Raw genomic sequence first — 111,955 nt, forward strand, 5'->3', positions numbered from 1 at the left:
GACGATGCGCTCGAAGGCGAGGTCGTCGGCCGGCGAGTTCACGCAGCGCAGGTAGGCCAGCGCATCGCGGATTTCCGCCCGCTCGTAGAAGCGCGGGCCGCCGATGACGCGGTAGGGCATGCCCAGGGTGACGAAGCGGTCCTCGAACTCGCGCATCTGGAAGGAGGCGCGCACCAGGATGGCGATTTCCGAAAGCTTGTGCCCGGCCCGCTGGAGCTGCTCGATCTCCTCGCCGACGGCGCGCGCCTCCTCCCCCGAATCCCAGGCGCCGGTGACGCTCACCTGCTCGCCGTCCTCGCCTTCCGAGAACAGCGTCTTGCCGAGGCGCCCCTCGTTATGGGCGATGAGGTGGGAGGCGGAGGAGAGGATATGGCCGGTGGAGCGGTAGTTGCGCTCCAGCCGGATCACCTTCGCGCCGGGAAAATCGCTCTCGAAGCGCAGGATGTTGTCCACCTCGGCGCCGCGCCAGCCATAGATGGACTGGTCGTCGTCGCCCACGCAGCAGACGTTCTTCGAGCCCTGGGCGAGCAGGCGCAGCCAGAGGTATTGCGCGACGTTGGTGTCCTGATACTCGTCCACCAGCAGGTATTTGAAGCGCTTGTGGTATTCCGCCAGCACGTCGGGATTTTCGCGGAACAGGCGGATGCCCTCCAGCAGCAAATCGCCGAAATCCACCGCGTTCAGCGCCTTCAGCCGGGCCTGGTAGGCGGCATAGAGCATGCCGCCCTTGCCATTGGCGAAGACGGCGCCTTCGCCCGCCGGCACGTCCTTGGGGGAGAGGCCGCGGTTCTTCCAGCCGTCGATGGTGGAGGCCAGAAGCCGGGCCGGCCAGCGCTTCTCGTCGATGTTCTCGGCGGCGAGGAGCTGCTTCAGCAGGCGGATCTGGTCGTCCGTGTCGAGGATGGTGAAGCCGCTCTTCAGCCCCACCAGCTCATGGTGGCGCCTCAGGATGCGCACGCCGATGGAATGGAAGGTGCCGAGCCAGGGCATGCCCTCGATCTGGTCGCCGACCATGGCGTGGATGCGCTCCTTCATCTCCCGCGCGGCCTTGTTGGTGAAGGTCACCACCAGGATCTGGGAGGGGAAGGCGCGCCCGGAGGCGAGGATGTGGGCGACGCGGGCGGTGAGCACCCGCGTCTTGCCGGTGCCGGCGCCGGCGAGCACGAGGAGCGGGCCTTCCAGCGTCTCCACCGCCTCGCGCTGCTCGGGATTGAGGCCGGCGAGGTAGGAGGCCTCGGGCGCGCCGGATGCGAGCGCGGCGCTCGCCCGCGCGGCGATGCCGCCGGGGCGCGGCGCCGGGCTATCGGGCGCCGGCCCGGCGGGGTGCCGGCGCGATTGGGGCAACTGGGTCAAGGGCGCTCTCTCGCAACCTGATTCTCTCTCGAGAACAAAATGGCACTCAATAGCGGCGATTGCGAGGGGCGCCCAGCCGCCGGCCGCGCCGGCCCAAGTGGAGGCCCAAGTGGCGGCCGATGTGGTTTCCGGCCCGTGTCATTTCAGGAAATCGAGCGGGCCCTCCTGTTTCCATGTGCGCGCCCGCAGGCGTGGCGCGAGCCACCACGAGAGCAGCGCCGACACGATGGCCGTGCCGCCGATCACCCATGGCAGCAGGCGCATGGCCTCGGGCGAAAGGGGGGAGAGAAGCAGGGCTATGGTCCCTGCGAAGAACGCCATGGCCTGAATCATCAGGAACAGCATGGCTGCGATCTGGAGCCGGATGGACATGCCGCGCCTCCTTTGGCGTGACGCTGTCCCAAGACAACACGGCTGCGTGCCCATGGTTCCCGACAGGTGGCGGGCCGCCGGCCTCGATCAGCCGGCGCACACCTTGGGCAGGTGCACCACGTAGAACTTGCGCACGGGCGTGACGCTCTTCCACGTTCCGGTGAAGCCGGAGGGGATGAGGAAGGACTGGCCCGCCTCGTAGGTCTCCACGTGCCCGGAGGCATCGGTGAGCTCCACGATGCCGGCGATGAGCACGCAGAATTCGTCCTCGTCGTACTTCACCTCGATCTCGGAGGGCTCGGAGGCCCAGAAGCCGGCCGAGAAGGCACCGGTGCGGTCCTGGTACCACTCGTGGACGGTGGTTGCCGCCTTCTCCAGGGCGGGGGCGGGATCGAAGCGGATGGAGCGGATGGTCATGGCGGCCTCCTCTGGGGGCGAGCATCCTTCGCCGGCACGGCGGCGGCAAGGGGGATGGCGTGGGCTGTCAGGTCCTGTCGTCCCGCACGCCGGCCACCAGCACGGCGCCCAGGGCGAAGAAGGCGACGAGCACCGCCACCCCCGCCTTCTGGCTGTCGGTGGCCGCGGTCATGATGGCGACCGAGGTGGGGGCGGCAAAGGAGGTGATCTTGCCGCAGAGGGCGAACAGGCCGAAGCATTCGGCCATGTTCTCCGCCGGCGCGAGGCGCACCAGCAGCGTGCGCGAGGCGGCCTGGAGCGGCCCCGCCACGAGGCCGATGAGCAGGCCCAGCCCCACATAGGCCTTTTCCGGCACAGTGCCGTAGAGCCCCGTGCCCGGCGCCGTGGGCACGAGACCGAACAGGACGGCGTCCCGCTCCAGCGACAGCAGGCCGACGCAGGCGAACAGCAGCACCAGGAGCGCGCCGAGGATGACCCGGCGCGCGCCCATCCAGTCGTCCAGCCAGCCGCCGGCCAGCGCCCCCAGCGTGCCGGTGATGGTGAGCAGGATGCCGAAGATGCCGATCTCGACGGAGCCCCAGCCGAAGGTGCCCGCCGCGTAGATGCCGCCGAAGGCGAACAGCGCCACCAGCCCGTCCGCATAGATCATGTTGGCGAGGAGGAATCGCGCCAGAACCGGCCGCGCCCTCAGCCGGGGCAGCAGGGCGCGGATGCCGTCGAGCCCGGCCCTGAAGGCGGCTTTCAGGGGCAGGCCGGCGGGCGGATCGGGCACGAAAAGGAACATGGGCAGCACCAGCACCGCGAACCAGACCGCGGTGAAGGGGCCGCTGAAGCGGTCGCCCTCCCGCGCGGCGGCGTCGAGGCCGAAGGCGGGCGGGCGGCCGAGCAGCGTCAGGCCGGTGTCCGGCGAGGTGGCGAAGAAGGCGAGCATCAGCGCCAGGGAGACGAGCCCGCCGAAATAGCCGGCCGCCCATCCCGCGCCGGAAAGCCGCCCCAGCCGTTCCGGCGGCGCGAGCTGGGGCATGATGGCATTGTTGAACACGGTGGCGAACTCGACGCCGATGGTGCCCACGGCGAAGGCGGTGAGGACGAGGGGGATGCGCGCCGGATCCCCCGGCGCGGCGAGCCATAGCAGCGCTGCCCCCGCCATCATCATCAGGCCGAAGGCGAGGATGAAGGGCTTGCGCCGCCCCGCCGCATCCGCCACCGCGCCCAGCACCGGCGAGCACAGGGCGATGACCAGCCCCGCCGCGCCCGTGGCGAAGCCCCACAGGGCCTGCCCCTCCGCCGGAGTCGGCGCCACGGTCGAGGCGAAATAGGGGGCGAAGATGAAGGTGGTGATGAGGGTGAAATAGGGCTGGCAGGCCGGATCGAACAGGATCCAGCCAAGGACGGCGCGGCGCGGGACCGGGGAGGCAGGCAAGGGCATGTCCGGGAATCGAGGAGGCGGCGGCACGAGCCCCACGGGCGCACAGGATCGCAGGTCGCGCAAGGGCGGCATGCCGTCCGCCCACGCCGCGAGGCGGGACTCGCAGGACGGGGAGGCGTAGCGCCTTCGGTCCTCGGCGGGGGATTGCTCCAGCACCGTCGCCCTTCCGGTCGGGAACTGCCGCAAGGGTGGGGCGGTTGCCGGCCCTGCGCCGGATCACCGGGAGGATGCTCATGTGGCGCGCGCCGCAAGGTCGAGCCCCCGAAGTGAGCGGGCACGTCTTCATCGCCACGAGCATCGACGGCTACATGGCCCGGCCCGATGGCGCCATCGACTGGCCCGCCCGGTATGCGGCCGAGGGGGATACCGGCTCCGAGGCCTTCATGGCCTCGGTCGACGGCATCGTGATGGGGCGTGGCAGGTTCGAGAAGGTGCTCACCTCCGGCGCATGGCCGTTCCGCAAGCCGGTCGTCGTCCTGAGCCGGACGCGGTCTCCGGAGGACCTCGGCGCCGACCTGCTCGGCCAGGCGGCGGCTCCGCTAAAGGTGCCGGCTGCCGCCCGTGCCCAGGGCGCCGCGCAGGAACTGGGAGAGGGAGCCTTCCATGAGGAGGGCGATGCCGATGCGTGCGCCCATGGCCATGCCCGCCACGGCGAGCGGCCACGACAGGGCCAGCAGCGAGCCGGCGGTGAGCCCCTGGCCGATGGTGCAGCCGCCGCACAGGATGCCGCCGGCGCCCATCAGCACGGCGCCCAGCAGGTGGCGCTTCATCTCGCGCGGGTCGTCGAAGGCTTCCCAGCGGAATTCGTCGGCGAGGCGGGCCGCTGCGAACGCCCCCAGCGCTACGCCGAGCACGCTGCCGGCGCCGAACTCGGCAAGGCTCGACTGGTCGAACAGGATGCCGAACAGGGTGCGCGCCACCGGCGAGACGAAGGTGAGGCTCTGCGGCGCCGTGGGGTGGGCGAATTCGTCCACCAGCAGCGTGGTGGCGAGCCAGCCGGCCACCACGCCGAGGCCCAGCAGGATGCCCGCCGTCATCAGCCGTGGCGCCCGGCGCAGCCGCCGGTCGGCGAAGGCGAGGGCGATGAGGCCCACGCCGGCCGCGGCCCCCAGCGGGGCGCGCAGGTCATGCCCCGCAAGGCGCCCGAGGAGGGACGGCAGGTCCGCCTGCGTGCCCGCGGGCAGGGGCACGGCGATGCGCTCCAGCCCGTCCACCCGCATTCCGGCGAAGATGCCGCGCAGGGTGGCATAGGCCACAGCGCCGAACACGATGAGCACCACGAGGGAGCGCAGGTCCCCGGAGCCGAGCCGCACCAGCGAGCCGAAGGCGCAGGTGCCCACCAGCGCCATGCCGAGCCCGAACAATAGCCCGCCCACGAGGATGCCGAGCCACGGCAGCGCCACCGGCACGTAATTGGTGCGATCGGGGGAGAGGATGCCGGTGAGCGTCAGCGCCTGGGTGCCGGCGACCGCGATGCCGAGGGCGAGGCCGAACACCTTCATCCGCCGCCAGTCCTGGCCCACCATGGCGTCCTCGAGGGCGCCGAAGGTGCACAGGCGGGCGCGGAACACCGCGAAGCCGGCAATGCCTCCCACCAGGAGGCCCGCGAGCGCGGTCCACCACGGGCTGGAAATGTCCATGCGCCTCCTCCCTGAGACGGCCGGAGCGGGACTTATGTGGTGTCCCGTCGCCGGCCCGGCGCCTGTGAAACTCTGCCTCGCTTGCGTCGCCGACCTTAAGCCAGCCTTAAGGGCCAGCCCGGAGATGCCGCCGGTGGACGCAGCGTGAGCTTATTTTTCTTGCCCGCGCTCGGTTCCGCAATAGATGTCGTAGATCACCGAGATGACGCGGCGCACATGATCGTCGGCGAGGCTGTAGTAGATGGTCTTGCCGTCGCGCCGCGTGGTGACGAGATCGTCCAGGCGCAGGCGCGCCAACTGCTGGGAAACGGTGGGCTGGCGCAGGGAGAGGATGTTCTCCAGCTCCGTCACCGAGCGCTCGCGCTCGGCCAGCAGGCACAGGAGCAGCAGGCGGTTCTCGTGGGAGAGCGCCTTCAGGAAGTCGCTCGCCTTGCGCGCGTTGCGCATGAGCTGGTCGAGCTCCGGCGAAATCTCCGGGCCGTCGCGCAGTTCGTTCTCGATCCGCGTGGAGACGATGGGCGGCATGGTCTTCGGTACCTTTTCAATCACGCATCGCGCTGGCAGACGGACCCGTCCCCCGATGGCAGACTCCGGCCTCACGGCCGGTCGGGCGCGAGCTTGTCCGTCAACGCGCCGAGCAGACCCCAGAAGGCTTCATCGGAAGCATAACCCGTAATGCGCCCGATTTCGCGCCCGTGATCCACGAGCACGAAGGTGGGCGAGAAGCGCACCGGCGCCGCGAGCGCGATGTCGCCCGGCATGCCGTCGGAGACATCCACCCGGCGCAGCGGGGCACGGCGGCCCTCGTCCGTCCGGCCGTAGATGGGCGCCACCGTCTCCTCGAACCGCTGGCAATAGACGCAGCCCTTGCGCTCGAACATCACCAGCTCGCTCGCCGCGGCAGGGCGAGGCGTGCACACGCCCGCCACGGCAGGAAAACCCGCGAGCAAGAGGGAAAGGACGAAACGGCGCATCAAATCACGGCCCGGACATGCATTTTTCAGTTCATATTATCGCATTCGTATATATCTTCAGCAAGAGCTTAGATCTGCGCCGGCCAACGGCGCGGCCGGGGCGTGCGGGGTGGCTTTGCGGGCCTCGCGGTGAAGGGGCCGGGAGCGGCCCGCGCCTCAAGGATTGGGTGGACCCGAGGACGCAACATGTCACTGGATGTCAGCCTGCCCGGCGCGTTCGTCGCCGGCCTTCTGTCGTTCGCCTCGCCCTGCGTGCTGCCGCTGGTGCCGGCCTATCTCGGCTTTCTCGCCGGGGCGGCGGGCACACCGGACGCGGCGGGGGAGGGGAGGCGCCGGCGCGTGGTGGGCGCGGCCGCCCTGTTCGTGCTGGGGTTCGCCTCCGTCTTCATCCTCCTGGGCGCCACCGCCTCCACCCTCGGGCAGGCGCTGACGCGCCATGTGGAGACGCTGACCCTGGTCTCCGGCGCGCTGCTCATCGTCTTCGGCCTGCACATGACCGGCCTCGTGCGCATTCCGCTGCTCTACCGGCAGGCGAAGATCGACCCCGGTGCGCGCCCGGCCGGTCTTCTCGGGCCCTATGTCGTCGGGCTCGCCTTCGGCTTCGGCTGGTCGCCCTGCGTGGGGCCGGTGCTGGCGGCCATCCTCATGGTGGCGGGGGCCGAGGCCTCGGTGGGCAAGGGCATGCTGCTGCTCGGCGTCTATGCCGCCGGCATCGGCATTCCCTTCCTCGTCGCGGCGGCCTTCACCGGCCCCTTCCTCGCCTGGGCGGCGGGGGCGCGGCGGCGGCTCGGCCTGGTGGAGAAGGTGGCGGGCGGGCTGCTCATCCTCACCGGCCTCGCCTTCGTCACCGGCTTCATGCCGCAGCTCGCCCAATGGCTGCTGGAGGCGGTGCCCATGCTGGGCGCCATCGGCTGATCGACATTCAGGGAGGACGACCATGACCGAGACTTCATCCGTGAGCCGCCGGCGGCTCTTCTCCGGCGCGGCCGGGCTCGCCGCGGCGGCGCTCGCGCCCGCCACGGCCACCGCGGCTGTGCGCCTCGGCGACGACGGGCTCTATACCGAGGACTGGTATGTGGAGAGCTTCCTCGATCTGTCCGAGGACCTTTCCAACGCCACCGCGAAGGGGCGCCACTTCGCCCTGCAGTGGAGCCAGCGGGGCTGCGTCTATTGCAAGACGCTGCACACGGTCTATTTCGCCGATCCCGCCATAGAGGGGCCCGTCAAGGCGGCCTTCGACATCGTCCATCTCGACCTGTTCGGCGCGCGGGAGGTGACCGCCTTCGATGGCGCAAGGCTCACCGAGAAGGCGCTGGGCAGCCGCGAGCGCATCCGCGCGACGCCCACCTTCCAGTTCTTCGCGCTGGACGGCGGCAGGGCGAGGGAGGTGGCGCGCATGCCGGGCCTGCTGCCGCCACCGGACTTCTCAGCCATGTTCCGCTATGTGGCCGCCGGCGCCTATGCCCGCGAGAGCTTCGAGGCGTGGCTCGCCCGCGAGGGGAAGAAGAGCTGAGGCCTTCGGAAAAAAGAGGCCCCGGCGAGCCGGGGCCGAGAGGGATCGGCAAGCGGCGCGCCCGGAGGCGCCGCCCTTCATTTCACCGGCTTGTTCACCGGTGATTCGGGATCGAACAGATAGGCCACCACGTCCTTGATCTGCTGCGCGTTCAGCACGCCGTTGTGCCCGAACCGCGGCATGGACGAGCAGGCGAAGACGGCCTGCGGGTTGTACACCTTGGCGTAGGCGGCCCGGGCGTCCTCGGCCGCGAACTTGCGGTCCGCGCCGTAGTTGGCGAGGCTCGGGCCCAGGGTGCCGTAGCTCACCTCCCGCGGGTCCATCTGGTGGCAGGCGTAGCAATTGCCGCCGGAGACCGTGCCGGGCGGATCGGAGAACTGGCCGCCGCGCCCGTTCTGGGCGACCTTCTCGCCCTCCTTCCAATTGCCGATGACGCTGCCCTCCGGCAGCCTTACCGTCTTCGCCTCGCGGGCCATGATGGCCTCCGCCTCCCTGGCTGACGGCTGGTTCCGCGTGACCGAGCAGATCTGCATGGTCTCGTCCGGCACCAGCCGGGCGGCCCAGCCTTCCGGGAGCGTGGTGAAGCTTTCCTTCACCACCCTGTCCACCACGGCCGGCGGCGCCGCCGGGATCTGCTGGGCGAGGGCGGGCGAAAGCGCCGCGGCGCAGGCGAGAAGGGCTGCGGCGAAAGAAATCCTCTGCATGTGTCTTCTCCCCGTCAGCGCTTGATGGAGGGCACGTTGAGCTCGCCGCCCGCCGCCTGCGCGTTCAGGAAGACGGTGAGGGCGGTGACAGCCTCGGAGGCATAGTTCGGCGCCGGCATGCGCATCTGCCGGTAGCAGTCCCACAGGCGGTGCTGCATGGTGCGAAGCGCGCTCTGGGAGACGCGGTAGGTGGGCCAGGACGCCATGGTCAGCTGCGCATCCTTGCCGGGCTTGTCGAGCTGCGGCAGGCCCTGCAGGCGAATGCGCTTGCCGGGATCGCCGTGGCAGGTGGAGCAGGAGAAGTCGTTGATGGCCGAGCGCCGGTAGAACAGCGCCTCGCCAATGGCATAGGCCTCCTTCTCCTTCGCATGGGCGACCGGCGTCGCGATCTTCATGCCGTTGGACTTGTTGGCGATGAAGGCGACGAGGTCCTCCATGTCGGAGCCGCGGCCGGGGCCGGAGAAGGGCTTGGCCATGATGGGCTTCACGTCGAGGCCCTGGATCTTGTCCATGCACCACAAGAGGCGCTGCTCCAGGTCCATCACCTTGTCGGCATCGGCGAAATAGCGCGGCAGCTGGGCATAGGCGCCCTCCAGCTTGCCGGGTCCCTGGCCGAGGTCGCAGGTCTCCAGCGAGACGTTCTTCGTGCCCCGCGGCTCGGCCCACAGCGCCTCACCCCGATCCACCGCGAGGTAGCCGGGATTGGCCATGGGGTCGTTGATCATGGCGCGGTAGCGCTCGATCTCCTTCTCGCTCGCGTCCTCCTGCGCGGTGGCCCGGACGACGGGCGCGAGGATGAGCGCGAGGGCGCACAGGCATGTGAGAATTGGGACGTTGGGTCGCATGGTTCCTCCCGTCGGTGGCGGCCGCTGCCCCGGGCTTTCTGGCGAAGCCCTTCAAAAGGCACGGCGTCCGATCCCCGCTTCCCGATCCGATAGGCAGAAGCGATCATCAGATAGAGCTACTTTACATTCAAAAAAATCGATATCACAATATGTGAAATTGATCGGCGATGACGTTGCGCACACCGTTCAGTTCATCAAGCAAAAATAACGGCTTATGGCCCGGCGCCGAAGCGCGGGGGCCGCTGAGGAGGAAACGGATGACGCTCCAGTTCGACGCCACACTCGTCCCCAACCGGCGCCGCGCGCTCCAGATGGCAGGTCTCGCGACCCTCGCCGCGGTGCTCGCCCCGCGCATGGCGCTGGCGACCGAGGCACAGGTGGCGGAGGAGATGAAGAAGCTCTTCGGCGGCAAGTCGATGGGCGAGGGCAAGATCAAGCTCGACTTGCCCGAGATCGCCGAGAACGGCCTTGTGGTGCCCATCAACATCGACGTGGACAGCCCCATGACCGATGCGGACTTCGTGAAGTCCGTCCACGTCTTCGCCGATGGCAATCCGCTGCCGCAGGTGGTCACCTATACCTTCGCGCCGGAGAGCGGCAGGGCCTCCGCCTCCACCCGCATGCGCCTCGCCCAGACGCAGAACGTGATCGCGGTGGCCGAGATGTCCAACGGGGCGCTCTACTCCGCGAAGGCGCAGGTCAAGGTCACCATCGGTGGCTGCGGCGGCTGACGCGTTCAAGTATACTGCCGAAGGGCAAGAATAATCGGGCGCGGATACTGCGCCGCAACAAGAACCGGAGGAAGTCCCATGGCCATCAAGTCCACGCCCCGCGTGCGCGTGCCCGCCCAGGCGAAGGTCGGCGAGCTCATCGAGATCAAGACCCTGATTTCCCACGAGATGGAAAGCGGCCAGCGCAAGGATGCGGCGGGCAAGACCGTGCCGCGCGACATCATCAACACCTTCGAGGCGTCGTTCAACGGCAAGCCGTTCTTCACCGCCGAATGGTTCCCCTCCATCTCCGCCAATCCGTTCCAGTCCTTCTTCTTCAAGGCGAAGGAAAGCGGCGAGTTCACCTTCCGCTGGAAGGACGACCAGGGCGCGGAGCAGAAGACGACGGCCAAGCTCACCGTCGCCTGATCCGCGGCCCGCGCCCGGCGTGGGCGCACCGCTTCACCACAAGTCCATCGTCACTGGGGAGCTTCCACCCGGCGGATTCCAAACGGATCCGCTGGGAGCGCCCCGCTTCGCCCCAAAGGACGCGTGACGCACATGATCTCAAGGCGCGATTTTCTTTCCGCGGGCACGGCGCTGGCCGGCCTTCTCGCCGCTTCCGGAACGGGGCTGGCGCAGGCGGTGGCCGGGCAGAAGCTGACCACGGCCGATCTCCTGACGTTCGACAAGGCCGGCACCTTCACCATCCTGCATCTCACCGACATCCACGCCCAGCTCGTGCCGATCTACTTCCGCGAGCCTTCGATCAACCTCGGCGTGGGCGAGGCGCGGGGCGTGCCGCCCCACCTCACCGACATGGCCTTCCTCGATTACTTCCGCATCAAGCCCGGCACGCGCGACGCCTATGCGCTGACCAGCGAGGACTTCACCGCGCTCGCCCGCACCTATGGGCGGATGGGCGGGGTCGATCGCATCGCCACGCTGGTCAAGGCCATCCGCGCCGAGCGCGGGGACGACAAGGTGCTGCTGCTCGACGGCGGCGATGGCCTGCAGGGCTCCTGGTCGTCGCTGAAGACCAACGCCGAGGACATGGTGAAGGTGTTCTCCGCTTTGAAGCTGGACGCCATGGTGGGCCATTGGGAATTCACCTACGGCGCCGACCGGGTGACCGAGATCAAGGACAAGGCGCCCTTTTCCTTCCTCGCCCAGAACGTGCGCTCGCGGGAATGGGGCGAGCCCGTCTTCGATGCGGTGAAGACCTATGAGAAGGGCGGGGCGAAGGTGGCCGTGATCGGCCAGGCCTTCCCGCGCACGCCCATCTCCAACCCGCGCTGGATGATCCCGGACTGGGAGTTCGGCATCCGCGAGGAGGAGATGCAGAAGCAGGTGGACGCCGCCCGCTCCGATGGCGCCGATGCGGTGGTGGTGCTCTCCCACAATGGCTTCGACGTGGACCGCAAGATGGCCTCCCGCGTGAAGGGCATCGACGTGATCCTCACCGCCCACACCCATGACGCCATGCCGGCGGTGACGCAGGTGGGCGGCACGGTGCTGGTGGCCACCGGCTCCCACGGCAAGTTCGTCTCCCGGCTCGATCTCGACGTGAAGGACAGGAAGGTCGCGGGCTACAGGTTCCAGCTCATCCCCGTCTTCTCGGACGTGATCGCGCCCGATCCGGAGATGGCGAAGCTGGTGGCCGACATCCGCGCCCCGTTCGAGAAGGGCCTCGCCCGCGAGATCGGCCGGGCGGAGAGCCTTCTCTACCGCCGGGGCAATTTCAACGGCACCTTCGACGACATGATCTGCGACGCGCTGCTGAAGGAGCGCGACGCCGAGATCGCCCTCTCCCCGGGCTTCCGGTGGGGCGGCACGCTGCTGCCGGGCGATCCCATCACCTTCGAGGCCATCGCCAACGCCACCGCCATCACCTATCCCGCCTGCTACCGCAACACCATGACCGGCCAGCAGCTGAAGGACATACTGGAGGACGTGGCCGACAACATCTTCCACCCGGACCCCTACTTCCAGGGCGGCGGCGACATGGTGCGCGTCGGCGGGGTGGGCTACGCCATCGACGTGGCGAAGGGCGCGGGCCAGCGCATCTCCGATCTCACCTTCCTGAAGACCGGCAAGCCGCTGGAGGCGGACAAGAGCTACACGGTCGCCGGCTGGGCCTCCATCGCGCAGAATGTGGAAGGCCCGCCCGTGTGGGAGGTGGTGGAGCGCTACGTCGCCAATGCGAAGACGGTGAAGATCGCCCCCAACAGCTCGGTGAAGGTGACCGGGGCGTGAGCCGGCCGGGGCCAACGGCGCCCCGTTCCGCGCCTTCATCCGCCTTAAATATTCAAATTTACGAATAAGAGAATATCAGGGAGGACGCCATGTCCGACAACACGCTGCCCGACAACAAGCAGCCCCCGGCGGACCGCGCCCGAAGCGCGGAGCCGTCCCTCTCCCGGCGGCGCTTCCTCGCGGCGGCCGGGCTGGGCGCGGGCGCCGCGGTGGTGGGGGCGGGCCCCGCGCGCGCCGGCTCCGTCCCCGGCGCGCCGGATCCCAATATCGTTCCGGTTCCCGGATGGACCAAGACCCTGGGCGCGCCGGTCAACGCCAACCCCTACGGCAAGCCTTCCAAGTTCGAGAAGGACGTGGTGCGCCGGGAGGTGACGTGGCTCACGGCCAGCTCCGAGAGCTCGGTGAGCTTCACCCCGCTCTATGCCCTCGACGGCACCATCACGCCCAGCGGCCTGTGCTTCGTGCGCCACCACGGCGGCGAGGCGGAGATCGATCCGGACAAGTACCGGCTGATGATCCACGGCATGGTGGACAAGCCCCTCGTCTTCACGCTGGAGGACATCAGGCGCATGCCGGGGCGGGTGAACCGCGCCTACTTCCTCGAATGCGCGGCCAATTCCGGCATGGAGTGGCGGGGCGCGCAGCTCAACGGCTGCCAGTTCACCCACGGCATGATCCACAATGTGCAATACACCGGCGTGCCGCTGCGCACTCTCCTGGACATGGCGGGGGTGAAGCCCAAGGGCAAATGGGTGCTGGCGGAAGGCGCCGATGCGGCGGTGATGACCCGCTCCATCCCCATCGAGAAGGCGCTGGACGACTGCCTCGTCGCCTTCGGCATGAACGGGGAGGCGCTGCGGCCCGAGCAGGGCTATCCGGTGCGCCTCGTGGTGCCGGGCTGGGAAGGCAACATGTGGGTCAAGTGGCTGCGCCGCCTCAAGGTGGGCGATCAGCCCTGGCAGCAGCGGGAGGAGACCTCTAAATACACGGATCTGCTCGCCGACGGCCGCTCCCGCCGCTTCACCTTCATCATGGATGCAAAGTCGGTGGTGACCAATCCGAGCCCGCAGGCACCCCTGAAGCAGAAGGGCGCCAACGTGCTCACCGGCGTCGCCTGGTCGGGGCGTGGCGCCATCAAAAGAGTGGATGTCACCCTCGACGGCGGCCGCAACTGGACCACGGCGCGCATCGAGGGCCCCAACACGTCCCGCGCCATGACGCGCTTCTACCTCGACTTCGACTGGGCCGGGCAGGAGCTGATGGTGCAGTCCCGCGCCATGGACGACACCGGCTATGTGCAGCCCACCAAGCAGGAGCTCAGGGCCATCCGCGGCACCAACTCCATCTATCACAACAACGGCATCCAGACCTGGCTGGTCCGCGGCAACGGGGAGACGGAAAATGTGGAAGTCGGCTGAGGCGCTCATCGTCGCCGTCGCCCTCGCCGGCACGCTCGCCGTCGCCGCGCTGCCCGCCGTCGCCGATCCCGCGCCGGTGAAGGGCGAGGCGACGAAGAAGGGGGCGCAGGCACAGGCAGACAAGGCCGGCGACAAGATCGGCGATAAGGGCAAGGCCCGGCAGGCGGTCAACGTTCCGGCCGGAGCCGCTCCGTCGGCGGAAGCGGCGCCGGCGAAGACCATCGCCCTCGGCCGGCCGGCCCTGCCGGAGGAGATCGCCGCCTGGAACATCGACGTGCGCGCGGACGGCGAGGGCCTGCCGGACGGCAAGGGATCGGTGAAGGAGGGCGAGGAGCTGTTCCTGCAGAGCTGCGCCATGTGCCACGGCGAGTTCGGCGAGGGTGCGGGCCGCTGGCCGGTGCTGGCAGGGGGGCGGGGCACGTTGAAGTCGGACCGGCCGGAGAAGACCATCGGCTCCTTCTGGCCCTACGCGTCCACGGTGTTCGATTATGTGCACCGCGCCATGCCGTTCGGCAACAACCAGTCGCTGACGGCGGACCAGACCTATGCCATCGTGGCGTATCTGCTGAACCTCAACGACCTCGTGCCGGAGGACTACGTGCTCTCGAAGCAGAACTTCCCGAAGGTGGAGCTGCCCAACGAGGCGAACTTCTTCGACGACGACCGGGAGACCTCGGAAAAGGCGTTCTGGAAGAAGGACCCGTGCATGACGAACTGCTCCGGGGAGGTGCATGTGACCGCCCGTGCCCAGATCCTCAACGTGACGCCGGACGGCGACGCGCCCAAGGGCAATCTGGAGTGAGGCACCGGCCCGCCCAAGGCGCACCCGCCGCGCCGGGGGAGGCTCCCGGCAAGACAGGCCGTGGGTGGGCATGAGGCGCCGCGCGTCGGGCCTCGCCGCCCTCGTCCTCGGCGTCGGGGCATGCCTGCCGGGCGGGGTCTCGGCGGCGCCGGACAGGGAGTACGGCGCGTTCCTCGCGGGGCCTTGCGTCACCTGCCACCAGGTTTCGGGCACGGCGGCGCAGGGGGTGCCCGCCATCATCGGATGGCCGGCGGAGGCGTTCATCGCCGCCATGGAGGCCTTCCGCAGCGGGGTGCGTCCGAGCGCCGTCATGCGCCTTCAGGCGGATGGGCTCTCGGACGAGGAGATCGCGGCGCTCGCGGCCTATTTCGGGGAATTGAAGCCCGCGCGCTGACGGTTCGAGGCATAAGGACGGGGCTTCGCGCCGTCCGGCGAAACTGGAACGAGGCGCCGGCAAAGGCGTCCGCTGCTGGGAGGACAACATGCCGAATTTCGATCGCCGGGCGTTCCTCGGCACCATGGCGCTCGCGGGGGCTGTGCCCGTCGCCGCGCCGCTGGCCGCCCATGCGGCCGCGCAGAGCCTTCAGCTGAAGGACATCAGCAAGGAGGCCGACAACGCCTGCCTCTACCATGTGGACTATGGCGACCACGCGCGTTTCGCCCAGACCCTGAACAACATCTCCAACCACTATGCCGCTTACGGCGCGGACCCCTTCGCCCTCCAGCTGGCGCTGGTGGCCCATGCGGGGGGCATCAAGTTCTTCCTCGACACTCTCGCCGGCACCATGTGGGAGAAGGAGACGCTGGATCCCACCTTCAACGAGAAGGTGGACGCCCTCGCCAAGAACGGGCTCAAGATCTATCTGTGCGCCTTCACCTTCGAGCGGAACAAGGTGCCCAAGGAGAAGGCCCGGGCGGAGCCCTACATCGCCTTCGTGCCCTCCGGCGTGGCGACGGTGGGAGCGTTGCAGAACAAGGGTTTCGCTTATCTGAAGGTGGGCTGACGGTGGCCGCGCGCAACCCCCTCTCCCGCCGGCGCTTCCTCGCGGGGGCGGCGGGCCTTTCGGCCGCCGCGCTCGCAGCCCCACCCGTCGTCGGGCAGGCGCGGCCGCGGCTCGTCGTGGTGGGTGGCGGGCCCGGCGGGGCCACCGCTGCGCGCTATGCGGCGAAGGACGGCGCCATCGACGTCACCCTCGTGGAGCCGAGCCGCCACTATGTCACCTGCTTCCACTCCAACCTGTTCCTCGGCGGCTTCCGCAGCTTCGACAGCCTGGTGCACGGCTATGGCGGGCTGGAGAAAGCGGGCGTGCGCCTCGTCCACGAGGCGGCCGCGGCCATCGACCGGGACCGGCGCGAGGTGGTGCTGGCAGGTGGGGCGCGCCTGCCGTTCGATCGCCTCATCCTCTCCCCGGGCATTGACCTGAAATACGATTCCGTGCCCGGCTGGGGCCGGGAGTGGGAGGAGGCGATGCCCCACGCCTGGAAGGCGGGGCGGCAGACGCAGATCCTCAAGGCGAAGCTGGACCAGGTGCCGGACGGCGGCCTCATCGTGATGATCGCCCCGCCGAACCCCTACCGCTGCCCGCCCGGCCCCTACGAGCGCGTCTCCATGATGGCCCATGTGCTGAAGGCGACGGGACGCGGCCGGGCCAAGATCATCATCGTCGATCCCAAGGAGAAGTTCTCCAAGCAGGGCCTGTTCCAGGAGGGGTGGGAGAGCCATTACCCCGGGATGATCGAATGGATCGCCCCCGACATCTCCGAGGGGCTGAAGTCCGTCGATCCGAAGACCGGCACGGTGGTGACGGGCTTCGAGACCTACGCCAACGCCGCCCTCGTCAATGTCATTCCCGCCCAGATGGCCGGCGCCATCGCGCGGGACGCAGGTCTTGCCGACGCGAGCGGCTATTGCCCCATCGATCCCGCCAGCATGGCGTCCCGCGCCGATGCGGGCATCTTCGTGGTGGGGGATGCCGCCATTCCCGGCGACATGCCGAAATCCGCCTTCGCCGCCAACAGCCAGGCCAAGGTGGCCGCCATGACGGTGCGCGCGGAGCTGATCGGCGCGCGCGCCTTTCCCGCCCGCTACGCCAACACTTGCTGGAGCCTCATCGACATCGACGATGCGGTGAAGGTGGGCGGCCGCTACGCCCCGGCGGACGGGCGGATCAAGGAGGTGGAGGGCTTCATCTCCCAGACCGGCGAGCCGCCGGAGCTGCGCCGCGGCACCCAGGCGGAGAACATCGGCTGGTACGACGGCATCACCGCCGACATCTTCGGGTAAAGGGGACCGCACGTGTCCCGGACAAGCGACGGCGCGGCCGGAGCGCCGATCCGGGGCCCAGGGGAAAGTGCAGCGCAGCGGACGATATCCGTCGCGCTCTCCGATCAAGCCGCCCTCGGCGCCGCCTTTCGGCGGCCGTCTCACCCGCCGCGGGCCGCGGCGAGCCTCTCCGCCATGAAGCGCTCGAAGCGCGGGTCGTCCACATAGGCGACATTGATGCGCATGGCCGGGGTGTGCGGCTCCGCGCCGGGGCTGAACACAGCGCCTGGCGCGATGAGGATGCCGCGTTCCGCCGCCTGCCGCGACAGGGCGCTGTCGTCCATGCCTTCCGGCAGGGCGCACCACAGGTAGAAGCCGCCGCCGGGCGGCCCGAAGATGGGCAGCCGAAGCCGCCCCAGCGTCGCCTGGGCGGAGGCGGTGGCGGCGTCCACGCGCCCGCGCAGGCGCTTCAGGTGGCGCCGATACTGGCCCGAGGTGATGAGGTCGTGGACGATGCGCTCCACGTATCCGGACGAGTTCACGCTCGTCACCATCTTCAGCGCGCCGAGCCGCTCGACGAGGGCGGGGGAGGCCACCACATAGCCGCAGCGCAGGCTGGCGGAGAGCGTCTTCGCCAGCGTGCCCACGTAGATGACGCGCTCCAGCTGGTCGAGGGCGGCGAGGCGCGGCCGGGCAGGGGGCAGGATGTCGGCGAAGGGATCGCTCTCCACGATGGTGAGGTCGTGCCGCTCCGCCACCTGCAGCACCCGGTAGGCCACGGCGGGGGTGAGGGAGCAGCCGGTGGGGTTGTGCGCCAGCGACTGGGTGAAGAACAGCTTCGCCCCCGTCGCCGCGGCCTTCTCCGCGAGGTCCGCCGCGTCCGGCCCCTCGGCGGTGCGGCGCACGCCGAAGGTGCGCGCCTTGGCGAGGCGGAGCTTGCCGAACAGCGGATAATAGCCCGGCGAATCCACCAGCACCGCATCCCCCGGCTCCACCAGCGTGCGCACGATGAGGTCGAGGGCGTGGTTGGCGCCCTGGGTCATCAGCACCCGCGCCGGATCGGCGGCGATGGCGCGCTCGGAAACGAGGGTGGCGATGGCCTCGCGCAGCAAGGGGAAGCCGAAGGGGCTGCCGTAGCTCGCCGGGAAGGGGCGGGTGCCGGGCCGGTTGATGGGCTTCAGATAGCGCCCCACCTCCGAGCCTTCCATCCACGACGGCGGCGGACGCCCGTCGCCCACGCGCACGTCGTAATGCTGCTCCAGCTGCTCCCGCAGCAGCCACACGCTGTCCACGGCCTCCACCACCGTGGGCGCCGGCGGCGCGGCGGCGGGGACGCGGGTGGCGCGCACGTAGAAGCCGGAGCCGGGTCGCGCCTCGATGCGGCCGGTGGCGGCGAGGCGCTCGTAGGCCTCCACCAGCGTGTTGCGCGACACGCCGAAAGCCGCGAAGGCGGAGCGGATGGAGGGCAGCTTTTCCCCCGGCCGCACCAGCCCGCGGTCGATGCGCTCCGTGAGCGCGCGCACGATGGCCGCGACCCGCGAGGGGGCCTCATCGCCTGGCGTTTCATCCTGAATTGTACCCATAAAGTTGAGGGTACGGTGCCTCTCTTGAAGACGCAAAGTGTTCCTTGCCGTACCCCTTCCGCCAGCGGAAAGTCGCGTCGAACGGGCCGCATCGAGATGGCCTGACGATGAAGGGATGAAACGCCGACGCGCGCCGGCACACCGGCGCGCAGCACCCGTGCGTGCGCATTCTCCTTCCCGTCTGCCCGGCCCAGCCGGCCCGCGCGCAACTGGACAGGAAGGCCCAAACGATGACGTCCGCCGTCGGCTCGAACCGCTCCTCCCGCATCGCCGGCTTCCACAAGAAGAGCCCGCGCGAGCGGCTCGATCTCGTGGCCGCCTTCGCCGGCCTCGATGCGGGGCAGGTGGCCCATCTCGCGAACATGGGCAATCTCGATCCGGTGCTCGCCGACAAGCTGATCGAAAACGTGATCGGCACCATGAACATCCCGGTGGGCATCGCCACCAACATGAAGATCGACGGGGAGGACGTGCTCATCCCCATGGCGACGGAGGAATCCTCCGTGGTGGCGGCCGTCTGCAACGCGGCGAAGCAGAATTACGACGCCGGCTTCTCCACCTCCGTCTCCGGCAATCTGATGATCGCCCAGGTGCAGGCGGTGGACGTGCGCGACCCTTCCGCCGCCCGCCTGCGCATCCTGGAGCGGCGCGAGGAGATCAAGGCCGCGTGCGATGCCTGCGATCCGGTGCTCCTGTCCCTCGGCGGCGGCTTCCGCGACCTTGAGGTGCGCCTCCTCGACACGCCCACGGGCACCATGGTCGTCACCCACCTCATCGTCGACACCCGCGACGCCATGGGCGCCAACGCCGTGAACACCATGGCGGAGAAGCTCGCCCCGTCCATCGCCGCCTGGTCCGGCGGGCGCGTGTACCTGCGCATCCTCTCGAACCTCGCCGACCGGCGCCTCGCCCGTGCCCATGCGGTGTGGAAGACGGCCGACATCGGCGGTCCCGAGGTGCGCGACGGCATCGTCAGCGCCTACCAGTTCGCGGCTGCCGACCCCTATCGCGCCGCGACCCATAACAAGGGCATCATGAACGGCATCTCCGCCGTGGTGCTCGCCACCGGCAACGACACCCGTGCGGTGGAGGCCGGCGCCCATGCCTATGCCGCCCGCTCCGGCCGCTACACCTCGCTCACCACCTATGAGGTGAACAAGGACGGCGACCTGTCCGCCGCCATCGAGCTGCCGCTGGCGGTGGGGCTCATCGGCGGGGCGACGAAGGTGCACCCCACCGCGCGGGCGTGCCTTGCCATCCTCGGCGTCACCACGGCCGAGCGGCTTGCGCGCATCATCGCGGCGGTGGGGCTCGCCCAGAACTTTTCGGCGCTGAAGGCGCTCGCCACCACCGGCATCCAGAAGGGCCACATGGCGCTCCACGCCCAGAACATCGCCATGATGGCGGGCGCGGTGGGCGAGGAGATCGACCGCGTGGCCCGCATTCTCGTGGAGCGCGCCAGCGTGCGCATGGACGTCGCCTCCAGGGTGCTCGAAGAGGTGCGCGGCAGCTGACGCCGCGCCAGTCAGGCAACACAAAGCAAGAAACACATAGGGAGAAGATCATGCTCAGGACCACCACGCGCGCGCTTGCCGCGGGCGTCGCCCTTCTCGCCCTGGCGCTGGCGCCGGCGCGCGCGGAGATCCCCGGCAACAAGATCCGCCTCGGCGTGCTCACCGACCTTTCCGGCTTCGCCTCCGATTCCACCGGCATCGGCTCGGTGACGGCGGCGAAGCTCGCGGCGGAGGACTTCAAGAAGGAGAAGCCCGGCATCGAGGTGGAGGTGATCTCGCTCGATCACCAGAACAAGCCGGACATCGGCTCCGCCACCGCGCGCAAGTGGATCGCCGACGGCACGGTGGACGCCATCCTCGACGTGCCCTTCTCCTCCGTGGCGCTGGCGGTGCAGGAGGCGGTGCGCGGCTCCAAGGTGGCCTTCATCGCCTCCGGTCCCGGCACGGCGCTGCTTACCGGCGAGAAGTGCTCGCCCAACACGGTGCACTGGACCTACGACACCTGGGCGCTCGCCCACGGCACGGCGCTCGCCTTGCTGAAGGCCAACAAGAAGAGCTGGTTCTTCATCACCGCCGACTATGCCTTCGGCCATGCTCTGGAGGCCGACGCCATGGCGGTGGTGAAGACGCAGGGCGGCCAGGTGGTGGGCGAGGTGCGCCACCCCACCAATGCCTCGGACTTCTCCTCCTTCATCCTTCAGGCGCAGGCGAGCGGCGCCCAGGTGGTGGCCCTCGCCAATGCGGTGGGCGACACCATCAATTCCGTGAAGGCGGCCTCCGAGTTCGGCCTCACCCAGAAGCAGAGCCTCGCCGCGCTGCTGATGCAGCTCACGGACGTGCACTCCCTCGGCCTGCCGGTGGCGAAGGGCCTGTTCCTCACCGAAGGCTTCTACTGGAACATGAATGACGGCACCCGCGCCTTCGCCGACCGCTTCGCGGCGCAGACCAGCGGGCGCCGCCCCACCGCCAACCAGGCGGGCGTCTATGCCGGCACGCTGCACTATCTGCGTGCCGCCGCCGCCGTCAACAGCACGGACGGCGTCAAGGTGGTGGAGAAGATGAAGGAGATGCCCTCGAACGATCCCCTGTTCGGCAAGGGCGAGGTGCGCGCGGACGGGCGGCACATCCACAACATGTACCTGTTCCAGGTGAAGACGCCGGAGCAGTCCAAGGGCCCGTGGGACTATTACAACGTGATCGAGACGATCCCCGCCGCGGAGGCGTTCCGGCCCATGGCCGAGGGCCGCTGCCCCATGGTGACGAAGAACTGAGAACGACGGGCGATGCGCATGACGCATCGCCCGATGGTTCAAGTCCGGGTGTCGTCGGGAGGACATCCTCTCGGCAACAGTCGTCCCCGGTTGAGAAAAGCGACGTCATCCCCGGTTCATCCGGGGGATCCATTCTACGACCGGGCCGGTGCCTGATCGTCGGGTGTGGAGCCGGCGAGGGGTCATGCCCCAGATGAACCGTGGCATGACGAGGCGTTCGGGGCGACGCCTGATGACGTTTCCCGAAGGGCTCCGGACCCCTCCAATGCTCTGTCAGCGCCCCGCCTTCGCGCCCCCGGACAACAGGCGCAGGGCATTGGCGGTGACGAGCACCGTCGCGCCCGTGTCGGCGAGGATGGCGGGCCACAGGCCCGTGATCCCCGCCACCGTGGTGACGAGGAACACCGCCTTCAGCCCCAGGGCGATGGTGATGTTCTGGCGGATGTTGCCCATGGTGCGCCGGGAGAGGGCGATCATGCCGGCGATGTCCTTCACCCGCCCGTGCAGCACCGCGGCATCCGCCGTCTCCAGCGCCACGTCGGTGCCGCCGCCCATGGCGATGCCGATGTCCGCGGCGGCCAGCGCCGGGGCGTCGTTGATGCCGTCGCCCACCTTCGCCACCACCGCGCCCTCGCGCTGGAGCTCGCCGACGATGCGCTGCTTGTCCTCCGGCAGCAGGCCGGCGCGCACCTCGATGCCGAGGGCCTGGCCGATGGCCTCGGCCGTGCGCGGATTGTCGCCGGTGAGCATCAAGGTGCAGATCTTCTCCCGCCCCAGGTCCGCAAGGCCCTCGGCCGCATCCTGGCGCGGCTCGTCGCGCATGGCGATGGCCCCGGCGACGGCGCCGTCCGCCACCAGCAGCGAGACGGTCTTGCCCTCTCCGTTGAGGGCATCGACACGAGCCGCCGCCTCCGCCCCCAGCTGGGCCAAGGCCGCTGCCGCCTGCGGCGCGCCGAGGAACACCTCGCGTCCCGCAACCCGGGCCGAGACGCCCTTGCCGCCGATGGCCTTGGCCGCTTCCGCCGGTGGAATGGCGATGCCTTCTTCCGCCGCCTTGTCGAGGATGGCGCGGGCCAGCGGATGGCTCGATCCCGCCTCCAGCGCGGCGGCGAGGGCGAGCACCTCGGTCGCGGGCAGGGCGAGGCCGATCACGTCCGTCACCTTCGGCTTGCCCGCGGTGAGGGTGCCGGTCTTGTCGAAGCAGACGATGGTGATCTTGCCCGCCGTTTCCAGAACGGCGCCACCCTTCATCAGCAGCCCGCGCCGCGCGCCCACCGAGAGGCCGGCGGCGATGGCAGCCGGGGTGGAGATGACGAGGGCGCAGGGGCAGCCGATGAGCAGGATGGCGAGGCCCTTGTAGATCCATGCATCCCATGCCCCGCCGAGGAACAGCGGCGGCACCACGGCGACCAGCGCCGCCACCGCCACCACGCCCGGCGTGTAGATGCGGGCGAAGCGGTCGATGAGCCGCTCGGTGGGGGCGCGCGCCTCCTGCGCCTCCTCCACGAGGCGCACCACGCGGGCGATGGTGTTGTCCTCCGCTGCCGCGGTGACGGTGACGCGCAATACCCCTTCGCCATTCACCGTGCCGGCGAAGACGACGGCGTCGACGCCCTTGGTGACGGGCACGCTCTCGCCCGTCACCGGGCTCTCGTCGATCTGGCTCTCGCCGGCGAGGATGACACCGTCCGCCGGGATGCGGTCGCCGGGGCGCACGAGGATGGTCTCGCCCACCTTCAGCTCCTCCGCCGGCACCTCCAGCGTCCGGCCGTCGCGCTCCACCCGCGCCGTCTTGGGCACGAGGGTGGTGAGGGCGCGGATGGAGGCCCGGGCGCGCCCGGCAGCGACCCCTTCCAGCAGCTCTCCCACCAGGAACAGGAAGACCACCGCCGCCGCCTCTTCCGTCGCGCCGATGATCACGGCGCCGAGCGCCGCCACCGTCATCAGCATCTCGATGGTGAAGGGCACGCCGTTCGCCGCCGCCGCGATGGCGCGGCGGGCGATGGGCACGAGGCCCACCAGCATGGCGGCGAGGAACAGCGCCGTCTGCGCGCCGGGCACCAGCAGCCCCGCGCCGAAGGCCGCGGCGAGGGCGATGCCGCTGGCGAGGGTCAGCCGTGCCTTGGGCGCCATCCACCAGCGCGCCGGGGCGGCGTCGACGAGCGATGCGTGGCCGGCGGGACCGTCGCCGCCGTGCTCATGCCCGGCCTCGGGGTGTGCCTCGGGCTCGCGATGTTCATGGGCGTCGGGGCCATGCGCATGGTCATGGCCGCAGCAGGCGTGGTCGTGCCCCGCATGATCATGATCCGCATGGTCGTGCAGGGCGGCATCCTGCTGCTTCGGCCCGTGTCTGCGCTGCTCTCCGCCCGCGGGCGGGACAGGGGCGAGGGTGTAGCCCATGGGCGAGAGGCGGCCGGCCAGCGGTGCGAGGTCCGTATCCGCCGTGTGGCGGATCAGCAGCGTGCCGGCGGCGACGGAAACGCTCACCTCCTCCACCCCCGCGAGGCGGCGCGTCGCCCCCTCGATCTTGGTGGCACAGGCGGCGCAATCCATCCCCGACACGCGGAAGCGGGTTTGCACCAGGGGAGCGGTCATGATGTGGCCTTTCTTTGGGTCAGGCTCACACTCTAAATGCTCTAGTGACTAGAGGAGCAAGTCCCATGAGCCGCCCGACGGCCCCCAGCCCGCACGATCTTCCGGCCACCTCCGGATCCGCCGTGCCCGAGCTTCTTTCCATCGGCGCGGCGGCCCGGGCCAGCGGTGTGAAGGTGCCCACCATCCGCTTCTATGAGGGGATCGGCCTGATGCCGCCCTCGCCGCGCACGGACGGCAACCGGCGGCTCTACGGCGGGGCGGAGCTGAAGCGCCTCATCTTCATCCGTCACGCGCGTGAGCTCGGCTTCGAGATCGACGAGATTCGCACCCTGCTGGCGCTTCAGGACCGGCCGGACCAATCCTGCGCGGCGGCGGACGCCATCGCTTCCGCCCGCCTCGGCGAGGTGCGCCAGCGCATTGCCGCGCTGAAGGCGCTGGAGGTGGAGCTGGAGCGCATGGTGGAGGCCTGCGCCCATGGCAAGGTGGCCGAGTGCCGGGTGATCGAGACCCTCGCCGACCATGCCCATTGCCGCTTCCATGCGGGCAAGGCCGAGGAGGGAGCGTTCCGCTGATCCCCGCTCACGCCGAGCGGGAGCGGGGGGCGGCGCCCCGGGGGGTGCCGTCGCGCACGGTGGTGAAGAACTCGGCGGGGCCCATCTGGCCGCCCTTCAGCACCACTTCGAGGCCGTCATAGATGGCGTCGTCTGAATGGGCCCGGCACAGGGGCGCGCCGGGGGCGAGGCCGGCGGCGATATCCAGAGCGAAGACGTTCAGCGCTTCCATCACCTCGCCGGAGCTGTCGCCGCCCGCCACCGTGACCCGGCGCACGGCGCGGCTCTCCACCATGCGGCGCATGATCTCCGCCAGCACACTGCCGACCCGCCGCGCGGCATCGGCGCGGGAGAGGCCCAGCGCTGCCGCGGTGGCGTCGAAGCCGGTGACGGCCGGGTCGTCCGGCCCCTCGGCGCTGAAGATGACCGGGCTTTTCCCGCGCTTCAGCGCGTTCAGCGCCACGTCCACCGCGCGCGCGGTCTCCGCCTCCCGGCTCGCGTCGGCGAGGGCGCGGGGAAGATCGAGCCGCTCCGTATGGAAGCCGTTGGCGCGGGCGTGGGCGATCTGCGCCGCCGTCACGGGCGAGCAGCTGCCGGAGACCACGGCGATGGTCTCCACGCCCTCTGCCTGCGGCAGGCCGGGCGTCGCCGGCAGCAGGCCGAGGCTGCGCCAGTGGGCGGCCAGCGCATATTGCAGGCCCGAGGAGGAGGCGGAGAAGATCCCGCCGCCGCGGTTCTCCCAGATGAGCCGGCCGGCTTCGGCTAGCGTCGCCTCGTCCATCACGTCGATGAGCACCACCGGCGTGTCGGCGCCCGCCAGCGCCTCTTGGCGCGCCTGCGCCTTGCCGGCGCGGATCTCCGCCATGTCGATGAGGGCGATGCGCCGCTCCGTCTGGCGGGCGAGGTGGCGTGACAGGTCCGCCTCGTCCATGGGCGTCACCGGGTGGCGCGACATGGTGGGGTGGCGGTCGAGCCGGTAGGTGGTGCCGTTCCAGGTGACGAACAGGTTGCCGAACATCTGGTAGCGGCCGAGGCGCGGCACCCCCACCACCATGGGCGACCATCTGCCGCCCATCTGCCGAACGCCGATGTCGATAGCGCGGCCGATGGAGCCCACATGCGGGGCGGAATCGAAGGTGGAGCAGATCTTGTAATGCAGCACCGGGGCGCCGAGCGCCGCGAGGCGGGCGAAGACGGCGGGCAGCTCGGCGTCCATCCACTCCGGCGTGCGCCCGCGGGAGGAGCCGGCGAGGCCGATGCAGCGCACGGCGGGAAAGCGCGCGCGCATCTCCTCCGTGGGCGGGCGCAGGAACAGCACCGTGGGCACACCCGCGGCCGTGATGGCCTCCAGCGCGTCGGTTGAGCCGGTGAAGTCGTCGCCGTAATAGGCCAGCAGCAGGCCCTCGGGGAAGGCCGCGGCACTCATCGCCAGAAGCCCAGCGCGGTCTTCAGCGCGGTGTTACGGGTGGCCTCCTCCTCAAGGCTCGCGCCCGCCATGGCGGCGCGCCAGGCGGCGCGCAGGGCCTCGACACCCGCCGGCACCCCCGCCGGATGGCCGAAGATGCCGCCGCCCGCCGTGTGGATCAGGTCGGCGCAGCCGATGGCGGCGTAGGTCTCCGCCGCCTGCCTGCCGGTCTGGCCGGAGGAGAAGACGGGCATGGCCTCCATGGGCGCCTCGGCGTTGAGAGGCGAGAGCACGGCGCGCGCGGCGGCGATGACGCTCTCGTTGCTCTCCGAGAACTTGTTGTAGAGCCCGTTCACATGCAGGTGGTCCACGCCCGCGAGCCTCCAGAGCTGCTGCCAGGGCGCATAATCCCACCCCAGGGCCGGGGCGCGATAGAGATAACCCCAGCCGGCGCGGTGGCCGTGGAGGGGGAGCTGCGCGTGGCGGGCGATCTCCCGCACCCCCACGAGGCCGATGGAGTTGAGGCAGACCATGACGCAGGTGCCGCCCAGTTCCAGCACGAGGTCGTGCCGGCGGCGCATCTCGTCGAGGTCGCCGGTGATGTTGAAGGCCACCATCACCTTGCGCCCGCGCCGGTCGGCAGCGTCGTTGACGACGCGCATCACCGCCCGTGCGCGCGCCTCGAACGGGCAACGCGCGCCGTCCGCCTGCAGCTCGTCGTCCTTGATGAAGTCGATGTCGCCGGCGATCAGCTCGCGCACCTGCTGCGCCGTCTCCTCCGCCGAGAGGCCGATGGAGGGCTTGATGATGGTGCCGATGATCGGCCCCTCGCTCACCCCTGCCAGCTTGCGCGTGCCGGCGATGCCGAAGGCCGGCCCGGCGAAGGCGGAGGTGAAGGAGCGCGGCAGCCTCAGGCCCGTGAGGCGCAGGCCGGAGACCTGGTGCAGCTCATAGAGGTTGCCGGCGATGGTGGACATGAGGTTCGGCAGGGACGGGCCGAAATTCTCCACCGGCCAGGACAATTCGAGGATGGAGCGGGTGTAGCGGTCGGAGGCCATGGCGCCGGGCAGGCTCGGCCGGTCCACTACCTCGAGCGTCTCCAGCCGTTCCACCTTCGCGCCGGAGCGCGCCTTCAGCTCCGCCGTCTCGGTGGCGAGAGCAACGAAGGTGCCGCTCGACTGCTCGCCTGCGATGACCTCCGCCGTCCGGGCCGGGTCGCCCCCGGTTTCCATCCAGTAGGTGGCGTAGACACGTTCGCTCATCGCGGGGTTCCTGTTGATGCGGTAGGGCGCTTGCGGCGCGGAGCGGGGCGGGCGTCCCGCCCCGCCATCCCGCTCAGGTGATGCGGCGGATGCTCTCGGCGATCTCGTCGTTGTCGAGGCACTTCAGCCAGTCGTCGCGCATGAGGCGCGGCTTGCCGAACTGGATCGCCTTGTTGCAGGCGTCCGAGAACATGCCGGGGATCTCCTTGAAGGTGACCGCGGCGAGGATGTTCATGTGGCCGAGCAGGAAGTCGCGGGCGCATTCGGCGGGCACGCCGCGGCGCACGGTCTCGTCCATGGCCTCGCGCATCACGTCGAGGAGCGTGGCGCAGATGGTCTCGGAGAGGCCCGGCTCCAGGATCGCCATCTGCTCCACGGTCAGGCGGTAGGAGCGCAGGATGGGGGCGTAGATGGCCTTCGCCACTGCCTCGCCGAGCGCGAAGGATTCATCCGGCCCCTGCATGAGCGCGGAGGTGATGGACTGCTTCGCCGCCACACCGCCGAAATAGTCGCGCCGCGCCTCGTCCGTCGTTTCGTCGTTGAAGATGAGCGGATGGCAGGGGTGGGAGACGAAATAGATGAGGTCCGGCCGCTCGGGCAGGTGGCCGGCGAAGGGCGCGGCCGCGTCCAGCAGCATCACCATGGTGCCGGCCTTCAGCTTCGGTGCGATGGCGTGGGACACCTTGCCGATGAGCGTGTCGGGCACGGCGAGGATGACCACGTCGGCGCCATCGAGCGCGGCGTCGACCTCGATGCAGTCGACGCCGACCTCGTCCTTCAGCCGCTTGCGGCCGATATCGCTGACCTCCACGTGGGCCACCCGGAAGTCGGACTTGGCGAGGTTCTTGGACAGGCGCACGCCCATCTTCCCGCCGGCGCCGAACAGGGCGATCTTCGCGTTCATCTTGGTTCTCCGGTCCTTTGTCCTGGGGCCGGCAGCGCCGGCCCCCGCTTTTTCTTGAAAGTCGGATGCCGTCAGGCCGAGCGCGCCGGGGCCGTCGAAGCCTCGGGCACGTTCTCCCCGCGCCGCGCCACCACCAGGGTGAGCACCGAGGAGAGCAGCATGAAGGCGCCCACCAGCAGCATGGCCGTCTGGAAGGAGCCGGTGGCGTCCTTCACCCATCCGGTGATGAAGGGGGCCGCGAAGCCCGCCACGTTGCCCACCGTGTTGATGAGGGCGATGCCCGCGGCGGCGCCGGCGCCCGAGAGGAAGCGGGCGGGGATGGCCCAGAAGTTCGGCAGGGCCGAGAAGATGGCGCAGGCGGTGATGGTGATGACCGCTACCGTGGCCGCCGGCGAGCTCATGTAGAGCGCCACCGGGATGGACACCGCGCCGACGAGGGCGGGCAGGCCCACGTGCCAGGGCCTGACGCCGGTCTTCGCCGCCTGCCGGCTCCACAGCACCAGCGCCACCGCCGCCGGCAGGTACGGAATGGCGGTGATGTAGCCCTTCTGCATCACGCTGAACTTGGCGCCGAACTGGGCCTCGAAGCCGGAGATGATGGTGGGCAGGAAGAAGGCCAGCGCATAGAGCCCGTAGATGAGGCCGAAGTAGATGAAGGACAAAAGCCACACCCGCCCGTTCATGAGCGCGCCGGAGGCGAGGATGTTGTGCGAGCCGGCCTTGGCCTTCTCTTCCTTGGCGAGCTCGGCGGTGAGCCAGGTGCGCTCGGCGGGCGTGAGCCATTTGGCGTCGGCCGGCCTGTCCACCAGGTAGAACCACGCGATCACGCCCACCACGATGGCCGGCACCGCCACGCCGAAGAACATGACGCGCCAGCCGGCGAGACCCATCAGTCCGTCCGCCCCGATCAGCGCCGAGGCGAAGGGCGCTCCAATGACGATGGTGAGCGGCTGCGCCACGTAGAACAGCGCCAGCACCTTGTTGCGGTGCCGCGCCGGCACCCACATGCTGAGGTAGAGGATGGCCCCCGGGAAGAAGCCGGCTTCGGCGACGCCCAGCAGGAAGCGCAGGAAATAGAGGCCCTCCACGCTGCTCACCCAGGTGAACAGCATCGCCACGATGCCCCAGGTGACCATGATGCGCGCCAGCCAGCGCCGCGCGCCGAACTTGTGGAGCGCGAGGTTGCTCGGCACTTCCAGGAGGATGTAGCCGAGGAAGAAGATGCCGGCCGCGAACCCGAACTGGGCGGCGGTGAGGCCGAGGTCACGCGTCATGCCGTTGGGTCCGGCGAAGGACACGGCCGTGCGATCCAGGAAATTGATGAAGAACATGAGGCCGATGAACGGCGTCAACCGCCAGCAGACCTTGCTGATGGCTGACCGTTCCACGGCCGGCGCTTCGGGCTCCGACATGGTTTCCTCCATGAGAATGGTGCAGATCTTCTGGCGTCTGCGCTTCTTGCTTTTCGTGGCTCCGGCTGCGGCGGGGGAGGCCACCGCAGCCGGAGTTGGATGCATGCCATTAGGCGCCCGGAGCGCGCGGGAACAATCGATTTGTTCTCGCTGGGATGTGAGCTAAACTCACATATGGCATGCTGCGCTGCAGCAGGAAATGGCGCGAAAACAGGATGTTGGGGTGATGTCGCAGCAGGTGAGCCCTCCCTTGCCCTCGCTGGTGGCGCTGCGGGCGTTCGAGGCCACCGCGCGCCACCGCAGCATGAGCCGGGCGGCGGAGGAATTGTGCGTCACCCACGGCGCGATCAGCCGGCACGTGAAGGCGCTGGAGGCGACGCTCGGCGTCCAGCTCCTCGCCCGCCGCGGCACAGCCACTGATCCGACGCCGGAGGGCCAGCGCCTCGCCGAGGGGCTCACCACCGCCTTCGGGGTGATCCACGCGACGCTGGAGCGGGTGCGGCCGGGGCCGCTGACGCTCTCCTGCTCGGCGTCGATCATGCTGTGCTGGCTCATCCCGCGCATGGCCGGGTTCCACCGCCGCAGTCCGGACGTGCAGGTGGAGCTGAACATGAATTATGACAAGGTGGATTTCAGCCGCGACAACATCTCGCTGGCCATCCGCTCCTCCGCCATCGTGCCGCCGCGCGACGCCATCATCCGGGAACTGGGGGCGGAGTGGATCGGCCCCGTCTGCGCGCCGGACTATCTCGCCGGCATGCCGCTGGAGACGCCCGACGCCTTGGTCCGGGCGCATCTCCTCGCCACCAACACCCGGCCGGAGGCCTGGCGCGACTGGGCGGAGGCCACCGGCAACGGCGATATCCCCCTGAAGCCGCAGCGCAGCTTCGATCACTTCTACCTGCTCATCCAGGCGGCGGCCTGTGGCCTTGGGGTCGCGGTGGTGCCGCATATGCTGGCGCTCAGCGAGCTGCAGTCCGGCCGCCTCGTCGCGCCCTTCGGCTTCACGCCGGGGATCCGCCACCTGAAGCTCTGGATCGCACCGCAGGTGGCGTTCCGATCAGACCTGCGGGCGCTTGAATCGTGGCTGGTGGGAGAGATGGCGACCTTCGGCGCGCCGCGGCATCTCGCTTCGGAACGTGCCTGAGCTCAGCCGCGCGCGTCGATGCGGGGGCTGCCGCGGAAGAAGGCATCGTGCAGGACCAATGCGCGCGCCCCGCCCGCCAGCACGGCGGCTTCCGGCCGGCCGAGCGCCTCCGCCCGGCGTGCGGCGCGGGCCAGCGCTGAGGCTGCGCGCGCGGGTGACGGGCCGATGTGGGCGAGGCGTCCGAGGGCCAGCTTGAAGCTGCGGGCGAGGGCCGGCGGCAGGGTCGCCGGGCCGGTGCGGGCCGATGCTTCGCGCAGGGCGAGGATGGCGGATCCGGTGGCGAGCACGGCGAGGCCTCCGTCCACCACGGCGCCGCGGCTCGTTCCCGCGCGCCCGGCAAGGCGGGAGAGGCCCAGCAGGCGATGATAGAGCCGGGCCCGCCAGGTGATGCGGTGGGCGGCGGCGTCGGGGCTGCGGGCCATCTGCTCCAGTTCCCGCACCATCATGGCCACCATGGCGTCGAGCCGTCGGCCCGCATCGATGGGGAAGAGCAGGCGATACGCGCCCATGGCGACGAGCGGCGCCGCCACTACGGCGAGCGCCGCATTCGCCATGTCGGCGATGCTGTCCGTGGGCGGATAGGCGGGGTGGAGCAGCAGCAGCGACACCATCGCATAGTCGAAGGCCATGGGCAGCGTGCGGCGGTGGGAGAAGAACAGCGGAGCCACGAGGATGAAGGGCATGGTGAGCAGCACCAGCCCCATGGTGTCGTGGGCAAAGGGCCAGACGAGGAAGCGGCAGGCGAGCGCCCCCGCCGCGCCGATGGCCTGGCCACCTGCGACGAAGAGCATGGTCCGCGCCGGATTCTCGAAGGTCGAGAAGAGCGAGATCATGATGGAGGTGCCGAGCAGCAGGAACGGCCCACCGCTCCACCCGCTCGCCAGCCAGAACGCGCCCACGGCGAGCATCGCCAGAAGGGCCCGGACCAATGCCCAGCGCGCGCCGACCCAGTCCTTGTGCAGGATGACCGGAACGAACGGAGCGGCGCGCCCCGTCTCCGCCTCGGCCCCGAACACGGCCGCAAACGCCGCCGAAATCGCCCCGAGGGCATCCGACAGGCGGGGGTCGGCGGACGAGGCCCGGGCGGCGGCATCGAGATCCGTCGTGATGGCGGCCGTCTCCGCGCCGGTCTCCAGGCCGGCGATGGCGCGGTCGAGAGCCTGCACCAGCACGGGATCGGGCGCACCGGTCGTTGGGCGGCGCACCAGCGGCAGGAGGGCGATGTCGGCCATCAGCAGCGCGCGGGCGCTCCTCACCTGCCGGCGGGAGCCGAGAGAGCCGGCGCCATGGGGCTCCAGCGCCTCCTCGATGGCGGCCATGTCGGCCAGGAGATCGGCCTGCTCGGCGAGGAGGCGCGCATCGTCTGGTTGATCGTAGCCGCGCTTCACGTGCCTCAGCAGGCGGGCGGTGATGTGGCGCAGGCGGCCCGTCATCTCCGCCTCCCCTTGCCGCGGCGCGAACAGAAGGCCGAAGGCGAGCGCGAGGCCGACGCCCACGAGGATGGTGACGAAGCGGTCCAGCCCCAGGGTGAAGACATGATCCGGATGGTGGCTGTCCAGCAGCGTCACCATGGAGGCCGAATAGCCCGCGAGAATGGTGCCGTAGGCGACGAAGCCACGCTGCAGATTGCCGATGCCCGCGCACAAGGCGATCCAGAGGGAGAGCCCGGCGATCAGCAGCATCGGATCGCCGCGCGAGGCGAGCATCAGCAGGATGCCGGCGATCACCCCGCTCAGGGTGCCGGCGACGCGGAAGAAGCTCTTCTCGATGAGCTGGCCGCGGGTCGGCTGGGAGGCGGCCCAGACGGTCATCGCCGCCCATTGGGGGTGGTCGAGGCCGAGGAGGGAGGCGATGAGGAGCGCCGCGCAGGAGGCGAGCGCGGTGCGCATCGCGAAGGTGAGGCGCGGCAGGTCGAAGCCCAGCGCCGCGAAGGTGTCCCGTGCCCGCATCTCAGCGCCCCTTGGCCGCATGCAGGGCGGCGATGCGGTCGTCGATGCGGGCGAACACCGCGAGCGCCGTCTCCATCTCCGCGTCACCGATCCCCTCGAGCAGGCGGCGCTCGATGGCAACGATGCGGCGGCGGATGACTTTCACGGCGGAGAGCCCGGCAGGAGTGAGCTCCACCTGCCGCGCCCTGCGGTCGTGCGCGTCCACCAGCCGGGTGACGAGGCCCTGCCGCTCCAGAATGTCGACGAGGCGCACGAGGCTCGATCCATCGAGGCCGACGCGGGCGGCGAGATCCTTCTGGTGCAGCGCCCCGCCGGCGGCGTGGAGGTGCACCAGGGGAGTCCAGGTGGCGTCGCTGAGGCCGGCGGCGGCCAGCTCCTCGTCGAGGTGGCGGCGCCAGCGGCGCGCGAGGCCGACGAGATGAAAGCCGAAGCGCGCGGCGGCGGACGGGGAGGGGGCGGAGGGCATGGATTATGGATGATATAAAAATAATTTGAATACAATCTATTTTCCCGCACATCAGCGTTGCGATGGCGCAACGGCGGCGTGGGAGGTGCGGATCGCGGCCGCGGGTCAGTGCCCGCCGCCGCCTCCGGTGCCCGGACGAGGCCGGCGCATCAGCGGCGCGGCGAGGACGAGGGCAAGGAACAGGAAGGTGAGCAGGTAGAAGACGTCGGCGAAGGACATCACCAGCGCCTCCCGCCGCACCAGGGCGGCCATCTGCTTCAGCGCTGCGCCGGAGGCGTCCGAGCCGAAGGAGGAGAAGGCGGACGTCATCGAGGTGATACGCTCCAATGCCACCTCGTTCGCCCACTGGACGTTCTCGTGCAGGCGGGCGAGATGCAGGTCCCAGCGGTTGTTGAGCACCGTGTTGATGAGGGCGAGCCCCACCGCGCCGCCAAGATTGCGCATCAGGTTGAAGAGGCCAGAGGCGTTCTTCATCTGCGCCGGCGGCATGGTGCCGAGGGAGATGTTGTTGATGGGGATCATGGCGATCATCAGCGACACCCCGCGCAGGATCTGCGGGATGAACAGCTCCCAGAAGTCCCAGTCCTTGGTGATGTACGTCACCCACCAGGTGCCCACCGCGAAGCCGGCGAAGCCCGCCCCCATCATGATGCGTGGGTCCAGCTTGGTCATGAGCCGCCCGGCGATGGGCGCGGTCAGGAACATGGCGACGCCGGTGACGAACATGGTCTCGCCGATCATGAGGGCGGAGTAGCCGCGCACCCGCCCCAGATAGATGGGGTAGAGGTAGGTGAGGCCGTAGAGCCCGATGCCCATGACGAAGCTGAAAGCCGAGCCGATGGAGAAGTTGCGGTTCTCGAACGCGCGCAGGTCCACCACCGGGTGCGCGGTGGAAAGCACGCGGGCGAAGAAGGCGGCCGCCGAGACCACGCAGACGATGGCGAAGGCGAAGATGTACTGGTCCTCGAACCAGTCGTTGGTGGGCCCTTCCTCCAGCACGAACTCGAGGCTGCCGAGGAAGCCCGCCATGAACAGGAGGCCCCACCAGTCGAAGCGGTCGAGAAGGCCGAAGTCCGGCTCGTCGAAGTCGATCAGCGTCACCGCCGCCAGCACCACGAAGATGCCGGGGATGACGTTGACGAGGAACAGCCAGTGCCAGGAGAACAGATCGGTGAGATAGCCGCCCACCGTGGGGCCGATGGTGGGCGCCAGGGTCGCCACCAGGCCGATCATGGGGGCGACGATGGGCTGCTTCTCCCGCGGGAACACCGCATAGGCGGAGGCGAACACGGTGGGGATCATACCGCCGCCCAGGAAGCCCTGCAGCGCGCGATAAACGATCATCTGCTCGATGGAGGAGGCCGTCGCGCACAGGAAGCTCATGAGCGTGAAGCCGGCCGCGGAAGCCGCGAACAGCCAGCGCGTGGAGAGCGCCCGCGACAGGAAGCCCGACAGCGGGATCATCACCACCTCGGCGATGAGGTAGCTGGTCTGCACCCAGGAGATCTCGTCGGAGGAGGCGGCGAGGCCCGCCTGGATCTCGGAAAGGGAGGCGGAGACGATCTGGATGTCCAGGATCGCCATGAACATGCCGAACACCATGCACAGGAAGGCGAACATGCGCCGTCCCTCCACGCCAGGGGCGGCGTGGGCGCGGGTGGGGGTGAGTGTCGCGACGTCGGACATGGTGTCGGCTCCGCCGAGGCGCCGATCGGGCGCCGCCGGCCTTACGGGTTGCGCGCGGGAGCGCCGTGCACCGGCGCCGCCTGGGCGGCGAGCGGGCCCACGCCTGCGCCACCGCGGGTATCCACGGTCGCCGTCACCGACATGCCGGGGCGCAGCTCATGGCCGGCGAGGGCATCGGCGTCGAGGGCGATGCGCACGGGGATGCGCTGCACGATCTTGGTGAAGTTGCCGGTGGCGTTCTCCGGCGGCAGCAGGCTGAACACGGAGCCCGATGCCGGCGAGACGCTGAACACGGTGCCCTCGAAATCCCGGTCCGGATAGGCGTCCACATAGACGCGGACCTTCTGTCCCGGGATGAGGCGGCCGAGCTGGGTTTCCTTGAAGTTGGCATCCACATAGACGCCGCCCAGGGGCACCACGGCGGCGAGCCGGGTGCCGGGCTGAACCAGCTGGCCCACCTGCACGGCCCGGTTGCCGACCACGCCGGAAATGGGCGCGCGCACGACGGTGAAGTCGAGATCGCGCTCGGACTGGGCGCGGGCGGTGCGGTAGCCGTCGAGGGTGCGCGCGGCCTCCTTGCGCTGGGCCTGCAGCACGGCGATGGCCGCCTGCGCGGAGGTAACCGCGGCCTTGCCGGCCTCCACGCTCGCCTGGGCCTTGTCACGGTCGGCCCGGGCGTTGTCGAGGGTGGCGCGGCTCGCATAGTTGGAGCTCGCCAGCTTGTCCTGCCGGTCGAATTCGAGCTGGGTGCGCTTCAGGTCGGCCTCGGAGGCCGCAAGCTGCGCCCTGGCTTGGTCGACGCTGGCCTCGGCCGCCTTCAGCTGCTCGTCGAAGCGAGCGAGAGCCGCTTGCTGCGTGTCGATCTTGTCCTGCGCCGCCTGCACCGCGAGGCGATAGTCGCCGTCGTCGATGCGGGCGATCACGTCGCCGGCGTTCACCCACTGGTTGGCGGTGACCTCCACGCTTTTCACGTAGCCGCCCACCTTGGCCGCCAGCACCGAGGTGTCCGCGCCCACATAGGCGTCGTCAGTGGAGACCTGGAAGCGGCCGACCCGCCACCAGTCCATGCCGTACCACCCGCCGCCGAGCACCAGCGCCGCGAGGACGCCGCCAAGCACCAGCCGCTTGACCGGTCGTTTGGGGGAAGCCGCCGTGGCCGCCGAATCACTGGCTGGCGCAGGGGCGCCGTCGCCTTGCCGCGCCTTGAGGACCGTCACGCCGGCGGGTGGGGTATCCCCTTCCTCCGGATCGTCGGGCGCGGCCGCCATCTTGTTCGCCTGAGTCACGGCAGCCTCCAATTTTGCGCCGTTTTCAACTGAACGGTTTAGTTTTGCCATGGGAGGCACTATACTGAACTGAACGGTTCAGTCAAATTCTTTGACAGACGCCCCCTGGGCCACTTATGCACAGGACGTCAGGAAGGTTGGACAATGAGTGATGTGATGAAGGGTGCCGCGGCCGTGGCCGAAGCGCCCGAGCGCCCGGAGCCCGAAGCCAGGAAACGCCGCGAGATCATCGACGGCGCGCGGCGGGTGTTCTTCGACAAGGGGTTCGACGGCGCCAGCATGGACGAGATCGCCCGCGCCAGCGGCGTCTCCAAGGCGACGATCTACGTCTATTTCGCCAGCAAGGAAGAGCTGTTCCAGGCGCTGGTGGAGGTGGACCGGCGCAAGTCGGCCGAGCGCCTGTTCGAGTTCGACCCCGGCGATCCGGACGTGGCCAACCTGCTCCAGCGTATCGGTGAATCCTTCATGACCATGATGGTGCAGCCGGACCATATCCGTCTGGTGCGCATGGTGATGGGGGTCGCGGAGAAGTTCCCCTCCATCGGCCGCACCTTCTTCGAGACCGGGCCGTGCGAGGGCGGTCGCCGCCTTGCGGATCTCCTGGCCCGGCAGCGGGACATCGGCAACCTGGACGTGGACGACTGCGAGGCGGCCGCCTTCCAGTTCTTCGGCCTGTGCCAGGGAAACCTGGCGAAGAGCCTGCTGTTCGGCACCCGCCAGCAGCCGACGGCGGAGCAGATCGCCGCGACGGTGGCGAGCGGCGTGCGCGTCTTTCTTGCCGCCTACGGAACCAAGCGGGGCTGAGCCCCGCAGGGAAACGGCACCGAGGCCCGGCTGCCGCGGGGGATTGGGGTTGGGCCCCGCCCGCCGCGCCCCGCCTCAGGACGGCTTGGCCGATGAGCCGCTTTGCGTCGCACCCTGCTCGATGGTGTCCGCGAGCTCGTTGAGCGCGCTGGCCAGCGCCCGCAGCAGGTCGGGCGGGAGGGAGACCTGCACCGCCGGCGAGGGCTTGCCCGGCTTGGGGATTCCCACTTCCAGCCTGAGCCCGCCGGTGGTGCCGTTGAACACGGCGGTGGTGAAGGCCTGGAGCGGCCACACCTTGAGGCGTCCGGCCTCGTCCTTGTCCCAGCTATCGAAATCCATGGGTTGCCGCGTTCTCCCGGTTGAGGCCCCCGCATAGCATGGGCCACGCGGGGGCGGGAGGCGCCGCGGTGCTGCGGGCTGCGATCCATCCGGGAAGGTCGATGGTGCAATGCGGCATCGACGCGGCCTCAGCTCGGCGGTATAGCTGGGACAGCTACAACGAGAACGGTTCCGGTGCTGTCCGTCGTCATCGCAACGCACAATTCCGAACGCCAGCTGGTGCCGGTGCTGTCCGCGCTGGTGCAGGGGGTGACGGCCGGCATCCTGCGGGACGTGACGCTGGTCGACTCGGCCTCCACCGACGGCACCGCGACCATCGCCGATGCAGCCGGCTGCGTGCTGCTGCATTCCGTGGGCGACGTGGGCGTGCGGCTCCGGCAGGGCGCGGCGCAGTCGCGCGGGCGCTGGCTTTTGTTCCTCTCCCCCTGCTCCATCCTGGAAGAAGGGTGGGCGCGAGAGGTCAGCACCTTCATCGAAACGGTGGAACGACGGGGGCAGGCGGAGCGGATGGCCGCCACCTTCCGCCTGGCGGTGGATGGGTACGGCTTCGGCCCGCGCCTGGGGGAGGCCATGGCGGTGGCGCGGCTCGCCCTGTTCGGCCTGCCGCATCCCGGCCAGGGGCTGCTCATCTCCCGGAAATATTACGACAAACTGGGTGGCCACCCGTCCGGCGTGAAGGCGGAGCGGCGGTTCGTGGCCCGCATCGGCCGGCGGCGGATCCACCTGCTGCGGCCCCACGTGCTCCTCCCCGGCAAGGACGATTGAGGCGCTCCGGCGGGCGTCCGGGCTTCTGGACCTTCGCCGGCATCGACACCTTCCGCATCGGCTTGCCGCATCAGCGTGCCGCCGGGCCCGGCGGCGGCGGCCGCTTCCAAAAGTTCCGCTTGGAAAAGCGCCCCGGTTGCGCCTAGATGGCGGCGCGGGGTCGGGCCAGCCTTGTCGCTTCAGGCGAGGGCGGGCGCCGGTCGGTCATTTCTCGCGAGGGGGCCGGTCGAGCGATCTTGGGGGCGGTGCGCGACGCACGCCTTCTTTCGCACGCCCCGCCTCCCGTCACGGTGCCGAGCACCGAGGGAGCGGTCCATGGGCCTTCACCGTCGTCTCCTCAGCCTTTTCTGCGCCACCGCCCTTGCCGCCGGCATGATCGCCGGATCCGGCGCGGCCTACGGCCAGGCGCAGCCGCGCCCGCAAGCGCCTGCGGCCCAGCAAGCGCCCGCGGCCCAGCAAGCGCCCGCGGCCCAGCAGGCCCCGCGCCCGGCGAGTGCCAAGACCTTCCAGCGCTCCGACCTCATCTCCGGCGCGCGGCGCTACGAGCGGCAGCTGAAGCGCGAGGGCACCATGCCCACCCAGGCGCTCGACAAGGTGCGCCGCGACGCCGCCCAGGCTGTCCAGCGCAACGATGCCCGTGCGGCGGCCGAGCTCTATGCGGGCCTTGCCCTCGCCCAGCCGCAGGATGCCTCCGTGTGGCTGCGCCTCGCCCGCTCGCTCGCGGCCATCAAGCCCAATGACGGGGAGGATGCCTCCGCCTTCATCGACAATGCGCTGGCCGCTGCCTTCATCTCCTACCGCCGGGCCGCGACCCGGACGGAGGAGGGCGATGCGCTGGCCTTCATCGGCCATGTCTATGCTGACCGGCGCCTGTGGAACGCGGCCCTCGACACCATGAAGGTGTCCCTCGACCTGCGCGATACGCCGGCCGAGCGCGCGTTCTATGAGAAGCTGAAGGAGGAGCACGGCTTCCGCCTCGTGGACTACACGGTGGAATCCGACAGCGCCGCGCCCCGCGCCTGCGTGCAGTTCTCCGAGGACATTGCCACCGGCGCCGATTTCTCCAAGTTCGTGCAGGTGGTGGGGCTCGACAAGCCGGCGGTCACCGGCGAGGCGCGGCAGATCTGCGTGGAGGGCCTGAAGCACGGCGAGCGCTACACCATCAACGTGCGCCCCGGCATTCCCGGCGCCAGTGGCGAGCGCACCAAGAAGCCCACCGAGCTCACCATCTATGTGCGCGACCGCCAGCCCTCCGTGCGCTTCGGCGGCCGCAACTATGTGCTGCCCCGCACCGGCCAGAAGGGCATTCCCGTCACGTCCGTGAACACCGCCGCGGTGAAGGTGAACATCCTGCGCATCGGCGACCGGGGTCTCGTGCCCAACGCCATCCAGGGCGAGTTCCGGCAGGGCCTGGACACCTACGTGCGCGAGCGCCTCGCCGACGGCACCGCCATCTCCCTCTTCACCGGCACGCTGGAGGTGGAGAGCCCGCTGAACCAGGACGTGACCACCGCCGTGCCCGTCACGGACGCCGTGGGCAAGCTGGAGCCGGGTGTCTATGTGATGACCGCCGCGGCCGAGAAGGCCACCACCGACGACGACTACGGCACCGAGGCCACCCAGTGGTTCATCGTCTCCGACCTCGGCCTCACCGCCTTGTCGGGAGCGGATGGCGTGCATGTGCTGGTGCGGTCGCTGGGGAGCGCCGAGCCCATGGCGGGGGCGGAGGTCCGCCTCATCGCCAAATCCAATGAGGTGCTCGGCACCGCCCGCGCCGACGCCAACGGCTATGTGCGCTTCGATCCCGGCCTCTCGCGCGGGCCGGCGGGCCTTTCGCCGGAGGTGGTGGTCGCCCGTACGGACGGCGGCGACTATGCCTTCCTCTCCCTGAAGGATGCGGGCTTCGACCTGACGGACCGGGGCGTCTCCGGCCGCGAGACGCCCGGGGCGCTCGATGCCTTCCTCGCCCCGGAGCGCGGCGTCTACCGCTCGGGGGAGACGGTGCACCTCACCGCTCTGCTGCGTGACGCGCAGGGCCGCGCGGCGGCCGGCGTTCCGCTCACCCTCCAGCTGGTGCGGCCGGACGGCGTGGATGATCGCAAGCTCGTGGTGGCGGACCAGAGCGCGGGCGGGCGCACCGTGGACCTGCCCCTGCTCACCGGCGCCATGACCGGCACCTGGCGGGTGAAGGCGCTGACCGATCCGAAGGCGCCGCCCGTGGGCGAGGCCACCTTCCTGGTCGAGGACTACGTGCCCGACCGGGTGGAGTTCACCCTCACCGCCCGCGAGGCCGCCATTCCCCGCGACCGGCCGGCCGAGGTGCTGGTGGACGGGCGCTTCCTGTTCGGCGCGCCCGCCGCTGGCCTCGACGTGGAGGCGGAGAGCGAGCTGCGCGCCGCCGCCGAGCGCCCCGGCTTCCCCGGCTTCCGCTTCGGCAATGCCCAGGACGAGGTGCTGGCGGATCGCCAGCCGCTGGCCGATGCGCCGAAGACCGACGACAAGGGCCGGGCCTCGCTCCGCGTCCTCGCCGGGGACCTGCCGCGCACCGCCCGGCCGCTGGAGGTGGAAACCCTCGTGCGCCTCGTCGAGGCGGGCGGCCGCGCCGTCCAGCGCACCATCGTGCTGCCCGTGGCGCCGGCCGGCAGCCAGATCGGCGTGAAGCCGCTGTTCTCCGACCGGGTACGGGAGGGCGACGACGCCACCTTCGACGTGGTGGTGGCGGGCCGGGACGGCAAGCTGCTGGCCGCCCCCGGCCTCAGCTGGAAGCTCTCGCGCATCGAGACGCGCTACCAGTGGTACCGCTCCGGCGGCTCGTGGGACTACGAGCCGGTGAAGATCGTCACCCGCATCGGCGAAGGCCGGCTCGACACCAAGGCGGACGGGCCGGCGCGCCTTGCCGTGCCCACCCAGTACGGCCGCTATCGGCTCGATATCATCGGCGACGGCCTGCCGCTCACCAGCACCACCTTCGAGGCCGGGTTCGGCGGCGACGGCAATGCCGACACGCCCGACCGGCTGGAGCTGACGCTGGACCGCGCCGCCTACGCCTCGGGCGACACGCTGGAGGCCACCGTCACCGCCCGCAGCGCCGGCACCGCCACCGTGCTCGTGCTGAACGAGGGTCTGCTGGAGCAGCGGCTCCTGAAGGTCGCGCCCGGTGCCAACAAGGTGTCCTTCAAGGTGGGCGCGGGCTGGGGGCCGGGGGCCTATGTGGTGGCCTTCATGCACCGCCCCCTCGACGTGGCGGCCGGCCGCATGCCGGGCCGGGCCATCGGCCTCGCCTGGTTCTCCGTGAACCGGGAGGCGCGCACCCTGAAGGTGGAGCTTTCCGCCGCCGCCGAGATGCGGCCCAACTCCACCCTCTCCGTTCCGGTGCGCGTCGCCGGCCTTGCCCCCGGCGAGAAGGCCTATGTGACGGTCGCCGCGGTGGACGTGGGCATCCTCAACCTCACCGGCTACAAGCCGCCGGCGCCGGACGCCGCCATCTTCGGCCCGCGCCTGCTCTCCGCGCAGATCCGCGACCTCTACGGCGCGCTCATCGACGGCATGCAGGGTGCCACCGGTCGCCTGCGCTCCGGCGGCGACGGCGGCGAGGCGGGGCTCCAGGCGAGCCCGCCCTCGGGGCCGCCGCTGGCGCTGTTCTCCGGCATCGTCGAGGTGGGGGCGGACGGCACGGCGAACGTCTCCTTCCCCATCCCCGCCTTTGACGGCACCGCGCGGCTCATGGCCATGGCCTGGAGCGCGGACAAGCTCGGCCACGCCTCGGCGGACGTGATCATCCGCGACAAGGTGGTGGTGCTCGCCACCCTGCCGCGCTTCCTCGCGGCGGGGGACCGCTCCACGCTGAACCTCGACCTCACCAATGTGGAGGGGCCGGAGGGCGACTACCGCCTCGATGTCTCGGCCTCGGGCGCGGCGGCCATCACCACGCCCGCCCCGGCGCTGAAGCTCGCGGCGAAGCAGCGCCAGTCGCTGCGCTTCGCGCTGGAAGGGCGGGGCGTCGGGCCGGCGACGGTGACGGCGCGCCTCACCGGGCAGGGCCTCGACATCACCCGCACCTTCCAGATGAACGTGCGGCCGGCCTATCCGGACATCGAGCGGCGCACCGTGCGCGTCCTCGCTCCCGGCGAGAGCCTGACGCTGAACAAGGACCTCCTCGCCGACATCCTGCCCGGCACCGGCAGCGTGGCGGTGAGCGCCATGCCCAACTCCACCATCGACGTGCCGGCCCTGCTCGCGGCGCTGGACCGCTATCCCTACGGCTGCACCGAGCAGGTGACGAGCCGCGCGCTGCCGCTGCTCTCCTACAACGAGCTCGGCGTGCTGGTGGGCCGCGCGGCGGATCCGGAGGCGGACCAGCGCATCCGCGACGCCATCGTGCGGGTGATGGCGCGGCAGGGGTCCGACGGCTCGTTCGGCCTGTGGTCCGCCGGCGGCACCGACACGTGGCTCGACGCCTACGTGGTCGACTTCCTCTCCCGGGCGAAGGAGAAGGGCTTCGCCGTGCCGGAGAAGTCGTTCGCCTTGGCGCTCGACCGGCTGCGCAACATCGTCTCCCTGGCGGGCGCAGACATGCGCTCGCCGGAGGAGGGGCTGGCCTATGCCCTCTACGTGCTGGCCCGCAACGGCCGCGCGCCCCTCGGTGACCTGCGCTACCTCGCCGACACGCGGCTGAAGAACCTCTCCTCGCCCCTCGCCAAGGGGCAGGTGGGGGCGGCGCTGGCCCTGCTCGGCGACCGCACACGGGCGGAGCGGGCCTTCGCCGTGGCGCTGGAGGGCCTGCCCGCCAGCCCCGCCGCGCCCGAGGTCGGCCGGCCCGACTTCGGCTCGGCTCTGCGCGATGCCGCCGCCCTCACCGTGCTCGCCCGCGAGGCGGGGCTCGACGCCCTCGCCGACGTGGCCCTCACCCGCGTGGACGTGGCCCGCACCCGCACCGAGCGCACCTCCACCCAGGAGAATGCGTGGCTGATCCTCGCCGCCCGCGCCCTCGTCGCCAGCGCCGCCAACATGACGCTGGACGTGGACGGCACGCCGGCGCGCGGCCCCTTCGGCCGCAAGCTTTCCCGCGCCGACCTGGAGCGCGGGCCGATGACGATCCGCAATGCCGGGGCGGAGCCGGTGAAGGTGGTGTTCGGCATCAACGGCGCACCCGTGGCGCCCGAGCCGGCCGTCGCCAAGGGCTTCAATCTGGAGCGGCGCTACTTCACCCTGGACGGCAAGACGGCCGATCCGTCCAAGGCGGTGCAGAACCAGCGCTTCGCGGTGGTGCTCACCTTCAGCGAGGCGCAGAGCGCCCTCGCCGACGTGCTGCTGGTGGATTATCTGCCCGCCGGCTTCGAGATCGAGAACCCCAACCTGGTCCAGGGCGGGGACGGCGGCTTCGCCTGGCTCGACGAGACCTCGGAGGCCGGCCACGTGGAGTTCCGCGACGACCGCTTCGTCGCCTCCGTCACGCGGCAGGAGGGCGACGAGCCCTTCACCGTCGCTTATGTGGTGCGCGCCGTCTCGCCGGGCCGCTATGCCCATCCGCCCGCGATGGTGGAGGACATGTACCGCCCCGACCGCTTCGCCCGCACCGCCGCCGGCACCGTGGAGGTCGCGCCCGGGCGATGAGCCAGGATCGACCAGACGCACCTTCGGAGGAGGGGACCGCGCACGCGGTCCCCGGGGCCGAAGGCGCGACGCCCGGGGCCGGGCGGGTCCGCCGCCGGCTGTTGCGGGTCGGTGCGGGTGGTACGCTCTGCTTCGCGCTCCTGGTGGGCGGCGCCTTCGCGGGGCTTCACCATCTGCGCGCGTCGGCGCCGCCACCGCCGGAGCCGAAGGTCTCCGTTGAGGTGGTGGACCGGGAGGGCCGCCTGCTGCGCCCCTTCGCCTTGCCGGACGGACGCTGGCGCCTCGCCGCCACCGTGGCGGACGTGGACCCGCGCCTCGTCGCCATGATCCTCGCCTATGAGGACCACCGCTTCGCGGCGCACGGCGGCGTTGATCCCCTGGCCCTCGCGCGGGCGGCGGGGCAGGCGGCGCCGTCCGGGCGCGTGGTGTCGGGCGGCTCGACGCTCACCATGCAGGTGGCGCGGCTGACCCTGCCGCCGCGGTCGCGCACCCTTCCCGCCAAGCTCGCCCAGATGCGCCGCGCCATCGAGCTGGAGGCGCGCCTCTCCAAGGACGAGATCCTCGGCCTCTATCTCACGCTCGCGCCCTATGGCGGCAACATCGAGGGGGTGCGGGCGGCATCGCTCACCTATTTCGGCAAGGAGCCGCGGCGGCTCACCCTCGGCGAGGCGGCGCTGCTCGTGGCGTTGCCGCAGTCTCCCGAGGCGCGGCGGCCGGATCGCTTCCCCGCGCGGGCCCGGGCGGCGCGCGACCGGGTGCTCGACCGGCTGCTGGCCGAGGGCGCCCTCTCCGCCGACGAGGTGCGCATGGCCAAGGCGGAAGGCGTGCCATCCGCCCGCCGTGCCCTGCCGCAGCTCGCCCCACACCTGGCCGAGGACCTCGTGGCCGAGCGGCGCGATCTCGCCCGGCACGCCACCGCCATGGACGGCGGCTTGCAGGAACGGCTGGAGGAGCTGCTGCGCGAGCGCACCCGCGCGCTGGGCCGGGGCCTGTCCGCCGCCATCGTGGTGATGGACAACGACAGCGCCGAGGTGCGCGCCTATGTGGGCGCGGCCGATTTCAACGACCGCGCCCGGGCCGGCGAGGTGGACCTCGCCCGCGCCGTGCGCTCGCCGGGCTCCACGCTGAAGCCCTTCATCTACGCCATGGCGTTCGAGGACGGCATCGCCCATCCCGAGACCCTGATCGAGGACCGGCCGGCCCGCTTCGGCGCATGGCGGCCGGAGAATTTCGACCACGGCTTCCAGGGCACCCTCTCGGTGCGCAAGGCGCTGCAGATGTCGCTGAACGTGCCCGCGGTGAAGCTGCTCGATGCCGTGGGGCCGCAGCGCCTCGCGAGCCGCCTGCAGCAGGCGGGCGGGCGGCTGGAGCTGCCGCCGGGCGCGGCTCCCGCCCTGCCCATGGGCCTCGGCGGCGTCGGCATCCGCCTCGTGGATCTCACCGCCCTCTATGCGGCGCTCGCGCGGGGCGGGGAGGCGCATCCGCCGGTCTACCGCCAGCCGGGCAGCGCGGTGACGGCGCCGCGCCGCGCCCGGCTCGTGGACGAGGTGGCCGCCTGGTACGTGGGGCAGTGCCTCCTCGGCACCCCGGCGCCGGAAAATGCGCTGGGCGGGCGCATCGCCTTCAAGACCGGCACCTCCTACGGCTATCGCGACAGCTGGGCCGTGGGCTTCGACGGGCGGCGCACCGTGGGCGTGTGGGTGGGGCGGCCGGACGGGCAGGCGGTGCCGGATCTCACCGGCCGGGCCGCCGCCGCGCCGCTGCTGTTCGATGCCTTCGCCCGCATCGTCCGCACGCCCGCCGCGCTCAGGGCCGCGCCGCGCGGGGCGCTGATGGTGGCGAACGCGCGCCTGCCGTCGCCCCAGCGCCATTTCGGCCTGTCGCGGAAGGAGCAGCCGCTGCAGGTGGTGTTCCCGCCGGACGGCGCGCGGGTGAGCCTCGATGGCGCGGAGGACGGCCACCTGGTGCTGAAGGTGGATGGCGGCACCTTCCCGCTCACCCTGCTGATGGACGGCCGGCCGGTGGCCCGGGTGGACGGGCGGGAGGAGGAGCGGCGCACCCTGTTCTGGACGCCGCAGGGGCGCGGCTTCGCCCGCCTCACCGTGATGGACGCGGCAGGCATCACGGACACGGTGACGGTGCGGGTGGAATAATCCCGGTACCCGGCGGGATTGCCTCATCGGCCCCCGGCATCAGCCCCGCGTGGGGCTTGGGCGATACCCTCCCGGCCCGGGCGCAGACCCGGGCTGTTGGTCCCGAAGGCCGTTGGTCTCGAACGGTTTCGCTCCGGCGCTCCCGCAAAGAAAATCCCGCCGCGCCGGAGGGCGGGCGGGATAAGGCACTGGGAGGAAACGCGAAGACGTCGGAAGATCCGGCCGCAGCGGCAAGGTCGCGCGGCCGGGGAAAGCTTGCTCAGAAGCCGCGGGCGACAGCGCGGGTGATGTTGTCGCGCTCAAGCCCCATCTCGGCCAGCTCGCTGTTGCTGCGGCTGCGGAGATACTCGTAGCGCTCGGACATGGCGCGCGCCTCGGCGATGGCGTCGAAGAAATCGGCCACCGCAGCGCCAATGCGCCCGAAGAAGCCGGTTTCGCGCGGTGCATGTGCAGTGATCGTGACCATGTTTGTCTCCATTCGATGGCACAGAGATAGCGCATGAGCGTGCGGTGCAACATCCATAATTGTGCATGGCACTATTGCGAATGCTGTATACCACGGGGCCTGTGGGTATCTCCAAAAGGCGCTGGACAGCCCGAAATGAATTGCGTAAAGAGCGCACCTGCCTCCCGGCGACGGCCTGATGCCTTTCAAGGCGCACGCTGCGCGGGGGTGCTGGTGGGGGATAGTTCAACGGTAGAACCGCGGACTCTGACTCCGTTAATCTAGGTTCGAATCCTAGTCCCCCAGCCACCTGATATCTTCCAAGAAATCAACGGGTAAGCGCAGGCAAGAACGCCCGCTCTGGTCTCGCCTCTACATTCTCCGCGCGCGGGCCACCTTCCAGGCCGTTTTCGTTCTGCCGGGCCGGTCGCGGCGCCCTCGGCGAGCGATGGGGCGCGGACGGGGTGCCGTGCATCGCGTGGGCAGCTGCGCCCGCGGAGCTGATGGCGCGCCGGCGCGTGCAGCGCCCAGGAGCCATTTCAAGCCCAGTGAAATGGCTCCATCTTTCTCCAGGAATATTCTTGCGCTATATTTCCATGAGAGAGGAGGGTGCCATGGCCAGCCCGCAAGTGCATGTCCCGGCGCCAGATCGCGGGATGACCTTGACCAAGGCGACCCTGCGCGCCGCCGAGCGCCTGGATATCTCCGGGCGTCTTCTGGCCGAGGTGCTGGGGGTGTCGGAGGCGACCGTCTCGCGCATGAGGAATGGGGAGTTCGCGCTGGCGGACGGCTCGAAGCCGTTTCAGCTGGCGGCGCTTCTCGTGCGGGCCTTCCGGTCGCTGGATGCGGTCACCGGCGGCGATGAGGGCGTGGCCCGCGCATGGCTGGCGACGCCAAACCTGGCGCTCGGCCAGCGGCCGGTCGAGCGGATCACCTCGGTTCAGGGGCTGGTGGATGTGGTCGCCTATCTGGACTCCCGACGCGCTCCGATCTGAGGCGCGGCCCTTCCGCGGGCCGGCGTGGCGATTCGTCGAGGCGCAGCATCGCGTGTCGACGCTGAAGCTCGTGGATAGCCTCGCGGAACAACAGGCGCTTGAGGATATTCTCGAGGAGACCAAGCCGCTCGTCCCCGAGCCCTGCCGCCATCTCGACTACCTGCTCGCCACGCCGTTCCGCTACCGCCCTTATCCGGGCGGTTCCCGGTTCCGACGCCCGGGCCTGACGCCGGGTGTCTGGTATGGCGCCGAGCGGCCCGAGACGGCCGCCGCCGAAATGGTGTTCTACCGCTTTCTCTTCCATGCGGAGAGCCCGCAGACGCCCTTCCCGGACGATGCGGCGGAGTACACCGCGTTTTCCGTCGAGCTGGCCGCTCCCGTGGCGATCGACCTGACCGCGGGCGCCCTGGCCGGCCTCGCGGAACGCTGGACGCATCTGACCGATTATGCGGCCTGTCAGGCCCTGGCGGAGACGGTCCGTGAGATCGACGGCGAGGTGATCCGCTACACGTCCGTGCGTGATCGTGAGCGGGGCGCCAACCTGGCCGTCCTGAGCTGCCGCGCCTTCCTCAGCCATGCCCCCGTGGAGCGGCAGACCTGGCGCATCCGCATCAGCCCATCCGGTGCGCAGGCGGTCCGCGAGCATCCCCGGCTGGGGATCGAGTTCGCGCGGGACGCATTCGCGCCGGACCCGCGCCTGAGCGACATGATCTGGAACCGGCCCCGCCGCCGCTGACCGCCCGGCCCGCGCCACGCCGCGGTCCTGCGGATCGCGAGCTACAAATTTTGGAGGAAGCTCCAATCAGCGAGGTCGCCCGTCTGCGGACGATGATCACAACTATCTGATATTCAAAGATTTCGCATCTGGCACGCCCCTTGCGCTTGAGAACGGGACAAGCGCGAGGCTCCATGCAAATTCACTTCGCTCTCGATTTCGATGGCACCGTCTGCCCCCTCGACACCACCGACTTCCTCCTGGAGAGCTTCGCCGATCCCGCCTGGCTCGACATCGAGGCCGAGTGGAAGGAGGGGCGCATCTCCTCCCGCGAATGCCTGGCCCGCCAGGCGGCGCTGCTGCGCTTCTCTCCGGAGCAATTGGTGGAGGCTCTCAGCGGCATCCGCCTCGACCCGTGGTTCATTCCTTTCGTCACGGCCGCGTGGCTGCGCGGCGCCAGCGTCTCCATCGTCTCCGACGGCTTCGATCGCCTCATCGTGCCGTTGCTGCATGCCCACGGCATCGATCTGCCGGTCACCAGCAATCGCCTGGAGCCGCTGGGCGGCGCGCGGTGGCAGGCGGGCTTCTCCAACGCGGGGGAGAGCTGCGCGAGCGGCACCTGCAAGTGCGCCGCGGTGCCCGGCAATCGGCGCGTGGTGCTGGTGGGCGACGGGCGCTCCGACTTCTGCCTCGCCCGCAAGGCCGACTTCGTTCTCGCCAAGGGCGAGCTCGCCCGCTTCTGCCTCCGGGAAGGGATCGCGCACCAGCCGATCCGCGACTTCTCCGACGCGCTCGCCTTTCTCGATCCCCCGCCGCCGGAGCCCCGTGGCGCTTTCCGCACCTTCAGCACCGAGGAACTTCATGCTTGATCGTCAGGCCGACACCGTCTCCACCACTGCCACCGAACGCGGGCGCCTGCTCGCGCTGGAGGCGGAGTATTGCTCCCACGGCGATACGGTGCACTATACCGAAGAGCCGAAGATCTTCGAGCGCTGCGAGGGCTCCTTCATCTATGACGATGAGGATCGCGCCTTCCTTGATCTTCAGATGTGGTATTCGGCGGTCAATTTCGGCTACGCCAACCCGCGCCTGAACGAGGCGCTGCGCCGCCAGCTCGATCGCCTGCCGCAGGTGGCGAGCCAGTATCTCCACCGCGAGAAGATCGAGCTGGCCGCCGAGATCGCGGAAGGCGCGCTGGAGCGCTTCGGCCGCAAGGGGCGGGTGCACTTCAACGTGGGCGGCGCCCAGGCAGTGGAGGACAGCCTCAAGCTGGTGCGCAACGCCTGCGGCGGCAAGAGCCTGATGTTCGCCTTCGAGGGCGGTTATCACGGCCGCACGCTCGGCGCCTCGGCCATCACCTCGTCCTACCGGTATCGCCGTCGCTACGGCCATTTCGGCGAACGGGCCCATTTCATTCCCTTCCCCTACCATTTCCGCGGACCCCGCGGCATGACGAAGGAAGAGTACGGCCACCAGTGCGTCCAGCAGTTCGCCCGCCTGTTCGAGAGCGAATATAATGGCGTGTGGGACCCCAAGACCGGCCAGTGCGAATACGCCGCCTTCTACGTGGAGCCCATCCAGGGGACCGGCGGATACGTCATCCCGCCCGCGAACTTCTTTCCGGAGCTCAAGGAGGTCCTCGACCGCCACGGCATTCTTCTGGTGGTGGACGAGATCCAGATGGGCTTCTACCGCACCGGCAAGCTGTGGTCGATCGAGCATTTCGGGGTGACCCCCGACGTGATCGTGTTCGGCAAGGCGCTCACCAATGGGCTGAACCCGCTCTCGGGCATCTGGGCCCGGGAGGAGCTGATCAATCCGAAGGTGTTCCCCGCCGGCTCCACCCATTCCACCTTCAACGCCAACCCGCTGGGCACCGCGGTGGCGCTGGAGGCCATGCGCATGATGCGGGAGGAGGACTTCGCCTCCTCCGTCGCCGAGAAGGGCGCCCATTTCCTGGAGGGCCTGAAGGCGCTCAAGGAGAAGCACGCCATCGTCGGCGACGTGGATGGCCTGGGCCTTGCGCTGCGCATCGAGATCTGCGAGCCGCACGACAGCTTCACCCCCTCCAAGCGCTTGGTGGACCTGATGGTGGACGAGGCGCTGAAGGGCGACCTCGTGCATGGCGGCGAACGCTTCGGCCTGGTGCTCGACATCGGCGGCTACCACAAGAACGTCATCACGCTGGCGCCGGCGCTGACCATCTCGAAGGGCGAGATCGACCTGGGGCTGGCCCTGCTGGACCAGCTGTTCACGCGGGTGGCTCCCGGCGCGGCGCGGGGCTGACATGCGCCTGCGGGTCATCGACACGGACCGGTCCCTCCTCTTCCAGCCGCAGGTCGTGCGTCGGCTGGAGGCGGGCGGGGACCTGATCGCGGCCACCGACCTCGCCCCGCGCCTGCGGTTCCTGGCCGGGCGCGGGGCGATCGAGGCGCTGAACACGCGCCTCGGCCCTCCGCGCCACGGGGACGTGCATCTTTATGGCTCGGGGGATTTCCACCACCTCGCCCATCTCCTCGTCGCCCGGCTGGACCGGCCGGTGAGCGTGATCCATTTCGACAACCATCCGGACTGGACGCGCTGGCCGCGCACCCTGGGCTGCGGCTCCTGGGTCAGCCGGCTGCTCGCCCAGCCGGGCATCGCGCGGGTGGTCACCATCGGTCCGTGCTCCGCCGATGTGGAGGCGCCGCAGATGAAGGCCGCCGACCTGCCCGCCCTGAGGTCCGGCCGGCTGGAGGTGTTCCCGCTCCGCGCCGCCTCCACCTTCTACGCCGGGCCGGCCTTCGCCACCCCGTCCGCGCGCGGCCGGGCCGGCGCCTTCCATGACGGCCTGTCGTGGCAGGGGATCGATGCCGACTTCGCCGGCCGGATGGAGGACATCGCCTCCCGTCTGCCACAGCTGCCCGTATGGATCAGCCTCGACAAGGATGTGCTCGCCCCCGACGAGGCCGTGACCAATTGGGACCAAGGCCACCTCACCCTCGCCGAGGTGCTTGAGGCCATCGCCATCTTCGCCGCGCGGCGGTCGGTGATCGGCATGGACGTGTGCGGCGACTTCTCGCCGGAAGGGGACAACGGCCCATTGCGCGCCGCCCTTTCCTGGCTCGACCGGGCGCAGCGTCCGCAGCCGGATCGGGATGCGGCCGAGGTCAACGGCGCCGCCAACGGCCGCATCCTCGCGCATATGGAGGCCATGCTTCAGTGAACGCGACCCTTGTCCTGCTCTTCGCCGCCTCCGTCGTCTGCGACGTGGCCGGCCAGCTCGCCTTCAAGCTCGGGGCGGATCGGCTGCCCGCGGTGGCGCAGGCCGGCGCCGCCGCGTTCGCCGGCCGGCTGGTGGCGGAGCCGTGGCTGCTGGCGGGGCTCGCGGTCTACGCCGTCGAGTTCCTGGTGTGGACCCGCATCCTCTCCGTCGTGCCGCTCACCATCGCCTTCCCGGTGGCGAGCCTCAACATTCTCGGTGTCACCGCCGCGAGCCGCATCTGGCTCGGCGAGGCCATCGTCGTCCGGCAGGTGGCCGGCGCGGTGCTCGTGACGGCCGGTGTCGCCCTCGTCGCGTCCAGCCTGTGAGGTGTCAGATGAGTATGGATCGCAGCTACATGATCGAGGGCGGTCCCGTCGGGGTGCTGCTCATCCACGGGCTCGGCGGCACGCCGGTGGAACTGCGCGAGGTGGCGCGCCGGCTTGCCGCCACCGGCGCGACGGTCTCCTGCTGCCAGCTCGCGGGCCATTGCGGCACCGAGGATGAGCTTGCGGCCACCCGCTTCGAGGATTGGTATGCGAGCGCCGAGGCCGCCCTCGTCGAGCTGGAGGCGCGCTGCGACCGCGTGGTGGTGGGCGGGCTTTCCATGGGGGCCATGCTCGCGGCGCTTCTCGCCGGCCGCCTGAAGGAGCGTGTCAGCGGCCTCGTGATGCTGGCCCCGACCCTGCGCTACGACGGCTGGTCCATCCCGCGCTATTCCTTCCTGCTGCGCCTGCTCATCGACACGCCCCTCGGCCGGCGCTACCGCTTCGTGGAGCGCGAGCCCTACGGCGTGAAGGACGAGCGGGTGCGCTCCATGGTCATGCGCGCCATGAAGCAGGGCAGCACCGAGGCCGGGTCCCTCGGCACGCCCGCCGCCGCGCTGCGCCAGCTCTGGCGGCTGGTGGACACGGTGCGGCCGCTGCTGTCCTCCATCCGTCAGCCGGCCTTCATCGCCCATGCGCGGCACGACGACGTGGCGAGCCTCGACAACGCCATCTACCTCCAGCGCCACCTCGGCGGGCCCGTGGACTGCCTGGTGCTGGAGGACAGCTACCACCTCGTCACCCTGGACCGGCAGAAGCACCTCGTCACCGATCGCGTCGTCGGCTTCGTCGAAGCCCTCACCACAGCGCCCGATCCCCGCCCCCGGGTGTCGGCGCGCCGCCGGGCGGACGAGGCGGGCGCCCTGCGCCCCGCGCCGGTGCTTGAAGACATCGTGGCCGAAGGAGCCGCGCATGTCGCGTGACGCGCTGGCGGACGGCTGGGCGGGCGCTTTCCCGGAGGCGGGATGGATGGCGCCGGCCGGCGCCGTCGTGCCGGGCGTGGGCGCCATCGAGCCGGGGGCATGGCGCGCGGCCCGGCCCCCGGAAGCGGAGGGCTGGGCCTATCTTGCGGCCTGCGAGGCGGCGCCGCCCGCCGCCATGAGCCTCGGCGCCGTGCGCGTGGGGCAGGGCGGCGCCTTCCTCGCCGGCGCGCCGGTGTTCTCGCTGGGCTACCGGCTCGACACGCCGCTCCAGGGCGGCCGGCTCGGCGCGCTGGCGGACCGCCTCACCCGCGCGGCCCCGCGCCTGCTCGAATGGCGGATGCTGGGTGTCGGCTCGCCCTTCACCGACGCCTGCCCGCTGGCTCTCGACCCGCGCCTCGACCCCGCGGGCCGGGACGCCGCCCTTCGTGCGCTGGTCACGGCGGCCGAGGCGGATGCGCGGCGGCGCGGCGCCTCCCTCATCGCCTTCAAGGACCTCGCCCCGCGCGAGGCGGAGCTGACCGGTGACGCGCTGGCGGCGGCCGGCTACGTCCCGGTGGAGAGCCTTCCGGTGGCGGTGCTCGACCTCCACGGCTGCGCCGGCCTCGAGGCTTATCTCGCCCGCCTGTCCGCCGGCACCCGCAAGGACCTGCGCCGCAAGATGAAGGGCGCGCATCGCGTCAGCGTCGAGTGGCGCACCTCCATTTCCGGCATGGAGGCGGAGGTCCGCGCCCTCTATGAGGCGACCCGCACCCGAAGCCGGGTGCGCTACGGCGATTTCGAGGACCTGCCGGATGGCTATTTCGAGCTGGTGGGGCAGGCTCTGCAGGGCGATGCGGTGTTTGCCTGCTACCGGGTGGGCGGCGTTCTCGCCGGCTTCAACCTGCTGCTGGTGCAGCCGGACCGGGTGATCGACAAGTTCCTCGGCATGGCCTACCCGCTCGGGCCGGAGCACGACCTCTACGCCCTCTCGTGGATCGAGAACGTGCGCTTCTGCCAGCGCATCGGCCGGCGCTACTTCCAGACGGGGCAGACGGCCTATGCCTCCAAGCTGCGGTTCGGCAGCGCGCTGGAGCCGCGCACCCACTATGTGCGGCACCTGAACCCGGTGCTCCACGCGCTGGTGCGGCTCGCCGCGCCGCTCCTCGCGTTCCCCCGCTGGGATCCGGATCTCGGCCACGCCGCCAGGGAGGCCCGCGCATGAGATCCCTGCGTCTCCTTCTGGGCATGCCCGCCCTGGTGCTTGCCTTCCTCGCCGTCGACACGGCCACCCAGGTGGCCTTCAAGGTGGCCGCCGACACCATCGGCGATGTCCCGCTGGGACTGGCCTATGTGGGCGCTGTGGCGACCACGGCCTCCGCCTGGGTGGCGGTGGGGCTCTATGTGGTGACCTACGTGCTGTGGATGCTGGTGCTGAAGGATACGGCCCTGAGCCGCGCCTTTCCCCTCACCGCGCTGAGCTATGTGACCGTGCCGCTGCTCGGCTGGCTCGCCTTTGGCGAGGAGGTGGGCGGGCGCACGGTCGCCGGCATCGTCCTCATTCTTGTCGGCGTGGTGCTGGTCGGAAAGGAAACCGACGCCCCCGCCGGCGCGCCTTCCCCGTCGGAGCTGAGCCCATGCGGAAATCCATGATCTCGACCAGGACCTTGAACCCGACCCGTGGCGCCCTCCTCGCCATGGCATGGCTCGTGTGCGCGCTGCTTCCGGCGCCGGCGCGCGCCGCGCCGGACGTGACCGGCACCTGGATGACCGACGATGAGGACGGCGCCGTCCTCATCGAGCCTTGCGGGGAAGGGGTGTGCGGACGCATCGTGTGGCTGAAGGCCGCCCTGGACGAGAACGGACAGCCGGTGCGCGACGAGAACAACAAGGATCCCGGCCAGCGCGGGCGCCCCATGTGCGGCCTCGCCATCCTCCACGACGTGCCGCCGAAGGGCGAGGGGTGGGAGGGCGGATGGGTCTATGACCCTGATTCGGGGAGCCGGTACTCCGTGTCGCTTGCGCGGGGCGAGGGCGACATCCTGCTGGTGACCGGCTTCATCGGCGTGAAGGCTCTTGGCCAGACCTTCCAGTGGCACCGGGCCCCGGCCGCTCTGCCACGTTGCGACGCGCCCGCCGCCGGGAAGCCGAGGCCGGCGAACAAGGGATCTTGAGGCATATGGCATCGGGTTGCGGACGCGGGCTGAGGGTGCAGTGGAGCAGGATGCCGCTGCGCCTGCGACTCACCTTGTTCTTCCTGCTCGTCAGCGTTCCGCCCGTGCTCATCGGCAGCTTCGTGGCCGCGCAGGTGATCTCGGCCACCTTCGAGCGCAACGTGGAGAAATGGATCGGCGAGATCGCCCGCTTCATGGCCAACGAGGCGTCGGAGGGGCGCGAGGAGGCGCGGCACGCCACCTCCATCGTCGCCGCGGCCCTGTCACGGGCCGGCGCGCTGGACAGCCGGGAATCCATCGCCCCCTTTGCAGATCTGCTTGCGTCCGTGGGCTACGATTTCGTGCGCCTTTACACGCCGGACGGGCGGGTCCTGTTTTCCGCCGGCGAACTCGACCTCGTGATGCAGCTCCCCAAGGAGCCCACCTCCTCCATCTTCTTCGCCCGGCAGAACGGCCGCCGCGCCATGATGGTGGGCGCCGTGCAGGAGCTGCACATCGGCGGGGAAAAGGCCCTGCTGCTGGTCGCCAACCTGCTGGACGATCAGTTCTTCACCGCTCCGCAGACCATCCGCTCCCTCGACCTCCACCTCATCGAGGTGACGGAGAAGGGCAGGCTGCTGGATCTGGCCGGCAGCGGGCGCGTCCAGCTGTCGGTTCCTGACGATGCGTTCGCGGCCCTCCTCGGGGGCGCCGACATCGCGATGCAGACGAGCCGGTTCGATCCCGGGCCCGCGGTCGCCTTCGCGGCGCTCCGCAACGATCGGGGGCGCCTCGTCGGCATCATCGCCTGCCGGCTCAACGGGACTTCCGCCGCCTTCGAGCGGCTCGGCACCTTCTGGCTGTTCATCGTTCTCGCGGTGGTCAGCGGCGCGCTGTCGCTGCTGGTGGGCATCACCATTTCCCGCCGCCTCGCCGAGCCCATCCGCACCCTGACCGGTGCGGTGCGGGCCGTGGCGCAGGGGGACTACCGCGTGCGCGTGCCGGAGGAGGGCGGGCGCGAGCTCCAGGACCTCGCCGCCGGCTTCAACGCCATGGCGGGCCAGCTGGAAGCGCTCCGCGACATGGAGACGTCCATGCGCCACCGCGCGCAGCTCGCGACGCTGGGCCAGGCGGCGGCGGTCATCGCCCACGAGATCCGCAATCCGCTCGGCATCATCAAGACCTCCGCCGAGCTGGTCCGCAGGAAAACCCAGATGGCCCCGGGGGAGGACCGGCTGATGGGCTTCGTCCTCGACGAGGTGAACCGCATCGAGCGCCTGGTGAAGGAGCTGCTGGACTACGCCCGCCCGGCCGTGTGCGCGGCGGCGCCGCTGGATCTGGTATCCGACGTGGTGCGCCCGGCGCTCGACTTCCTGCGTCCGGAGTTCGCCCGCCGCGACATCACGCTGGCCCTGCGCCTGCCGGATGCGCCTGTGCCGGTGGTCGGCGACGCGGACCTGCTGCACCAGGCTCTCCTCAACCTGCTGCTCAACGCCATGGACGCGGCCGGCCCCGAAGGGCACGTGATCCTGCGCGTCACCTTCGACCCGGAGGCGGCGGTCGTCGAGGTCGAGGACAACGGGCCGGGCATCGCGGAAACGGTAAGCGACACCCTGTTCGATCCCTTCGTTACGACGAAAGTGAACGGAACCGGCCTCGGTCTCGCCACGGTGCGCTCTACAGTTGAGGCCCATGGCGGCCAAGTTTTCTCAAGTAACGCACCGGAAGGTGGCGCGATCCTCACCCTTCGCATCCCAGTGCGGGCAACAACGGATACAGCCCATGGCGGCCAAGATCCTGATCGTTGACGACGAGATCCGGCACGGCGAGGTGCTGGAGGTGGCGCTGGCCGAGCGTGGCTACGAGGCCGCGTCCGTCAACACCGTCGCCAAGGCCCTCGCCCACTGCGCCACCCAGCCGGTGGACGTGGTGCTGAGCGACCTGCGCATGCCCGATCGCGGCGGGCAGGAGCTCCTCAAGGATCTCAAGGCCCTGCGCCCGGAGCTGCCGGTCATCATCATGACGGCCTACGCCTCGGTGCGGGGCGCCGTGGACCTGGTGAAGGATGGCGCCTTCGACTACGTGGCGAAGCCCCTCGACCTCGACGACGTGGTCGCCACCCTCGAGCGCGCCCTGAAGCTGCGCGCGGTGGAGAGCGAGAACGCGCGCCTGCGCTCGGAGCTGGAGGGGCGCTACCGCTTCGACAATCTGGTCGGGGAAAGCCCCGCCTTTCGCGCCGTCCTGCACCAGGTCGGCGAGGTGGCTTCGAGCCGCGCGAGCGTGCTGCTGCTCGGGGAGAGCGGGACGGGGAAGGAACTGGTGGCGCGGGCCATCCACTACAACAGTCCGCGTCGGGACAAGCCCTTCATCGCCGTCAACTGCGCCGCCATTCCCGAGGCCCTGATCGAAAGCGAGCTGTTCGGCCATGTGAAGGGGGCCTTCACCGGCGCCACCGGCGCGCGGGAAGGGCGGTTCTCGGCCGCGGACGGGGGCACCCTGTTCCTCGACGAGATCGCCGACATGCCGCAGGCGGTGCAGGCCAAGATGCTGCGCGCGCTCCAGGAGCAGCGCTTCGAGCCGGTGGGCTCCAGCAAGAGCGTGGCGGTGGACGTGCGGATCATCGCCGCCACCCACAAGGACCTCCAGAAGGAGATCGCCGCCGGCGCCTTCCGCATGGACCTCTACTACCGCCTCGCCGTGTTTCCCATCTTCCTGCCGCCGCTGCGGGACCGGATCGAGGACATCGCGCTGCTGGCCACGCACTTCCTCGCTGCGGCCGCGCCGGAAATGGGCAAGCGCATCCGCGGCCTCAGCCCGGAGGCCGTGCAGGCGCTGCGGCGCTATCGCTGGCCCGGAAACGTGCGCGAGCTGCAGAACTGCATGGAGCGGGCGGCCATCGTCGCGCGCGGCGATCTCATCGGTCCCGAGGATCTTCTGATGTTCGAGGCGGCGTCCGGCGCGCCGGACGCGCAGCCGCGGCTTGAGGCCGATCTCGACACGGCGATGTCCCGCATCGAGCGGGAGTTCGTGCTCAATGCGCTGAACGAGACCGGGGGCGTGCAGGCGCGGGCGGCGGAGAAGCTCGGCATATCCGAGCGCAGCCTGTGGCATCGCATCAAGAAATTCGCCATCAAGGTCGAGCGCGTGGCGGCGGCGAAAGATGACTAGAGCCCCGTCGCGCAAAATGGACGCCGGTCCACATGAAAAAGCCGCGTCTATGCGGTGGGATGAATCGAGATCCGCTCATACGGGCCCTCGGCACGGTTCCCTATGACCAGAAACGCGCCATTTCACTCAATGATCGAAGGCAGATCCGGCTCTCGCCGGTCCTGGGCCGCAACCGCGCTGCTGCTGCTCGGCCTGTGGCCCGGCGCCGCGCGCGCGGAAGACCCGCCCGCCTCATCGACCGCCGGCGACGCATGGATCGTCACCCTGGGCGGCACGGTGTCCTATGGCCCCTCGTTCGAGGGGGCGAAGACGCTCGTGCCCTATTTCATGCCCTCCTTCGACATCCGCCGGGCGGATGAGGCCGCCACCTTCAGCGCCCCGGACGACAGCTTCGGGGTGGACCTGTTCGATTTCAGCGGGGTGAAGTTCGGAGCGGTGGCGGGCCTGCGTGATGCGCGGCCCTATGGCGTCCTGCCCAGCGTCCCGGGCTACAATTGGGCCCTGCAGGCGGGGGTGTTCGCCGAGTTCTGGCCCGTCGACGGCTTCCTGCGCACGCGTGTCGAGCTGCTCCAGGGCCTCGCCTCCGATGCCGGCCTTGCCGCCAACCTGTCCGCGGACATGGTGCAGAAGGCGGGCCCCTTCACCTTCGCCATCGGTCCGCGCATGTCGCTCGGCGACAACACGCTCATGCAGACGGAGTTCGGCATCACCCCCGCCGCGGCGCTGGCCAACGGCCATCTCATGCCCTACGAGGCGGATGCGGGCATCAAGTCGGTCGGGGTCAGCTCGTCCGTGTCCTACGACTGGTCCAGCGACTGGACGACCACCCTTTACGGCAGCTACCAGCGCCTGGCGGGGGCCGCAGCGGCGAGCCCGCTGGTGACGCAGGGGGGCAGCCCCAACCAGCTCACCATCGGGCTCGGTTTCGAGCACTCCTTCACGATCGGCCATTGACGGCGCTCCCCGGAGCGTTGCAGCCAAGCTACAGAGAAAAAAGGGCTTTCTCCGGCGGACGAAGCGTGATCTAGACACGTCCGGGGGTGGTGTGCATTTTACCGATGGTCCGGATGGGGGCCTGCGCGCCCCCATTGCGTCAGGCCGATCGGAGGTGACGTGTGGCGGACATCGATGGGCGAAAGGGCGAGATTCTCGCCGTCATCGCAGAGGAAGCCGGCGTCGACCCCGCCATCGTGGATCGTGACACGAGCGTCGCCGACCTGGGCATCGGCTCCCTCGACCTGATCGAGCTGATCTTCAAGATCGAAGAGCGTTTCGGCATCGAGGTGCCCTCGGAGGGACCCCTTGAGAATACGGACGTGAAGGTCTTCGAGCTGCTCGAGCATGTCGAAAAGCTCATGGATTCGAAGCCGGGGGTCCGGGCCGCGAAGATGCCTTCATGACGCGCCGGGTCGTCATCACGGGCCTTGGGGCGGTATCGGCCCTCGGCCTCGGAGTTCAGGGGCATTTCACCGCCTTTCGCCAGGGACGGGTCGGGCTCGCGCCGCTGACGCATCTGGCCGCCGACCCGGCGAAGGCGCGTCTGGCGGGGACAGTGCCGGGCTATGCGCCCGAGGCCCATTTCGAGGGCCGGCAGCTCGGCATGCTGGACCGCGCCACCCAGTTCGCCCTCATCGCCGCGCGGGAGGCCCTTGCCGAGGCCGGCCCGGCCCTGGACGGGCTGCCGCCGGAGCGGGCGGGGGTGATCTTCGGCGCCGCCGTGGGCTGCGAGACGCTGGAGGAGGGCTACCGCCGCATCTTCGTGGACGGGGCGCGCCCGCATCCCTTCACCGTGCCGCGGGTGATGCCGTCGTCCGCGGCGAGCCAGATCTCCATGGTCCACCGCATCCTCGGGCCGAGCTTCGCGCCGGCCTCGGCCTGCGCGTCGGCGTCGCATGCCATCGGGCTCGCCTTCCACATGCTGCGCGCGGGCCTCATGGACGTGGCCGTCACCGGCGGCTGCGAGGCGCCGCTGACGCTGGGCATGGTGAAAAGCTGGGAGGCGCTGCGCGTGCTCTCGCCCGACACCTGCCGGCCCTTCTCCAGGGATCGCTCGGGCCTCGTGCTCGGGGAGGGCGCCGCGGCCTTCGTGCTGGAGGACATGGACCGCGCCCGCGCCCGTGGCGCGCCGATCCTTGCCGAGGTGGTGGGCTTCGGCATGAGCGCGGACGGGGCCGACCTCACCGCCCCCAATGCCGAGAGCGCCGCCCGCGCCATCTCCGCCGCGCTCGCCGATGCGGAGCTGCCCCCCGATGCGGTGGATTACGTGAATGCCCATGGCACCGGCACGGTGCTGAACGACCGCACCGAGACGGCGGCCTTGCGCGCCGTGCTGGGGGATCATCTCAAGGACGTGCCGGTTTCCTCCACCAAGTCCATGACGGGCCACTGCCTCGGCGCCTCCGGGGCGCTGGGCCTCGTGGGGTGCTTCCTGGCCCTGGGGCACGGGGTGCTGCCGCCCACCATGAACTTCCGCGAGGCGGACCCGGAGTGCGACCTGGACTGCGTGCCCAACGCCGCCCGCGCCGCCAGTCCTGAGGTGGTGTTGAGCAACGCCTTCGCCTTCGGCGGCCTCAATGCCGTGCTGGCCCTGAAGGCGGTGCGCTGACCGCACCGCCCCCCGGTCCGGAAGTCAGCCCAGCGTCAGCGTCAGCGCGCCGACGCCCTCGACGCCGCCGTCCAGCCTGTCGCCCTTCTTGAGCTGGCCGACGCCGGCCGGCGTGCCGGCGAAGATCAGGTCGCCGGGGGCGAGGCGGAACAGGGTGGAGAGGGTGGCGATCATCTCCGGCACCTTCCAGATCATCTGGTTGAGGTCGCCCTGCTGCTTCAGCGCGCCGTTCACGTTCAGGAAGATGCGGCCGGCGGCGGGGTGGCCGATGCTCTCGGCCGGCACGATGGCCGAGCACGGGGCACCGTCCTCGAAGGCCTTGCCGGTTTCCCAGGGGCGGCCGAGCTTCTTGGCCTCGCCCTGCAGGTCCCGGCGGGTGAGGTCGAGGCCCACCGCATAGCCGAACACGCAGTCGAGCGCCTTCTCCACCGGGATGTCCTCGCCGCCCGACTTCAGCGCCACCACCATCTCGATCTCGTGGTGCAGGTCCTGGGTCATCTTGGGGAAGGGGATGGTGGCGCCGGAGGGCACCAGCGTGTCCGGATTCTTCTGGAAGAAGAAGGGCGGCTCCTTGTTCGGGTCATGGCCCATCTCCACCGCATGGTCGGCGAAGTTGCGGCCCACGCAATAGATGCGGTGCACCGGGAAAAGATCCGCGCTGCCGACGACGGGGAGCGTGGGGATCGGCAGGGGCGGGAAGACGTAGCGCGTCATGGCGGGCTCCGGAGAAACGGTGCCTCTCCTTAGAGCGCGATCGGACCGCATGGAAACAGATTCTGTCTCCATGCGGTCCGTGAATCACCCTCTAACATTTTGAATAGAGACGGATTCGCCCCTCTTCGGGAATGGCCGGAAACCATTCCCGATGAGGGGTTTCGACTTGAGGCTGCGCCCGCAAGCCGAAAAGGGTGGCCGGGCGGCATGGCGGCCATGCTGTATCCACGTTAATATAGCGTCGTTTTCGCGGCGGCTTGCCCGCCGGGGGGAGCGCGCCGCGTTCGCCCGGGCGCGGGAAAGGCGCTCCAACATATTGAACAGACGCGTTTTCTTCGCGCGGATCACACTCCGCCTCGCTTGAGAGCGCTTCGGGATTGCCATCCGGGGACCACCATGCGCATCGGCCTGTTCTGCACCTATGAGAACCCCGACCAGGACTATGCCTCCGCTTACGCCCAGCAGACGGAGCTGGTGCAACGGGTGGAGCAGCTCGGCTTCGAGGAAGCCTGGATCGCGGAGCACCATTTCAATCCGCAGGCGGCGAGCCCGGCCTGCCTGCCCATCATCGCGCATCTGGCGGGGCGCACCTCGGTGATCCGCCTGGGCTCGGCGGCGGTGCTGCTGCCGCTGCACAACCCCATCACCGTGGCCGAGGAGGCCGCGACGGTGGACATCCTCTGCGGCGGACGGTTCGAGCTCGGGGTGGCGAAGGGCGGGCCCTTCCCCTTGCAGAACCGGCATTTCCGGGTCGCCAAAGAGGAGGCTCAGGGGCGCCTGCTGGAGGCGCTGGACCTCATCGAGGCGCTGCTGGCCGGTGGGCCGGTGACCTTCAAGGGATCGTACTTCATGGCGGAGGGGGTGGAGCTGGTGCCGCGCCCGGTGCAGCCGCGCCTGCCCATCCACATGGCGACCGCCACGCCGGACACGGTGGCGCTGGCGGCGGCGCGCGGCCATGGGCTGATGGCGGCACCACCCTTTCCGCTGGCGGGGCTCAGGGAGAACGTGGCCCGCTATCGGGCGGCGGCGCCGGCCGTCGACCGGAAGCTCACCCTCATCCGCTTCCTGCATCTCGCGCCCACCCGCGCGCAGGCGGTGGAGGAGGCGCGGGCTCTCCTGGCGCCGTTCGTGGAGCGCATGCGTGCCACCACCGCCGACGCGCGGCCGGACTGGACGCCGTGGTTCGAGCTCGACCGGATGATCGCCGATTCCCTCATCGGCACGGAGGGCGACGTGGTGGGAAAGCTCGCCGACCTGGAGCGGGACCTCGCCCCGCGTACCCTGGTGCTGAAGCCGCTGGCGCCGAGCTTCGCCAAGCGCCTCGCAGACCTGGACGCGTTCGCGGCCCGCATCCGCCCGCAGCTGGCGGTGGCCGCCTGAGGCGGACAGGCTTCCGGCGTCTGCCTCGATCCCGAGGCGTCACCCCCGGCCTGTCCGGGGGATCCACGCATCCGCGCCGGCCTGGCCCCGGCGGGGCCCCCGGCTGTTGCCGAGGGCCGCTGTCACATCCGGGGGGCGGGCCCGTGCGCCTTCACTGCGCCGCGACGCCGACCCCGATGGGGCAGGACACGCCGGTGCCGCCCAGGCCGCAGTAGCCGTTGGGATTCTTCGCCAGATACTGCTGGTGGTAGCCCTCGGCGAAATAGAAGGGGCCGAGGTCGACGATCTCGGTGGTGACGGGGCCGTAGCCCCGCGCCTTCAGCAGGGGCTCGTAGGCCGCCTTCGCGACCTCCGCCGCTTCGCGCTGCGCCGGGGAGGTGGCATAGATGCCGGAGCGGTACTGGGTGCCCACGTCATTGCCCTGACGCATGCCCTGGGTGGGATCGTGGGCCTCGAAGAACAGTTTCAGCAGCGCCTCGTAGGAGACCACCTTGGGGTCGAACACCACCAGCACCGCCTCGGTATGGCCGGTCATGCCGGAGCAGACCTCCTCATAGGTGGGGTTGGGGGTGAGGCCGGCCACATAGCCCACGGCGGTCACCCACACCCCCTCCTGCTGCCAGAACTTGCGCTCCGCGCCCCAGAAGCAGCCCAGCGCGAACACGGCGGTCTCGAAGCCCGCCGGATAGGGACCCTTCAGAGCGTGGCGGTTCACGAAATGCACGTCGGCGGTGGGCAGCGCCTCCGCGCGGCCGGGCAGGGCAGTATCGGCGGAGGGCAGGTCGAGGGACTTCTTCAGCCAGAACATGGCGGGGCTCCTCGCAGGCAGCGCGCCGGGGCTGGAACCCGGCGGATGCCGATGGAATTGAGGGGAGGCGCCAGCCTCAAGGCCGCGCCGGACCCCCAATATGGGGCCGCCGCCCCGATCCCGCGAGGGGGAGGCGATCAACTCACCTCGAAGCGCGAGCGCTCGCGCACCCGGCCGATGGACATGAAGGCCACCCCCAGCACCACCAGCAGCACGAAGGCCGGCAGCGACAGCAGGGGCAGGATCGCGTGGCTCCAGATCTCCGGCATGCCGGCGCGGCCGGAGGCCTCCGCTTTCTCCAGGCTGCCGGGGGACAGCGCGAACCAGGCATCCCCCGTCGAGGTGAAGACGAGACCCGCTGCGGCGATGGAACGCGTGCCGTCCACGATGAGGGCGACGAAGCCGCCGGCCAGCAGCCAGAATCCGGTGAAGCGGAACAGGAAGCGGATCATGACGGGGGCTCGGCTCCTTCACATCTTCGCGCGGCGGCGCGAGGCGGCAATGTGGATCCCGCCTCATTTAGGCGGGATCGCGGCGGATTGCACGCGCTTCGCCGTCTCTCCCGCGCCGGATGCGGCGCTCCGGCCTGGGGGTATGCGCGTCTGCCCCCTTGAAGCGCGGCCCGGGGTTTGCTTCCATCACGTCATGAGCACGGGCCTTATCGAAATCCGCAGGGCCAAGCCGGGCGACGCCGCGGCGATCGCCGATGTGCACGATGCGGCCTGGCGCGCGGCTTATCGCGGCCTCATCCCCGGCATCGAGCTGGAGCGCATGGTGGAGCGCCGCGGCCCGCGCTGGTGGGATGCCGCCATCCGCCGGGGCAGCCGCCTCTCGGTGCTGCTGGTGGGCGACGACGTGGCCGGCTACGTGAATTACGGCGGCAACCGCGCCAAGAGCCTGCCCTATGGGGGAGAGATCTACGAGATTTACCTCCATCCCCTCTACCAGGGCCTCGGCTTCGGCCAGCGGCTGTTCTCCGCCGCCCGCCGGGACCTTGCGCTCGCCCGCCTCGATGGTCTCGTGGTATGGGCGCTGGCCGAGAACGAGAATGCGCTGGGCTTCTATCGGGCGCTGGGGGGGCAACCGGTCGCATCCTCCACCGAGCAGTTCGGCTCGAAAACGCTGGACAAGATCGCCTTCGCTTGGCAGCGGTAGCGCCCGAGCGGGCCTCCGTCCGTTTGGTCCCGATCCTCGGGCGCCGTTCGCGCGGCGCGTCGCGGGTGTCACGCCCGCGAGGACCTGAGCCTTTCCAAGCGAGTGTGACATGCGCATCGATGCGATCCCGATCGGCAAGAACCCGCCCCACGACGTGAACGTGGTGATCGAGGTCCCCATCGGCGGCGAGCCCATCAAGTACGAGCTCGACAAGGCCTCCGGCACGCTCTTCGTGGATCGCTTCCTTTATACCGCCATGCGGTATCCGGGGAACTACGGCTTCATCCCGCACACTCTGTCCGGTGATGGCGACCCGTGCGACGTGCTGGTGGCCAACACCCGCGCCATCGTGCCCGGCGCCGTCATCTCCGCGCGCCCGGTCGGCGTGCTGCTGATGGAGGACGAGGCCGGCATGGATGAGAAGATCATCGCCGTCCCCTCGTCCAAGCTCACCAAGCGCTACGACAAGGTGCAGAACTTCAGCGACCTGCCGGAGATCACCCTCAAGCAGATCGAGCACTTCTTCGAGCACTACAAGGATCTCGAGCCCAACAAGTGGGTGAAGATCGTGGGCTGGCGCGACGCCGCCGAGGCCCAGAAGCTCATCCTCGAAGGCATCGAGCGCGCCAAGGCGGAAGACAAGGCGGGCTGAGGCCTCCCCGGCCTCATCCTTGTACCATCGGCCCCGGTCTCTGGCCGGTGCCGGGAGGATGTCGCACCGGCGCCGGGCGGGCGGACGCCAACCGGCGGTGAGCCGTTCTCGGCGCCGTTGGCGTTACGCGGAAACCGCCGTCTCCCGGAGGAGGCGGCGGATCTCCGGCAGGCACGAGCCGCAGTTGGTGCCGGCCTTCAGCGTCTCGCCCACCTTAGCGGCGTCGTGCGCGCCGGCCCGGATGGCGGCGACGATGGCATCCCGCGGCACCCCGAAGCAGGCGCACACCTGCGGTCCGCACGCGGCCTCCCCCCCGGCCCGCCGGCCCGACAGCATGTGCCGCCGGTCCGCCGCCGAGACCTGGTCCTCCGCCAGCAGGCCCTTGAGCGCATCCCATGCCGGGCGCTGGCCCGCACCCCCCACGAATACCGCGAAGTCGAGCCGCCCGTCCGCGTCGAAGGCGGCGGCCCGGTAAAGGCCTGCAGGCGCATCCACCAGCTCCGCCACGTCCGCCGGGCCTGCCGCCGCCACGAAGGCGCGCCAGGCGTCGGGGCCGAGGCTGCCGGCCATGCGCCAGCCGTAGCCGCCCTCCAGCGCCGCGCGGGCCCACCAGACGCCCTCGGGCAGGACCACGGGCCGGCGCGCGAGGATGAAGCCGGCGAAGGGCGCCGCATGGGGCTGGATGGAGGCCGGCGTCGCCTTCGAATCAGGCTGGCCGGAGATGGGGTCCGTCACGCCATGCACCAGCGGCCCGACTCGCCCGTGGGAGGCGGTGGCCCCGCTCCAGTGGATGGGCGCGAACAGGGTGCCGCGCCTTTGGCCGGCATCGAGGCGCACCTCCAGCACCGCCGCGCCGTGCGCGCTCGCGACCCGCGCCAGCATGCCCTCCTGAAGGCCCAGCGGCGCGGCATCCTCCGGATGGATCGCCACGAACGGGGCGGGAATGTGCGAGCCGAGCCGGGGCGAGAGGCCGGTGCGCGTCATGGTGTGCCACTGGTCGCGGATACGGCCGGTGTTGAGCACGAACGGGAAGGGCGGTTCCGCCGCCACGGCCGCCGCGGGACGCGGGCTGACGAAGCGGGCCTTGCGGTCCGGCGTGAAATAGCCGCCCGCGGCGAACAGGCGCCCCGTGCCCTCCGGCCGGCCGCGCGGGGCGGGCCACTGGGTGGGGGGGAAGATCTCGTAGGCGGCATCGGCAAGGTCAACGAAGGCGCCGATGTCGAAGTCGCGCGTGCCCGCGTTCTCGAAGCCCGAAAGGGCGGCATGCTCGCGGAAGATGTCGGCGGGCCCGCGCCAGCGGAAGGCGTTGGCGAACCCCAGGCGTCCGGCCACCTGCGCCAGAGCCCACCAGTCCGGCTTGACCTCGCCCGGGCGGGCCAGGAAGGGCCGCTGGCGGGAGATGCGCCGCTCGGAATTGGTGACCGTGCCGTCCTTCTCGCCCCATGCGGCGGCGGGCAGCATCACATGGGGATGGCACGCCGCGGTGTCGTTGGCGATGACATTTTCGGACAGCACGAACAGATCGAGCTTGCCGAGCGCCGTGCGCACGGCGTCCGCCTCCGGCAGGCTCACGGCCGGGTTGGTGCCCATGACCCACAGGGCCTTGATCTCGCCCCGCCCGATGGCGGCGAACATGTCCACCGCCTTCAGTCCCTCGTGCGTCGCCAGATTGGGCGCGCCCCAGAAGCGGCGCACACGGTCCACCTCCTCACCTGAGAAGCCCATGTGGGCGGCGAGCTGGTTGGCGAGCCCGCCCACCTCGCGCCCGCCCATGGCGTTGGGTTGGCCGGTGAGGGAGAAGGGCCCCATGCCCTCCCGGCCGATGCGGCCGGTGGCAAGGTGGCAGTTCAGGATGGCGTTCACCTTGTCCGTGCCGACGGCGGACTGGTTCACGCCCTGGGAATAGCAGGTCACCGCCCGCTCGGTGGCGGCGAACAGGGCGAAGAAGCGCTCCACGTCTTCCACGGCCAGCCCGCAGGCGCGGGCGGTGGCGGCGGCGTCCGGCGTCATGGCCCGGGCGCTGGCGAGGGCTTCGGGGAAGCCGGTGGTGTGCGCAGCCACATAGGCGGCGTCGAACGCCGCGCTGCCGGCGAGGTGGACCAGCAGGCCGGAGAACAGCAGGGCGTCCGTTCCCTGCGCGAGGGGAAGATGCAGGTCGGCTTCCGCCGCCGTCTCGGTGCGGCGCGGATCGATCACCACGAAGCGGGTGCCGCGCGCCTTGCGAGCCGCCTCCATGCGGCGGAACAGCACCGGATGGCACCAGGCCGTGTTGGAGCCCACCAGCACCATCAGGTCGGCGCTCTCCAGGTCCGCATAGGCGCCGGGCACCGTGTCGGAACCGAAGCCGCGCTTGTGCCCCGCCACCGAGGAGGACATGCACAGCCGCGAGTTGGTGTCCACGTTGGCGGTGCCGATGAAGCCCTTCGCCAGCTTGTTGGCGGCGTAGTAGTCCTCGGTCAGCAGCTGGCCGGAGAGGTAGAAGGCGACGGAAGAGGGCCCGTGCGTCTCGATCACCTGCCTGAGGCCCGTGGCGATGCGGTCGAGGGCCGCCTCCCACGAGGCGCGCGCGAGCGTGCCGTCCGCGCCGCGCAGCAGGGGATGGAGCAGCCGCGTCTCGAGGCCGATGGTCTCGCCGAGGGCCGCGCCCTTGGAGCAGAGGCGCCCGAGATTGGCGGGGTGGTCGCGGTCTCCCTCCACCAGCGCGCCGCCGAGGCCGTCGGGCGTCGCCTTCACGCCGCATCCGACCCCGCAATAGGGGCAGGTGGTCTTCACCGAGGGGGGCGAGGCGAGCGGGGCGTTCATCGCGGGGCCGATCCTGCCTGAGGCTTGATTTCGCGGATACTTCAGTACACGTCGGCCTGATAGCGGCCGGCGGTCTTCAGGTCCTGGACGAAGCGGGCGGCCGCTTCCGGCGAGAGGCCGCCATGCTCGGCCGCCACGGCCACGACGGCCGCCTCCACATCCTTGGCCATGCGCTTGGCGTCGCCGCAGATATAGAAATGCGCGCCGGCCTGAAGCCAGGCCCACAGCTCGGCGCCGGCCGTGCGGATCCGGTCCTGCACATAGACTTTCTGCGCCCCGTCCCGCGACCAGGCGGTGTCGAGGCGGGTGAGGGTGCCTGCGGCCTGAAGACCCATCAGCTCGTCCTCGTAGAAGAAGTCCGTGTCGCGGCGCTGGTGGCCGAAGAACAGCCAGTTGCGGCCGGGCGCCCGGGTGGCGAGCCGCTCGTGCAGGAAGGAGCGGAACGGGGCGATGCCGGTGCCCGGCCCCACCATGATCACGTCCTTCGCCAGGTCCTGCGGCAGGCCGAAGCCGTGCGCCTTCTGGATATAGGCCTTCATCCGCGTGCCGGGCGCGATGCGGCCGCCGAGGAAGGTGGAGGCGACGCCGAGGCGGGTGCGGCCGGCAAGGTCGTAGCGCACCGCGTCCACGGTCAGGCAGAGCTTGCCGGGGGTGGCGGCGGGGCTGGAGGAGATGGAGTAAAGGCGCGGCTGGAGCGGCTCCAGGCACTCGACGAGGGCTTCGGGGTCGGGTCGGATGCCGGGGAATTTCTCAAGCGCCGCCAGCACGTCGAGGGTGGCGGCGTCGCCGTCCGGGTCCTCGCCGTTGGCCAGCGCGCGGGCCTTCGCCTTGCGCTCGCCGCCCACGAGGTAGGAGATGAGGGTGAAGAGCGCGTCGGGCGCCGACTTCAGGCACACCTCGCGGGCCAGCACCTCGGCGAGCGTATGGCCGGCGATGGGGAAGTCGGCGGGGGCGTGGAGGGCGGCGAGCACCTGTTCCACCAAGGCGGGATCGTTCACCGGGAGCACGCCGAAGCTGTCGCCCGCCGCATAGTCGATGCCCGAGCCCGCAAGGTCGAATTCGATGTGCCAGGTCTCCTTCTCCGACCTGTCCTTGTTGAGGCGGGTGCGGCCGAGGAAGGTCACCTCGCCGGGATTTTCCCGGGTGCCGATCGGGGCGGCCGCGGCCTTTCCGGGGGCGGCGGCCGGCGCCTCGGCCGCCGGGGCGGGGGCAGGGGTGGCGGCGGAGGCGCTTTCCTCGGAGAGCTGCTTCAGCATCCGCAGGGTCTCCTTGCCGCCCGGCGCGCAGAGGTTGAGCTTGGCCTCGGCGCCGGTGGCCAGCGCCTTGGCGTAGCTCTCGCAGACGTAGCCGCACTGGCCGCAATCCTGCTGCGCCATGGCCGCCATCATGCGGCGGGGCAGCGGCTTGCCCTCCGCCAGCTTCATGCGGTCCGCCAGCGGCATCGCGGGATCGTGCCAGGGGGCGCCGTCCTCTTCCTCCGCCGGCGCGGCGGCGGGCGCGGTCAGGGCGGGCACGAGGGCCGCCGCGTCGCCGGCGGAGAGCGCCAGGGGGGCGCCGGCCTGGTCGGCGGAGAGGATGGCGGCGAAGAAGCCGTTCAGCCAGGCGCGCTGCTCGGGCGAGAACGGGGCACTGTCGGGCAGGACCGGGACGAGGGGGATGCGGGTCTGGAGGCTCATGAGGGTGGGCCTTGAAGTTTGGGGGATCGAAGGCCGCGCCTCAGGCGCGGCGCCTTCCGACGAATGGGGGCGTGCCCGGCGCCGCGCGCTGCGTCGTTGCAGCGGCACGATGCGTCATGCCTGCGCGCGGGGCCGATGGAGCGGGGCCCGGCCCCGCGCCGGGCGCCCATGCGAAGGCGGCCGGGCGATTCATGCCGCCTCCACCAGCGCCTTCAGCGCATCGGGGTCGAGGCGGCGGGTGAAATGGGCGAAGGCCTCGCCGTCCTGCCGGTGGTCGAGCCAGCTTTTCAGCAGCCGTTCCACCACCACGGGGGCCTCTTCCGCCTTCACGTCCCGATAGAGCTCGCGGGCGATGGCGGCCTCGCTGCCGAAGCCACCGCCGACGAGCAGGTGGAAGCCGTCCACCGTATCCCCGTCGTCATTGACGGGCACCCGCGCGCCGATGAGGCCGATGTCGCCGATATAATGCTGGGCGCAGGAATTGTGGCAGCCGGTGACATGGATGTTCACCGGCCCGTCGAGGGCAAGGCGCGCCTCGCAATGGGCCAGGATGGCGCGGGCGGTGCCCTTGGTGTCGGCGGCGGCGAAGCGGCAGCCCTTCGAGCCGGTGCAGGCGACGAGGCCGGCCTGGAGCGGCGTCGCCCGCGTGGAAAGGCCGAGGGCCTCCACCGCCGCGCACGCCTCCTCCACCCGCGCGTCGGGCACGCCGGAAATGAGGAGGTTCTGCCAGACCGTGAGGCGCATGTCGCCGTCGCCGAAGCGGGCGGCGATGTCGGCGAGGCCGTGCATCTGGGCCGCGCTCATCCGGCCCACGGTGAGGCCGACGCCGATGTAGGAAAGCCCCGCCTGCTTCTGGGGATGGACGCCGAGATGGGCGAGCCGGTCCGCCTCGGCGCGGGGCTCCACCGCCTCGGCCGGCAGGCGGGTGAGGGGGCGGCCGAGCTTCTGCTCCACCAGGGCGAGGAAGCCGTCGAAGCCGAGCGCATCCAGCACGTATTTCAGGCGCGCCTTCTTGCGGTCGGTGCGGTCGCCGGTGTCGATGAAGACGCGCACGATGGCGGCGGAGACCTCGGTCGCCTCATCGGGCTTCACCACGACGCCGGTGTCGCGGGCGAAGTCCTTGTGGCCGGTGATGCCGCCCAGCGCGAGGCGCAGCCACACGCCGGGGGCGACGCCGAAGCCGTCCTTCACCCGGACCGCCTGGAAGCCGATGTCGTTGGTGTCCTCCAGCGCGCCGATGACCCCGGCGCCGTCGAAGGCCACGTTGAACTTGCGCGGCAGGCCGTACATGTCGCGGGAATTGAGGATGTAATGGTGCCACTCCCGCGCCAGCGGGCGGGTGTCGAGGAGTTCTTGGCGGTCGATGCCCGCGGTGGGGGTGCCGGTCACGTTGCGGATATTGTCCGCTCCCGAGCCTTTGGCGGTGAGGCCGAGGCCCACCAGTTTCTCAAGGACGTCGATGCCGTCGGTGGCGGGGATCTCGCGGATCTGCAGATTGGCGCGGGTGGTCACGTCCGTGTAGCCGCCGCCGTGGGTGGCGGCGATGTCGGCGACGCCGCGGAACTGCCAGTGGGTGAGGATGCCGTTGGGAATGCGCAGGCGGCACATGAACGAATCCTGCGCCGGCGCCACATGGAACAGGCCGTGGAACTTCCAGCGGAACACGTCCGGCCCCTTGGGGAAGGTGCCCTCGTGCGCGGCCTTCTTCATGCGGTCGTAGCTGTCGAGGCCCAGCTCTTCGCGCTTGCCCTTCTCCTCGGCCGTGAGCTTCCGGCCCTCGGCCTCGAAGCGGGCCATGGCCTTCAGGCTGGCCGCATCCGGCCCGGTGGGCTCGGCAGGGGCCGGCGCGCCGCGGGGGACCTGCATGGAGGTCGCCTGCACCGCCTTGGCGCCGGAGACGAAGCCTTCGAGATAGCGCTTCTGCTCGGTGGTGAATTCGCCGCCCATCTGCGTCTCCTCGGGTCGTTTCAGGCCGCCGCCGCGACCGCGTCCCGCCCGAAGGCGAGGTCGGCGCGCATGGCGGCGATGGGGGTGCGGGTGGTGATGAGGTCCAGGTAGAAGAGGCCGTCGGCGCTGTCGCCGAACAGCACGGCCCCCGCCAGCAGGCCGTCCCTCACGATGAGGCGCCGGTAGAGGTTGAGGCCCCGGTCGGTGAGCACGATGTCCTCCGTGCCGGCGCCGCCGGCGACATCCCCGGCCGAGAAGACCGGCACCCCCGACACCTTGAGATTGGTGGCCACCACCGAGCCTTCGTAGCGCGCATCCTCCCCGGCGAGGCGGCGGGCAAGGACCCTCGCCTGGTCGTAGGCCGGGGCGACGAGGCCATAGGCGATGCCGCGGTGCTCCGCGCATTCGCCGATGGCGAAGATGTCCGGATCGGAGGTGGACAGGGTGTCGTCCACCAGCGTGCCGCGCTTCACCTCGAGGCCCGCCGCGCGGGCGAGGTCCGCATTGGGGACCACGCCGCAGGCCACCACCACGAGGTCGGCGGGGATCACCCGCCCGTCCTTGAGGCGCAGACCGGTGACGTGGGCCTCGCCCTCGATGGCCTCGCTCGCGGCCTGAAGCTGCACGTCCACGCCCCTGGCCTCCACCGCCTGCTTCAGGAGCTGAGCGGCGGTGGCGTCGAGCTGGCGTTCCATCAGCCGGTCCATGAGATGGACGAGGGTGGTCTCGACCCCCGCCCCGGCGAGGCCCACGGCAGCCTCCAGCCCCAGAAGGCCGCCGCCGATGACCACCGCCCGCGTGCCCCGGACCGCCGCGGCGGCGAGCAGGGCCTCCACGTCCTTCAGGTCGCGGAAGGTGTGCACGCCTTCAAGGTCCATGCCCTTCAGCGGCAGGCGGATGGGGTGGGAGCCGGTGGCGAGCACGAGCTTCGCGTAGGGCAGGCGACGGCCGTCCTGCAGCACCACCTCGCGGGCGGCGCGGTCGATGGCGGCGGCGGGCGTGCCGTATTGCAGCGTCACGCCCTTCTCGCGCCACCAGGCGGCCGGCTTCATCTGCGCCTCCTCGGCCCGCATGTGGCCGGCGAGCACCTCGGAGAGCAGCACGCGATTGTAGGCGAGGTGCGGCTCCGCCCCGATCACGGCGACGGCGTAGCGGCCGAGCGCCCGCGCGGCGAGCTCCTCGCAGAGCTTCGCCGCGGCCATGCCGTTGCCGATCACGAGAAGGGGCTCGCTCATCGCCGCTCTCCTCACTCGGCCGGAACGGACGCGTCGGCGGCGGCGCGGATCATGACGGTGGAGAGCAGCGTGTAGGCCTCCGTCCAGGCGGCTTTCACCTCGGGGGTGAAGGCGTCGCCCAGGCCCTGCTCCAGCGTCCAGAGCAGGGCCGCGCCCACGGGGGCGTAGTGCGCGTCCTTCACGCCGTAGGCCACATGCTTGCGGGCGAGGGCCTCGGCCGCGGGCACGATGGAGGGCAGGTCCCTGAGGCCCGCCACCACCACGCCCAGCGTGGCCATGAGCTTGGCGCCCTGCACGCTCATGTCGCCCTTGAACAGGGGCTTCACCTCGGGCGCGATCTCGAACAGCCGGCCATAGAACAGCGCCGCCGCCTGGTCGGAGATGGGCAGCACCTTGCGGAAGGAATCCTGGATCAGATCAATCTGGCTCGGAGTCACAATGGTCTCCCTGGCTTCGCAAACAATGAAAGGCGGGGCGGGCGGGGGGCTGGCCCGCCCCGCAAGGATCACGCCGCTTCCACGAAGCGGTGGCGCTCGTGGAGGAACTTCAGCACCGCCTCGCGGGCCTTGAGGTAGGTGGGATTGGTCACCAGCTCGAGACGCTTGCGGGGACGGGGCAGGTTCACGTCCAGCACCTCGCCGATGCGGGCGGAGGGGCCGTTGGTCATCATCACGATGCGGTCGGAGAGCAGCACCGCCTCGTCCACGTCGTGGGTGATCATGAGGATGGTGTTGCCGAGGCTCGCGTGGATCTGCATCACGCTGTCCTGGAGATGGGCGCGGGTCAGCGCGTCGAGCGCGCCGAACGGCTCGTCCAGCAGCAGCACCTTCGGCTCCATGGCGAGCGCCCGGGCGATGCCGACGCGCTGCTTCATGCCGCCGGAGATTTCCGAGGGGCGTTTGTCCTTGGCGTGGCCCATCTGCACGAGGTCGAGATTGTGCATGGTCCAGGCGTGCCGCTCGGCGCGGGAGCGGGTGCCGGAGAACACCTTGTCCACCGCGAGACGCACGTTGTCATAGACGGTGAGCCAGGGCAGCAGGGAATGGTTCTGGAACACGACGGCGCGGTCCGGGCCGGGGGTGTTCACCTCCCGCCCGTCGAGGATCACGCCGCCGGTGGTGGCGGTGGTCAGGCCGGCGACGATGTTGAGCAGCGTGGACTTGCCGCAGCCGGAATGGCCGATGATGGAGATGTACTCCCCCTTGGCGATGTCGAGGGAGACGTCGCGCAGCACCTCGGTGGTGGCGGCGCCGCGGGTGAAGCTCTTTCCGATCTGGCTGAGCTCGAGATAGGCGGGCATGACGGGCCTCCTCTGCGTTCGGGTCAGGCGGCCTGGGTGCCGCGGGTGACGAAGGAGCCGACGCCGGCCACGAGGCGGTCGAGCACGAAGCCGACCACGCCGATGTAGACGAGGGCCACGATGATGTCGGGCAGGCGGGAGGAGTTCCACGCATCCCAGATGAAGAAGCCGATGCCCACGCCGCCGGTCAGCATCTCCGCCGCCACGATGGCGAGCCAGGAAAGGCCGATGCCGATGCGAAGGCCGGTGAAGATGTAGGGCGCCGCCGACGGCAGCATGATCCTCCAGAAGAATTCGAGCGGGTTCAGCCGCAGCACCTGCGCCACGTTCCTGTAGTCCTGCGGAATATTGCGGATGCCGACCGCGGTATTGATGATGATCGGCCAGATGGCGGTGATGAAGATCACGAAGATGGCGGACGGATTGCTGTCGCGGAAGGCGGCGAGCGCGATGGGCAGCCAGGCGAGCGGCGGCACCGTGCGCAGCACCTGGAAGATGGGATCGAGCCCGCGCATGGCCCACACCGACTGGCCCACCACCGCGCCGAGCGCGATGCCCGCCACCGCGGCGAGGCCGAAGCCCACGGCCACCCGCTGGAGCGACACCAGCACGCGCCAGCCGAGGCCGATGTCCTGCGGGCCGGCGACGAAGAACGGATCGAGGATGAGGTCCTTGGATTCCGCCCAGATGCGGCTCGGCGGCGGCAGGGTGGCGCCGGGGCCGGAGCACAGGATCTCCCACAGGAGGCCCAGCAGCAGCACCATCAGCAGCGGCGGGATGACGGTGACGGCGATGGACCGGGCGATGGCGGGCAGGCGCGCCGGGCGGCCTGCGGTGGCGGGCTTCATCTTGAGCACTTCGGCGGTCCCGGAGCGTCGGGCCTCGCGGGGCGGCTCTTTCAAGGCGGTGACGGACATGGGGCTGGCGCTCCGGTTGAGGTGTCGGGAGAAATCCTCTCCCCGCCGCGCGGGGAGAGGCGCAGATGCGGCAGGGCTCAGGCGTCGACGCGCTTGATGCCGAGGCTCTTCAGGTAGCCTTGAGGATCGGCGGGATCGAAGACCTTGCCGTCGAAGAAGGTTTCCTTGCCGCGGGAGGTCGAGGCCGGAATATCTGCGGGGGCGAGACCCAGCTCCTTGGCCGCCTCGCGCCAGATGTCCTCGCGGTTCACCTTGTCGACGAGGGCGTTGATGTCGGTCGAGGGCTCGAACTTGCCCCAGCGGATGTCCTCGGTGATGAACCAGGCGTCATGGCTCTTGAAGGGATAGGAGGCGTGCTCCTTCCAGAACTTCATGTACTGGTCGGTGCCCTTCTCGATCCGGCCGTTGCCGTAATTGATGTCGCCCTTCAGGCGGCCGATGATGTCGGCCACGGGGACGTTGAACCACTGGCGCTTGCCGACGATCTCGGCCAGCTCCTGCTTGTTCTCCATCTTGTCGCACCACTGCTGGGCTTCCATCACGGCTTTGAGGATGGCGCGGGTGGTGTTGGGGTTCTTCTCGACGAAGTCGGCGCGCATGCCGAGCGCCTTCTCGGGATGGTTCTTCCAGATCTCGCCGGTGGTGCAGGCGGTGAAGCCGATGCCCTGGTTCACCAACTGCTCGTTCCACGGCTCGCCCACGCAGAAGGCGTCCATGTTGCCCACCTTCATGTTGGCGACCATCTGGGGCGGCGGCACCACGATGGTGGAGACGTCCTTGTCCGGGTCGATGCCGGCGCTCGCGAGCCAGTAGCGGATCCACAGGTCGTGCGTGCCGCCCGGGAAGGTCATGGCCACCTTTACTTCCTTGCCCTCGGCCTTCTTCTTGGCGAAGGCCTCCTTCAGGGACTTGGCGTCGGTGGCGACTTTCAGGTCCTTGTATTCGTTGGAGACCGAGACAGCCTGCGCGTCGAGATTGAGGCGCGCGAGGATGACCATGGGGGTGGGCACGTTGTTCTGCGTCACCTTGCCCGTGGAGATGAGGTAGGGCATGGGCGAGAGGATGTGCGCGCCGTCGATGCCGTTCTTCTCGCCGCCGAGCACCAGGTTGTCGCGGGTGGCGCCCCAGGAGGCCTGCTTCACCACGTCCACGTCCGGCACGCCATGCTTGGCGAAGAAGCCCTTCTCCTTGGCGATGACGAGGGGGGAGGCGTCGATGAGGGCGATGTAGCCGAGGATCGCCTTGGTGGTTTCCGGCGCGGCGGCATAAGCGGAGGGCACGCCGCCGGGGAAGGCCATGCGCACGGCATCGAACAGGGCGGCGGTGCCGAGCGTCGCGGCGGTGCCCTTGAGCAGCGAGCGGCGGGACACGCCCACGGAGGCAGCGGCAGACGGGCCGGCGGAAGACAATCCGGACTTGGTCGTCGAAGCGTCGCTCATTCTCTTTTCCTCTGGATCGGCGAGCAGCAGGACGAGGACCCGAAACAAAAAAAGCCGCAGGACATCGCGAAGGCGGCGTGCCTTCGGTGCCAGCGGCTTTGCTGCGGGTCCCGTCATTGGGACGATTTATTGGGAGGCGCGATCGTCGTTGACCGCGCTTGCGTTCTGCAATGCAAGGCGCGGGCCAATCGATGTGGTTTATCTAGTCTTTTGATTTATCTTAAATATCTCGATGCCTTATTTTTGGGCGTCGAATTTTCCTGCCGTCTGGATGCGCATCTGGGGCAGGCAGTTGCACGCAAAGTGTGCGGTGCAGCAGGCGCGCCGGCAGCGCGAAGATCATCCCTTGGCGCGTCCGGGGCATCCTCTCCCGCGGTCCGGGGGCGGGGCGCGCCTTCAGCTTGGCTGCTTGCCCTGGAGGAAGGCCTGCGCGTCGAACACCTCGCCGAACTGGGTGGCCACGCAATCGGGCTCCGGGTGCTTCACCGGAACCGTGCCCACGGCGGCGTCGAAGATGTCGGGCCGGTAGACGCTCATGACCTCGCGGGCGGCGTCGGGCGCGAACTCGCCCTGTCCGGCGGCGACGATCTGGGCATACATCCACAGGGCATGGTCGCGCTCGGGCCGGTTCGCCCCGTCGCGGTTCAGCACCAGATAGTCCGGATGGGCGCGGGGCTTGCCGCCGGGTGCCGTATGCAGCCGGCCGTCCAGCGTCCGGCGGAGCATGTCCGCCGGCAGGTTGAGGTGGCGGGGCTCGCCGAGGAGCCGGGCGAGGTCCTCATGGTTGGCCGGATCCTCGCACCAGCGTGCGGCGGCGTGGAGCGCGCGTACCAGGCGGTGCAGCAGCTCGGGTTCCGCATTGGCGAAGCGGGCGTGCACCCCCAGCACCTTCTCCGGCACCCAGCCGAAGATTTCCGCCCCCAGCACCGCGATGCGGCCCACGTCGGCATCCACCGCCACCGAATTCCAGGGCGAGCCCACGCAGAAGCCGTGGATGAGCCCGCCGCGCAGGCTCTCGGCCATAAAGGGCGGGGGCACCACCACCAGGCGGACGTCCTTGTCCGGATCGACGCCGCCGCCCTTGAGGAAGTGGCGCAGCAGATAGGTGTGGGTGGAGAAGGTGTAGACCGCCGCGAAGGTGAGCGGGTCGCGGCCCTCCGCCTTGCGCTGCCGCACCACCTTGCCCAGCGCCCTGGCGGCGCCGGTGGCGGTGGACAGGTCCTCCCCCACCTCGCCCATGGCGGCATAGATGTTCTTTTCGATGGTGACGGCGCTGCCGTTGAGGTTGAGCGCGAACGGCACCACCAGCGGCACCCGCACGTGCCCGAGGCCCAGCGAGGAGGCGATGGCGAGCGGGCCCAGCATGTGGGCGCCGTCGAGCAGCCCCACGTTCACCTTGTCGCGGATGTTGGCCCAGGAGACCTCCTTGTGCAGGTCGATCTCGATGCCTTCCGCCATGGCGAAGCCGCGCTCGGCGGCGGCGATCAGCACGGCGGCGTCCGTGAGCGGGATGAAGCCGATGGCGAGCCGTCTCATCGCAGGAGCTCCGCGGCGGTGATGATGGACTGGGCGATGTCCACGATGCGCTTCTTCTCGTTCATGGCGGTGCGGCGCAGGAGGCCGTAGGCCGCCTCCTCGTCGATGCCCTTCATCTTCATGAGCAGCATCTTGGCGCGGTCGATGACCTTGCGCTCTTCCAGCTGGGTCTTCGCCTCCTCCAGCTCCGCCTTGAGGCGGGCGAAGGCGCGGAAGCGCGAGATGGTGGTCTCGAGGATCGGCTTCACCCGGTCCTTGCGCAGGCCGTCCACCACATAGGAGGCGACGCCGGCCTCGATGGCATCCTCGATGGTCTTGGAGTCGGTCTGGTCCACGAACATGGCCACCGGGCGCTTCACCTCGCGGCTCACCTGGAACATCTGCTCGATGGTGTCGCGGGAGGGGTCTTCCAGATCGATGAGGATCACGTCCGGGTCGATGGCGTAGATGCGCTCCAGGAGGTTGTTGCGCCCCTCGATGCGCAGCACGTTCTCGAAGCCGGCCTCCTTCAGGCCCTCCTCCAGGATGGCGGCGCGGACATCGCTTTCGTCCACGATCACGATCCTTAAGCTGAGGTCGTTCGCCATTGAGGAGTCCGAGGGAGTTGGATCCGAAGGATTGGGGTCCGGGGGCCGGCGGTCGGGTCGGCCGCAGATCCGATCCCTCACCTCACCCACCCGGACCGCGCGGGTCAAGTCTCGAGGCGACGGACGGCGTCGATCCGGCGCCCTCGATCCAGTGACGTCGATCCAGTGACATGGACCTTGCCGCAATCTGCTTCTAGAAGGCTGCAACCGCGGCGGGACATCACCGGCGCGACGGAGGGAGGCAGGCGTGAGCGAGGAAAACGGCCGCAGGAGCTACGGCGCCATGGCGCTGCGCGGCCTCGCCTTCCTGATTCTCACCATGCTCGCCGCCACCGTGATGGTGGCGCAGCAGCGCGGGTCGGGTGCCTATCTCGCGGAGTTCTCCACCCTCGATCCGGCGGAGGCGCGCCATTTCGTCACCGGCCTCATGGTGGCGGACCACGCGGCGGCGGGCTTCCCCGCTCCCTCGGGCTTCCGGGAGGCCTATGCGCTGCACTTTCCCGTCGCCGCACCCCTCGGCGCGCTCTCCCTGTTCCATCTGGTCGAGGCGGGCTGGATCGGGCTGATCGGCGCGGCCACGCCGGCGGTGCTGCTGCTGCCGGCGCTCATGGCCGCGCTGCTGGTGGTGAGCGCGGGCTGGGCGACGGCACGGGCGGCCGGCCCCCTGCCGGGGCTCGCGGTGGGGTTCGTCCTCAGCGCGCTGCCGGCGGTGCGGCGCGCCACCATGGAGGTTGGCCTCCACCTGCCGCTGGCGCTGTTCGCTCTCCTCGCCGCGCTCGCTTTCGCGCGCTATCTGCGGCGGGGCGGGGTGGCGGACGCCGCCCTCTTCGCCCTCGCCGGCCTTGGCGCGGCCCTCACCGCACCGGCCGGCGCCGTCCTTGCCCTCGTGCCGCCGCTGGGCGTGCTGCTGGCCGGGCGGCTCCGGCTGCTGGCACGGCCGTTATTCTGGCTGCCCGTGATCCTCATCGCGGCCTTCGCCGTCCCGGCCCTGCTGGGCGGCGAAGGGATCGCGCTCCCGCCGGTCGCTGAGCTGACGGGCGGGGTGGAGGCGGCGCGCGCCGTGTTCGGCACGCTGCCCCTTGTCCTCGCCGGGATCGGCGTGCCGTTCGCCGCCTGGGCCGGCTGGCGGCGGCGGGAGGGGGCCGAGATCATGGCCGCCGTTGCCGCTGCGGCGCTGGCCCTCGCGGCGCTCCTGGCCATGGGCGGGGGCGGCGATGCGCCGGACGGGCTGCTGCCCCTCCTCGCGCCGCTCTGCATGCTCGCGGCCTTCGGCGCGTTGCGGCTGCTCGGCCTTGTGATTTCCGGCTGGCCCACCCTCTCGGGTCTCGTGGTGGCGCTGGTGCTGCTGCTCGCCGCCATGCCGGCGCTGCTGGAGCCCATGCGCAAGTCCGCCATCGGCATGGACGATGCCGCCCAGGCCTTTCTTGCCCGCGATGGCGCGGCGCCGGTGCTGGTGGTGGCAGCCGATGCGAGGGACGAGGCCGCGCTCACGGCCGCCGTGGCCCAGCGCGACCGCGCGCAGGACGCCAGGGCCGCGCGCAGCTTCGTGGTGTCCGCCGGCCGGCTGCCGGAAGCCACGGGAGCGGCGCTTCTTGCCGCCCTCGACGGCATTGGCGCATCCGCCCTCGTGGTGGAGGCGACCGACGCGGCGCGGGCCATTCCGGCGAACCGCGCGGTGGCGGCGCTGCCCGCCGCTTTTCCCGACCGGTTCCGCCGGGTCGGCACCTTCCCGCGGGCCGACGGCAAGGGGCAGGTGGAGTTCTATGCCATCACCGGTGCGCCGCCGCCGGCCGATCCCGCCGCCGCCATCCGCCGCCTCGGCGCCTCCGCTTTCTGAGCCAGCATCCCATGCGCGATCTTACCGACTACAGCGTCAAGGAGTGGCTCACCGCCACCCCGCTCGCCCATCGCCTGCGGCGGGCGCGCAACCGCATGGTGGACCGCATCTACCGCGACCGGCCGGGGGAGGGGCAGGCACAGGTGGTGGAGGCGATGAGGGGCGCCCCGGTGGCGGCCTTCACGGTGGCCTTCAACATGCCGGATGCCATCGCCTTCCTTTCCGATGCCATGGGCCGCTTTCTTCCGGGCACACCGCTGGTGGTCTGCGACAACTCCACGAACGCCGAGGCGCGCGCCGCCATCGCCGGGCTCTGCGCCGCGCGGGGCCATCCCTATTGCGCGCTGCCGCCCTCGCCCTACCGGGGCGGGAAGAACGGCTCGCGCTCCCATGCGGTGGCGCTCAACTGGATCTATGCCAACCTCGTGCGCCCCGCCGCGCCGCGCGTCTTCGCGCTCATCGACCATGACCTGATCCCGCTGGCGCCGGCGGACCTCGCCGCCAGCCTCGCCGGGCAGCCGTGCTACGGCCTCGTGCGGCACGGGGAGGGGAATGCGGCGTGGTATCTGTGGCCCGGCTACAGCGTGTTCGATTTCGCCGCCGTGAAGGACCTGCCGCTCGATTTCGGCACGGACACGCCGCTCACCCTCGATACCGGCGGGCAGAACTGGAGCGTGCTCTACCGCGCGCTGGAGTTGCCGCGCCTCCGGATGGCGAGCCGCCAGCGTGTCTACCTCGCCGATCCCGAGACGGGGGAGACGGAGCACTTTCTCCTGACCGACCGCTGGCTGCACGTGGGCGGGGCGGGCCATCGCGGCGGCGGCCCCGGCGCGCTGGCGCGGGTGCGCAAGGCTTATGACGCCGACCCGCAGGGGCTCATCACGGCGCTTTTCGCCTCCGGTCCGCTGGCGGCGGGATAGGGGGTCAGAACTGCTTGTCCGGCCAGCGGCACAGGTCGGCGATGATGCAGCGGCCGCACGCGGGCTTGGCTGCCTTGCAGATGTAGCGGCCGTGCAGGATCAGCCAGTGGTGGGCATGGAGCTTGAAGCGGTCGGGGATGCGCGCCTCCAGCCCCAGCTCCACCGCCAGCGGCGTCGCCCCCGGCGCGAGGCCGGTGCGGTTGGCGATGCGGAAAAGGTGGGTGTCCACCGCGATGGTGGGCGCGCCGAAGGCGATGTTCAGCACCACGTTCGCCGTCTTGCGGCCGACGCCGGGTAAAGCTTCCAGCGCCTCGCGGTCCTCCGGCACGATGCCGGTGTGCCGCTCCAGCAGCAGGCGGGAGAGCTCCACCACATTCTTCGCCTTGTTGCGGTAGAGGCCCAGGGTGCGGATGTGGCGGGCGACGCCCTCCTCCCCCAGCGCCACCATGGCGGCGGGGGTGGAGGCGGCCGCGAACAGGCCTTTCGTGGCCTTGTTCACCCCCGCATCGGTGGCCTGGGCGGAGAGCACCACCGCTACCAGCAAGGTATAGGCATCGGTGTGGTCCAGCTCGCCCTTGGGCTCGGGGTCCTGCGCCTCGAAGCGGGTGAAGGCCTCGACGATCTCCGCCTCGCTCCAGGCGGCCAGCGTCTTGCCATGGGCCGCCGCGGCCGCATTAGCCACCGCCTTGTTGCGGCGGACGGGGGCCGGAGCGGGGGCGGACGCCCTGCCGCGGCCACCGCCCCCGGCCGCCTGCGGCGCCGGCTTTGAGACGGTGGATCTGGCAGAGGGAGATTTCGCGGTGGCAGGCTTCGCGGCGGCGGATCCGGCCGCGGGGGATTTGGCCCGGGCCGCCGTCCCGGCCGCCGGTGCGACGACGGGCTTGCGCCCCTTGCCCGTCTTTGCCGTGGCGGATGTCGACGCATCCGCGGGCATCGCCCCGGCCGGCCGACGCCCGCGGGGGGACGGCGCGACATCTGATTTCTTTGCGGAAGGTTCGGGAGGGGTGATCTTGCGCGGCATTTTTCAGATATACTGTCAGCCAATGCCCCAAGCCAGCGACCGAGATACCGCACCCGAGGGGGACGCGGGCTTCCTTGACGAACCCGTCGTCTATGCGGTGACGCTCGCCCCGCATCGCTCGCTCACGCCGCGCGGCTTCCGGCTGGTGATGCTGGGCATCGGCGGCGTCAGCTTCGTGTCCGGCGCGGCGTTCCTGGCCATGGGCGCCTGGCCCATCTTCGGCTTCTTCGGCCTCGACGTGCTGCTGATCTACATCGCCTTCAAGGCCAACTTCCGTTCGGCCCGGGCGCGCGAGCACATTCGCGTCACGCCGAGCGTGGTGGAGGTGCGGCGCGAGCCGGTTCGGGGGCGGCCGTCCACCACCCGCCTCAACCCCTTCTGGACCCGTCTGTGGCGCGAGGAGGACGAGGACCACGGCACGCTGGACGTGGCCCTGGTGTGCGGCAAGCGCACGGTTCCGGTGGGCCGCTTCCTGGGGCCGCCGCAGAAGGCGGTGCTGGCCTCCGACCTCTCCCACGCCCTCGCGCTGGTGAAGAAGGGCGTGCCCCGCAACGATTTCTGAACACGGGGGGCCTCAGAAGAAGGGCCGCAGCACCACGCCGAGCAGGCCCGAGAAGCGCAGCCGCCCCTCGAAGGCGGCGATGCAGACGCACACGCCGTCGTCGTCCACCTTGGGGGTATGCTCCACGTCCGCGTCGGCCTCCACGAGGTCGCCCGGGCCGTAGTGGCCAAGGGGATCGCTGAAGCCGCCGCAGATGACGTGGGTGTATTCCAGGCCCTCGTGGGTGTGCTCGGGAATGCTCCGCCCCGGCTCGATGCGGAACAGCAGCACCGAGGTGTCGCGATCGTCGTCCACGTGCACGCGCGCCATGCGCACGCCCGGCGCCACCGGGCGCAGCGGGCCGATGCGGCGCGCGGCGAGCGGCGCCGGCAGCACGATGCCCGCCGGCAGCGAAAGGCCGGCCGGCAAGGGGTGGTGGGGGCGATGCCGCGCGGTGGCGGTGTGCGCCGGTCCGGCATCGATGCGGGCGAGGGTGCGGGCAAGCGCGTCCCCGGCGACGGGGACACCGGTCATGTCATCCAGAAGGACGCCGCCCACGCTCTCGAACGCCCTGAGCAACTGCCGGCAGTCCGGGCAATGGGCGAGGTGGAGATCCACGAGCAGCTTCGGCCCGGCCGGCAGCGTGCCTGCCGCATAGCGCAGCAGCGTCTCGTCGCTGGGGTGGGTCGCAACGGTCATCTCAGGTCTTCCAGCAGCGTGCGCAGCCGGCTCAGGGCGAGGCGCACGCGCGACTTGGCGGTGCCGAGCGGAATGCCCAGCTCCTGCGCGATCTGCGAATGGGGCTTCTCCTGGAAGAAGGAGAGGCGGACGATGGTGGCCTGTTCCTCGGACAATTTGGCGAGCGCCGCGCGCACGCGGGCGTCGCGCTCCTGGCTCATCAGGATGGTCTCGCCGGAGGTCTCGTCCACCTCTTCGTCCTGCATCTCCACGCGGGCGGTATCACCATAACGCTCGCGGCGCTTCAGGTCGATGGAGAGGTTGCGGGCGATGGTGAAGATCCAGGTGGAGGCGGCGGCGCGGGCGGGGTCGTAATAGGTGGCCTTGCGCCACACCGTCAGCATGGTCTCCTGCGCCAGCTCTTCGGCCGCATTGGCGGACAGGCCGCCCTTCATGAGGAAGGCTTTCAGCCGCGGCGCGAAGTGGCGGAACAGGCGGGCGAAGGCGTCCCTGTCGGCGCGGGTGGCGATGGCGACGATGAGGGCGCTCATGTCCGCCCGTACATCGGCGGGACGGCCGGGCGGCGCGGCGGTCATGGCACCGGCCGCGGGCAGGGCGCCTGCCTGCCGGAGGGGCAGGCTGGCGCCGGGCATCGGCTCCATCCCTCGCCCTCGCTCGCGGCGGGGCGCGCGGCGTGGAGGGCGCTCCGGCTGATCGATGAGGAGGCTGGGCTCGACGGCATGCATGTACTCGAATACGAGGCCGGCCCGCTGCCGGATGACACCGGTCCGGAGCACGTGTGCTCCATCTTGGCGTAAATGCGCAACGGGCCGGGCAAATGGCTTCAATTTGCCCGGGTCGCCTCTTGCGTCAGGTCCCGCAAAATCTAGCGGAGGTCGCCGCCGCGCTCCAGCAACGTCGCCGTGACCTTTGGGCCGGCAGTGCCGCGCCTCAGCGCATCTCGGCGAGGAAGGCGCGCACCGCCTCCGGGTCCACGTCCTTCGCCACGAGGGCCTCGCCGATGCCGCGCACCAGGATGAAGGTGAGCGCGCCGCGGCTCACCTTCTTGTCCTGGGCGATGAGGGTCATCAGCCCGTCGGTGTCCGGCAGGTCGCCGGGCACGTCCGAGATGCGCGTGGGCAGGCCGGTGGCCTCCAGGTGGCGGATGACGCGCGTCACGTCCTGCCCCGGGCACAGGCCGAGCTTCGCCGAGAAGGCGAACGCCAGGGCCATGCCGATGGCGACGCCCTCGCCGTGCAGCAGGCGGTCCGAATAGCCGGCGCCGGCCTCCAGCGCATGGCCGAAGGTGTGGCCGAGGTTGAGCAGGGCGCGGTCGCCGGTTTCCTTCTCGTCGCGGGCGACGATGGCGGCCTTGGCCATGCAGCTCGCGGCCACCGCGGTGATGCGCTCAGGCCCGCCGGCGAGGACGCCGCGCCAGTCGCGCTCCAGCGTGTCGAACAGGGCCTTGTCGCCGAGCAGGCCGTATTTCACCACTTCCGCATAGCCCGCGCGCACCTCGCGCGGGGGCAGGGTGTCGAGGGCCGCGGTGTCGGCCAGCACCAGCACGGGCTGGTGGAAGGCGCCGACGAGGTTCTTGCCCTGGGGCGAGTTGATGCCGGTCTTGCCGCCGACGGAGGAGTCGACCTGGGAGAGGAGGGTGGTGGGCGCCTGTACCACGTCCACCCCGCGCCGGAGCACGGAGGCGGAGAAGCCCGCAAGGTCCCCCACCACGCCACCGCCCAGAGCGAGGACGAGGTCGCGCCGCTCGATGCGGGCGGCGATCAGGCCTTCCACCACCTGCTGGAGGCCGGCCCAGCACTTGGTCTTCTCGCCCGGCGCCACGACGATGGCGGTATGCTCGATGCCGGCGGCGTCGAGCGCATCCTCCACCGTCTTCAGGTGACCGGCGGCCACCACGTTCTCGTCGGTGACGATGGCGACGCGCGCGCCCTTGCGCAGGGCGGTGATGTGAGTGCCCGCCTCGGCGAGGAGGCCGGGGCCGATATAGATGTCGTAGGGGCGGCCGGCCACGTCCACGTGCACGGTGCTGCGCGTGACCTCGCCGTAGGGCAGGGGCGCGGGGGCTGGCTCGGCGGGCATGGGGGGTCTTCCTTCGGGAAACGCGGTCAGGTGGCGGTGCACGGCGGCGACGACCTCGTCCACCACGGTCTCGTGCATCACGTCGCGGGAGTCCACGATCACATCGGCGAGGGCATAGGTGTCGCCGCGCTGGCGCAGGAGCGTCGCCAGCTTCTGCGCCGGGTCGCCCTGGGCGAGAAGGGGGCGGTCGGTGCGCTTCTTCACGCGCCTGAGCAGCGTGTGGAGGTCGGCACGCAGCCAGACCGACACGCCGCCGGCCGCTACCGCCGCGCGGGTCTCCGCATTCATGAAGGCGCCGCCGCCGGTGGCGAGCACGCACGGCCCGGCCTGGAGCAGGCGGGCCACCACGCGCTTCTCGCCCTCGCGGAACTCCGCCTCGCCGCGGCGCGCGAAGATTTCCGGGATGCTCATGCAGGCGGCGCGCTCGATCTCCTCGTCCGCATCGACGAAATTGAGGCCGAGGCGCTTGGCGAGGCGCCGGCCGACCGAGGATTTCCCGGCCCCCGGCATGCCCACCAGCACCACGCAGCGCCGGCCCAGCCGCCTCACGAGATCGGGCAGGCTGATGGCCTCGGCGGTGGCCGGAAGGGTCGCGGCGGTTGCCGTCGCCGGCGTGCCGGTCTCCGCGGCGCCGTCTTCGTCCCGGGGCTGGGGGATCATGTTGGTCTGCACCCGCGCCTTTCCTCGCACCGCATGCGCCGCGCCGGGCGGCCGAGGTCGCGACACCGGCCGCGATCCCGGGGCCGCGATCCGGGACATTCCCCCGCGCGCCGCTGGCGGGGCTGCTTTCCTGCGCCTCTCTTCAGAAGCAAGAGGGCGTCTCATCGATCGCTCCGAGCAAATTGAATCGATTTGCCCGGTGAATTGCCCTCTAACTTGCAGTTAGAGAACGCGTTCTCCGGCCAGCTTGCGATCCAGGCCGGCCGGCGCGTGCTCTAGCATCCGGGAGACGAGCCGGCAATGCGGATGCGCATGGGGAAGGGCCGCGGCGGTTGAAGAACCGGGCGGGCCGTGGCACCTCTCGAAGCGAGAAAGGCCCGCAGGCGATTCGGTGCGGGCACGAAGGAGCAGCCGGTGCCGACGCTCATCCGCTTGCTGGTGATCCTGGGAGTTCTTGCCGGCCTCGCCTATGCCGGCCTGTGGGCGCTCGCCACCAAGGTGGAGCCCCAGCCGCGCGAGATCACCTTCACCGTTCCCCAGGAGCGCATCGGCAAATGACCGCCGCAGGTCCCCTGGCCCTCTTCCTGGACATGCAGGCGGTGGAGCGGGGGGCCGGGCGCAACACGCTCGACGCTTACCGTCGGGACATTTCCGACTTCGCCGCCTTCCTCGACAGCCGCGGCGGGCGGCTTGCGGAGGCCGACACCAATGCCATCCGGGCCTTCCTCGCCGAGCTTTCCACCCGCGGACTGAAGACCACCACGGTGGCGCGCCGGCTCTCGGCCATCCGCCAGTTCTATCGCTTCCTGTTCGCCGAGGGGCACCGGGCGGACGATCCCGCCGCCGTGCTGGAGGGTCCGAAACGCGGCCGCCCTCTGCCCAAGGTGCTCAGCGTCGACGACGTGACCCGCCTCATCGAGACGGCCCATCGCCGCGCCGCCGAGGCCTCCGCCGATCCGGAAGCTGCGAAAGGGGAGGCGCTGCGCCGGCTGCGCATGGCGGTGGTGGTGGAGCTGCTCTACGCCACCGGCCTGCGTATTTCCGAGCTGGTGGGGCTGCCGGCCTCCGCCGCGCGGGCCAGGGGCGACACCATTCTCGTCACCGGCAAGGGACGCAAGGAGCGGCTCGTGCCCCTGTCCGAGCCGGCCAAGGCGGCGATGGCCTCGTTCCTGGCGGCGCGCAAGGCGGCGGGCCTGGAGGCCTCGCGCTGGCTCTTCCCCTCGGGGGCGGAGAGCGGTCATGTGACCCGCCAGCAGGCGGCGCGGGACCTGAAGGACCTGGCCGTCGCCGCCGGCCTCGACCCCACGGCGCTCTCCCCCCACGTGCTGCGCCATGCCTTCGCCAGCCATCTGCTCGCCCATGGCGCGGACCTCAGGGTGGTGCAGACCCTGCTCGGCCATGCGGATGTCAGCACCACGCAGATCTATACCCACGTGCTGGACGAGCGGCTGAAGGGCATGGTGCGGGACCTGCACCCCCTGGCCGACGAATAGAGCACGCGCCGATCTGATTGCATCAATCTGATCGGATCGCGCTCTCGGGCCCCTGTGGCTGCGGCGCCATGACCGCGCGGAACCGGGGACGAGAGGGACTTTGTGCGCCCACGCCCCTTTCATCAGCGCGGCCCGGCGCTTATATTCGGTGGGCCGGCGCAAGTCGGCTATGGCGATAAACGGTTGTCGGAATAAGCCTTTCGGACCCGGGGGCGGTACCCGGCGCCTCCACCCGAGCCCATATGGCGCAGATGCGCAGGTGGGCTCCGGCGGGGGCGAAATAGGATCGACGAGGGTGTAAAGGGCATTCTTTCGCTCGGCATGGTTCCGCCGTCATCGGGCCGAACTTATAGTTGCCAACGACAACTATGCTCCGGTTGCTCTGGCCGCGTGAGCGGTTTGACGATCGAAATCAAAGTCCTACCGGGTAGCACTGGATAGGCGGGGTTCGGAGGCACCTGGCAACAGAAGCCTCCACTTCCCCTTCACCCGGCCTGAAGCGGGAAGGCATGATGCTCCTTCGCCATGCCATCCGGATGCGGCCCGTGCCGCATGGCCCCCCGGAAGGTGTCCGGAGCGATCCTGGGGTTCAGGGCCGGACTGGAAAATGCTGCGCCCTCATGTCGGTCGATCATATCCGCTACGATCTTCTCGCCCAGGAGGCCCTGCGCTCCGTCGTGCGGCGCGTGCTTCTGGACGTTGCCCGCGGTGGACTGCCGGGCGAGCACCATTTCTATATCTCCTTCGATACCCGCGCCCCCGGCGTGCGGCTCTCGCAGCGCATGCGCGAGAAATATCCGGAGGAGATGACCATCGTTCTCCAGCATCAGTTCTGGGACCTGCAGGTCACCGACGTCTCGTTCGAGGTGGGGCTGTCCTTCGGCGGCATTCCCGAGCGGCTGCTGGTGCCTTTCTCCGCGCTGAAGGGCTTCTTCGACCCGTCCGTGAAATTCGGCCTCCAGTTCGAGCTGGCGCCGCCCGAGGACGACCTGATGGAGCCGGACGAGCTGCCGGTGGAGCCGCCGCGCTCCGCCAATGCCCCGGCGGCGCTCAAGCCGTCCCGCGGGGCGGCTTCCGAGCCCGTGCTCGCCAGCGCCCAAAGCGTGCCGGCGGCTGACCCCGCCAAGGCGGACGCCCCCGGCGGCGAGGCGGCGGAGGAGCGGCCCGCCGGCGGTGCGCAGGTGGTGCAGCTCGACGTCTTTCGCAACAAGAAATAGGCCCCCGCCTTCGGGCCAAGGGGAGAGAGAACGCAAGACCGGATCGCGACGCGGTCCGGTGCGGGCCCCAGCAGGAATCCTTCCGTGGCATCCGAAACCGACGTGGCGGTGATCGGGGCCGGCGCCGCCGGTCTCGCCGCGGGCGCGCGCCTCAGGGCGGCCGGCGTAACCTTCCGCGTCCTGGAGGCCGCCTCTGTCCCCGGCGGACGGGCGGCGACGGACACCACCACCCTCGGCGTGCCCTGGGACCTCGGCTGCCACTGGCTGCACGACGCGCGGGAAAATCCTTTCACCGCCTTGGCCGACAGGCTCGGCTTCCGCGTCGCCCGGGCGAACCCGCTGCCGAAGCGTCCGCTGTTGCTCGGCACGCGGCTTGCCGATCCGCAGGAGAAGGAGGCGGCCGACGCCGAGGTGGATATCGCCTTCGAGGCCGTCCTTGCCGCCGGCCGGGCGGGTCGGGACATCTCCGCCCGCCAGGCCCTGCGGGAGGCGCCGGGCGTCCCCGGCCCCTACGCGCCGCTGGCGCGCCACTGGCTGGAGCTGATGTCGGCCGCCGGGCCGGACGCCATCTCCGCGCGCGACTTCGCGCTCTACAAGGACACCGACGACAACTGGCCGGTGCTGGATGGCTATGGCGCCCTCGTGCGCGCGGTGGCGGGGGACCTGCCCGTGACCCTCGACTGCCCGGTGCGCCGCATCGATCGCACCGGGCCGCGCCTGCGGCTGGAGACGGAGCAGGGCACCCTGTCCTGCCGCACGGCGATCGTCACCGCTTCCACGGCCGTGGTGGCCTCCGGCCGGCTCGCCTTCACCCCGGCGCTGCCGCAGGATCTCGCGGAGGCCTTCGCCGCGCTGCCGCTGGGCTTTGCCGAGAAGGTGGCGATCCTGTTCTCCGGGGATGTCTTCGGCGTCGCCCCACGCACCGCCCTTGATTCCATCGATCCGGACCAGCCGGAGCGGGCCGGCGCCTCCTGCCTGCTGAGGCCCGACGGCGCGCCGGCCGCGCTCGTGCATGTGGCCGGGCCCGAGGCGCAGGCCATCGCGGCGGACGGGGAGGGGGCGCTGGTCGATTTCGCCCTGTCCGTGCTGTCCGCGGCCTTCGGCACGGGGCTCCGGGACAAGGTGGTGCGCACGCGCGTGACCGGCTGGGCCGGCATGTCCTATATCGGCGGGGCCTATTCATGCGCCCTGCCGGGCCGGGCGCACCTGCGCGCGCGGCTCCACGGGGGGCTGGACGAGCGCATCTTCTTCGCCGGCGAGGCGCTGGGCCGCGAGGCCTTCTCCACCTGCCACGGCGCCCACCGTTCCGGCATCGCGGCGGCCGAGGCCGCCCTGGCCGCTTTGGAGAAAGCCCGATGACACCGCCCCGCCATCCCCTCGCGCTCGTGGTCGCCATCTCGCAGAACGGGGTGATCGGCGCGGATGGCGGCCTGCCGTGGCGCCTGCCGTCCGACCTCAAGCGCTTCCGGGCCATCACCTGGGGCAAGCCGCTGCTGATGGGGCGGCGCACCTTCGAATCCATCGGCAAGCCCCTGCCGGGGCGGACCTCGGTGGTGGTGAGCGCGGATCCGGCCTTCACCCCGCCCGAGGGCGTGCTGAGGGGCGCGACCCTCGCCGCGGCGCTGGCGCTGGCGGACGAAGCGGCCGACGCCATGGGCGCCGACGAGATCATGGTGATCGGCGGCGAGCGGGTGTTTCGCGACACCCTTCCCCTTGCCAGCACCCTCCACCTCACCGAGGTGCACGCCTCGCCCGCCGGCGATGTGCTCTTCCCCGCCTTCGATCGCGCCGCGTGGCGCGAGATGGAGCGCGAGGGGCCGCTGCGGGGCGAGAAGGACGAGGCGTCCTTCACCTATGTGACGCTGGCCCGCGCCGGCGCCTGACGCCACCGTTCCCGGTCCTTGAGCGGGGCGGCCCGGGAAATCCGCCCTGGTCCTTCAGCCTCCAGTCATCGTCACCGGCGTCTCGTGCCGGAAATCGGCGGCTGCCCGCCTCCAGCAGACAGGCTGACACCCGAAGGGGTCCGGGCGCCCCGACAGCGCGCCCGGACCGGGCCTGATGGCCGCATGGCGGGACGGCCACCGGGACGGTTCAGGCAAGCGTCCGGGGGCCGGATGGCCTTATTGGCCGACGAGTCCGGGTGGACGCGGCAGGTCGCCGAAGCCGCGGGTGGGCGGCAGGGTCGATTCCTGCGGCGTGGGCACGAACACGCGAGGGGGCGGGGCCTCCGGCGCGCGCTCGGTGCGGCGCGGCGAGGTCACTGGCCGGGCGGTGGGCGCGCGGCGGGTGGCGTCCGTGGCCGGCGCGGTCCCCTCCGTGGCGTGGCTTTCCTGGCGCGGCGTTTCCGTGCGGGTGGAAGGCGAGGTGCCCGCGCCCGAGACCCCGCCGGTGCCGGCGCCGGCCGTCCCGCTGGTCGTGGGCGCGCCGAAACCCTGTCCCGGTGTCGGCTTCGGCTCGGCCGGCCGGGCGGCGGCAGCCGGCGGTGCAGGGGGCACGGGTGCAGGCGTTGGGGTTGCGGGTGGGGCCTGCGGCCTGGGCGCGGCCGGCGCCGGGGGCGCGGTCACGACAGGGGCCGGAGCGGGAGCCGGGGCGGTCTGGATCGCTGGCGGGCGCGGCGCTGCCGGCTGCGGCGCGGGTGTGACCGGGGCGGTCGCCTGCGGGGCCGGGCGCGGCGGTTCCGGCTGGGGCGGCGCCACGGGTGCCACGACCGGAGCGGGCTGCACGGGGGCAGGGGCGGCGGGCGCGGTCACCGGTCGTCCCAGCTGCCGGTCTTCCAGGCGCTTGGTCTCGCGATCGATGGCACGCAAAGCGATCACGCTGGTGAGGGGGGCCGCTCCCACCCGCCGCTCGGGATTGGCCAGAGGCCCGCGCCAGACGATGTTGCCTCCGGGCACGCCGCCGGCGGCCTCGGGGCCTTCCAGCTCCAGAGTGCCGTCCATGGCGAGGCGGGCGAGGTCCAGGCTGCCGGAGAGGCCCACCCGCACCGGGCCCACGGTGGTGCGGGCCGGGGAAAGGCGGGCCACGCCGTTGACGATGCCGAGGGTGGATTCCGCGAGGGGCAGGCGCAGCGGCCCCTTCATCAGGGCGCGGTCGAGCATCTGCGCGGTGCGCCGCTCGTCCGGCGGCGGGGCCATGGCCTGGGCCTCGCCGAGCACGGCGTCGAGCGCGGCGGGCGCCGCCCCGTCGATGACGAGGTCGCGCACCGTGAGCGTGCCCTGGCCGGACAGGGTCTGCACCACGCCCAGCACGCTGCGGCCGGCGCCGCCCAGGTCGAGGATGAGGTTCACCTTGCCCTGCGGCGGCGTGCGGGCGGCGGCGGGGGCGAGGAGGGCCGAGGCATCCACCTGCTCCAGCACCAGTCGCCCGTCGGCGGCGACGCCGTCGGCCTGCCGCTTCACCCGCAGCGAGGCGGCGGCGCGGCCGCCGCCGAGGGTGCCGGAAATGTCACGCAGGTCGAGGTCGGTGCCGTCGCTGGCGATGACGAGGCGCGCATTGCCCAGCGTGTAGGGGCCGAGGGTGGCGAGCCGGCTGGCGGACAGGTCCAGCAGCAAGGCGAGGTTGGTGACCGACGGCGGGCCGAGGCGCCCGGCGCCCCAGAAGCTGCCGGCGGTGCCGGCCGGCGCATCGTTGCCCGCCCGGGCGCCGAACATGGCGAGGCTGCGCGGCAGGGAGAGGCTGTCGAAGGCGAGCTTGCCGGACAGGCGCGGCAGCGCGCCGGGCTCCAGTTCCAGCGATCCGGTGAGCGGCGCGGCCGCCAGCGAGCCGGAGAGATTGTCGAGCCGCCATGAGGTGCCGTGGCGCGTGAGCGTGAAGGCGAGGGCGGTGGGCACCGGGCCCTCTACCGCGGCCCCGGCCTGCGGCAGGATGCGGCCGAGGTCCGGCCCGTCGAGGCGCATGGTCAGGCGGGGCTCGAAGCTGCTGCCGGAGACGCGGGCGGTGCCCTCGCCCTGGGCGGTCATGTCGGCGAGCAGGAGCTTGCCGCGCACCTGGGCCTCGCCCTGGGTGAGCGGGTCCACCGACACGTCCACATGGGCCGGGCCGAGGCGCTGGCCGATGCCGTCGATGCCGAAGGCGGCGAGGGCGCGCGCCCCTTCGGCCGCATCGGCCTTCAGCGCCACGCGCAGAGGCACGCCGGCCATGGTGCGGGCGAAGGTGACCTCCCCGGAAATCTGCCCGAGGCTGCCGGAGAAGGTCACGTCGCGGCCCCCCGCCTCGCCCCAGCCGATGGTGCCGTTGGCCTTCACCGGCGCGGCGATGGGCGCCAGCGTGGCGAGCACCTGCGCCGTCTGGTCTCCGGCGAGAAGCCGTGCGAGGGGCACCAGGCCGTCCGCCTTCGGGCCCGAGACGGCGATGTTGAAGGTGCCGCGCGGGGTGGTGGAGAAATTCTCCATGCGCCCGGCGCCTTCCAGGCGGATGCCGCCCAGATCGTCCATGACGATGCGGGTGAGGCGCCAGTTGCCGCCGGTGGCCGCGGCCTCCAGCGACAGGCCGCGCAGGGGGAGCCCGGCGAGGCTGAGGTTGCGCCCGTCCAGCACGATGCTGCCGTCCGCCCCGCCGCCCACGGAGGCGGCGGCCTGCTGCAGCGCCGCCACCAGCGGGTCGAGGTCGAAGCCGTCCAAGGAAAGCTTCAGGTCCAGCTTCGGCGCCGCGCCGGGGGTGAGCGCCGCCACCGCCGATCCACGCATGCGGCTCGCCGCGAAGGTGGCGTCGAGGGCATCCACGGATATGCGCGCGGGCGCCGCCGAGATGCGGCCGGAGATGCGCACGGGCCCCTTCACGGCGGCCACATATTCGCGCGGCGCGGCGGGCACCGCCCAGCGCAGGAAGGTGGCGGGATCGTCCGCCGAGAAGGTGACCGATCCGTCGAAGCCGTCGCCGGCAGGAGAGCGGGTCGGCATGCCGGAGAGGCGGAGCGCGGCCTTGCCGGGCAGCTGCGCCTCGCCATTGTCCAGCTTCCAGCCGGCGCTGGCGCCGGTGATGTCGGCCCGGACGTCGCGCAGCAGGGTGCCGCCGAACATCACCTGGTCGGCGGCGAGGCCGATGCGGGAGGCGATGTCCGGGGACGGCAGGGCGGCGACGCCCGACAGGAAGCGGGCGAGGGCGGCGGCGGGATTGGCGTCGGCCGCGGGCGCATCATGGCCGCCGGAAGCGGCGCGCAGGGCGTCGAGGTCAAGGCTGCGGGCGTTCAGCACCGCATCGAGGCCGATGGCGCGGCCGAGGGTGAGCCGTGCCGTGCCGGTGAGCTGGGCCGGCGTCGCGGCGCCGCCGATGGCGAGGTCGAGGCTCTCGGCGAGGACCGACTCGGGGCTCGCCTTCAGCGTGGCGGAGAGCTGCCAGGCCTCCGGCCCGTCGCTGCCGTGGCGGGCGAGGGTGGCGCGGCCCTCGAAGCGGGGCTTGGCCTCCTTCACGTTGAGGGCGCCGTCGAGATCGAGGCCGAAGGGCCGGTTGCGGCCGTCGAGCACCACGCGCAGGCGGCCCGCGCCATCGTCGCCCACCTTGCCGAGGCTGGAGCGCAGGGCGAAGCGGGCGCCGGAGGCGGTGATCTCGCCGTCGAGCTTGAACGGGCCGGAGAGGGAGCGCGCCTCGCCTTTCAGGTCGAGGCCGGAGAGGCTGATGCGATGGTCGGAGGCGCGGTCGAGCAGGTCGAGGGCGCCGTCCTTTACCTCGAACCGGGCGATGGAGAGGTCCGCGGCCCGGCCGGTGCCGGTGGGCAAAGCCAGCCGGCCGGCGCTGTCGATGACGATGCGGATCTGCGGCTGGGTGAGGGAGACGCCGGTGGCCTGCACCTCGCCCCGCATCAGCGCGCCAAGGGAAAGCTCGGCCTTGAGCTCGCGCACGGTGCCGCCGGTGGAGACCACGTCGCCGAGGGTGACGTCGCGCAGGAGAATGCGGGGGGCGGGCAGGATTTCCGCGTCGATGGAGCCGCGGATGACTACGGGCAGGCCGAGGGCACGGCCCATCTCCGTCTCGAATGTGCCGCGCCACGCGTTCCAGTCCACCACGAACGGAGCCGCGAACGCACCGCCGATGGCCAGGATCACCGCCGTGGCGAGGCTGATCAATATCCCCTGCACGCCCGTCTCCCAGAGCCCGCGCCGGCCGACTCGCCGCGCGAGTTGAGCTGACCGTACGTTCTCTATCTCAAGTTTGGCGACCGATTCCCACCGGATTGGACGAGAGCGCGACCCGGGCAAATGAAATCACCCTGCCCGATGGCTCGCCCTCCCGCCCAAGATAGGGAATGCGTTACCCGATCCGGTCGCGCTGTGATCGGATCGGCGCATGCTCCCGTCCGGCCGGACCCGCCGTGAAGGCCCGCCCCCGCATATGGGGACGATGTCTCGTATGCGCAGGGATTACGATCAGATCACGACGATTTTTCCGGGATTCATGATGTTTTTGGGATCGAGCGCCCGCTTTATGGCGCGCATCGCCTCAAGTGCGGCCTCCCCGTGTTCGGCGGCCATGTATTTCATCTTGCCCTGGCCGATGCCGTGCTCGCCGGTGCAGGTGCCGCCCATGGCGAGCGCCCGCTCCACGAGGCGCTTCATGTAGTGCTTCGCCTTGGCGAAATCCTCCGGGTCGTCCACGTCCACCATGAGCGTGGTGTGGAAGTTGCCGTCGCCCACATGGCCGACGATGGGGGCGATGAGGCCCATCTCCTCGATGTCGCGCTTGGTCTCGGTGACGCATTCGGCGAGGCGGGAGATGGGCACGCACACATCGGTGGCCACCGCCTTGGCGCCGGGGCGCAGGGGCAGGACGGACCAGTAGGCGTCGTGGCGAGCCTGCCAGAGCTTGGAGCGCTCCTCGGGTTTCACGGAGAAGGCCGACGGGCCGCCGCCGAACTCGGCCGCGATCTCGCCGAAGCGGTCGGCCTGCTCGTGCACGCTCGCCTCGGTGCCGTGGAATTCGAGGAACAGGGTGGGCGTCTCGGCGAGGGAGAGCTTGGCATAGGCGTTGGAGGCCTTCACCTGCACCTCGTCCAGAAGCTCGATGCGCGCCACCGGGATGCCGCTCTGGATGGTGGCGATCACCGTGTTGCAGGCCGCCTCTACGCTGGGGAAGGGGCAGACGGCGGCGGAGATGGCTTCCGGAATGCCGTACAGCTTCAAGGTGATCTCGGTGACGATGCCGAGCGTGCCCTCCGCGCCCACGTACAGGCGGGTGAGGTCGTAGCCGGCGGACGACTTGCGGGCCCGGGTGGCGGTGGTGAGGACCTCGCCGGTGGGGGTGACCACCTTCAGGGAGAGCACATTGTCCTTCATGGTGCCGTAGCGCACCGCGTTGGTGCCCGAGCAGCGGGTGGAGACCATGCCGCCCAGCGAGGCGTCGGCGCCCGGATCGATGGGGAAGAACAGGCCCTGGTCGCGCAGCTCCTCGTTCAGGCGCTTGCGGGTGATGCCGGGCTCGATCACGCAGTCGAGGTCCTCGGCGTTCACCGCGATGACCCGGTTCATGCGCGAGAGATCGATGCAGATGCCGCCGCGCGGGGCGTTCACATGGCCTTCCAGCGAGGTGCCCGCGCCCCACGGGATCACCGGCACCTCCAGCTCGGCGCAGATGCGCACCACCTGCTGCACATCTTCTGTGCACTCAGCGAAGACCACCGCATCTGCCGGCTCGTTGGGCAGATAGGTTGTAATGTTGGCGTGCTGTTCCCGGACCGCGAGGCTTGTCACGACCTTGTGATCGAGCGCGGAGCGCAATCGCGTGACGGCTTCGGCGATTCGTTCCCGGAGCGAGAGCTCGGATTTCGCGGCTGCAACAACCATTTACAAATCCTTAACTTTGCCTCGCGGCCTGTGCCCGGGCTGGGGAAAAGCTGTGGACCACCTGTGGTAGGAGGGGGCCGTCTTAACCAAAATTACCTTGACAGTGGCTTTTTTGATTCGCGATTGCGGCTCTTTTCGCACGTGACGAATGCCTCTTAGCGCGTCAAAGTGAACGCATAAACGGCAAATTCAAGCAGACGAAACGAGGCGGCCATGCTGGACCGAATCGACTTTGAACCTGTGTTCTTTGCACCCTTCGTCTCTTCTTCCATGAAGGTGGAGGGAGAGTGGGTTGACTATAATGGTCATCTCAACGTGGCCTATTACACGCTCATCTTCGATCGGGCCGCAGACGAGGCGCTGAGCCTGCTCGGCCTCGGCCCGGAATACGCCCGCAAGCGGGGCGGCTCCTTCTTCACCGCCGAGACCCATGTGCGCTACCTGAGGGAACTGCCCCCGGACTCGCCGGTGCGCGTCGCCCTGCGCCTCGTGGACTATGACGAGAAGCGGCTCCACATCTTCCAGTCGCTCCACCATGCCCGCGAGGGCTGGGTGTCCGCCACGTCCGAGCAGATGGCGCTGCACGTGGACCTGAAGTCCCGCCGCGTGGTGCCCTTTCCGGACGACGTGCTGGAGCGCATCGCCACCATGCGGGCCTCCCATGCGGCGCTGCCGCCGCCCGAGGACCTCGGCCGCCGGGTCAGCATGCCCGCCCGCTACTGAGCCCGTGGGCGGCCTGAACCGCCCCCATGCCGCCCGCCGGGCCGGCTTCCGCGAGGAGTCCTTTCCTCCGGTTAATGCACCTTGCATGGGACGCAAGGCTGGCATGAGGAACCGGCGCTTCTGCTGCAATGCGGTGCACGCTATTTTGCAGTGCATCAAGGTCCGCAGGACCGGTTGCGTGCAGGAGGCCTCCCATGAGCGCCATCACCTTTACCCACAAGACTTTCGCCCCCGCGCCGAAGGCCGCGGCCGGCCAGAAGAAGGGCTTCTTCGCCCGCCTGCTCGACGCGATCGTCGCGTCCCGCATGGAACAGGCGGAGCGCGAATACGCCCGTTATCTCGAGCTCCACGGCCACGATCCCGTCGTCTGAGCCGGCGGGATCGGGGGGCGCTTGAGGCGCCTCCGCCGGTCTGCCTCCGGAGCGGGCGACAGGCCCGGCACGAGCCGGGTTGTGCGTCCCGCGGCAGGAGACGGCTCAGGCAAAATGCGTGAATATGATATCCGATCGGCCCGCTCCATGCGGGCCGATCTGCGTTTGCCCCTCGCTCAGGCGCGTTTCAGCGCGCCGCCAGCGTCAGCGTTGCCCAGCCCTCGATGTGGCGCTTCGAGACGAGGTGCAGCCCCTGCGCCCGGTAGACGGCCAGCGCCGCCGGCGCCTGCTGCACCAGCAGGCCGGAGAGGACGATGCGCCCCCCCGGCGCCAGCAGGCCCCGGAGCGGGCGGGCGAGACGTTTCAGCGGCGGCAGCAGGATGTTGGCGAGGATGAGGTCGTAGGGCCCGTGGGTGCGCAGCGACTGCGCGCCCACGCCCGCCGCATGCAGCATCAGCACCTCGCCCGCCTTGTTGGCGCGGGCATTGGCCTTGGCGGTGTGCACGGCGACGATGTCGATGTCGCTGCCCACCACCTTGGTGCGGAAGCGCCGCGCCGCCGCGATGGCGAGCACGCCGGTGCCCGTGCCCACGTCCAGCACCCGCTGCGGCCGGCCCTTGCGCGCGGCGTCGACGATGGCATGCAGGCACCCCTGGGTGGTGCCGTGGTGGCCGGTGCCGAAGGCCAGCGCCGCCTCGATCTCGATGCCGATGCGGTTCTGGGACACCCGTGCGCGGTCATGGGAGCCGTGCACCATGAAGGGCCCGACCGCCACCGGGGCGAGGCCCTCCAGGCTCGCCGCCACCCAGTCCTTCTGCTCCAGGTCACCGAAGGTGACGCCGGCGGCGATTTCCGGCCCCGCGGCGAACTCCACCAGCTCGGCGAGCTGCTCGGCATCGAAGGCGAAGCCGGCATAGACCTCCACCACCCAGTCGTTGTCCGCGCGCTCGAAGTTCGCCACCGCCACCTCGGCGGGGTCGAAGGTCTCGGAGATGAGGTCGGCGATGCGCCGGGCCGCGGCCTGGGGCGCGGCGACGCGCATCACATGGGTGGCGTCGTTGGGGGGAAGGCCTTCCAGCATGGGGTCGGGGTCATCCGTCTCTGGAGCGTTCTCGGGCGAAGAGGGCACCGGTTCGCATGAGGAAAACGCGCTCATTCATCTGGGTCGCGGGGCGGCCGCCCGTGGGGCGTGCTCCGGCGCGGCGCGTCAGGCCTCGGTCGCCCCGGTCGCCCGGTTGCGCCCGGCCGCCTTGGCCGCGTACAGGCGCTTGTCGGCCGCATCGAGCAGGTCCGTCAAGGCCTCTCCGTCCTGCGGGGCGGTGGCGACGCCGATGGACAGGGTCTGGCGCACCACGCCGGAGGGCAGCTCCATCTCCGCCACCAGCTCGCGCAGCATGGCGGCGAGCTGGAGCGCGGCCGGATGCGCCACGCCGGGCGCGAACACCGCGAACTCGTCGCCGCCGTAGCGCACCACATAGTCGCCCTGCCGCAGGCCTTCGGTGAGGCAGGCGGCCAGCCGGCGCAGCACCTCGTCGCCGGTCTGGTGGCCGTGCACGTCGTTCACGTCCTTGAAGTCGTCCACGTCGACCAGCAGCAGGCTCATGGGCCGGCCGGTGGTGTTCGACACGGCCAGCAGGTCGCGGCCGAGCGGCTCCAGCTGGCCGCGATGGAGCACGTTGGTGAGCGCGTCGCGGCGTGAGACCTCCTCCAGTCGCTCGTAGCGCTGGCGGTATGTGAGCACGTCGAAGACGTCGGAGATGCGCCGGGTGGGCGTCGTCGCGGCCATCTCCCAATGCGCGAGGTAGTACGTCAGCAGCAGGGCATAGACCCCGGCCGCGAGCATCTTGCCCAGCCATCCGCCGAGCCCGGCGCTGAACGGCACCCCCATGGCGAGGTGCAGCACCGAGAAGAAGCCCAGCTGGTCGAACGACAGCACCACAGCGAGGGTGAGCCAGATGGCGAGGACCGGCACGCGCTTCAGCCGCCGCGACAACTGCTCGTAGAGCAGGATCATGGCGATGCAGTCCATGAACAGCAGGAACGTGCTCCACACCATGAGCGCGCCCAGCTGGTCCATGAAGGACAGGTCCGCCGGCGTGCCGGGCGCCGGCACCGCGTGGTGCTGGCGCAGCAGGGCGACGAGGGCGATCAGCAGCAGGTTGCCGAGGAACAGCCCGTAGATGGGCTGGCGCGCCACCAGCGCATCCTCGCGGATGTAGACCAGCAGCAGCAGCGCCAGCTTGCCGGAGAACAGCACCACCGAGCCGGGCGACAGCGAGATGCCGAGCGGCATCTGGATGTAGTAGGCCGCCGCCAGGTAGGTTTCCATGAAGTGCAGGCTGCCGAGGGCGCAGAAGAACACGCCGAGGCCCAGCACCTTCCTCAGCCGGAACAGCGCGAGCATGGCCCCGAAATAGACCAGCACCTCGATGGCGAGCAGGGCGATGTTCAAGGCGGTCATGAGGTTCGGCACTGCCGTCACCGGCGCGTCGGCACGGATGGGGAGGACATGGCCCGGCGCCGCGCCGGGCCCGCAAAGGCGAAGCCTACTTGCGAGTACGTTGCAAGGACAGCCGTGTAAACAAAAAGATATGGACGGATCAGCCGCCGGGCGGCGCCGACCGGCCCCCGCAGCCATAAAAAATGCCCCGGAGGTCCGGGGCATTCTTGAAGTCGAGAGGAGACCGCGGGGGCGCCCCCTCGGACATGACGGACGCCTTGTCAGGCGGCGTCGCGCTTGTTCTGCCGATTGTTGATGAGGTCATCCACCACGCCGGGATCCGCCAGCGTGGAGGTGTCGCCCAGGCTCTCGAACTGGTCCTCGGCGATCTTGCGCAGGATCCGGCGCATGATCTTGCCGGAGCGGGTCTTGGGCAGGCCGGGCGCGAACTGGATGAGGTCCGGCGAGGCGATGGGACCGATCTCCCGGCGCACCCAGGCCACCAGCTCCTTGCGCAGCTCCTCGGTGGGCTCCACGCCGTCCATCAGCGTGACATAAGCGTAGATGCCCTGGCCCTTGATGTCGTGGGGGAAGCCCACCACCGCGGCTTCCGACACCTTCGGATGGGCGACGAGGGCGCTTTCCACCTCCGCCGTGCCCATGCGGTGGCCGGAGACGTTGATGACGTCGTCCACGCGGCCGGTGATCCAGTAGAAGCCATCCTCGTCGCGGCGGCAGCCGTCGCCGGTGAAATACTTGCCGGGGTAGGTGGAGAAATAGGTCTGCTCGAAGCGCTCGTGGTCGCCGTAAACCGTGCGCATCTGGCCCGGCCACGAGTCGGCGATGACGAGATTGCCCTCGCAGGCCCCGGTGAGCACCTTGCCTTCCGCGTCCACCACCTCGGGCATGACGCCGAAGAAGGGGCGGGTGGCGGAGCCGGGCTTCAGCTTGGTGGCGCCGGGCAGGGGGGTGATGAGGATGCCGCCGGTCTCGGTCTGCCACCAGGTATCGACGATGGGGCAGCGCTCGTCGCCGACCACGCGGTAGTACCACTCCCACGCTTCCGGATTGATGGGCTCGCCCACCGAGCCGAGCAGGCGCAGGGAGGCGCGGGAGGTCTTCTTCACCGGCTCCTCGCCCGCCTGCATCAGCGAGCGGATGGCGGTGGGGGCGGTGTAGAAGATGCTCACCTGGTGCTTGTCGATCACATCCCAGAAGCGGGACACCGACGGATAGTTCGGGATGCCCTCGAACATCAGGGTCGTGGCGCCGTTCGCGAGGGGGCCGTAGACGATGTAGGAATGCCCCGTCACCCAGCCCACGTCGGCGGTGCACCAGTAGACGTCACCGGGGTGGTAGTCGAAAATGTACTGGTGCGTCATGGACGCATAGACCAGATAGCCGCCGGTGGTGTGCAGCACGCCCTTCGGCTTGCCGGTGGAGCCGGAGGTGTAGAGGATGAACAGCGGATCCTCCGCGTTCACCGGCTCGGCCGGGCACTCGTCGGTGACCATGGCGGCGGCTTCGTCGTAATAGACGTCGCGGCCGGGGGTCATGTCCACCTTGCCGCCGGTGCGGCGCACCACGATCACGTGGTCGACGCCGTCCTCGATCTGGGCCGCGGCCGCGTCCACGTTGGCCTTCAGCGGCACCTTGCGGCCGCCGCGCAGGCCTTCGTCCGCGGTGATGACGCACTTGGAGCCGCAGTCGGCGATGCGGCCGGCGAGGCTGTCCGGCGAGAAGCCGCCGAACACGATGGAATGAACCGCGCCGAGCCGCGCGCAGGCGAGCATTGCGAACGCCGCCTCGGGGATCATCGGCAGGTAGATGGTGACGCGGTCGCCCTTCTCCACGCCGCGGTTGCGCAGCACGTTGGCGAACGTGTTCACCGCGGAGGACAGCTCGCGATAGGTGATCTTGCGGCTCTCGTCCGGGCTGTCGCCCTCCCAGATGATGGCCACCTGGTCGCCGCGCTCCTCAAGGTGGCGGTCGACGCAGTTGTAGGCGACGTTGGTGACGCCGTCCTCGAACCATTTGATGGAGACGTGCCCGGGGTCATACGAGGTGTTCTTCACCTTCGTGTAGGGCGTGAACCAGTCGATTCTCTTGCCGTGCTCGCCCCAGAAGGCGTCGGGATCCTTGACCGAGGCGGCATACATGGACTGGTAGTGCGCGTCGTCCACATAGGCCTTCTGGGCCCACTGGGACGGAACGTCATAGACCTTTTCGGACATGCTCAGCCTCCCTCCCGCGGGATCGTTTCCCGCGATCCTTCCTTCACGGCGGATTGTCCCGCCTTGGTTGGGCCGGATTATGGGGAGCGGTTGTGCGCTCCACAAGGCACCGGTTATGCAGACTTTGGGCTCATAGCCCTTCGTCGCTGTAAACCCTTCATACGCCCCGCGCGCGGGGGCCGGAAGCCGCCTGCCGCACGCCGGGCCCCGTGCCGGCGTGCGGCAGGCGGCGGCATTCCGCTCCGGCGGGGGGAGGCCTATAGACGGTTGCCCTTCACTGGAGCCGTCGCCCATGGACCTGTGGACTCGCCTTCTCCTCCTCGCGTCCGGCCTTCTCGGCGCGGCGGGTGTCGCCGCGGCTGCGGCCGCGGCCCATGTGACCGGCGGGGGGCTGCTGGAGACTGCCGCCCACTTCCTTCTGTTCACCGCCGTTGCGGTGGCCGGCCTCTGCGCCCTCGCGCTGCGGCTGGCCGGCGGCAGCGCCGTGGTGCGGGCAGGGGCAAGCCTGCTTGTCCTTGGCTGCCTTCTCTTTTCGGGGGATCTCGCGGCGCGCGCCTTGATGGACGTCAAGCTCCTGGGCGGCAGCGCCCCCTTCGGCGGGACGACCATGATTCTCGGCTGGCTGGTGGTGGCCGCCTCAGCCTTCGTCGTGCGGAAGGGGTGATGCCGGCGGGTGAGGGGCTTGCCTCATCTCCCGTCGGCAAGGGCGGGCTTCAGGGCAGGGGCCGCCACACGCTGGTGCGCTTGATCTCCATGTCCTCCAGCTCCCGGGTGACGGGCACCGAATATTCGGCGCGCTTCTCCAGCCGCTGCTTCGGCAGGTAGGTGCGGCCGGGATCGCCGATCAGCACCGTCGCGCCCCGCGCCGCCAGCGCCATGAGCCAGGCGAACACCCGCTCCGAAAGGTCGCGCTCATAGGCGATGTCGCCCGCGAGCACCGTGTCCCAGCCCGCGTCGCGGCCGATGAGGTCGTCCTGCGTGGGGGAGAGGGCGACGCCGTTCGCCTCTCCGTTGAGGCCGATGGCCACCACCGCGAACGGGTCGATGTCGGCGCAGGTCACCTCGCGCGCGCCGGCCTTCATGGCGGCGATGCCCACGAGCCCCGAGCCGGAGGCAAAATCCAGCACCCGCCGTCCCCGCACCGTCTCCGGATGGTCGAGCACATGCCGCGCCAGCGCCTGCCCGCCGGCCCAGGCGAAGGCCCAGAAGGGCGGCGGCAGGCCCATCTCGCCCAGCTCCTCCTCGGTGCGGTGCCAGATGGGCACCGCCTCGTCGGCCACGTGGAGCGAGATCTCCGGCACCAGGGGCACCGGGCGCAGCCGTGTCTCGGCGCGGATGAAGGCGGCGGGATCGCTGATGGGGCGGCTCACACGCCGCCCATTCCGCAGACGATGTCCCATTCCTCGTCCGTCACCGGCTGCACCGAGAGGCGCGAGAAGCGCATCAGCGCCATCTCGGACAGGCGCGGCTCGGCCTTCACGGCGGCCAGCGTCACCGGGGTCTTCAGCGGCTTCACCGCCTTGATGTCCACCATCACGAACTTGCCGGTGGGGTCGGAGGGGTCGGGATAGGCCTCCTTGATGACCTCGACGATGCCGACGATCTCCTTGCCCTCGTTGGAATGGTAGAAGAAGCCGCGGTCGCCCGTCTTCATGGCCAGGAGCTGCTGCTTGGCGAGGTGGTTGCGCACGCCGTCCCAGTGGGTGCCCTTGGCCCCGGCCTTCACCTGCATGTCCCAGGACCATTTGAAGGGTTCGGATTTGTAGAGCCAGTGGGCCATGGCAATGCTCGCGTTCAGCAAATGAATATGCCGGGTGTGCCCACAAAGGCCGCGCTTGGCAAGGTGCCATGCGCGGGCGGCGGGCGCCTGTCGCGATCGCTCAGCCGTGCAACTCCATCCGCGCGTGTCTTGTCTGCGAAAGGTGAAGGGGTAATGTCCCGCCCGGCGGCGCGGACGGGCCGCCGACAATGAGGAACGCACCATGGTCTATGAGATTGCCACGCTCGACATCAAGGAAGGCTCGGAAGCGGCTTTCGAGGCGGCGGTGAAGGAAGCCGCCCCCCACTTCCAGAAGTCGCGCGGCTGCCGCGGCCTGAAGCTGGAGCGCAGCGTGGAGACCCCCTCGCGCTATTACCTGCGCGTCACCTGGGACAGCGTGGAAGACCACATGGTGCACTTCCGCGCCTCGCCCGAATTCCAGGAGTGGCGCCGCCTGGTCGGCCCGCACTTCGCCAACCCGCCGTCCGTCGAGCACACGAGCGTCGTCGGCGACTACTTCTGAACGCGCACCGGAGCCCGCGCGCCGTCGCGCCGCGGGCTCCGCACGCCCCTTTCCGCGCCGCCGCCTCTGCCGCCTACGCAGTTTCCCTATGTTGAGCGCTGTATCCATGCAGACATAGCTTGTTTCATCTCAATGCGCCGGCTCACCAGCCGGACCAGCGTGAGGCGGCCCGTTGCGGGTGGACGGAACATTTTTGGAGGCTTGCCGTGGCAGTTGCTGCAGATCCCCAGGCGGAGGCCGATGGTCCTGCCGCCTTCTTCCGTGCCCAGCACTCTGCCTTTGGCGCGACCCTCGGCGCCCACAAGGGCACGCGGGAGATGCTCGATCGCATCTGGATGCAGGCCTTCTCCAGCTACGAGCACAATGTGGCGGAGCAGACGAAGGATCTTCCCCCGCTCGCCTGCCGGAAGGGCTGCGGCACCTGCTGTCGCATCCAGGTGGTGGCCACCGCCCCGGAAGTGCTGATGGTGGCACGCTACATCCGCGCCATGGCGGACGGCTTCCGCAAGGTGGGCATCGACCTGCCGGCGCGCCTCGCCGCCACCGCGGCCTCGCCCGGTTCCACGGGCACCATGGCGCTCGGGCGGGAATGCCCCTTCCTCGCCGAGGGCATCTGCGTGATCTATCCGGTGCGCCCGCTGGCCTGCCGGGGGCACGTCTCCTTCAACGAGGACGCCTGCGTCGCCGCCCTGGAAGGCGAGGCGGACGAGGTGCCGGTCTCCGAATCCCACCGGACCGTGCGGGCGCTGGTGCAGGGGGCGCTGCAATCCGCCCTGCGCGACACCGGCCACGCCTGGGCGCTCTACGACCTCGTGGGCGCCCTGAAGATCGCCCTGGCGCGGCCCGATGCGGAAGCCGCCTTCGGCGCCGGGGAGGATATCCTCGACCCCGCCATCATCGACCATGTGAGCCGCGAGGAGATGGCCCGCACCTTCGACCGCCTGAAGGGGTAGGGCGCCTCGTCCCGCAGCGTGCACCGCAATCGGATCGGATGACGCGTTCCCTGTCCGAGGGGGGGCGACTCACCGGCCCGTGGCTTCAATGTGCCCGGACCGCGTTCTGGCCGCTGTCCTGACCCGTGCCGGGAGGGCTGCGCCCAGGCGCCGCGCGGGCTTGAAGCGCATGGGAATGAGCCAGACTGCCCCCTTGTTCGGTTCATTCCGCCCGTTGCGGCCGGGCCATCAGCGCCTCGATGGCGCCGTCGATGGAGAGGCGGCCGGCGAGCACCGCGTCCACGGCGGTGGAAATGGGCACGTCCACGCTTCTGGCCTGCGCCATCTCCACCAGCACGCTGGCGGTGAAGGCGCCCTCCGCCAGTTTGCCGCCCGTCGCCTCGCCGGCGCCCAGGGCGCGGCCGAAGGCGAAGTTGCGCGATTGCGGGCCGGAGGTGGTGAGGATGAGGTCGCCGAGGCCGGAGAGGCCGGTGATGGTCTCCGCCTTCGCCCCATAGGCGCGGCCGAAGCGCATCAGCTCGGCGAAGCCGCGCGCCACCAGGGCCGCCGCCGCGCTCGCCCCGAGCCGCCGCCCGGCGACGATGCCGGCGGCGATGGCAAGCACGTTCTTCGCCGCCCCGCCGATCTCCACCCCCCGCACGTCGGTGGAATGGTAGAGCCGCAGCGTGGTGGACCCCAGCGCCGCGGCGAGGGCTTCCGCCAGCGTCCCGTCGTGGGCCGCGAGCGTCACGGCGGTGGGCAGGCCCGCCGCCACGTCCGAGGCGAAGCTGGGGCCGGAGAGCACGGCGGGCACCGCCTGGGGCAGCGCGTCGGCGATCACCTCGGTCATGAAGGCGCGGCTGCCGCGCTCGATGCCCTTGGCGCAGGAGATCACCGGCAGGCCAGCCCGCGCCAGCGGCGCCAGCCGGCCGAGGGCTTCCCGGCAGGCCTGCGCCGGCACCACCAGCAGGATGGCGTCGGCGGCGGCGAGGGCCGCGAGGTCGCCGGTGGGGGTGACTGCGGCGTCGAGGGCGATGCCCGGAAGGTCTGCCGCATTCTCGCGGGCCTCAGCCATCCGCGCCATGGCGGCGGCATCGCGGCCCCACAGGGCCACCGAAGCGCCCCTCTGGCGGCCGGCCCTTGCGGCGGCATTGGCGAGCGCCGTGCCCCACGCGCCCGCGCCCATCACGCCGATGCGCTGGAAGGAAAAGGCGGTCACGCGTCAGGCCCGCGCGTTGGCGGACGCCGCCGCGGCAGGATCGAGCGGCCAGCGGGCGCGCGGGCTGATGTCGAGCCGGTCGCGGATGCCGCGGGAGAGGCGCTCGGCCCCGGCCCAGGCGATCATGGCGCCGTTGTCGGTGCACAAGGCCGGGGAGGGGACGGCGTAGCGGATGTTCAGCTCCGCCGCCACCTTGGCGAGGCTCTCGCGAATCATGGTGTTGGCCGCGACGCCGCCCGCCACCACCAGCGCCGTGGGTCCGCGGCCCAGCCGGTCGCGGAAGGCGCGGGCGCCGGCGCGCACCCGGTCGGCGATCAGGTCCACCACGGCCGCCTGGAAGGAGGCGCACAGGTCCGCCACGTCGTCGTCGGAGAGGGGGGCGAGGCGGTCCGCCTCCAGCCGCACGGCGGTCTTGAGGCCGGAGAGGGAGAAGTCCGGCTCGCGCCGGCCCAGCATGGGGCGGGGGAAGGCGAAGCGGGAAGCGTAGCCGAGCTTAGCCTGCGCCTCCACCTGCGGCCCGCCGGGGTAGGGCAGGCTCAGCATCTTCGCCACCTTGTCGAAGGCCTCGCCCACCGCGTCGTCCAGCGTGGTGCCGAGGCGGGTGTAGCGGCCCACATCCTCCACCGCGAGCAGCTGCGTGTGCCCGCCAGAGACGAGCAGCAGCAGATAGGGGAAGGCCACCCCGTCGGTGAGGCGGGCGGTGAGGGCGTGGGCCTCCAGGTGGTTCACCGCCACCAGCGGCTTCTTCGCCGCAAGGGCGATGGCCTTGGCGGTCGTGAGGCCGACGATGACCCCGCCGATGAGCCCAGGCCCGGCCGCCGCCGCCACCCCGCTGAGCTCGGAGAAGGCGACATTGGCCTGCCGCATGGCCTCGGCGATCACGTGGTCGAGGATTTCCACATGGGCGCGGGCGGCGATCTCCGGCACCACGCCGCCATAGGGCGAGTGGATCTCCACCTGCGAGCGGATCACGTTGGAGCGGATGTCGGACGCGCCCGAAGGCGAGCGCGCCACCACCGCCGCCGAGGTCTCGTCGCACGTGGTCTCGATGCCGAGCACCAGAAGATCGGCCACGCCCCTGTCCTCCCCGCGCGGCCCGGTCTGCGCCGGAACGCCGCTCTATCCCATTTCGATTCCTTTGATCATTGTACGCGCCCATGAACGAGAACACGAAATCGGGCAGCAAGCCCGTCCCCGTCCGCCTGCGCATCGGCACCCGCGGCAGCCCGCTCGCCCTGTGGCAGGCCCATGCGGTGCAGGCTGCGCTCGCCACGGCGCTCGCGGTGCCGGCCGAGGCCATCGAGATCAATGTCATTCGCACGTCCGGCGACCAGATCCAGGACCGGGCGCTGGCGGAGGCGGGCGGGAAAGGTCTGTTCACCAAGGAGATCGAGGAGGCGCTGCTGGACGGGCGCGTGGACCTCGCGGTGCATTCGGCGAAGGACGTGGCGACCTTCCTCCCCGAGGGGCTCCACCTTGCCGGTTACCTCCCCCGCGCGGACGTGCGCGACGCGTTGATCCAGAAGGCCGGCAAGGGGCTCGACGCCCTTCCGGCCGGCGCGCGTGTCGGCACCGCCTCGCTGCGGCGCGAGGCGCAACTGCGGCGCCTGCGGCCCGACCTCAAGGTGGAGCTGCTGCGCGGCAATGTGCACACCCGCCTCGCCAAGGTGCGGGAGGGGGATTTCGACGCCACCCTGCTGGCGCTCGCGGGCCTCACCCGGCTGGGCATGGCCGACGCGGCGAGCGCGGTGCTGGACACCGCCGATTTCCTGCCCGCAGTGGGGCAGGGTGCGGTGGCCATCGAATGCCGCGTCACTGATCCCGATACCAACGCCGCTATCGCCGCCATCGCCTGCCGCGACACGGGCATCGCACTGGATGCCGAGCGGGCCTTCCTGACGGCGCTGGACGGCTCCTGCCGCACCCCCATCGCCGGACTCGCCACGGTGGAGGGCGACAGCGTGCGCCTGCGCGGCCTCGTCATGACGCCCGACGGCTCGGATGCCGCCGAGATCGCCGAGCGCGCCCCCGTGTCCGAGGCCGCGCGCCTCGGCACCGCCTGCGGCGAGATCCTGCGCGCCAGCGCTCCGGCCCGCGCGCTGGGGCTGTGAGACACGGCGCGGCGGCGACACGGGCCGCCGCGCGGCACCGGCGCTTTTTCAGGCCGGTCGCCCGAGCTGAGTCCCGTCTGCTGCCGATCCCATGTTCTGCCCCGTTTCATGTGCCGCATTGAGAAACAGACATGCATATTCTCATCACTCGGCCGGAGCCCGCCGCCTCCCAGACCGCCCAGCGACTCAAGGCGCTGGGGCATGAGGCGACCGTGGACCCCATGCTGCGTATCGCCCCCACCAACGCGAAGCTGCCTGAAGGCCCGTTCGATGCGGTGGCCTTCACCTCCATCAATGGCGTGAAGGCCTTCGCTACCCATCCGGAAGGACCGGGCCTGTTCCATCTGCCTGCCTTCGCGGTGGGGCCGCGCACGGCGAAGGAGGCCCGCGCGGTGGGCTTCTCCCAGGTTCTGGATTGCGACGGCGACGCCTCGGCTTTGGCCGGGCGCATCGCCGCGGTGGTGCCCGCCGGTGCCCGGGTGCTGAACCCCGCCGGCGAGGACCGGGCGGCGGACCTCCAGTCGCTGCTCTCCGCGCCCGGCATCACGCTGGAGCTTGCCATCGTCTATGCCGCCGCGCCGGCGGATGCCCTCTCCGAGGAGGCGCGGGCGGCGCTCGCCGCGGGAACCGTGACGGCGGCGCTGCACTTCTCACAGCGAACGGTCAAGACCCTGCTTCGGTGCGTCGCCGCCGCCGGGCTTAACGACGCGTTGAGAGGTGTACGCGAACTGTGCCTGTCGGAGCAGGTGGCCGAGCCGCTGGTGAAGGCTGGTCTTCCCGTGGAAGTGGCCGGCGCCCCGAACGAGGACGCGCTCCTCGCCTTGCTGTGACTGGGCCGTCGGGCGGCACGGTTGCGGCGCGGCGCGGGGCGGTCTATCCCGATCCGCAATTGCCGATCCGATCTCACGAGGGAGGCACGAGGAACGCCCATGGCGAGCGATGATCCGAAGGCCGGGGGTTTTTCCTCGCGCCCGGCCCGCACTCCACCCACGCTCGACCTGAAGGCCGAGGAGGTCGCCACCGCGCCGGCCACGGCCCCGGGAGCCGGGGCGCCATCCACGGATTCCCCCGCACCTGCCACTGAACCGGCCGCGGGCGAAGCCGACACCAGGGAGGCCGACGCCGTGGCCGCTGAAGGGAACACCGTCGAGGCTGCCCCGGTGAGCGCCGAGCAGGCGGCGGAAGCCGCCATCGAGGAGCCCGCCAAGCCCGCCGCTGCTGCCGCCCCCGCCCGTTCGGGCTCGGGCGCGGGGGCCGTGTTCGCCGCGCTGCTGGCCGGCGCCGTGGCCGGCGGCGGTGTCGCCGGGGGCCTTTGGTATGCCATGGGGGCGTTGACGCCTCCGCCCGCCGCTGCGCCGAAGCCGGTGGTGGACCTCGCCCCCCTGCAGAACCGCATCGCCGCCCTTGAGGCGCGCCCGACCGCCGATGCCGGGGCCATCGCGGCCCTGACCGCGCGGCTGGAGAAGAGCGAAGCGGCGTTGAAGGCGCTGGAAAGCACCGTGGCAGCCCTGAAGGGCGCGCCCGCCGCCGCCGCGGCCGCCCAGGCGGCGCCCGCCGTGCCGCCGTCCCTGCTGAAGAGCGTGGAGGATTTGAAGGCTGCCGCCGAGGCCACCCGGACCGCGCTCGCCGCCGCCACCAAGGAGATCGAGACGGTTCGCGCGGCGCAGGCGAGCTTCCAGTCGGCCATCGCCACCGCCAGCGGCGGGGCGCAGCAGGCGCTGACCCAGGCGCAGCAGGCCTCCGCCCAGGTGCAGCAGGCGACCACGCAGTCCCAGGCCGTGGCTTCCAGGCTCGACGCCGTGGGTCCGCGCCTCGACGCGCTGAAGAAGCAGATCGAGGATGCGTCGGCGGCCGCCACCCAGTTCAACCGCGCCGCCGCGGGGCTGGTGGTGCTCTCCACCTTCCGCGAGGCGGTGGTTTCCGGTCGCCCGTTCGCCACCGAGCTCGGCGCCGCCAAGGCCACGCTGGGTGCCAACGCCGCCCAGCTCGACGCCTTCGCCGCCATCGCGCCGGACGGCTTCGCCCCGCCGGCAAAGCTGGCGGAGCGCCTGGCGAAGGAGGGCGCCGCCGCCATCGGCGCCGCCGCGCCGCCGCCGGCCGATGCGCCGGTCTCACTGGTGGACCGGCTCATGGCCTCCGCCGAGAGCCTCGTGAAGGTGCGCCCGGCCAGCGGGCCCGGCGCGGTCGATGCGGAAAGCGTGCTCGCCACCGCGGTGGGCCTTGTGAAGACCGGCCAGCTGGACGAGGCCCTGCGGGTGCTGAAGCAGCTGCCGGATGCCGTGCAGGCCCGCCTCGCCGTCGTGCGCGACATCGAGGCGCGCGCGAGCGCCCTGCGCCTTGCCGGAATGCTCTACCAGCAACAGCTCGCCGCCATTTCGGGGAAGATGCCGTGATCCGCCTCGTCCTCTTCCTCATCCTCCTCGCGGCCATCGCCTTCGGTGCCTCCTGGCTCGCCGACCGGCCGGGCGAGGTCGCCCTGGTCTGGCAGGGCTGGCGGGTGGAGACCACCGTCCCCGTTGCCCTCGCCGCGCTGGCGGTGGTCACCGGCGTGCTGCTGCTGCTGTGGCGGCTCCTCTCCTTCCTGGTGCGCTCGCCGGCGCTGGTTGCCGCCTTCTCCCGCCGTCGCCGGCGCGAGAAAGGCTGGAAGGCAGTCACGCGCGGCCTGCTGGCGGTGGGCATCGGCGACCACGCCACCGTCCGCCACGCCCGCGCCGAGGCGGTGAAGCTGCTGCCCCACGAGCCGCTCACCCATCTGCTCACCGCCCAGGCGGCGCAACTCGACAACAACCACGAGGTGGCGGTCGCCGCCTTCCGCGCCATGGTGGACGATCCCGCCACCCGCCTCCTCGGCCTGCGCGGCCTGCACATGGAAGCGCGCAAGGCCGGCGACAAGGTCGCCGCCTATGCCATCGCCGAGGAAGCCGCTGCCGCCGCCCCCGCGCTGGGGTGGGCCGCCGAGGCGGTGATCGAGGCCCGCTGCGCTGGCGGCGACTATGCCGGTGCCCGCGCCGTGCTGGAGCGCCAGATGGCGCAGAAGGGCATCGACAAGACCCAGTACCGCCGCCGCAAGGCGGTGCTGCTCGCCGCCGAGGCCGTCGCGCTGGAGCACACCGACCCCCTCGTCGCCCGGGAGAAGGCGATGGAGGCGGTGCGCCTTGCCCCCACCTTGGTACCGGCCGCGGCCTGCGCCGGCCGCCTGCTCGGCGCCGCCGGGGAGCTGAAGAAGGCGGCGAAGGTGGTGGAGACGGCCTATTCGACGAATCCTCATCCTGAACTCGCCGACGTGGAAGCCTACCTGCGCCCCG

General features: G+C 70.7%; 100 protein-coding genes, 1 tRNA gene and 1 other RNA gene (2 of these 102 only partly in view). 55 read left to right on the forward strand and 47 right to left on the reverse strand.

The window, feature by feature from the left end; all coding sequences use genetic code 11:
• The 7 genes from V5F59_RS06085 to V5F59_RS06115 all read right to left on the reverse strand — a co-directional run.
• Positions 1-1,344, reverse strand: partial view of an ATP-dependent helicase gene (locus tag V5F59_RS06085; RefSeq protein ID WP_393982303.1) — the 5' portion only. The gene continues 1,101 nt to the left of window position 1, outside the view; 1,344 of the gene's 2,445 nt are visible here — the first part of the coding sequence; it begins with the start codon at positions 1,342-1,344; its stop codon lies beyond the left edge, outside the window.
• A gap of 147 nt (positions 1,345-1,491) precedes the next feature.
• Positions 1,492-1,725 (reverse strand): hypothetical protein, encoded by a 234-nt coding sequence (locus V5F59_RS06090; RefSeq protein ID WP_393982232.1) that lies wholly within the window; start codon positions 1,723-1,725, stop codon positions 1,492-1,494.
• 87 nt (positions 1,726-1,812) lie between these two features.
• Positions 1,813-2,142, reverse strand: coding sequence for a cupin domain-containing protein (locus V5F59_RS06095; RefSeq protein WP_393982231.1), 330 nt, complete (start codon positions 2,140-2,142; stop codon positions 1,813-1,815).
• Between the two features lie 67 nt (positions 2,143-2,209).
• Complete coding sequence (locus tag V5F59_RS06100; protein ID WP_393982230.1) at positions 2,210-3,571, reverse strand: MFS transporter; 1,362 nt, start codon at positions 3,569-3,571, stop codon at positions 2,210-2,212.
• Positions 3,572-4,110: 539 nt separating this feature from the next.
• A complete protein-coding gene (locus V5F59_RS06105; RefSeq protein ID WP_393982229.1) occupies positions 4,111-5,211 on the reverse strand; it encodes a YeeE/YedE family protein in 1,101 nt (366 codons plus the stop codon).
• A gap of 150 nt (positions 5,212-5,361) precedes the next feature.
• Positions 5,362-5,736 (reverse strand): ArsR/SmtB family transcription factor, encoded by a 375-nt coding sequence (locus V5F59_RS06110; protein ID WP_393982228.1) that lies wholly within the window; start codon positions 5,734-5,736, stop codon positions 5,362-5,364.
• Positions 5,737-5,807: 71 nt separating this feature from the next.
• Positions 5,808-6,185: a thioredoxin fold domain-containing protein gene (locus tag V5F59_RS06115; RefSeq protein WP_509211192.1), complete on the reverse strand. Its 378-nt coding sequence runs from the start codon at positions 6,183-6,185 to the stop codon at positions 5,808-5,810.
• Between the two features lie 186 nt (positions 6,186-6,371).
• On the opposite strand from V5F59_RS06115, the gene V5F59_RS06120 reads away from it, so the two are divergent.
• A complete protein-coding gene (locus V5F59_RS06120; RefSeq protein ID WP_393982226.1) occupies positions 6,372-7,100 on the forward strand; it encodes a cytochrome c biogenesis CcdA family protein in 729 nt (242 codons plus the stop codon).
• A 22-nt stretch (positions 7,101-7,122) separates the two neighbouring features.
• The gene (locus V5F59_RS06125; RefSeq protein WP_393982225.1) at positions 7,123-7,698 is read left to right on the forward strand and encodes a SoxW family protein; all 576 of its coding nucleotides are present in this window, start codon (positions 7,123-7,125) and stop codon (positions 7,696-7,698) included.
• 77 nt (positions 7,699-7,775) lie between these two features.
• Here the strand turns inward: V5F59_RS06125 and soxX are convergent, their stop codons facing one another.
• Together soxX and soxA are read right to left on the reverse strand one after the other, a co-directional pair.
• Positions 7,776-8,402: a sulfur oxidation c-type cytochrome SoxX gene (gene soxX / locus V5F59_RS06130; RefSeq protein ID WP_393982224.1), complete on the reverse strand. Its 627-nt coding sequence runs from the start codon at positions 8,400-8,402 to the stop codon at positions 7,776-7,778.
• 14 nt (positions 8,403-8,416) lie between these two features.
• Entirely contained in the window at positions 8,417-9,247 is an 831-nt protein-coding gene (gene soxA / locus V5F59_RS06135) for a sulfur oxidation c-type cytochrome SoxA (RefSeq protein ID WP_393982223.1), read from the reverse strand.
• A 257-nt stretch (positions 9,248-9,504) separates the two neighbouring features.
• Between soxA and soxY the strand changes: the two genes are divergently transcribed.
• The 8 genes from soxY to V5F59_RS06175 all read left to right on the forward strand — a co-directional run bounded on the left by soxY (position 9,505) and on the right by V5F59_RS06175 (position 16,717).
• Positions 9,505-9,978 carry a thiosulfate oxidation carrier protein SoxY gene (soxY, locus tag V5F59_RS06140; protein WP_393982222.1) on the forward strand — a complete coding sequence of 158 codons (474 nt, stop codon included), beginning with the start codon at positions 9,505-9,507 and terminating at the stop codon, positions 9,976-9,978.
• Between the two features lie 78 nt (positions 9,979-10,056).
• Positions 10,057-10,386: a thiosulfate oxidation carrier complex protein SoxZ gene (gene soxZ / locus V5F59_RS06145; protein WP_393982221.1), complete on the forward strand. Its 330-nt coding sequence runs from the start codon at positions 10,057-10,059 to the stop codon at positions 10,384-10,386.
• A 132-nt stretch (positions 10,387-10,518) separates the two neighbouring features.
• Positions 10,519-12,213 carry a thiosulfohydrolase SoxB gene (soxB, locus tag V5F59_RS06150; protein WP_393982220.1) on the forward strand — a complete coding sequence of 565 codons (1,695 nt, stop codon included), beginning with the start codon at positions 10,519-10,521 and terminating at the stop codon, positions 12,211-12,213.
• A gap of 89 nt (positions 12,214-12,302) precedes the next feature.
• A complete protein-coding gene (gene soxC / locus V5F59_RS06155; RefSeq protein ID WP_393982219.1) occupies positions 12,303-13,631 on the forward strand; it encodes a sulfite dehydrogenase in 1,329 nt (442 codons plus the stop codon).
• Entirely contained in the window at positions 13,615-14,433 is an 819-nt protein-coding gene (locus tag V5F59_RS06160; RefSeq protein ID WP_393982218.1) for a c-type cytochrome, read from the forward strand. Before soxC ends, V5F59_RS06160 begins: the two co-directional genes overlap by 17 nt.
• A 70-nt stretch (positions 14,434-14,503) precedes the next feature.
• A complete protein-coding gene (locus tag V5F59_RS06165; RefSeq protein WP_393982217.1) occupies positions 14,504-14,827 on the forward strand; it encodes a c-type cytochrome in 324 nt (107 codons plus the stop codon).
• 88 nt (positions 14,828-14,915) lie between these two features.
• A complete protein-coding gene (locus tag V5F59_RS06170) occupies positions 14,916-15,437 on the forward strand; it encodes a DsrE family protein (RefSeq protein ID WP_393982216.1) in 522 nt (173 codons plus the stop codon).
• 2 nt (positions 15,438-15,439) lie between these two features.
• Positions 15,440-16,717 carry an FCSD flavin-binding domain-containing protein gene (locus V5F59_RS06175; RefSeq protein ID WP_393982215.1) on the forward strand — a complete coding sequence of 426 codons (1,278 nt, stop codon included), beginning with the start codon at positions 15,440-15,442 and terminating at the stop codon, positions 16,715-16,717.
• 140 nt (positions 16,718-16,857) lie between these two features.
• Here V5F59_RS06175 and V5F59_RS06180 read toward each other — a convergent pair whose 3' ends face one another.
• Positions 16,858-18,219, reverse strand: a complete 1,362-nt coding sequence (locus V5F59_RS06180; protein WP_393982214.1) for an aminotransferase-like domain-containing protein — start codon at positions 18,217-18,219, stop codon at positions 16,858-16,860.
• Positions 18,220-18,509: 290 nt separating this feature from the next.
• Between V5F59_RS06180 and V5F59_RS06185 the strand changes: the two genes are divergently transcribed.
• Positions 18,510-19,793, forward strand: coding sequence for a hydroxymethylglutaryl-CoA reductase, degradative (locus tag V5F59_RS06185; RefSeq protein ID WP_509211193.1), 1,284 nt, complete (start codon positions 18,510-18,512; stop codon positions 19,791-19,793).
• A gap of 50 nt (positions 19,794-19,843) precedes the next feature.
• Positions 19,844-21,064 carry an ABC transporter substrate-binding protein gene (locus tag V5F59_RS06190; protein WP_393982213.1) on the forward strand — a complete coding sequence of 407 codons (1,221 nt, stop codon included), beginning with the start codon at positions 19,844-19,846 and terminating at the stop codon, positions 21,062-21,064.
• Between the two features lie 273 nt (positions 21,065-21,337).
• Here V5F59_RS06190 and V5F59_RS06195 read toward each other — a convergent pair whose 3' ends face one another.
• Positions 21,338-23,659 carry a heavy metal translocating P-type ATPase gene (locus V5F59_RS06195; protein ID WP_393982212.1) on the reverse strand — a complete coding sequence of 774 codons (2,322 nt, stop codon included), beginning with the start codon at positions 23,657-23,659 and terminating at the stop codon, positions 21,338-21,340.
• Between the two features lie 65 nt (positions 23,660-23,724).
• Here V5F59_RS06195 and V5F59_RS06200 point away from each other — a divergent pair, with 65 nt between their 5' ends.
• Complete coding sequence (locus V5F59_RS06200; RefSeq protein WP_393982211.1) at positions 23,725-24,231, forward strand: MerR family transcriptional regulator; 507 nt, start codon at positions 23,725-23,727, stop codon at positions 24,229-24,231.
• Between the two features lie 7 nt (positions 24,232-24,238).
• Here V5F59_RS06200 and oiaK read toward each other — a convergent pair whose 3' ends face one another.
• From oiaK to V5F59_RS06220, 4 genes are all read right to left on the reverse strand, one after another.
• Complete coding sequence (gene oiaK, locus V5F59_RS06205; protein WP_393982210.1) at positions 24,239-25,636, reverse strand: 3-oxo-isoapionate kinase OiaK; 1,398 nt, start codon at positions 25,634-25,636, stop codon at positions 24,239-24,241.
• Positions 25,633-26,877 carry a ribulose-bisphosphate carboxylase large subunit family protein gene (locus V5F59_RS06210; RefSeq protein WP_393982209.1) on the reverse strand — a complete coding sequence of 415 codons (1,245 nt, stop codon included), beginning with the start codon at positions 26,875-26,877 and terminating at the stop codon, positions 25,633-25,635. Before V5F59_RS06210 ends, oiaK begins: the two co-directional genes overlap by 4 nt.
• 73 nt (positions 26,878-26,950) lie before the next feature.
• Positions 26,951-27,781, reverse strand: coding sequence for a phosphogluconate dehydrogenase C-terminal domain-containing protein (locus V5F59_RS06215; protein WP_393982208.1), 831 nt, complete (start codon positions 27,779-27,781; stop codon positions 26,951-26,953).
• A gap of 71 nt (positions 27,782-27,852) precedes the next feature.
• Positions 27,853-29,193, reverse strand: a complete 1,341-nt coding sequence (locus tag V5F59_RS06220; protein WP_393982207.1) for an MFS transporter — start codon at positions 29,191-29,193, stop codon at positions 27,853-27,855.
• 226 nt (positions 29,194-29,419) lie between these two features.
• Between V5F59_RS06220 and V5F59_RS06225 the strand changes: the two genes are divergently transcribed.
• Positions 29,420-30,340: a LysR substrate-binding domain-containing protein gene (locus V5F59_RS06225; protein ID WP_393982206.1), complete on the forward strand. Its 921-nt coding sequence runs from the start codon at positions 29,420-29,422 to the stop codon at positions 30,338-30,340.
• A 2-nt stretch (positions 30,341-30,342) separates the two neighbouring features.
• On the opposite strand, the gene V5F59_RS06230 is transcribed toward V5F59_RS06225, so the two are convergent.
• From V5F59_RS06230 to V5F59_RS06245, 4 genes are all read right to left on the reverse strand, one after another.
• A complete protein-coding gene (locus tag V5F59_RS06230; RefSeq protein WP_393982205.1) occupies positions 30,343-32,289 on the reverse strand; it encodes an FUSC family protein in 1,947 nt (648 codons plus the stop codon).
• Position 32,290: 1 nt separating this feature from the next.
• Positions 32,291-32,755, reverse strand: a complete 465-nt coding sequence (locus V5F59_RS06235; RefSeq protein WP_393982204.1) for a MarR family winged helix-turn-helix transcriptional regulator — start codon at positions 32,753-32,755, stop codon at positions 32,291-32,293.
• 105 nt (positions 32,756-32,860) lie between these two features.
• Complete coding sequence (locus V5F59_RS06240; protein ID WP_393982203.1) at positions 32,861-34,441, reverse strand: DHA2 family efflux MFS transporter permease subunit; 1,581 nt, start codon at positions 34,439-34,441, stop codon at positions 32,861-32,863.
• A gap of 41 nt (positions 34,442-34,482) precedes the next feature.
• Entirely contained in the window at positions 34,483-35,727 is a 1,245-nt protein-coding gene (locus V5F59_RS06245) for an HlyD family secretion protein (RefSeq protein WP_393982202.1), read from the reverse strand.
• Between the two features lie 144 nt (positions 35,728-35,871).
• Between V5F59_RS06245 and V5F59_RS06250 the strand changes: the two genes are divergently transcribed.
• Positions 35,872-36,531 carry a TetR/AcrR family transcriptional regulator gene (locus V5F59_RS06250; protein WP_393982201.1) on the forward strand — a complete coding sequence of 220 codons (660 nt, stop codon included), beginning with the start codon at positions 35,872-35,874 and terminating at the stop codon, positions 36,529-36,531.
• A 75-nt stretch (positions 36,532-36,606) separates the two neighbouring features.
• Here the strand turns inward: V5F59_RS06250 and V5F59_RS06255 are convergent, their stop codons facing one another.
• A complete protein-coding gene (locus tag V5F59_RS06255; RefSeq protein WP_393982200.1) occupies positions 36,607-36,870 on the reverse strand; it encodes a hypothetical protein in 264 nt (87 codons plus the stop codon).
• A 174-nt stretch (positions 36,871-37,044) separates the two neighbouring features.
• Between V5F59_RS06255 and V5F59_RS06260 the strand changes: the two genes are divergently transcribed.
• The 3 genes from V5F59_RS06260 to pbpC all read left to right on the forward strand — a co-directional run bounded on the left by V5F59_RS06260 (position 37,045) and on the right by pbpC (position 45,401).
• On the forward strand, positions 37,045-37,635 hold the full coding sequence (locus V5F59_RS06260) for a glycosyltransferase (protein WP_393982199.1): 591 nt from the start codon (positions 37,045-37,047) through the stop codon (positions 37,633-37,635).
• A gap of 315 nt (positions 37,636-37,950) precedes the next feature.
• A complete protein-coding gene (locus tag V5F59_RS06265) occupies positions 37,951-43,248 on the forward strand; it encodes an alpha-2-macroglobulin family protein (RefSeq protein WP_393982198.1) in 5,298 nt (1,765 codons plus the stop codon).
• Positions 43,245-45,401, forward strand: a complete 2,157-nt coding sequence (gene pbpC / locus V5F59_RS06270) for a penicillin-binding protein 1C (RefSeq protein WP_393982197.1) — start codon at positions 43,245-43,247, stop codon at positions 45,399-45,401. The genes V5F59_RS06265 and pbpC overlap by 4 nt, the downstream gene beginning before the upstream one ends.
• A gap of 259 nt (positions 45,402-45,660) precedes the next feature.
• On the opposite strand, the gene V5F59_RS06275 is transcribed toward pbpC, so the two are convergent.
• The gene (locus tag V5F59_RS06275) at positions 45,661-45,867 is read right to left on the reverse strand and encodes a DUF1127 domain-containing protein (protein WP_393982196.1); all 207 of its coding nucleotides are present in this window, start codon (positions 45,865-45,867) and stop codon (positions 45,661-45,663) included.
• A gap of 214 nt (positions 45,868-46,081) precedes the next feature.
• Between V5F59_RS06275 and V5F59_RS06280 the strand changes: the two genes are divergently transcribed.
• From V5F59_RS06280 to V5F59_RS06355, 16 genes are all read left to right on the forward strand, one after another.
• A tRNA-Gln gene (locus V5F59_RS06280) sits at positions 46,082-46,155 on the forward strand.
• A 305-nt stretch (positions 46,156-46,460) separates the two neighbouring features.
• A complete protein-coding gene (locus tag V5F59_RS06285; protein ID WP_393982195.1) occupies positions 46,461-46,841 on the forward strand; it encodes an antitoxin Xre/MbcA/ParS toxin-binding domain-containing protein in 381 nt (126 codons plus the stop codon).
• Positions 46,801-47,577 (forward strand): RES family NAD+ phosphorylase, encoded by a 777-nt coding sequence (locus tag V5F59_RS06290; protein ID WP_393982194.1) that lies wholly within the window; start codon positions 46,801-46,803, stop codon positions 47,575-47,577. Before V5F59_RS06285 ends, V5F59_RS06290 begins: the two co-directional genes overlap by 41 nt.
• A 173-nt stretch (positions 47,578-47,750) precedes the next feature.
• A complete protein-coding gene (locus tag V5F59_RS06295; protein WP_393982193.1) occupies positions 47,751-48,425 on the forward strand; it encodes an HAD-IB family phosphatase in 675 nt (224 codons plus the stop codon).
• Positions 48,418-49,842, forward strand: coding sequence for an aspartate aminotransferase family protein (locus tag V5F59_RS06300; RefSeq protein ID WP_393982192.1), 1,425 nt, complete (start codon positions 48,418-48,420; stop codon positions 49,840-49,842). Before V5F59_RS06295 ends, V5F59_RS06300 begins: the two co-directional genes overlap by 8 nt.
• Before the next feature lies 1 nt (position 49,843).
• Complete coding sequence (locus tag V5F59_RS06305; protein ID WP_393982191.1) at positions 49,844-50,761, forward strand: hypothetical protein; 918 nt, start codon at positions 49,844-49,846, stop codon at positions 50,759-50,761.
• Complete coding sequence (locus tag V5F59_RS06310; protein WP_393982190.1) at positions 50,758-51,126, forward strand: DMT family transporter; 369 nt, start codon at positions 50,758-50,760, stop codon at positions 51,124-51,126. Before V5F59_RS06305 ends, V5F59_RS06310 begins: the two co-directional genes overlap by 4 nt.
• Positions 51,127-51,134: 8 nt before the next feature.
• A complete protein-coding gene (locus tag V5F59_RS06315) occupies positions 51,135-52,046 on the forward strand; it encodes an alpha/beta hydrolase (protein ID WP_393982189.1) in 912 nt (303 codons plus the stop codon).
• Positions 52,036-53,247, forward strand: coding sequence for a GNAT family N-acetyltransferase (locus tag V5F59_RS06320; RefSeq protein WP_393982188.1), 1,212 nt, complete (start codon positions 52,036-52,038; stop codon positions 53,245-53,247). Before V5F59_RS06315 ends, V5F59_RS06320 begins: the two co-directional genes overlap by 11 nt.
• Entirely contained in the window at positions 53,244-53,675 is a 432-nt protein-coding gene (locus tag V5F59_RS06325; protein ID WP_393982187.1) for an EamA family transporter, read from the forward strand. Before V5F59_RS06320 ends, V5F59_RS06325 begins: the two co-directional genes overlap by 4 nt.
• Positions 53,660-54,196 carry a DUF2147 domain-containing protein gene (locus tag V5F59_RS06330; protein ID WP_393982186.1) on the forward strand — a complete coding sequence of 179 codons (537 nt, stop codon included), beginning with the start codon at positions 53,660-53,662 and terminating at the stop codon, positions 54,194-54,196. The genes V5F59_RS06325 and V5F59_RS06330 overlap by 16 nt, the downstream gene beginning before the upstream one ends.
• A 50-nt stretch (positions 54,197-54,246) precedes the next feature.
• A complete protein-coding gene (locus V5F59_RS06335; RefSeq protein WP_393982185.1) occupies positions 54,247-55,983 on the forward strand; it encodes a sensor histidine kinase in 1,737 nt (578 codons plus the stop codon).
• On the forward strand, positions 55,958-57,343 hold the full coding sequence (locus V5F59_RS06340) for a sigma-54-dependent transcriptional regulator (protein ID WP_393982184.1): 1,386 nt from the start codon (positions 55,958-55,960) through the stop codon (positions 57,341-57,343). Before V5F59_RS06335 ends, V5F59_RS06340 begins: the two co-directional genes overlap by 26 nt.
• A gap of 129 nt (positions 57,344-57,472) precedes the next feature.
• Positions 57,473-58,297, forward strand: a complete 825-nt coding sequence (locus V5F59_RS06345) for a MipA/OmpV family protein (protein ID WP_393982183.1) — start codon at positions 57,473-57,475, stop codon at positions 58,295-58,297.
• A gap of 161 nt (positions 58,298-58,458) precedes the next feature.
• Positions 58,459-58,743, forward strand: coding sequence for an acyl carrier protein (locus tag V5F59_RS06350; protein WP_393982182.1), 285 nt, complete (start codon positions 58,459-58,461; stop codon positions 58,741-58,743).
• Positions 58,740-59,948: a beta-ketoacyl-[acyl-carrier-protein] synthase family protein gene (locus tag V5F59_RS06355; RefSeq protein WP_393982181.1), complete on the forward strand. Its 1,209-nt coding sequence runs from the start codon at positions 58,740-58,742 to the stop codon at positions 59,946-59,948. The genes V5F59_RS06350 and V5F59_RS06355 overlap by 4 nt, the downstream gene beginning before the upstream one ends.
• A gap of 24 nt (positions 59,949-59,972) precedes the next feature.
• Here V5F59_RS06355 and V5F59_RS06360 read toward each other — a convergent pair whose 3' ends face one another.
• A complete protein-coding gene (locus V5F59_RS06360; RefSeq protein WP_393982180.1) occupies positions 59,973-60,662 on the reverse strand; it encodes a fumarylacetoacetate hydrolase family protein in 690 nt (229 codons plus the stop codon).
• A gap of 396 nt (positions 60,663-61,058) precedes the next feature.
• Between V5F59_RS06360 and V5F59_RS06365 the strand changes: the two genes are divergently transcribed.
• Complete coding sequence (locus tag V5F59_RS06365) at positions 61,059-62,042, forward strand: LLM class flavin-dependent oxidoreductase (protein WP_393982179.1); 984 nt, start codon at positions 61,059-61,061, stop codon at positions 62,040-62,042.
• 151 nt (positions 62,043-62,193) lie between these two features.
• Here V5F59_RS06365 and msrA read toward each other — a convergent pair whose 3' ends face one another.
• Together msrA and V5F59_RS06375 are read right to left on the reverse strand one after the other, a co-directional pair.
• Positions 62,194-62,850, reverse strand: coding sequence for a peptide-methionine (S)-S-oxide reductase MsrA (msrA, locus tag V5F59_RS06370; RefSeq protein ID WP_393982178.1), 657 nt, complete (start codon positions 62,848-62,850; stop codon positions 62,194-62,196).
• Positions 62,851-62,987: 137 nt separating this feature from the next.
• On the reverse strand, positions 62,988-63,302 hold the full coding sequence (locus V5F59_RS06375) for a hypothetical protein (protein ID WP_393982177.1): 315 nt from the start codon (positions 63,300-63,302) through the stop codon (positions 62,988-62,990).
• A gap of 193 nt (positions 63,303-63,495) precedes the next feature.
• Here V5F59_RS06375 and V5F59_RS06380 point away from each other — a divergent pair, with 193 nt between their 5' ends.
• Together V5F59_RS06380 and ppa are read left to right on the forward strand one after the other, a co-directional pair.
• Entirely contained in the window at positions 63,496-64,005 is a 510-nt protein-coding gene (locus V5F59_RS06380) for a GNAT family N-acetyltransferase (RefSeq protein ID WP_393982176.1), read from the forward strand.
• 109 nt (positions 64,006-64,114) lie between these two features.
• Positions 64,115-64,657 (forward strand): inorganic diphosphatase, encoded by a 543-nt coding sequence (ppa, locus tag V5F59_RS06385; RefSeq protein WP_393982175.1) that lies wholly within the window; start codon positions 64,115-64,117, stop codon positions 64,655-64,657.
• A 123-nt stretch (positions 64,658-64,780) separates the two neighbouring features.
• On the opposite strand, the gene V5F59_RS06390 is transcribed toward ppa, so the two are convergent.
• The 10 genes from V5F59_RS06390 to V5F59_RS06435 all read right to left on the reverse strand — a co-directional run bounded on the left by V5F59_RS06390 (position 64,781) and on the right by V5F59_RS06435 (position 78,096).
• Positions 64,781-67,459 carry a nitrate reductase gene (locus V5F59_RS06390; RefSeq protein ID WP_393982174.1) on the reverse strand — a complete coding sequence of 893 codons (2,679 nt, stop codon included), beginning with the start codon at positions 67,457-67,459 and terminating at the stop codon, positions 64,781-64,783.
• Positions 67,460-67,500: 41 nt separating this feature from the next.
• Positions 67,501-69,135, reverse strand: a complete 1,635-nt coding sequence (locus V5F59_RS06395) for a sulfite reductase subunit alpha (protein WP_393982173.1) — start codon at positions 69,133-69,135, stop codon at positions 67,501-67,503.
• Between the two features lie 189 nt (positions 69,136-69,324).
• Positions 69,325-71,082 carry a NirA family protein gene (locus tag V5F59_RS06400; RefSeq protein WP_393982172.1) on the reverse strand — a complete coding sequence of 586 codons (1,758 nt, stop codon included), beginning with the start codon at positions 71,080-71,082 and terminating at the stop codon, positions 69,325-69,327.
• 20 nt (positions 71,083-71,102) lie between these two features.
• A complete protein-coding gene (locus tag V5F59_RS06405; protein WP_393982171.1) occupies positions 71,103-72,317 on the reverse strand; it encodes an NAD(P)/FAD-dependent oxidoreductase in 1,215 nt (404 codons plus the stop codon).
• A gap of 11 nt (positions 72,318-72,328) precedes the next feature.
• Positions 72,329-72,754 carry a globin family protein gene (locus V5F59_RS06410; RefSeq protein ID WP_393982170.1) on the reverse strand — a complete coding sequence of 142 codons (426 nt, stop codon included), beginning with the start codon at positions 72,752-72,754 and terminating at the stop codon, positions 72,329-72,331.
• A 68-nt stretch (positions 72,755-72,822) separates the two neighbouring features.
• Positions 72,823-73,617: an ABC transporter ATP-binding protein gene (locus V5F59_RS06415; RefSeq protein ID WP_393982169.1), complete on the reverse strand. Its 795-nt coding sequence runs from the start codon at positions 73,615-73,617 to the stop codon at positions 72,823-72,825.
• A gap of 23 nt (positions 73,618-73,640) precedes the next feature.
• The gene (ntrB, locus tag V5F59_RS06420) at positions 73,641-74,534 is read right to left on the reverse strand and encodes a nitrate ABC transporter permease (RefSeq protein ID WP_393982168.1); all 894 of its coding nucleotides are present in this window, start codon (positions 74,532-74,534) and stop codon (positions 73,641-73,643) included.
• Positions 74,535-74,611: 77 nt separating this feature from the next.
• Positions 74,612-75,973, reverse strand: coding sequence for a CmpA/NrtA family ABC transporter substrate-binding protein (locus V5F59_RS06425; RefSeq protein WP_393982167.1), 1,362 nt, complete (start codon positions 75,971-75,973; stop codon positions 74,612-74,614).
• Between the two features lie 396 nt (positions 75,974-76,369).
• Complete coding sequence (locus tag V5F59_RS06430; RefSeq protein ID WP_393982166.1) at positions 76,370-77,509, reverse strand: CmpA/NrtA family ABC transporter substrate-binding protein; 1,140 nt, start codon at positions 77,507-77,509, stop codon at positions 76,370-76,372.
• A complete protein-coding gene (locus tag V5F59_RS06435; RefSeq protein ID WP_393982165.1) occupies positions 77,506-78,096 on the reverse strand; it encodes an ANTAR domain-containing response regulator in 591 nt (196 codons plus the stop codon). Before V5F59_RS06435 ends, V5F59_RS06430 begins: the two co-directional genes overlap by 4 nt.
• A gap of 247 nt (positions 78,097-78,343) precedes the next feature.
• On the opposite strand from V5F59_RS06435, the gene V5F59_RS06440 reads away from it, so the two are divergent.
• Both V5F59_RS06440 and V5F59_RS06445 read left to right on the forward strand, forming a co-directional pair.
• Entirely contained in the window at positions 78,344-79,933 is a 1,590-nt protein-coding gene (locus tag V5F59_RS06440; RefSeq protein WP_393982164.1) for a hypothetical protein, read from the forward strand.
• Positions 79,934-79,944: 11 nt separating this feature from the next.
• Complete coding sequence (locus tag V5F59_RS06445; protein ID WP_393982163.1) at positions 79,945-80,853, forward strand: hypothetical protein; 909 nt, start codon at positions 79,945-79,947, stop codon at positions 80,851-80,853.
• Positions 80,854-80,857: 4 nt separating this feature from the next.
• Here V5F59_RS06445 and nth read toward each other — a convergent pair whose 3' ends face one another.
• Positions 80,858-81,787 carry an endonuclease III gene (gene nth, locus V5F59_RS06450; RefSeq protein WP_393982162.1) on the reverse strand — a complete coding sequence of 310 codons (930 nt, stop codon included), beginning with the start codon at positions 81,785-81,787 and terminating at the stop codon, positions 80,858-80,860.
• Between the two features lie 109 nt (positions 81,788-81,896).
• Between nth and V5F59_RS06455 the strand changes: the two genes are divergently transcribed.
• A complete protein-coding gene (locus tag V5F59_RS06455; protein ID WP_393982161.1) occupies positions 81,897-82,436 on the forward strand; it encodes a DUF2244 domain-containing protein in 540 nt (179 codons plus the stop codon).
• Positions 82,437-82,448: 12 nt separating this feature from the next.
• Here V5F59_RS06455 and V5F59_RS06460 read toward each other — a convergent pair whose 3' ends face one another.
• The 3 genes from V5F59_RS06460 to aroB all read right to left on the reverse strand — a co-directional run bounded on the left by V5F59_RS06460 (position 82,449) and on the right by aroB (position 85,853).
• On the reverse strand, positions 82,449-83,114 hold the full coding sequence (locus V5F59_RS06460; protein ID WP_393982160.1) for a ChrR family anti-sigma-E factor: 666 nt from the start codon (positions 83,112-83,114) through the stop codon (positions 82,449-82,451).
• On the reverse strand, positions 83,111-83,689 hold the full coding sequence (locus V5F59_RS06465) for a sigma-70 family RNA polymerase sigma factor (protein WP_393982301.1): 579 nt from the start codon (positions 83,687-83,689) through the stop codon (positions 83,111-83,113). Before V5F59_RS06465 ends, V5F59_RS06460 begins: the two co-directional genes overlap by 4 nt.
• A 355-nt stretch (positions 83,690-84,044) precedes the next feature.
• Complete coding sequence (gene aroB / locus V5F59_RS06470; RefSeq protein WP_393982300.1) at positions 84,045-85,853, reverse strand: 3-dehydroquinate synthase; 1,809 nt, start codon at positions 85,851-85,853, stop codon at positions 84,045-84,047.
• 414 nt (positions 85,854-86,267) lie between these two features.
• Here aroB and V5F59_RS06475 point away from each other — a divergent pair, with 414 nt between their 5' ends.
• The 6 genes from V5F59_RS06475 (at position 86,268) to V5F59_RS06500 (ending at position 90,446) form a co-directional block, all read left to right on the forward strand.
• The gene (locus tag V5F59_RS06475; RefSeq protein ID WP_393982159.1) at positions 86,268-86,411 is read left to right on the forward strand and encodes a histidine kinase; all 144 of its coding nucleotides are present in this window, start codon (positions 86,268-86,270) and stop codon (positions 86,409-86,411) included.
• Complete coding sequence (locus V5F59_RS06480) at positions 86,408-87,346, forward strand: site-specific tyrosine recombinase XerD (protein ID WP_393982158.1); 939 nt, start codon at positions 86,408-86,410, stop codon at positions 87,344-87,346. The genes V5F59_RS06475 and V5F59_RS06480 overlap by 4 nt, the downstream gene beginning before the upstream one ends.
• A gap of 113 nt (positions 87,347-87,459) precedes the next feature.
• Positions 87,460-87,825, forward strand: a transfer-messenger RNA (tmRNA) gene (gene ssrA / locus V5F59_RS06485).
• Positions 87,826-87,966: 141 nt separating this feature from the next.
• Complete coding sequence (locus V5F59_RS06490; protein WP_393982157.1) at positions 87,967-88,563, forward strand: SspB family protein; 597 nt, start codon at positions 87,967-87,969, stop codon at positions 88,561-88,563.
• A gap of 84 nt (positions 88,564-88,647) precedes the next feature.
• Positions 88,648-89,922, forward strand: coding sequence for a flavin monoamine oxidase family protein (locus V5F59_RS06495; RefSeq protein WP_393982156.1), 1,275 nt, complete (start codon positions 88,648-88,650; stop codon positions 89,920-89,922).
• On the forward strand, positions 89,919-90,446 hold the full coding sequence (locus V5F59_RS06500) for a dihydrofolate reductase (RefSeq protein ID WP_393982155.1): 528 nt from the start codon (positions 89,919-89,921) through the stop codon (positions 90,444-90,446). The genes V5F59_RS06495 and V5F59_RS06500 overlap by 4 nt, the downstream gene beginning before the upstream one ends.
• Before the next feature lie 237 nt (positions 90,447-90,683).
• On the opposite strand, the gene V5F59_RS06505 is transcribed toward V5F59_RS06500, so the two are convergent.
• Positions 90,684-94,637, reverse strand: a complete 3,954-nt coding sequence (locus tag V5F59_RS06505) for an AsmA family protein (protein ID WP_393982154.1) — start codon at positions 94,635-94,637, stop codon at positions 90,684-90,686.
• Between the two features lie 288 nt (positions 94,638-94,925).
• A complete protein-coding gene (locus V5F59_RS06510; protein ID WP_393982153.1) occupies positions 94,926-96,338 on the reverse strand; it encodes an FAD-binding oxidoreductase in 1,413 nt (470 codons plus the stop codon).
• Positions 96,339-96,551: 213 nt separating this feature from the next.
• Between V5F59_RS06510 and V5F59_RS06515 the strand changes: the two genes are divergently transcribed.
• Together V5F59_RS06515 and V5F59_RS06520 are read left to right on the forward strand one after the other, a co-directional pair.
• Positions 96,552-97,061: a thioesterase family protein gene (locus tag V5F59_RS06515; RefSeq protein ID WP_393982152.1), complete on the forward strand. Its 510-nt coding sequence runs from the start codon at positions 96,552-96,554 to the stop codon at positions 97,059-97,061.
• A 194-nt stretch (positions 97,062-97,255) separates the two neighbouring features.
• Positions 97,256-97,432, forward strand: coding sequence for a hypothetical protein (locus V5F59_RS06520; protein WP_393982151.1), 177 nt, complete (start codon positions 97,256-97,258; stop codon positions 97,430-97,432).
• Positions 97,433-97,619: 187 nt separating this feature from the next.
• Here the strand turns inward: V5F59_RS06520 and V5F59_RS06525 are convergent, their stop codons facing one another.
• The 3 genes from V5F59_RS06525 to acs form a co-directional block, all read right to left on the reverse strand.
• On the reverse strand, positions 97,620-98,513 hold the full coding sequence (locus V5F59_RS06525; RefSeq protein ID WP_393982150.1) for a 50S ribosomal protein L11 methyltransferase: 894 nt from the start codon (positions 98,511-98,513) through the stop codon (positions 97,620-97,622).
• Positions 98,514-98,639: 126 nt separating this feature from the next.
• Positions 98,640-99,893: a GGDEF domain-containing protein gene (locus tag V5F59_RS06530; protein WP_393982149.1), complete on the reverse strand. Its 1,254-nt coding sequence runs from the start codon at positions 99,891-99,893 to the stop codon at positions 98,640-98,642.
• Positions 99,894-100,153: 260 nt separating this feature from the next.
• Complete coding sequence (gene acs / locus V5F59_RS06535; protein WP_393982148.1) at positions 100,154-102,106, reverse strand: acetate--CoA ligase; 1,953 nt, start codon at positions 102,104-102,106, stop codon at positions 100,154-100,156.
• Positions 102,107-102,398: 292 nt separating this feature from the next.
• Here acs and V5F59_RS06540 point away from each other — a divergent pair, with 292 nt between their 5' ends.
• The gene (locus V5F59_RS06540) at positions 102,399-102,770 is read left to right on the forward strand and encodes a DUF423 domain-containing protein (RefSeq protein WP_393982147.1); all 372 of its coding nucleotides are present in this window, start codon (positions 102,399-102,401) and stop codon (positions 102,768-102,770) included.
• A gap of 49 nt (positions 102,771-102,819) precedes the next feature.
• On the opposite strand, the gene V5F59_RS06545 is transcribed toward V5F59_RS06540, so the two are convergent.
• Positions 102,820-103,506 carry a class I SAM-dependent methyltransferase gene (locus V5F59_RS06545; RefSeq protein WP_393982146.1) on the reverse strand — a complete coding sequence of 229 codons (687 nt, stop codon included), beginning with the start codon at positions 103,504-103,506 and terminating at the stop codon, positions 102,820-102,822.
• A complete protein-coding gene (locus V5F59_RS06550) occupies positions 103,473-103,886 on the reverse strand; it encodes an EVE domain-containing protein (RefSeq protein ID WP_393982145.1) in 414 nt (137 codons plus the stop codon). The genes V5F59_RS06545 and V5F59_RS06550 overlap by 34 nt, the downstream gene beginning before the upstream one ends.
• A 202-nt stretch (positions 103,887-104,088) precedes the next feature.
• Here V5F59_RS06550 and V5F59_RS06555 point away from each other — a divergent pair, with 202 nt between their 5' ends.
• Positions 104,089-104,388 (forward strand): antibiotic biosynthesis monooxygenase family protein, encoded by a 300-nt coding sequence (locus V5F59_RS06555; RefSeq protein ID WP_393982144.1) that lies wholly within the window; start codon positions 104,089-104,091, stop codon positions 104,386-104,388.
• 206 nt (positions 104,389-104,594) lie between these two features.
• Positions 104,595-105,341, forward strand: a complete 747-nt coding sequence (locus V5F59_RS06560) for a YkgJ family cysteine cluster protein (RefSeq protein WP_393982143.1) — start codon at positions 104,595-104,597, stop codon at positions 105,339-105,341.
• A 202-nt stretch (positions 105,342-105,543) separates the two neighbouring features.
• Here V5F59_RS06560 and V5F59_RS06565 read toward each other — a convergent pair whose 3' ends face one another.
• Both V5F59_RS06565 and tsaD read right to left on the reverse strand, forming a co-directional pair.
• Positions 105,544-106,506, reverse strand: a complete 963-nt coding sequence (locus V5F59_RS06565) for an NAD(P)H-dependent glycerol-3-phosphate dehydrogenase (RefSeq protein ID WP_509211226.1) — start codon at positions 106,504-106,506, stop codon at positions 105,544-105,546.
• 36 nt (positions 106,507-106,542) lie between these two features.
• Complete coding sequence (tsaD, locus tag V5F59_RS06570) at positions 106,543-107,613, reverse strand: tRNA (adenosine(37)-N6)-threonylcarbamoyltransferase complex transferase subunit TsaD (protein ID WP_393982141.1); 1,071 nt, start codon at positions 107,611-107,613, stop codon at positions 106,543-106,545.
• A gap of 83 nt (positions 107,614-107,696) precedes the next feature.
• Here tsaD and hemC point away from each other — a divergent pair, with 83 nt between their 5' ends.
• The 4 genes from hemC to V5F59_RS06590 all read left to right on the forward strand — a co-directional run.
• On the forward strand, positions 107,697-108,650 hold the full coding sequence (gene hemC / locus V5F59_RS06575; protein WP_393982140.1) for a hydroxymethylbilane synthase: 954 nt from the start codon (positions 107,697-107,699) through the stop codon (positions 108,648-108,650).
• Between the two features lie 131 nt (positions 108,651-108,781).
• Entirely contained in the window at positions 108,782-109,480 is a 699-nt protein-coding gene (locus tag V5F59_RS06580) for a uroporphyrinogen-III synthase (RefSeq protein WP_393982139.1), read from the forward strand.
• 294 nt (positions 109,481-109,774) lie between these two features.
• The gene (locus tag V5F59_RS06585) at positions 109,775-111,043 is read left to right on the forward strand and encodes a COG4223 family protein (protein ID WP_393982138.1); all 1,269 of its coding nucleotides are present in this window, start codon (positions 109,775-109,777) and stop codon (positions 111,041-111,043) included.
• A protein-coding gene (locus V5F59_RS06590) for a heme biosynthesis protein HemY (protein WP_393982137.1) crosses the window boundary here: on the forward strand, positions 111,040-111,955 show its 5' portion. 749 nt of this gene lie beyond the right edge of the window; only the first 916 of its 1,665 coding nucleotides appear in the window; it begins with the start codon at positions 111,040-111,042; its stop codon lies off the right edge, out of view. The genes V5F59_RS06585 and V5F59_RS06590 overlap by 4 nt, the downstream gene beginning before the upstream one ends.

It is taken from the genome of Xanthobacter nonsaccharivorans, from assembly GCF_043194755.2.
Taxonomy (GTDB): domain Bacteria; phylum Pseudomonadota; class Alphaproteobacteria; order Rhizobiales; family Xanthobacteraceae; genus Xanthobacter; species Xanthobacter autotrophicus_G.

What these genes read in the sequence shown, in the direction of transcription:
- V5F59_RS06090 (WP_393982232.1), bottom strand. Translation starts at nt 1,725, where the DNA reads ATGTCCATCCGGCTCCAGATCGCAGCCATGCTGTTCCTGATGATTCAG.
- V5F59_RS06095 (WP_393982231.1), bottom strand. Translation starts at nt 2,142, where the DNA reads ATGACCATCCGCTCCATCCGCTTCGATCCCGCCCCCGCCCTGGAGAAG.
- V5F59_RS06100 (WP_393982230.1), bottom strand. Translation starts at nt 3,571, where the DNA reads ATGCCCTTGCCTGCCTCCCCGGTCCCGCGCCGCGCCGTCCTTGGCTGG.
- V5F59_RS06105 (WP_393982229.1), bottom strand. Translation starts at nt 5,211, where the DNA reads ATGGACATTTCCAGCCCGTGGTGGACCGCGCTCGCGGGCCTCCTGGTG.
- V5F59_RS06110 (WP_393982228.1), bottom strand. Translation starts at nt 5,736, where the DNA reads ATGCCGCCCATCGTCTCCACGCGGATCGAGAACGAACTGCGCGACGGC.
- V5F59_RS06115 (WP_509211192.1), bottom strand. Translation starts at nt 6,185, where the DNA reads ATGCGCCGTTTCGTCCTTTCCCTCTTGCTCGCGGGTTTTCCTGCCGTG.
- V5F59_RS06120 (WP_393982226.1), top strand. Translation starts at nt 6,372, where the DNA reads ATGTCACTGGATGTCAGCCTGCCCGGCGCGTTCGTCGCCGGCCTTCTG.
- V5F59_RS06125 (WP_393982225.1), top strand. Translation starts at nt 7,123, where the DNA reads ATGACCGAGACTTCATCCGTGAGCCGCCGGCGGCTCTTCTCCGGCGCG.
- soxX (WP_393982224.1), bottom strand. Translation starts at nt 8,402, where the DNA reads ATGCAGAGGATTTCTTTCGCCGCAGCCCTTCTCGCCTGCGCCGCGGCG.
- soxA (WP_393982223.1), bottom strand. Translation starts at nt 9,247, where the DNA reads ATGCGACCCAACGTCCCAATTCTCACATGCCTGTGCGCCCTCGCGCTC.
- soxY (WP_393982222.1), top strand. Translation starts at nt 9,505, where the DNA reads ATGACGCTCCAGTTCGACGCCACACTCGTCCCCAACCGGCGCCGCGCG.
- soxZ (WP_393982221.1), top strand. Translation starts at nt 10,057, where the DNA reads ATGGCCATCAAGTCCACGCCCCGCGTGCGCGTGCCCGCCCAGGCGAAG.
- soxB (WP_393982220.1), top strand. Translation starts at nt 10,519, where the DNA reads ATGATCTCAAGGCGCGATTTTCTTTCCGCGGGCACGGCGCTGGCCGGC.
- soxC (WP_393982219.1), top strand. Translation starts at nt 12,303, where the DNA reads ATGTCCGACAACACGCTGCCCGACAACAAGCAGCCCCCGGCGGACCGC.
- V5F59_RS06160 (WP_393982218.1), top strand. Translation starts at nt 13,615, where the DNA reads ATGTGGAAGTCGGCTGAGGCGCTCATCGTCGCCGTCGCCCTCGCCGGC.
- V5F59_RS06165 (WP_393982217.1), top strand. Translation starts at nt 14,504, where the DNA reads ATGAGGCGCCGCGCGTCGGGCCTCGCCGCCCTCGTCCTCGGCGTCGGG.
- V5F59_RS06170 (WP_393982216.1), top strand. Translation starts at nt 14,916, where the DNA reads ATGCCGAATTTCGATCGCCGGGCGTTCCTCGGCACCATGGCGCTCGCG.
- V5F59_RS06185 (WP_509211193.1), top strand. Translation starts at nt 18,510, where the DNA reads ATGACGTCCGCCGTCGGCTCGAACCGCTCCTCCCGCATCGCCGGCTTC.
- V5F59_RS06190 (WP_393982213.1), top strand. Translation starts at nt 19,844, where the DNA reads ATGCTCAGGACCACCACGCGCGCGCTTGCCGCGGGCGTCGCCCTTCTC.
- V5F59_RS06195 (WP_393982212.1), bottom strand. Translation starts at nt 23,659, where the DNA reads ATGACCGCTCCCCTGGTGCAAACCCGCTTCCGCGTGTCGGGGATGGAT.
- V5F59_RS06200 (WP_393982211.1), top strand. Translation starts at nt 23,725, where the DNA reads ATGAGCCGCCCGACGGCCCCCAGCCCGCACGATCTTCCGGCCACCTCC.
- oiaK (WP_393982210.1), bottom strand. Translation starts at nt 25,636, where the DNA reads ATGAGTGCCGCGGCCTTCCCCGAGGGCCTGCTGCTGGCCTATTACGGC.
- V5F59_RS06210 (WP_393982209.1), bottom strand. Translation starts at nt 26,877, where the DNA reads ATGAGCGAACGTGTCTACGCCACCTACTGGATGGAAACCGGGGGCGAC.
- V5F59_RS06215 (WP_393982208.1), bottom strand. Translation starts at nt 27,781, where the DNA reads ATGAACGCGAAGATCGCCCTGTTCGGCGCCGGCGGGAAGATGGGCGTG.
- V5F59_RS06220 (WP_393982207.1), bottom strand. Translation starts at nt 29,193, where the DNA reads ATGTCGGAGCCCGAAGCGCCGGCCGTGGAACGGTCAGCCATCAGCAAG.
- V5F59_RS06225 (WP_393982206.1), top strand. Translation starts at nt 29,420, where the DNA reads ATGTCGCAGCAGGTGAGCCCTCCCTTGCCCTCGCTGGTGGCGCTGCGG.
- V5F59_RS06230 (WP_393982205.1), bottom strand. Translation starts at nt 32,289, where the DNA reads ATGCGGGCACGGGACACCTTCGCGGCGCTGGGCTTCGACCTGCCGCGC.
- V5F59_RS06235 (WP_393982204.1), bottom strand. Translation starts at nt 32,755, where the DNA reads ATGCCCTCCGCCCCCTCCCCGTCCGCCGCCGCGCGCTTCGGCTTTCAT.
- V5F59_RS06240 (WP_393982203.1), bottom strand. Translation starts at nt 34,441, where the DNA reads ATGTCCGACGTCGCGACACTCACCCCCACCCGCGCCCACGCCGCCCCT.
- V5F59_RS06250 (WP_393982201.1), top strand. Translation starts at nt 35,872, where the DNA reads ATGAGTGATGTGATGAAGGGTGCCGCGGCCGTGGCCGAAGCGCCCGAG.
- V5F59_RS06255 (WP_393982200.1), bottom strand. Translation starts at nt 36,870, where the DNA reads ATGGATTTCGATAGCTGGGACAAGGACGAGGCCGGACGCCTCAAGGTG.
- V5F59_RS06265 (WP_393982198.1), top strand. Translation starts at nt 37,951, where the DNA reads ATGGGCCTTCACCGTCGTCTCCTCAGCCTTTTCTGCGCCACCGCCCTT.
- pbpC (WP_393982197.1), top strand. Translation starts at nt 43,245, where the DNA reads ATGAGCCAGGATCGACCAGACGCACCTTCGGAGGAGGGGACCGCGCAC.
- V5F59_RS06275 (WP_393982196.1), bottom strand. Translation starts at nt 45,867, where the DNA reads ATGGTCACGATCACTGCACATGCACCGCGCGAAACCGGCTTCTTCGGG.
- V5F59_RS06285 (WP_393982195.1), top strand. Translation starts at nt 46,461, where the DNA reads ATGGCCAGCCCGCAAGTGCATGTCCCGGCGCCAGATCGCGGGATGACC.
- V5F59_RS06290 (WP_393982194.1), top strand. Translation starts at nt 46,801, where the DNA reads ATGTGGTCGCCTATCTGGACTCCCGACGCGCTCCGATCTGAGGCGCGG.
- V5F59_RS06295 (WP_393982193.1), top strand. Translation starts at nt 47,751, where the DNA reads ATGCAAATTCACTTCGCTCTCGATTTCGATGGCACCGTCTGCCCCCTC.
- V5F59_RS06300 (WP_393982192.1), top strand. Translation starts at nt 48,418, where the DNA reads ATGCTTGATCGTCAGGCCGACACCGTCTCCACCACTGCCACCGAACGC.
- V5F59_RS06305 (WP_393982191.1), top strand. Translation starts at nt 49,844, where the DNA reads ATGCGCCTGCGGGTCATCGACACGGACCGGTCCCTCCTCTTCCAGCCG.
- V5F59_RS06315 (WP_393982189.1), top strand. Translation starts at nt 51,135, where the DNA reads ATGAGTATGGATCGCAGCTACATGATCGAGGGCGGTCCCGTCGGGGTG.
- V5F59_RS06320 (WP_393982188.1), top strand. Translation starts at nt 52,036, where the DNA reads ATGTCGCGTGACGCGCTGGCGGACGGCTGGGCGGGCGCTTTCCCGGAG.
- V5F59_RS06325 (WP_393982187.1), top strand. Translation starts at nt 53,244, where the DNA reads ATGAGATCCCTGCGTCTCCTTCTGGGCATGCCCGCCCTGGTGCTTGCC.
- V5F59_RS06330 (WP_393982186.1), top strand. Translation starts at nt 53,660, where the DNA reads ATGCGGAAATCCATGATCTCGACCAGGACCTTGAACCCGACCCGTGGC.
- V5F59_RS06335 (WP_393982185.1), top strand. Translation starts at nt 54,247, where the DNA reads ATGCCGCTGCGCCTGCGACTCACCTTGTTCTTCCTGCTCGTCAGCGTT.
- V5F59_RS06340 (WP_393982184.1), top strand. Translation starts at nt 55,958, where the DNA reads ATGGCGGCCAAGATCCTGATCGTTGACGACGAGATCCGGCACGGCGAG.
- V5F59_RS06345 (WP_393982183.1), top strand. Translation starts at nt 57,473, where the DNA reads ATGATCGAAGGCAGATCCGGCTCTCGCCGGTCCTGGGCCGCAACCGCG.
- V5F59_RS06355 (WP_393982181.1), top strand. Translation starts at nt 58,740, where the DNA reads ATGACGCGCCGGGTCGTCATCACGGGCCTTGGGGCGGTATCGGCCCTC.
- V5F59_RS06360 (WP_393982180.1), bottom strand. Translation starts at nt 60,662, where the DNA reads ATGACGCGCTACGTCTTCCCGCCCCTGCCGATCCCCACGCTCCCCGTC.
- V5F59_RS06365 (WP_393982179.1), top strand. Translation starts at nt 61,059, where the DNA reads ATGCGCATCGGCCTGTTCTGCACCTATGAGAACCCCGACCAGGACTAT.
- msrA (WP_393982178.1), bottom strand. Translation starts at nt 62,850, where the DNA reads ATGTTCTGGCTGAAGAAGTCCCTCGACCTGCCCTCCGCCGATACTGCC.
- V5F59_RS06375 (WP_393982177.1), bottom strand. Translation starts at nt 63,302, where the DNA reads ATGATCCGCTTCCTGTTCCGCTTCACCGGATTCTGGCTGCTGGCCGGC.
- V5F59_RS06380 (WP_393982176.1), top strand. Translation starts at nt 63,496, where the DNA reads ATGAGCACGGGCCTTATCGAAATCCGCAGGGCCAAGCCGGGCGACGCC.
- ppa (WP_393982175.1), top strand. Translation starts at nt 64,115, where the DNA reads ATGCGCATCGATGCGATCCCGATCGGCAAGAACCCGCCCCACGACGTG.
- V5F59_RS06390 (WP_393982174.1), bottom strand. Translation starts at nt 67,459, where the DNA reads ATGAACGCCCCGCTCGCCTCGCCCCCCTCGGTGAAGACCACCTGCCCC.
- V5F59_RS06395 (WP_393982173.1), bottom strand. Translation starts at nt 69,135, where the DNA reads ATGAGCCTCCAGACCCGCATCCCCCTCGTCCCGGTCCTGCCCGACAGT.
- V5F59_RS06400 (WP_393982172.1), bottom strand. Translation starts at nt 71,082, where the DNA reads ATGGGCGGCGAATTCACCACCGAGCAGAAGCGCTATCTCGAAGGCTTC.
- V5F59_RS06405 (WP_393982171.1), bottom strand. Translation starts at nt 72,317, where the DNA reads ATGAGCGAGCCCCTTCTCGTGATCGGCAACGGCATGGCCGCGGCGAAG.
- V5F59_RS06415 (WP_393982169.1), bottom strand. Translation starts at nt 73,617, where the DNA reads ATGCCCGCCTATCTCGAGCTCAGCCAGATCGGAAAGAGCTTCACCCGC.
- ntrB (WP_393982168.1), bottom strand. Translation starts at nt 74,534, where the DNA reads ATGTCCGTCACCGCCTTGAAAGAGCCGCCCCGCGAGGCCCGACGCTCC.
- V5F59_RS06425 (WP_393982167.1), bottom strand. Translation starts at nt 75,973, where the DNA reads ATGAGCGACGCTTCGACGACCAAGTCCGGATTGTCTTCCGCCGGCCCG.
- V5F59_RS06430 (WP_393982166.1), bottom strand. Translation starts at nt 77,509, where the DNA reads ATGAGACGGCTCGCCATCGGCTTCATCCCGCTCACGGACGCCGCCGTG.
- V5F59_RS06435 (WP_393982165.1), bottom strand. Translation starts at nt 78,096, where the DNA reads ATGGCGAACGACCTCAGCTTAAGGATCGTGATCGTGGACGAAAGCGAT.
- V5F59_RS06445 (WP_393982163.1), top strand. Translation starts at nt 79,945, where the DNA reads ATGCGCGATCTTACCGACTACAGCGTCAAGGAGTGGCTCACCGCCACC.
- nth (WP_393982162.1), bottom strand. Translation starts at nt 81,787, where the DNA reads ATGCCCGCGGATGCGTCGACATCCGCCACGGCAAAGACGGGCAAGGGG.
- V5F59_RS06455 (WP_393982161.1), top strand. Translation starts at nt 81,897, where the DNA reads ATGCCCCAAGCCAGCGACCGAGATACCGCACCCGAGGGGGACGCGGGC.
- V5F59_RS06460 (WP_393982160.1), bottom strand. Translation starts at nt 83,114, where the DNA reads ATGACCGTTGCGACCCACCCCAGCGACGAGACGCTGCTGCGCTATGCG.
- V5F59_RS06465 (WP_393982301.1), bottom strand. Translation starts at nt 83,689, where the DNA reads ATGACCGCCGCGCCGCCCGGCCGTCCCGCCGATGTACGGGCGGACATG.
- aroB (WP_393982300.1), bottom strand. Translation starts at nt 85,853, where the DNA reads ATGATCCCCCAGCCCCGGGACGAAGACGGCGCCGCGGAGACCGGCACG.
- V5F59_RS06480 (WP_393982158.1), top strand. Translation starts at nt 86,408, where the DNA reads ATGACCGCCGCAGGTCCCCTGGCCCTCTTCCTGGACATGCAGGCGGTG.
- V5F59_RS06490 (WP_393982157.1), top strand. Translation starts at nt 87,967, where the DNA reads ATGTCGGTCGATCATATCCGCTACGATCTTCTCGCCCAGGAGGCCCTG.
- V5F59_RS06500 (WP_393982155.1), top strand. Translation starts at nt 89,919, where the DNA reads ATGACACCGCCCCGCCATCCCCTCGCGCTCGTGGTCGCCATCTCGCAG.
- V5F59_RS06510 (WP_393982153.1), bottom strand. Translation starts at nt 96,338, where the DNA reads ATGGTTGTTGCAGCCGCGAAATCCGAGCTCTCGCTCCGGGAACGAATC.
- V5F59_RS06515 (WP_393982152.1), top strand. Translation starts at nt 96,552, where the DNA reads ATGCTGGACCGAATCGACTTTGAACCTGTGTTCTTTGCACCCTTCGTC.
- V5F59_RS06520 (WP_393982151.1), top strand. Translation starts at nt 97,256, where the DNA reads ATGAGCGCCATCACCTTTACCCACAAGACTTTCGCCCCCGCGCCGAAG.
- V5F59_RS06525 (WP_393982150.1), bottom strand. Translation starts at nt 98,513, where the DNA reads ATGCTGGAAGGCCTTCCCCCCAACGACGCCACCCATGTGATGCGCGTC.
- V5F59_RS06530 (WP_393982149.1), bottom strand. Translation starts at nt 99,893, where the DNA reads ATGACCGCCTTGAACATCGCCCTGCTCGCCATCGAGGTGCTGGTCTAT.
- acs (WP_393982148.1), bottom strand. Translation starts at nt 102,106, where the DNA reads ATGTCCGAAAAGGTCTATGACGTTCCGTCCCAGTGGGCCCAGAAGGCC.
- V5F59_RS06540 (WP_393982147.1), top strand. Translation starts at nt 102,399, where the DNA reads ATGGACCTGTGGACTCGCCTTCTCCTCCTCGCGTCCGGCCTTCTCGGC.
- V5F59_RS06545 (WP_393982146.1), bottom strand. Translation starts at nt 103,506, where the DNA reads ATGGGACATCGTCTGCGGAATGGGCGGCGTGTGAGCCGCCCCATCAGC.
- V5F59_RS06550 (WP_393982145.1), bottom strand. Translation starts at nt 103,886, where the DNA reads ATGGCCCACTGGCTCTACAAATCCGAACCCTTCAAATGGTCCTGGGAC.
- V5F59_RS06555 (WP_393982144.1), top strand. Translation starts at nt 104,089, where the DNA reads ATGGTCTATGAGATTGCCACGCTCGACATCAAGGAAGGCTCGGAAGCG.
- V5F59_RS06565 (WP_509211226.1), bottom strand. Translation starts at nt 106,506, where the DNA reads ATGGGCGCGGGCGCGTGGGGCACGGCGCTCGCCAATGCCGCCGCAAGG.
- hemC (WP_393982140.1), top strand. Translation starts at nt 107,697, where the DNA reads ATGAACGAGAACACGAAATCGGGCAGCAAGCCCGTCCCCGTCCGCCTG.
- V5F59_RS06580 (WP_393982139.1), top strand. Translation starts at nt 108,782, where the DNA reads ATGCATATTCTCATCACTCGGCCGGAGCCCGCCGCCTCCCAGACCGCC.